Annotated in this window: 94 protein-coding genes, 1 tRNA gene and 3 pseudogenes; 33 read left to right on the top strand and 65 right to left on the bottom strand. The window is 38.4% G+C overall.

Going from position 1 to position 115,343, the window contains the following annotated elements; genetic code table 11:
- Positions 1 to 63: 63 nt before the first annotated feature.
- From codA to yjeM, 4 genes are all read right to left on the bottom strand, one after another.
- On the bottom strand, positions 64 to 1,299 hold the full coding sequence (codA, locus tag Q3C15_RS02105) for a cytosine deaminase (RefSeq protein ID WP_302703809.1): 1,236 nt from the start codon (positions 1,297 to 1,299) through the stop codon (positions 64 to 66).
- Positions 1,300 to 1,301: 2 nt separating this feature from the next.
- Positions 1,302 to 2,672 (bottom strand): cytosine permease, encoded by a 1,371-nt coding sequence (locus Q3C15_RS02100; protein WP_302703807.1) that lies wholly within the window; start codon positions 2,670 to 2,672, stop codon positions 1,302 to 1,304.
- A 170-nt stretch (positions 2,673 to 2,842) separates the two neighbouring features.
- Complete coding sequence (locus Q3C15_RS02095) at positions 2,843 to 4,240, bottom strand: hypothetical protein (RefSeq protein ID WP_302703805.1); 1,398 nt, start codon at positions 4,238 to 4,240, stop codon at positions 2,843 to 2,845.
- Between the two features lie 103 nt (positions 4,241 to 4,343).
- Positions 4,344 to 5,858 carry a glutamate/gamma-aminobutyrate family transporter YjeM gene (gene yjeM / locus Q3C15_RS02090; RefSeq protein WP_302703803.1) on the bottom strand — a complete coding sequence of 505 codons (1,515 nt, stop codon included), beginning with the start codon at positions 5,856 to 5,858 and terminating at the stop codon, positions 4,344 to 4,346.
- A gap of 156 nt (positions 5,859 to 6,014) precedes the next feature.
- Between yjeM and Q3C15_RS02085 the strand changes: the two genes are divergently transcribed.
- The 6 genes from Q3C15_RS02085 to Q3C15_RS02060 all read left to right on the top strand — a co-directional run bounded on the left by Q3C15_RS02085 (position 6,015) and on the right by Q3C15_RS02060 (position 11,740).
- A complete protein-coding gene (locus tag Q3C15_RS02085; RefSeq protein WP_302703802.1) occupies positions 6,015 to 6,788 on the top strand; it encodes a DUF4422 domain-containing protein in 774 nt (257 codons plus the stop codon).
- Positions 6,789 to 6,814: 26 nt separating this feature from the next.
- On the top strand, positions 6,815 to 7,468 hold the full coding sequence (locus Q3C15_RS02080) for a sugar transferase (RefSeq protein ID WP_302703800.1): 654 nt from the start codon (positions 6,815 to 6,817) through the stop codon (positions 7,466 to 7,468).
- Between the two features lie 17 nt (positions 7,469 to 7,485).
- The gene (locus Q3C15_RS02075; protein ID WP_302703798.1) at positions 7,486 to 8,424 is read left to right on the top strand and encodes a glycosyltransferase family 2 protein; all 939 of its coding nucleotides are present in this window, start codon (positions 7,486 to 7,488) and stop codon (positions 8,422 to 8,424) included.
- 23 nt (positions 8,425 to 8,447) lie between these two features.
- Positions 8,448 to 9,386, top strand: a complete 939-nt coding sequence (locus Q3C15_RS02070; protein WP_302703797.1) for a hypothetical protein — start codon at positions 8,448 to 8,450, stop codon at positions 9,384 to 9,386.
- A gap of 271 nt (positions 9,387 to 9,657) precedes the next feature.
- Entirely contained in the window at positions 9,658 to 10,716 is a 1,059-nt protein-coding gene (locus tag Q3C15_RS02065; protein ID WP_302703796.1) for a hypothetical protein, read from the top strand.
- Entirely contained in the window at positions 10,706 to 11,740 is a 1,035-nt protein-coding gene (locus Q3C15_RS02060; RefSeq protein ID WP_302703794.1) for a glycosyltransferase, read from the top strand. Before Q3C15_RS02065 ends, Q3C15_RS02060 begins: the two co-directional genes overlap by 11 nt.
- A 52-nt stretch (positions 11,741 to 11,792) precedes the next feature.
- On the opposite strand, the gene Q3C15_RS02055 is transcribed toward Q3C15_RS02060, so the two are convergent.
- Positions 11,793 to 14,444, bottom strand: coding sequence for a YfhO family protein (locus Q3C15_RS02055; RefSeq protein ID WP_302703792.1), 2,652 nt, complete (start codon positions 14,442 to 14,444; stop codon positions 11,793 to 11,795).
- A gap of 132 nt (positions 14,445 to 14,576) precedes the next feature.
- On the opposite strand from Q3C15_RS02055, the gene Q3C15_RS02050 reads away from it, so the two are divergent.
- Positions 14,577 to 15,497, top strand: coding sequence for a beta-1,6-N-acetylglucosaminyltransferase (locus Q3C15_RS02050; RefSeq protein WP_302703790.1), 921 nt, complete (start codon positions 14,577 to 14,579; stop codon positions 15,495 to 15,497).
- 110 nt (positions 15,498 to 15,607) lie between these two features.
- Here the strand turns inward: Q3C15_RS02050 and Q3C15_RS02045 are convergent, their stop codons facing one another.
- A complete protein-coding gene (locus tag Q3C15_RS02045; protein WP_302703789.1) occupies positions 15,608 to 18,541 on the bottom strand; it encodes a GH25 family lysozyme in 2,934 nt (977 codons plus the stop codon).
- A 402-nt stretch (positions 18,542 to 18,943) separates the two neighbouring features.
- Complete coding sequence (gene tyrS / locus Q3C15_RS02040; protein ID WP_283579741.1) at positions 18,944 to 20,197, bottom strand: tyrosine--tRNA ligase; 1,254 nt, start codon at positions 20,195 to 20,197, stop codon at positions 18,944 to 18,946.
- A 348-nt stretch (positions 20,198 to 20,545) separates the two neighbouring features.
- Between tyrS and Q3C15_RS02035 the strand changes: the two genes are divergently transcribed.
- Positions 20,546 to 20,896 carry a YlbF family regulator gene (locus Q3C15_RS02035; RefSeq protein ID WP_057827108.1) on the top strand — a complete coding sequence of 117 codons (351 nt, stop codon included), beginning with the start codon at positions 20,546 to 20,548 and terminating at the stop codon, positions 20,894 to 20,896.
- A 161-nt stretch (positions 20,897 to 21,057) separates the two neighbouring features.
- Here the strand turns inward: Q3C15_RS02035 and Q3C15_RS02030 are convergent, their stop codons facing one another.
- The 5 genes from Q3C15_RS02030 to Q3C15_RS02010 all read right to left on the bottom strand — a co-directional run bounded on the left by Q3C15_RS02030 (position 21,058) and on the right by Q3C15_RS02010 (position 28,443).
- Positions 21,058 to 22,734, bottom strand: coding sequence for an AIPR family protein (locus Q3C15_RS02030; RefSeq protein ID WP_302703785.1), 1,677 nt, complete (start codon positions 22,732 to 22,734; stop codon positions 21,058 to 21,060).
- Positions 22,718 to 23,734 (bottom strand): FRG domain-containing protein, encoded by a 1,017-nt coding sequence (locus Q3C15_RS02025; protein ID WP_302703784.1) that lies wholly within the window; start codon positions 23,732 to 23,734, stop codon positions 22,718 to 22,720. Before Q3C15_RS02025 ends, Q3C15_RS02030 begins: the two co-directional genes overlap by 17 nt.
- A gap of 435 nt (positions 23,735 to 24,169) precedes the next feature.
- On the bottom strand, positions 24,170 to 25,567 hold the full coding sequence (locus Q3C15_RS02020) for an RNA-binding domain-containing protein (protein WP_302703782.1): 1,398 nt from the start codon (positions 25,565 to 25,567) through the stop codon (positions 24,170 to 24,172).
- 345 nt (positions 25,568 to 25,912) lie between these two features.
- Complete coding sequence (locus tag Q3C15_RS02015) at positions 25,913 to 26,161, bottom strand: hypothetical protein (protein WP_302703780.1); 249 nt, start codon at positions 26,159 to 26,161, stop codon at positions 25,913 to 25,915.
- 68 nt (positions 26,162 to 26,229) lie between these two features.
- Entirely contained in the window at positions 26,230 to 28,443 is a 2,214-nt protein-coding gene (locus tag Q3C15_RS02010; RefSeq protein ID WP_283600980.1) for an SEC10/PgrA surface exclusion domain-containing protein, read from the bottom strand.
- Positions 28,444 to 28,694: 251 nt separating this feature from the next.
- Between Q3C15_RS02010 and Q3C15_RS02005 the strand changes: the two genes are divergently transcribed.
- Positions 28,695 to 29,012 (top strand): helix-turn-helix domain-containing protein, encoded by a 318-nt coding sequence (locus Q3C15_RS02005; RefSeq protein ID WP_283600981.1) that lies wholly within the window; start codon positions 28,695 to 28,697, stop codon positions 29,010 to 29,012.
- Positions 29,013 to 29,213: 201 nt separating this feature from the next.
- Here Q3C15_RS02005 and Q3C15_RS02000 read toward each other — a convergent pair whose 3' ends face one another.
- From Q3C15_RS02000 to helD, 11 genes are all read right to left on the bottom strand, one after another.
- The gene (locus Q3C15_RS02000; RefSeq protein ID WP_283600982.1) at positions 29,214 to 30,425 is read right to left on the bottom strand and encodes a site-specific integrase; all 1,212 of its coding nucleotides are present in this window, start codon (positions 30,423 to 30,425) and stop codon (positions 29,214 to 29,216) included.
- 92 nt (positions 30,426 to 30,517) lie between these two features.
- Positions 30,518 to 31,951: a Rep family protein gene (locus tag Q3C15_RS01995; RefSeq protein ID WP_302703779.1), complete on the bottom strand. Its 1,434-nt coding sequence runs from the start codon at positions 31,949 to 31,951 to the stop codon at positions 30,518 to 30,520.
- 23 nt (positions 31,952 to 31,974) lie between these two features.
- The gene (locus Q3C15_RS01990; RefSeq protein ID WP_283600984.1) at positions 31,975 to 32,166 is read right to left on the bottom strand and encodes a hypothetical protein; all 192 of its coding nucleotides are present in this window, start codon (positions 32,164 to 32,166) and stop codon (positions 31,975 to 31,977) included.
- 267 nt (positions 32,167 to 32,433) lie between these two features.
- Positions 32,434 to 33,723 (bottom strand): hypothetical protein, encoded by a 1,290-nt coding sequence (locus Q3C15_RS01985; protein WP_283600985.1) that lies wholly within the window; start codon positions 33,721 to 33,723, stop codon positions 32,434 to 32,436.
- A complete protein-coding gene (locus tag Q3C15_RS01980; RefSeq protein WP_283600986.1) occupies positions 33,720 to 33,947 on the bottom strand; it encodes a hypothetical protein in 228 nt (75 codons plus the stop codon). Before Q3C15_RS01980 ends, Q3C15_RS01985 begins: the two co-directional genes overlap by 4 nt.
- Before the next feature lie 68 nt (positions 33,948 to 34,015).
- The gene (locus Q3C15_RS01975) at positions 34,016 to 34,354 is read right to left on the bottom strand and encodes a hypothetical protein (protein ID WP_283600987.1); all 339 of its coding nucleotides are present in this window, start codon (positions 34,352 to 34,354) and stop codon (positions 34,016 to 34,018) included.
- A gap of 26 nt (positions 34,355 to 34,380) precedes the next feature.
- Positions 34,381 to 34,572 carry a hypothetical protein gene (locus Q3C15_RS01970; protein ID WP_283600988.1) on the bottom strand — a complete coding sequence of 64 codons (192 nt, stop codon included), beginning with the start codon at positions 34,570 to 34,572 and terminating at the stop codon, positions 34,381 to 34,383.
- A 685-nt stretch (positions 34,573 to 35,257) separates the two neighbouring features.
- Positions 35,258 to 35,665, bottom strand: a complete 408-nt coding sequence (locus Q3C15_RS01965; protein WP_283600989.1) for a hypothetical protein — start codon at positions 35,663 to 35,665, stop codon at positions 35,258 to 35,260.
- A 489-nt stretch (positions 35,666 to 36,154) separates the two neighbouring features.
- Positions 36,155 to 37,711, bottom strand: coding sequence for a glutamine-hydrolyzing GMP synthase (gene guaA, locus Q3C15_RS01960; protein WP_302703775.1), 1,557 nt, complete (start codon positions 37,709 to 37,711; stop codon positions 36,155 to 36,157).
- A gap of 99 nt (positions 37,712 to 37,810) precedes the next feature.
- Positions 37,811 to 38,734: a type I pantothenate kinase gene (coaA, locus tag Q3C15_RS01955; RefSeq protein ID WP_302703774.1), complete on the bottom strand. Its 924-nt coding sequence runs from the start codon at positions 38,732 to 38,734 to the stop codon at positions 37,811 to 37,813.
- 25 nt (positions 38,735 to 38,759) lie between these two features.
- Complete coding sequence (helD, locus tag Q3C15_RS01950; RefSeq protein ID WP_302703773.1) at positions 38,760 to 41,063, bottom strand: RNA polymerase recycling motor HelD; 2,304 nt, start codon at positions 41,061 to 41,063, stop codon at positions 38,760 to 38,762.
- A 294-nt stretch (positions 41,064 to 41,357) separates the two neighbouring features.
- On the opposite strand from helD, the gene Q3C15_RS01945 reads away from it, so the two are divergent.
- From Q3C15_RS01945 to hflX, 3 genes are all read left to right on the top strand, one after another.
- Positions 41,358 to 42,008, top strand: coding sequence for a VTT domain-containing protein (locus tag Q3C15_RS01945; RefSeq protein ID WP_278852765.1), 651 nt, complete (start codon positions 41,358 to 41,360; stop codon positions 42,006 to 42,008).
- A 78-nt stretch (positions 42,009 to 42,086) separates the two neighbouring features.
- Positions 42,087 to 43,952, top strand: coding sequence for a monovalent cation:proton antiporter family protein (locus Q3C15_RS01940; RefSeq protein WP_302703770.1), 1,866 nt, complete (start codon positions 42,087 to 42,089; stop codon positions 43,950 to 43,952).
- Between the two features lie 30 nt (positions 43,953 to 43,982).
- Positions 43,983 to 45,251, top strand: coding sequence for a GTPase HflX (gene hflX / locus Q3C15_RS01935; protein WP_064208542.1), 1,269 nt, complete (start codon positions 43,983 to 43,985; stop codon positions 45,249 to 45,251).
- A gap of 35 nt (positions 45,252 to 45,286) precedes the next feature.
- Here hflX and Q3C15_RS01930 read toward each other — a convergent pair whose 3' ends face one another.
- The 4 genes from Q3C15_RS01930 to Q3C15_RS01915 form a co-directional block, all read right to left on the bottom strand.
- Positions 45,287 to 46,282, bottom strand: coding sequence for a DUF6681 family protein (locus Q3C15_RS01930; protein WP_302703768.1), 996 nt, complete (start codon positions 46,280 to 46,282; stop codon positions 45,287 to 45,289).
- 14 nt (positions 46,283 to 46,296) lie between these two features.
- Positions 46,297 to 46,815 carry a hypothetical protein gene (locus Q3C15_RS01925; RefSeq protein WP_302703766.1) on the bottom strand — a complete coding sequence of 173 codons (519 nt, stop codon included), beginning with the start codon at positions 46,813 to 46,815 and terminating at the stop codon, positions 46,297 to 46,299.
- A 67-nt stretch (positions 46,816 to 46,882) separates the two neighbouring features.
- Positions 46,883 to 47,320 (bottom strand): Fur family transcriptional regulator, encoded by a 438-nt coding sequence (locus Q3C15_RS01920; protein ID WP_064208545.1) that lies wholly within the window; start codon positions 47,318 to 47,320, stop codon positions 46,883 to 46,885.
- Positions 47,321 to 47,392: 72 nt separating this feature from the next.
- Positions 47,393 to 47,941, bottom strand: a complete 549-nt coding sequence (locus tag Q3C15_RS01915) for a guanylate kinase (protein ID WP_302703764.1) — start codon at positions 47,939 to 47,941, stop codon at positions 47,393 to 47,395.
- Positions 47,942 to 48,005: 64 nt separating this feature from the next.
- Here Q3C15_RS01915 and Q3C15_RS01910 point away from each other — a divergent pair.
- Positions 48,006 to 48,078 (top strand) — tRNA-Thr (locus Q3C15_RS01910).
- A gap of 552 nt (positions 48,079 to 48,630) precedes the next feature.
- Here Q3C15_RS01910 and Q3C15_RS01905 read toward each other — a convergent pair.
- The 14 genes and pseudogenes from Q3C15_RS01905 to Q3C15_RS01845 all read right to left on the bottom strand — a co-directional run bounded on the left by Q3C15_RS01905 (position 48,631) and on the right by Q3C15_RS01845 (position 62,867).
- Positions 48,631 to 49,266, bottom strand: a complete 636-nt coding sequence (locus Q3C15_RS01905) for a GNAT family N-acetyltransferase (protein ID WP_302703819.1) — start codon at positions 49,264 to 49,266, stop codon at positions 48,631 to 48,633.
- Positions 49,256 to 49,432 (bottom strand): hypothetical protein, encoded by a 177-nt coding sequence (locus Q3C15_RS01900; RefSeq protein ID WP_283601005.1) that lies wholly within the window; start codon positions 49,430 to 49,432, stop codon positions 49,256 to 49,258. Before Q3C15_RS01900 ends, Q3C15_RS01905 begins: the two co-directional genes overlap by 11 nt.
- 195 nt (positions 49,433 to 49,627) lie before the next feature.
- A complete protein-coding gene (locus Q3C15_RS01895; protein WP_283601006.1) occupies positions 49,628 to 51,001 on the bottom strand; it encodes a hypothetical protein in 1,374 nt (457 codons plus the stop codon).
- A gap of 355 nt (positions 51,002 to 51,356) precedes the next feature.
- Entirely contained in the window at positions 51,357 to 51,473 is a 117-nt protein-coding gene (locus tag Q3C15_RS08680; RefSeq protein WP_368045392.1) for a recombinase family protein, read from the bottom strand.
- Positions 51,474 to 51,553: 80 nt separating this feature from the next.
- Positions 51,554 to 52,327, bottom strand: coding sequence for a hypothetical protein (locus Q3C15_RS01890; RefSeq protein ID WP_283601007.1), 774 nt, complete (start codon positions 52,325 to 52,327; stop codon positions 51,554 to 51,556).
- Positions 52,328 to 52,361: 34 nt separating this feature from the next.
- Complete coding sequence (locus Q3C15_RS01885; protein ID WP_302703762.1) at positions 52,362 to 53,279, bottom strand: 6-pyruvoyl-tetrahydropterin synthase-related protein; 918 nt, start codon at positions 53,277 to 53,279, stop codon at positions 52,362 to 52,364.
- Entirely contained in the window at positions 53,269 to 54,939 is a 1,671-nt protein-coding gene (locus Q3C15_RS01880) for a hypothetical protein (RefSeq protein ID WP_283601009.1), read from the bottom strand. Before Q3C15_RS01880 ends, Q3C15_RS01885 begins: the two co-directional genes overlap by 11 nt.
- Positions 54,940 to 54,959: 20 nt before the next feature.
- Positions 54,960 to 56,261 carry a Na+/H+ antiporter NhaC family protein gene (locus Q3C15_RS01875; RefSeq protein WP_302703759.1) on the bottom strand — a complete coding sequence of 434 codons (1,302 nt, stop codon included), beginning with the start codon at positions 56,259 to 56,261 and terminating at the stop codon, positions 54,960 to 54,962.
- Between the two features lie 319 nt (positions 56,262 to 56,580).
- Positions 56,581 to 57,963: a ClC family H(+)/Cl(-) exchange transporter gene (locus Q3C15_RS01870; RefSeq protein ID WP_302703757.1), complete on the bottom strand. Its 1,383-nt coding sequence runs from the start codon at positions 57,961 to 57,963 to the stop codon at positions 56,581 to 56,583.
- A 196-nt stretch (positions 57,964 to 58,159) separates the two neighbouring features.
- The gene (locus tag Q3C15_RS01865) at positions 58,160 to 59,257 is read right to left on the bottom strand and encodes a DUF871 domain-containing protein (protein WP_302703755.1); all 1,098 of its coding nucleotides are present in this window, start codon (positions 59,255 to 59,257) and stop codon (positions 58,160 to 58,162) included.
- A 65-nt stretch (positions 59,258 to 59,322) separates the two neighbouring features.
- Positions 59,323 to 59,652, bottom strand: coding sequence for a PTS lactose/cellobiose transporter subunit IIA (locus Q3C15_RS01860; RefSeq protein WP_057827120.1), 330 nt, complete (start codon positions 59,650 to 59,652; stop codon positions 59,323 to 59,325).
- Positions 59,653 to 59,675: 23 nt separating this feature from the next.
- Positions 59,676 to 60,014 carry a PTS sugar transporter subunit IIB gene (locus tag Q3C15_RS01855; protein ID WP_064207572.1) on the bottom strand — a complete coding sequence of 113 codons (339 nt, stop codon included), beginning with the start codon at positions 60,012 to 60,014 and terminating at the stop codon, positions 59,676 to 59,678.
- Positions 60,015 to 60,127: 113 nt separating this feature from the next.
- A pseudogene (locus Q3C15_RS01850) lies at positions 60,128 to 61,439 on the bottom strand (PTS sugar transporter subunit IIC).
- Between the two features lie 138 nt (positions 61,440 to 61,577).
- Positions 61,578 to 62,867 (bottom strand): annotated as a pseudogene (locus Q3C15_RS01845) (PTS sugar transporter subunit IIC).
- Between the two features lie 677 nt (positions 62,868 to 63,544).
- Here Q3C15_RS01845 and adhP point away from each other — a divergent pair.
- Positions 63,545 to 64,534 (top strand): annotated as a pseudogene (gene adhP, locus Q3C15_RS01840) (alcohol dehydrogenase AdhP).
- A 66-nt stretch (positions 64,535 to 64,600) separates the two neighbouring features.
- On the opposite strand, the gene galT reads toward adhP, so the two are convergent.
- Together galT and Q3C15_RS01830 are read right to left on the bottom strand one after the other, a co-directional pair.
- Entirely contained in the window at positions 64,601 to 66,073 is a 1,473-nt protein-coding gene (galT, locus tag Q3C15_RS01835) for a UDP-glucose--hexose-1-phosphate uridylyltransferase (protein WP_283596799.1), read from the bottom strand.
- Positions 66,074 to 66,088: 15 nt separating this feature from the next.
- Positions 66,089 to 67,264 (bottom strand): galactokinase, encoded by a 1,176-nt coding sequence (locus Q3C15_RS01830; protein ID WP_302703751.1) that lies wholly within the window; start codon positions 67,262 to 67,264, stop codon positions 66,089 to 66,091.
- Between the two features lie 124 nt (positions 67,265 to 67,388).
- Here Q3C15_RS01830 and Q3C15_RS01825 point away from each other — a divergent pair, with 124 nt between their 5' ends.
- Positions 67,389 to 68,384, top strand: coding sequence for a LacI family DNA-binding transcriptional regulator (locus tag Q3C15_RS01825; protein WP_302703749.1), 996 nt, complete (start codon positions 67,389 to 67,391; stop codon positions 68,382 to 68,384).
- 43 nt (positions 68,385 to 68,427) lie between these two features.
- Here Q3C15_RS01825 and Q3C15_RS01820 read toward each other — a convergent pair whose 3' ends face one another.
- From Q3C15_RS01820 to Q3C15_RS01805, 4 genes are all read right to left on the bottom strand, one after another.
- The gene (locus Q3C15_RS01820) at positions 68,428 to 69,036 is read right to left on the bottom strand and encodes a YitT family protein (protein ID WP_283596766.1); all 609 of its coding nucleotides are present in this window, start codon (positions 69,034 to 69,036) and stop codon (positions 68,428 to 68,430) included.
- Positions 69,037 to 69,099: 63 nt separating this feature from the next.
- A complete protein-coding gene (gene gtfA / locus Q3C15_RS01815) occupies positions 69,100 to 70,542 on the bottom strand; it encodes a sucrose phosphorylase (RefSeq protein WP_302703747.1) in 1,443 nt (480 codons plus the stop codon).
- Between the two features lie 38 nt (positions 70,543 to 70,580).
- A complete protein-coding gene (locus Q3C15_RS01810; protein ID WP_302703745.1) occupies positions 70,581 to 72,779 on the bottom strand; it encodes an alpha-galactosidase in 2,199 nt (732 codons plus the stop codon).
- Between the two features lie 301 nt (positions 72,780 to 73,080).
- On the bottom strand, positions 73,081 to 75,009 hold the full coding sequence (locus Q3C15_RS01805; protein WP_283596763.1) for a glycoside-pentoside-hexuronide (GPH):cation symporter: 1,929 nt from the start codon (positions 75,007 to 75,009) through the stop codon (positions 73,081 to 73,083).
- A 267-nt stretch (positions 75,010 to 75,276) separates the two neighbouring features.
- Here Q3C15_RS01805 and Q3C15_RS01800 point away from each other — a divergent pair, with 267 nt between their 5' ends.
- Positions 75,277 to 76,107, top strand: a complete 831-nt coding sequence (locus Q3C15_RS01800; RefSeq protein ID WP_283596762.1) for an AraC family transcriptional regulator — start codon at positions 75,277 to 75,279, stop codon at positions 76,105 to 76,107.
- 41 nt (positions 76,108 to 76,148) lie between these two features.
- On the opposite strand, the gene galE is transcribed toward Q3C15_RS01800, so the two are convergent.
- Entirely contained in the window at positions 76,149 to 77,144 is a 996-nt protein-coding gene (gene galE / locus Q3C15_RS01795; RefSeq protein WP_064212880.1) for a UDP-glucose 4-epimerase GalE, read from the bottom strand.
- Positions 77,145 to 77,396: 252 nt separating this feature from the next.
- On the opposite strand from galE, the gene Q3C15_RS01790 reads away from it, so the two are divergent.
- Together Q3C15_RS01790 and Q3C15_RS01785 are read left to right on the top strand one after the other, a co-directional pair.
- A complete protein-coding gene (locus Q3C15_RS01790) occupies positions 77,397 to 79,094 on the top strand; it encodes an APC family permease (protein ID WP_302703739.1) in 1,698 nt (565 codons plus the stop codon).
- A 77-nt stretch (positions 79,095 to 79,171) separates the two neighbouring features.
- Positions 79,172 to 81,118 carry a M13 family metallopeptidase gene (locus Q3C15_RS01785; RefSeq protein ID WP_057827129.1) on the top strand — a complete coding sequence of 649 codons (1,947 nt, stop codon included), beginning with the start codon at positions 79,172 to 79,174 and terminating at the stop codon, positions 81,116 to 81,118.
- Positions 81,119 to 81,169: 51 nt separating this feature from the next.
- Here the strand turns inward: Q3C15_RS01785 and Q3C15_RS01780 are convergent, their stop codons facing one another.
- On the bottom strand, positions 81,170 to 81,886 hold the full coding sequence (locus Q3C15_RS01780; protein WP_057827130.1) for a DUF4396 domain-containing protein: 717 nt from the start codon (positions 81,884 to 81,886) through the stop codon (positions 81,170 to 81,172).
- A 120-nt stretch (positions 81,887 to 82,006) separates the two neighbouring features.
- Here Q3C15_RS01780 and Q3C15_RS01775 point away from each other — a divergent pair, with 120 nt between their 5' ends.
- The 4 genes from Q3C15_RS01775 (at position 82,007) to Q3C15_RS01760 (ending at position 86,243) form a co-directional block, all read left to right on the top strand.
- Entirely contained in the window at positions 82,007 to 82,378 is a 372-nt protein-coding gene (locus Q3C15_RS01775) for a cupredoxin domain-containing protein (protein WP_057827131.1), read from the top strand.
- A gap of 16 nt (positions 82,379 to 82,394) precedes the next feature.
- On the top strand, positions 82,395 to 82,709 hold the full coding sequence (locus Q3C15_RS01770; protein WP_180752386.1) for a cupredoxin domain-containing protein: 315 nt from the start codon (positions 82,395 to 82,397) through the stop codon (positions 82,707 to 82,709).
- Positions 82,709 to 84,652 (top strand): copper-translocating P-type ATPase, encoded by a 1,944-nt coding sequence (locus Q3C15_RS01765; protein ID WP_283613670.1) that lies wholly within the window; start codon positions 82,709 to 82,711, stop codon positions 84,650 to 84,652. Before Q3C15_RS01770 ends, Q3C15_RS01765 begins: the two co-directional genes overlap by 1 nt.
- A gap of 409 nt (positions 84,653 to 85,061) precedes the next feature.
- Positions 85,062 to 86,243, top strand: coding sequence for an AEC family transporter (locus Q3C15_RS01760; protein WP_204778820.1), 1,182 nt, complete (start codon positions 85,062 to 85,064; stop codon positions 86,241 to 86,243).
- A gap of 51 nt (positions 86,244 to 86,294) precedes the next feature.
- Here the strand turns inward: Q3C15_RS01760 and Q3C15_RS01755 are convergent, their stop codons facing one another.
- The 3 genes from Q3C15_RS01755 to oxc all read right to left on the bottom strand — a co-directional run bounded on the left by Q3C15_RS01755 (position 86,295) and on the right by oxc (position 91,388).
- Entirely contained in the window at positions 86,295 to 88,181 is a 1,887-nt protein-coding gene (locus Q3C15_RS01755; RefSeq protein WP_057827134.1) for an acyltransferase family protein, read from the bottom strand.
- A gap of 156 nt (positions 88,182 to 88,337) precedes the next feature.
- Positions 88,338 to 89,684, bottom strand: a complete 1,347-nt coding sequence (frc, locus tag Q3C15_RS01750; protein WP_057827135.1) for a formyl-CoA transferase — start codon at positions 89,682 to 89,684, stop codon at positions 88,338 to 88,340.
- Positions 89,685 to 89,705: 21 nt separating this feature from the next.
- Positions 89,706 to 91,388, bottom strand: a complete 1,683-nt coding sequence (gene oxc / locus Q3C15_RS01745) for an oxalyl-CoA decarboxylase (protein WP_302703728.1) — start codon at positions 91,386 to 91,388, stop codon at positions 89,706 to 89,708.
- Between the two features lie 556 nt (positions 91,389 to 91,944).
- Between oxc and Q3C15_RS01740 the strand changes: the two genes are divergently transcribed.
- The gene (locus Q3C15_RS01740; RefSeq protein ID WP_283580568.1) at positions 91,945 to 92,700 is read left to right on the top strand and encodes a sulfite exporter TauE/SafE family protein; all 756 of its coding nucleotides are present in this window, start codon (positions 91,945 to 91,947) and stop codon (positions 92,698 to 92,700) included.
- An 86-nt stretch (positions 92,701 to 92,786) separates the two neighbouring features.
- Entirely contained in the window at positions 92,787 to 93,689 is a 903-nt protein-coding gene (locus Q3C15_RS01735) for a sulfite exporter TauE/SafE family protein (RefSeq protein WP_278851426.1), read from the top strand.
- Positions 93,690 to 93,865: 176 nt separating this feature from the next.
- On the opposite strand, the gene purB is transcribed toward Q3C15_RS01735, so the two are convergent.
- The 7 genes from purB to Q3C15_RS01700 all read right to left on the bottom strand — a co-directional run bounded on the left by purB (position 93,866) and on the right by Q3C15_RS01700 (position 99,816).
- Positions 93,866 to 95,158 carry an adenylosuccinate lyase gene (gene purB, locus Q3C15_RS01730; protein ID WP_283580570.1) on the bottom strand — a complete coding sequence of 431 codons (1,293 nt, stop codon included), beginning with the start codon at positions 95,156 to 95,158 and terminating at the stop codon, positions 93,866 to 93,868.
- The gene (locus Q3C15_RS01725) at positions 95,158 to 96,450 is read right to left on the bottom strand and encodes an adenylosuccinate synthase (RefSeq protein ID WP_283577495.1); all 1,293 of its coding nucleotides are present in this window, start codon (positions 96,448 to 96,450) and stop codon (positions 95,158 to 95,160) included. The genes purB and Q3C15_RS01725 overlap by 1 nt, the downstream gene beginning before the upstream one ends.
- Positions 96,451 to 96,684: 234 nt before the next feature.
- Positions 96,685 to 97,500 carry an SDR family NAD(P)-dependent oxidoreductase gene (locus tag Q3C15_RS01720; RefSeq protein WP_064207607.1) on the bottom strand — a complete coding sequence of 272 codons (816 nt, stop codon included), beginning with the start codon at positions 97,498 to 97,500 and terminating at the stop codon, positions 96,685 to 96,687.
- 144 nt (positions 97,501 to 97,644) lie between these two features.
- Positions 97,645 to 98,145, bottom strand: a complete 501-nt coding sequence (locus Q3C15_RS01715) for an ECF transporter S component (protein WP_057827144.1) — start codon at positions 98,143 to 98,145, stop codon at positions 97,645 to 97,647.
- Complete coding sequence (locus Q3C15_RS01710) at positions 98,135 to 98,734, bottom strand: TIGR01440 family protein (RefSeq protein ID WP_186806293.1); 600 nt, start codon at positions 98,732 to 98,734, stop codon at positions 98,135 to 98,137. The genes Q3C15_RS01715 and Q3C15_RS01710 overlap by 11 nt, the downstream gene beginning before the upstream one ends.
- 20 nt (positions 98,735 to 98,754) lie before the next feature.
- Positions 98,755 to 99,570: a PfkB family carbohydrate kinase gene (locus Q3C15_RS01705; RefSeq protein WP_283577496.1), complete on the bottom strand. Its 816-nt coding sequence runs from the start codon at positions 99,568 to 99,570 to the stop codon at positions 98,755 to 98,757.
- 108 nt (positions 99,571 to 99,678) lie between these two features.
- Positions 99,679 to 99,816, bottom strand: coding sequence for a hypothetical protein (locus tag Q3C15_RS01700; RefSeq protein WP_164477236.1), 138 nt, complete (start codon positions 99,814 to 99,816; stop codon positions 99,679 to 99,681).
- Positions 99,817 to 100,132: 316 nt separating this feature from the next.
- On the opposite strand from Q3C15_RS01700, the gene Q3C15_RS01695 reads away from it, so the two are divergent.
- The 7 genes from Q3C15_RS01695 to Q3C15_RS01665 all read left to right on the top strand — a co-directional run bounded on the left by Q3C15_RS01695 (position 100,133) and on the right by Q3C15_RS01665 (position 106,224).
- Positions 100,133 to 101,092, top strand: coding sequence for a biotin--[acetyl-CoA-carboxylase] ligase (locus Q3C15_RS01695; RefSeq protein WP_302703715.1), 960 nt, complete (start codon positions 100,133 to 100,135; stop codon positions 101,090 to 101,092).
- A gap of 11 nt (positions 101,093 to 101,103) precedes the next feature.
- Positions 101,104 to 101,421: a hypothetical protein gene (locus Q3C15_RS01690; RefSeq protein WP_302703713.1), complete on the top strand. Its 318-nt coding sequence runs from the start codon at positions 101,104 to 101,106 to the stop codon at positions 101,419 to 101,421.
- 74 nt (positions 101,422 to 101,495) lie between these two features.
- Positions 101,496 to 102,014: a biotin transporter BioY gene (locus Q3C15_RS01685; RefSeq protein WP_282458515.1), complete on the top strand. Its 519-nt coding sequence runs from the start codon at positions 101,496 to 101,498 to the stop codon at positions 102,012 to 102,014.
- A 66-nt stretch (positions 102,015 to 102,080) separates the two neighbouring features.
- Positions 102,081 to 103,223: a DUF4767 domain-containing protein gene (locus Q3C15_RS01680; protein WP_302703709.1), complete on the top strand. Its 1,143-nt coding sequence runs from the start codon at positions 102,081 to 102,083 to the stop codon at positions 103,221 to 103,223.
- Between the two features lie 324 nt (positions 103,224 to 103,547).
- Positions 103,548 to 104,462 (top strand): helix-turn-helix domain-containing protein, encoded by a 915-nt coding sequence (locus Q3C15_RS01675; protein ID WP_057827150.1) that lies wholly within the window; start codon positions 103,548 to 103,550, stop codon positions 104,460 to 104,462.
- A gap of 58 nt (positions 104,463 to 104,520) precedes the next feature.
- Positions 104,521 to 105,588, top strand: a complete 1,068-nt coding sequence (locus Q3C15_RS01670) for a linear amide C-N hydrolase (RefSeq protein WP_057827151.1) — start codon at positions 104,521 to 104,523, stop codon at positions 105,586 to 105,588.
- Positions 105,589 to 105,636: 48 nt separating this feature from the next.
- Positions 105,637 to 106,224, top strand: coding sequence for a TMEM175 family protein (locus Q3C15_RS01665; protein WP_283601040.1), 588 nt, complete (start codon positions 105,637 to 105,639; stop codon positions 106,222 to 106,224).
- Between the two features lie 404 nt (positions 106,225 to 106,628).
- On the opposite strand, the gene Q3C15_RS01660 is transcribed toward Q3C15_RS01665, so the two are convergent.
- Positions 106,629 to 107,792 (bottom strand): enhanced intracellular survival protein Eis, encoded by a 1,164-nt coding sequence (locus Q3C15_RS01660; RefSeq protein WP_283601041.1) that lies wholly within the window; start codon positions 107,790 to 107,792, stop codon positions 106,629 to 106,631.
- A gap of 182 nt (positions 107,793 to 107,974) precedes the next feature.
- Between Q3C15_RS01660 and Q3C15_RS01655 the strand changes: the two genes are divergently transcribed.
- Entirely contained in the window at positions 107,975 to 108,493 is a 519-nt protein-coding gene (locus tag Q3C15_RS01655; RefSeq protein WP_302703703.1) for a phosphatidylglycerophosphatase A, read from the top strand.
- 3 nt (positions 108,494 to 108,496) lie between these two features.
- Entirely contained in the window at positions 108,497 to 109,522 is a 1,026-nt protein-coding gene (locus tag Q3C15_RS01650; protein WP_302703701.1) for an NAD(P)-dependent oxidoreductase, read from the top strand.
- A 53-nt stretch (positions 109,523 to 109,575) separates the two neighbouring features.
- On the opposite strand, the gene Q3C15_RS01645 is transcribed toward Q3C15_RS01650, so the two are convergent.
- The 5 genes from Q3C15_RS01645 to Q3C15_RS01625 form a co-directional block, all read right to left on the bottom strand.
- Positions 109,576 to 110,562, bottom strand: coding sequence for a cation diffusion facilitator family transporter (locus Q3C15_RS01645; RefSeq protein ID WP_302703699.1), 987 nt, complete (start codon positions 110,560 to 110,562; stop codon positions 109,576 to 109,578).
- On the bottom strand, positions 110,556 to 111,395 hold the full coding sequence (locus Q3C15_RS01640) for a metallophosphoesterase (RefSeq protein WP_064212786.1): 840 nt from the start codon (positions 111,393 to 111,395) through the stop codon (positions 110,556 to 110,558). Before Q3C15_RS01640 ends, Q3C15_RS01645 begins: the two co-directional genes overlap by 7 nt.
- A gap of 64 nt (positions 111,396 to 111,459) precedes the next feature.
- On the bottom strand, positions 111,460 to 111,807 hold the full coding sequence (locus Q3C15_RS01635) for an MmcQ/YjbR family DNA-binding protein (RefSeq protein ID WP_283601044.1): 348 nt from the start codon (positions 111,805 to 111,807) through the stop codon (positions 111,460 to 111,462).
- A gap of 81 nt (positions 111,808 to 111,888) precedes the next feature.
- Positions 111,889 to 113,346 carry a glycoside hydrolase family 1 protein gene (locus Q3C15_RS01630; RefSeq protein WP_283601045.1) on the bottom strand — a complete coding sequence of 486 codons (1,458 nt, stop codon included), beginning with the start codon at positions 113,344 to 113,346 and terminating at the stop codon, positions 111,889 to 111,891.
- 12 nt (positions 113,347 to 113,358) lie between these two features.
- Entirely contained in the window at positions 113,359 to 115,332 is a 1,974-nt protein-coding gene (locus tag Q3C15_RS01625) for a beta-glucoside-specific PTS transporter subunit IIABC (RefSeq protein WP_302703816.1), read from the bottom strand.
- Positions 115,333 to 115,343: the final 11 nt, after the last annotated feature.

Below are 115,343 nucleotides of genomic sequence, written 5' to 3'. Positions count from 1 at the left end.
TATTGATAATCTCGCTTGCTTTGTCAAGATTACTCAAAAAAATTTAAGATTTTTTGCAAGGAACTAGAAGTTGAGATGAACTTTTTTCGGTTGGGTCTCAACCAAAATCTTTCCGTTCCGAATCGAATATAAAACTTCGGCATGTTGATTTAACACGTCATAGAAGTTTGACCCATTAACGATCAAGAAGTTTGCCGGTTTACCAACTTCAATGCCGTAATGATCAGTAATATGCAACGTTTTGGCCGCATTCGTCGTAACAAACTGATAAGCATTTTTCAATTCAGTGTAGCCCATCATGTGACCAACGACCATTCCCATGTATACCGGATCAAGCATGTTGCCGTCTCCCATTGGATACCACGGATCTTTAATATCGTCTTCCCCGAACGAAACATTGATTCCGGCATCCCGCAATTCCTTAACGCGGGTCATTCCGCGCCGTTTCGGATATGTATCGAACCGGCCGCCTAAATGCGTATTGACCAATGGATTAGCGACAAAATTAATATGTGAAAGTTTAAGTAACTTAAATAATTTGAACGTATAGGCATCGTTATATGACCCCATCGCCGTTGTGTGACTGGCAGTTACCTTATCACCTAATCCAGTTTCATAGGCTAAAGTTGCTAAGGTTTCCAATCCCCGCGCTTGCGGATCATCAATTTCATCACAGTGAACATCGATCAGTAAATCGTTTTTCGCTGCCAAATCAGCAATGAAGTGCAGTGATTCCACGCCATATTCACGCGTAAATTCGTAATGCGGAATGCCGCCTAACGCATCTACGCCCATCTTAACGGCTTCTTCCATCAATTCCTTTCCATGCGGAAATGATAAAATTCCTTCTTGCGGAAAAGCGACTAGCTGCAATTCTACAACATCCTGCATTTCTTCCTTAACTTCAAGCAATGTCTTTAGGGCCGTCAGTTGTGGATCAGTCACGTCAACATGGCTTCGAACCACTTGAATTCCGTTTGCAACTTGCCGCCGAATCGCCTTTTGCGCCCGTTCCTTAACGTCTTCAATCGATAACGTTTCTTTGCGTTCAGCCCAAATGTTGATCCCTTCAAATAGCGTTCCGGTCTCGTTCCACCGCGGTTGACCAGCCGTCATAGTGGTATCCAGGTGAACGTGTGAATCAATGTACGGTGGTAAAGCTAAATTTCCGTTACCGTCAATCACCTGTTCATTCTCATTCGGTTTCAATCCCGCTTGAATCGCAACAAACTTGCCGTCTTTGATCCGTAAATCAACATTTTCATTCTTTTCCGCTAACTTGACGTTTTTAATTAACATAGTTATCCCCTTTTCTGTAAGATCCAATGTTGGCCAATTCCGTATAATATTCCGCTAATGATCATCGCAATGAAGGTTGCCCCAGTTACATCTACGATCACTGGGACGTGTTGGAGAAGGTTATAAATCACAATTCCGATGATCCAAATTGCAAAGGCAAAGTAATTAACCCCGCCATGATACCAATTCTTGCCGTTGACCTTTGTTAGTTCATCAATTTCGTATTGTTGATGGTGAACCACATAGAAGTCGGTGATCATAATTCCGATCATCGGTCCTAAGATCATGCCAATGTAATTCAAGAACGCCTCAAACGTGTCCAAGAAACTGCCGACAATTAACGGAATAAACGTTACAAAGGTGGCCAAAATCGTAACGATCCATAATGCCTTGCGTAATTTGATCTTATGGAAAAGATTATTTAACGCCGAGGCCGCTGCCATCAAGTTGGCCGCATTGGCCGTCATACTTGTTAAAACAATGACGATCATCGCTAAGACCCCTAAGCCAAGCTTATTCGCAATCGTACTTGGATCTGAGTTGTTCGGGTTGAATTGGCCCGATGTAATGGCAATGCTGATCGTGGAAACAACCCCAATCAACGCAAACCACAGAACACCGATCAGCGCACCCCAGAATGAAGCGTGCGTTGCTGCCCCTTTCTTGGCCGTAAACCGGGTAAAGTCAGCACCGGCTGTGACCCAGGCAAGGTTAAAAGCCGCTAAAATATCCATTGCATGACCGGCTTTTAGTTGCTCGGAATGCGGAACGACCCAAGTTACCAGCTGGTGAAATGAAACCGTCCGGAAAACAACGATCGATTCCCAGATCACAAAACCAATGACAAAGATGATTCCGATCCGTTCGATAATTTGAACTGACCGTTCTCCCATTGAAACACTGATCAGGTGCAGGACACTCATTACCAACACCCCAACGATCACGCCGAAAATTCCCGTATTTGAAGTTGCATTGTATGTCTTCCAGCCAAAGAAATCATGGAAGAGGATACTTAACGATGTTGCCGCAATAAAGGTATTTACTGCTGTCCAGCCGACGAACTGAACCACATTGATCACCGATGGCACATAACTGCCGCGAATCCCAAATGAACTCCGGGTCAACGCCATTGTGCTAACGCCGGTAATGTATCCCATTAAACCAACAAGCGAAAGCAGGACATATGACAATGCCGATGACGCGATTAAAACCTTAGTTGCAAGTACCAAGCCGCATGCCGCAACGACCCCGCCAATGTACCACGTTCCGTTATTCGCATTTGCACCGATCCACGTTGCGAACATATCCCAGTGCGACATATGCCGGTTCGCAACCGGAATCTGTTCAATCGGATAAGTTTTCTGTTTTTCCATTAATCAGCCACCCTTTCTCATCAAAAAAATCGGACTACTGGCATTCAAAATCCAATAGTCCGATTAATTCAATAGCTATTATTCGTCCACGTTGTAAAATGAATGCTCACTGACATCCTTTATTTTGCTCTGTGAGATACTATTCCATTTTTAATTTTAAAATTCAATTATTATTTCCGTTTCTTTGAGAAGAATGCTCTTCCAGAAACGATCATAATTGCCAATCCTACTAAACTGTATACCCAAGTATACGGATCCATTCGGGTTGCCGGCAAAATTCCTTGAATCGGCAATGTGACCCGGTGGACATTTGAAACCGGATGAGCAGCATTCCGATGTTTAAGCGTCAATCCCTGCTTAGAAACATTTGCCGTTAATGAACGCCATGCTGGCTGAGCATCCGCCTTTTTCACTGCTTTTGCAACCTTGGCTGCTTTTGGCATCTTATGTTCAAGTGTCCGTATTTGTTGCGGATTCAAATGAAGATTGCCGTTTTGATCAACCATTGGCTGTGAAGCCTGCCGAATAGGATTTTTCCTTATCAATGATTCCGAAGATAATTGTTTCTTTGAGGAATGACTCACCTTTGTTGAAACCTTTGACGTTGAAGAAAAATGTTTCAAACTAATTGAATTCGAACTTTCTTTTACTGGAACATTGATAATATTACTTTTTCGTGAAGAAGATTCATTTTCGTTTTTCACAGTTGAACTATTCTGTTTGCTTGACTTTGAAATTTCTAATGAAGTCTTTTGACTATTTGACTGGGCGTTCACCGATGAATTTCTTATTGAAGTCTGCTTACTCAATGAACTTTTGGCACTGTTTCTTGAACTTTGAACCAGCGACATCCCTGAAATCTTTGATAGACTCTTCAAAGACGTTGCCCTTTTTACACTTGAAGAACTCGAATGCCGGCGATTGATTTTATCAGCATTGATTGATGAAGAATATACCAAACTTGGTTTCGAACTTCTTAAAGGTGGGGTAATGATCGATACCGGTCCCGGACCATAAGGAATACTTTTCCCACTGCTGGTTAATGAACTTGAACAGTCCACCATTGAATGCTTTGACGAAGAATCATCTGCACAACTGCCAGTAATATCTCCAATATCAATTACACCGCCAGTTCCAATTGATCCAAAATCCATGCTGCCGAAATCCGCAACAATCTGAGCAATTTCACCACCGTTCGCATCAGTTGTAAATACTATCACACCGTAACCATTGCCATGCTCAATGGTTAATGTTGCAATTTCCTTTCCATGATCAACAATTTTAAAAGTTAGTGTTTCTCCAGTATATTCTCCGTGCGGAAGAAGGATTTTAACTTGATCGCCCTTCTTGAAGTTTTGAATTCTTGGCGACCACAAAATCCATTTCCCACTTTCTGAATTTTGACAATTATCTTTGCTTAACGATAAATTTTGACTTGATTGGCGAGTCGCAGAAGACATTAAATCAGCACTTCTGCTTGAATTATTTACACCTGCAGCTTTTATGCTACCAACGACTCCTAAAATTGATAGTAACAGGGTAAAAAGAATAATTTCACTTTTTTTCATTCTAACCATCCTTTTTTACCGTCCAACTCTCCTACTATCATTTTAACGATATTCATCGGCTTTGAAAACTGAAAATCATACTTTATCGCTTTCTTAATAAATTTTACCGATTAGAAACAATTTCTTCATTTTGCTTGTGAGTTGCATGTACATATAATGTCCACCCAACTAAGCCAAAGAAAATTGGTCCAAATGCTGTCCAAAAGGCAGTTGAATAATCATGTTGCAAAAGCGGTTCAATACACGTGAAGATAATGCTTACTGCAATTACGATCCACACGATAATCGAAACGATCCATGTTGTTGACTGTTTTTTATAGAAAACAAACGGCCGTTCGATGTTCTTCTTCATCTTAAAGAATGGGAAAGCCCCAATCAAGAAGAGGTATGGTGCAGCTGACGAAACATTCATCATATCTGTCAAAACGGTAAAGAATGTGCTGGCTGCATCCCCACCAAAGGCAACAAATAAAATGATGGCAATTACCACAACGGCTTGCAGCCACATTGCATTCGCCGGCATTCCCTTATCGTTTAATTTTGTCAATTTCTTTGGTAATAAGTGCGTATCGCACCCCAGAACAAATGACTTAATCGGTGAATAAATCATCATAAATGCGCCGCCGATTCCGGCTAAAACATCCGTTAACCCGGCAAAGTGGGCAAACGCTAAGCCGATTCCTTGAGCTCCGCTGGCTGACATGCCAAATGCCTTACCGATTTCAACCCCTAAGTTGTTAATAATGACATATTCACAGTTTGCAAGGTTAACGTTACTTTTTCCTAAAACGTGACTCCAATTAGTTGAAAAACCGCACATCACGATCATTACAATATAAAGACTCGTCATCAACAGCATCGCCGTAACTAAAGCCTTCGGATAAGTCTTTTCAGGCCGGTCAACCGAATCGATCACGCCTGAAGTTGTTTCCAACCCCGCAAACGCAAAGATTGCATATACAAGGAACGAAATGATTGCAATCGGGCTTTGGAAACTTTCATTTGGCGACCGCAAAAGATTATTGGTTCCGGAAATGCTTTCAGCTAATACCCCGTGGTGCATGATCAACACAACAATACTTAATAAGCTGAACAAGATTGAAATTGCAAACGCAAAAACTCCGCCAATACTTGCCACCTTGGCAATTTTATCAACCCCACGGCTGGCCGCAAATGTAACGATTAAAATGAACAGTGCCCCGAGCATCCCCACAACTTCGGTTGATGAGAAGTGCCAAAAGTGCCAGCTTTGCGTTTTATCTGATCCGAACAGCATCGTTGATACCGAAACGATAAAGAAGTTCGTTGATGAAACCAGCCAAATGACCCATGATGCAAGCCAAATAAACGTCCCAATAAATGCAAATTTTTCATTTGTTGAGCCGCGCAACCATGAGTAGATTCCACCTTTTGCTTCCCGAAATGAAGCGCCATATTCGGCAAACATCAGCGCTGACGGCAAGAAAAATAAAAGCGCTGCTAAGATATACCAAATCACACTAGAATATCCCATCTGATAAAACGCCGTGAGCGAATTACTGAATCCAAAAATTGCTGAGAAAATCATTAAAACTAAACTGCCATACTTAATTTTATTCTGTCCGGGGTTGTCATCCATTAAAATCATTCCTTATCTGATTAAATTTTCTATATTATAGCACGATTTTAATTTGTTTTTAATCTTTTAATGATATTTTCCTTTCCAATTTGCTATTAATTTTATAATATAATAGAATACCTCTAGTTATCGCTAAAACGATGGAGGCTTATACTATTGAAAATTGAAGTTTATGTGGTAAGTCATAAAGCCGCTAAAATGCCATCTGATGAAATGTACGTTCCCGTTCAAGTTGGGAATAATCCTCAAAACTTTAAAGGCTACTTAAGAGATAACACTGGAATTAATATTTCAAACAAAAATGCTTCTTACTGTGAGCTTACTGCTCAATACTGGGGGGCAGAAAATCGAACAGCCGATGTTAAAGGGCTTGTTCATTATCGTCGTCTCTTTTCAAACGGGAACTCGGACTTTTTCAAGTCTGTTCGTGCAAAATGGAAAGACGTCTTGACTCACCAAAAATTGGAACAGCTAATGCAAGACTATGATATGGTCTTGCCATGCAAGCGCAATTATCATATTGAAACATTATGGTCTCACTATGAGCATTCACACCATATTGAAGGGCTTCAAAAAACACGTGAAGTTATTCACGACCTTTGTCCAGAATATTTACCATATTTTGACAGACATATGAATGAAAAAAAAGGCCATATGTTCAATATACTAATCACCAAAAGTGAATTATTTGACGCATATACTGACTGGCTAATGAAAATTCTTAATGAAGTTGAAAATCGAGTTGATATTTCAAATTATAGTGTTAGTGAACAGCGGATTTTTGGATACATTAGCGAGTTGCTTTTAGATGTGTGGGTTGAGTATAATAATATTAATTATACTGAATTGCCTGTAATGTTTATGGGAAACCAACATTGGGGCAAAAAGATATTTAATTTTATCAAGAGAAAGTTTAAAGGAAGAGAATAACCTCATTCGTTTTCCAGGTGTTTTTAATGAGTAAAAATAATAAAATAATCCTTAATAAAGATAAGATTGAAAAGCATCACTTTTACCGTTTTACGAAGCGCCTTTTCGACATCTTAGCGAGCCTAATCGGCTTGGTTATTCTTAGCCCTGTTTTTCTAATCGTTGCAATCGCTATTAAGATTGATGATGGTGGTCCAATTTTCTACAACCAAGAGCGAATTGGAAAAAACGGCAAAGAATTTAAGATGTATAAGTTTCGTTCAATGAAAGTTAATGCAGATCAAGAGCTCGAAAAACTTATTCATAAAAATGAAGTTGACGGTGCAATGTTTAAAATGAAGGACGATCCGCGAATTACTCGGGTAGGAAAGTTCATTCGTAAAACAAGTATTGATGAATTTCCTCAACTTCTAAATGTTTTATTTGGACAAATGAGTATTGTTGGACCCCGGCCACCTTTGCCACGGGAAGTCAAGATGTATACTGATTACGATTGGCAACGTTTATACGTTCGCCCTGGATGTACCGGTCTTTGGCAAGTAACCGTTCGGAATAGTGTTGGATTTCATGAAATGGTAAACATTGACCTTGAATACATTCAGAAACGTGGATTTTGGTTAGATATTAAAATTATGTTCAAAACAATCAAAGTTATTTTTGTTCCAAATTCTGCATACTAGTCGTCGAAGGAGAAATTATGAATTACGTAAGTGTAATTGTTACATTCAATCGCAAAGAACTTCTTAACCAGGCAATTGAAAGTCTATTAAATCAAACCCTTCTTCCTCAAAAAGTTATTGTTATTGATAATAACTCAACTGATGGAACGCAGGAAATGATTACTAAACTATATTCTAATAACAGCTTAGTAAAGTACTGCCACCTTTCGCAAAATAATGGTGGTTCAGCAGGATTTTACGCAGGTCTTCAAGAAGCTCTAAAAGAAGAGAAAGCAGACTGGATTTCACTGTCTGACGATGATGCAATTTATGCTGAAGATTATTTTGAGAAATTAGCCCAGGCACATCTCAATCAGCCTGATATTAAAGTCCTTTCTGGAACGGTTCTAAATGGAAATCACCAAATTGAAACTCTTCATCGTCGAAGAATCAAAAATTGGAATATTCTTTCTGATTATGAAGTCCCAGTTGAAGAATACCAAACGAACTTCTTTTATGATCTCTTTACCTTTGTTGGAGTAGTTATCAGTAAGGAGATTATAAAGCAGGTTGGGCTTCCTCAAAAAGACTTCTTTATTTGGTTTGACGATTCAGAGTATTCATTACGGGTTCATAAACTTACGAAGGTTCTTAACGTATCAGATGCCAAAGTTTATCACAAAGTAAAAGCCAAGTCGGAAAATAATCAATGGTATCCTAATTGGCGGGAATATTACGGTATGCGCAATCGAATTCAAGTAATTAAAAAGTATGGCCATCCGTACCTCTTAACACGCGCTTACTTTATCACTCTTTTGGCAAGGAAACTTATTGGAAATACTGTTAAATCTGAACGTAAAGGTTACCGTCAATTTATGTATCGCCTTTTCTGGGACGGATTTAGAGATGGAATCAAAGATAATCTTGGAAAAAACAATAATTATTTACCCTCAACTAAAATTATCAAAAAGAGGTAATTGAAGGAGGATCACTTATTACTATGAGTTTAAAGTCTACTCTGCAAAAAAAAGTTGATAAATTTTTCCACTTTGCTTTTTGCAGCAAACCAACAACTAAAAAATATCTTTTTGATGACCGGTCGAAAGGTCTCTCGAAATTACTTTTGGTTTTAGCAGGATATAAAAATGCTTTTTGGAATGATGTTTTTGCTCGGGTCCAGAAATTTGTTCCGGACGATTTTGATATTTGTATCATTTCAAGCGGAGTAAATGATCCTGCCCTTCGTAAAATCGCTGAGAAAAATAATTGGTCTTATTTAAGCTGTAAACGGAATAATATCAATTTAACTCAGAATACTGCTATTAGCCTGTTTCCTAAGGCTGAGACGATTGTTAAAATGGACGAAGACATCTTTTTAACTAAAGATTCAATTGCCAATATTACCCGGCACTTTATCCAGTGGAAAAAAGATGCTGAATATGAAGTTGGAGTTGTTTCTCCATTAATTAACGTCAATGGGTATGCTTATTTACGGTTGTTAAAAAAATTCAATGCAGTTACCGCATACGAAAAACAGTTCGGTCGTCCACGATACTATGGTCGTTTTCAACCAATTGAAGAAGATTATCGAGCAGCAGAATTTATGTGGGGCGCAGAACATCATCTTCCAACAATTGACGAAATGAATAAGGCTTGTCTTGAAGATGAAGGAGAATATACGGTGATTCCTGTTCGGTTATCAATTGGATGTTTTGTTATGGATCGAAACTACTGGAAAAAAATGAACGGCTTCCCGGTTCACCGCTTAGCAAGTGATTTTGCCCGTGATGAAGAAACCGTTAATCAAAATGCGACAATTCTTTCTCAAGCAATGTTAATGGACGAAAGCACTGTTGTTGGTCACTTAGGTTTTGGTAATCAAACCCCTAAGATGACTGAATTTTATCACAGTAACCCTGAACTATTTAAACTTAAATAACAAGCTAAAAGAAGTACCAGCGGTTGCAGAGTACTTCTTTTTTATTAAAAAGAAATTCAGTTGTTACATATAGTATAATGGCAATTAGATTTTAATTACTGAGGAGATCAAAATGGATAATTTACTTAGCAAAATAACGGTCGCCAATCTTTTAAAAGGACGCGATCGTTTTGTACAAAAAATTAACGATCGTTTTCCGTCGTTAGCTCAAAATATATACCTAATATGCTTTGGGGTATATCTATTCTCGACATTCATTAAAAGTACCGATATGATCACGTATGTATTTTCACAACGTCAGATTTATCTTTTAGCATTATTCCCGACAATCATTGTTATTTTTAAAATTTTTCTCTTTGATAAAAACTCACCCAATGATCTTTTAATGTTCTCATTACTTGAATGTTTACTGTTTAATCTGGCACACAATGCTGCCAACGTTAACATCTTTTACTTTGGATTCTTTATTTATGGGGCTAAAAACGTTGATTTTAAAAAGATTATTAAAATGTTCCTCTTTATTAATCTTTTTGGAACGGCTTTATCAATGCTCCTTGCATTTACGGGAATCATTCCAAACTACGCTGCCTTACGTTCAACGTATTCACCAGTTCGCCGTTACTCGCTCGGTGCAATTTATCCAACAAACTTGGCAGCCCGGTTCTTTAGTATTTTAATGGCATATGCTGCCCTCAAGAAATTTAAGTTAAGTATTCCAGAGTATATTTCATTCTTTGCAGTGGCCATTTGGACCTATGTTGTCACTGATACCCGGTTAGACCTAATTCTTATCTTATTGCTTATTTTAGCAATTATGTTCTATAAGCCAATTAGTAAACTCTTAAGCAAAATTTCATACAAGGGTGTCGTTTTACTCTGCTTTGCGTACATTGCAATCATCCTTCTACTTGGATTCTTGTATTTAATCATGCCCCATAACCCAATTATTAACTTAGCTAATAATTTATTATCTGGGCGTCTAAATTATGAAGCACATGCGATCAGCCATTATTCAATTAAACCGTTTGGCCAATTTATTTATCAACCAGGAAACGGTGCATTTTACATTGATTCAATTTACTTCCGAATTCCACTGATGTACGGAATTCCAATGATTTTGATCTTCATTGCATTATTAATTGCACTGGTTAAAACCTTACATGTTAAACCTGTTTTCTATCTCGAATTGTGCTTATTAATGTTTATTATTAGCGGTGGAATTGACCAGCATTTCTTTGAAAGTTGTTACAACTTTATTCTACCGGCCTTATTCGCAACTATTCCAAACAAACGTCGCCTTCAATTAGGAAGTGAATTCTATGAAAATTAATTTTATTTGTCCTCCAGCAAGCGGAAATGGCGGAACAGAAACGGTTTTAACAAAAGTATTGAACCACTACGCAGGGAGGTATGATTTAACTCTCACACTGACAAATAAGCCTGAAAATCCGCTTTGGCTTAAACAAATTGATCATCGAGTTAAGGTCGTAATTGCATCCTGTGATCATGGAATTAAGAAGCAACTTTTTTTTGTTAAAACGTTTCTTCAAACATCTAATGACACTAATTTAATTATGATTGGAGCTAATATGATTAAGTTGGCGGCGTTGGTTCGAAAAGTTTTTCGAAAAAAATACCGCATTATTTCATGGATCCACTATTCACTTTTTGAGCAAAATCTTTTTGACCCACATAATATTTTATATGCAGACTACCACCTTGCAATTGCTTCAACCATTAAAAAGCAATTAATCCAAATGGGAGCTGATGAAAACCAAATCAAGTTAATTTTTAATCCGATTGAGCATAATTCCATTCGCAAGGTTGATAATCTCACTGATGAAATTAGTTTTATCGGCCGCATTCAATTACAGAAACAAAAAAATCTTTCGGAACTCTTTAATGGACTAAGCCATGTTCCCGAAACAAAACTCGATATTCTTGGGACAGGAGAAGACGTAGAAGCTGCTAAACAACTTGCTCAGCATTTAAAAATCAATCAGCGAATTAAATGGTACGGGTGGCAAAAAGACCCGTGGGAGCAAATTAGCCAGCATACCCAAGCAATCGTTTTAACCTCTAATTTCGAAGGCTTACCAATGGTCTTCCTTGAAGCAATTTCCAGAGGAATTCCCGTAATTTCTTCAAAATTTGCAGGTTATGATGACGTTGTAATTGAGGGGATAAATGGCTTAAGTTATGAAAAAGGAAACATTGACCAATTAGCTCATAAGATTACTCAAATCAATCAAATTGTTGGTAATCCACAAAAGATTGCTTCATCAATTGAGCAATTCTATACTGAAAATTACTTTAAACGCCTCGACAGTGTATTCAAAGAAATTCTTCAATAGACATAAAAACGGCGGTAAGAGCCAATTGATTGGCTTCTTACCGCCCTCTTTATTACTTTCGTTTTAATTTTCGCTTTGTAATTTCATATCCGCCTAAAATAATCAATGAAATTATACTAATTATCATTCCAATCTTTAATCCATTTACATTGTATTTCAATCTAACTTGGTGTGCTCCTTGCGGAACCTTAATTCCGCTTAGATCACCCAAAATTTTAACCACATGGCCCTTTTGATGATCAATTCGAACGCTCCAATTAGGATCGAATGGAATCGAAAGCCCTAGGTAACCGCCTTTAAACCTTGAATTGGTTTTAAAGGTAATCCAATCACCATCTACTTTAATATCACTAATATTTGAATTAACCGCATATTGATGAAGCTGCTGTAACCGCTGCGGACTTTCAATCGCAACAAATAACTGGAGTGGTTGGTTTAAAAGTTTCCCATTTTGAAGTGTAATGTTGATTTCTTCGCCCTTGTGGAACTTTCCAATATAAAGGACACCGTTTTCGCCATAGCCATTCTTTCCACCATACTCTCCCATATTAACTTTATTAATTAAAAAATTCGTTGGTTTGGGGGCGTTTAAAAACAATGCTCGAGGATGTGCTAAATATAAGTATGCATTCCCGCTAGCCGATGCTCGAACATGATATGAAATATCGTTTGAAACTTCCGATTTCATTGGATAAACATTTTGATTAGAATAAATCCAATTCTGTTTTCCCTCAATACTTGCTAATATCCAATTAAAGTAGTCAAATGGATTACTTTGAGGATTATATTGATAAATATCCGATAAAGTTTTCTTCGATACATTAAAGACTAACGGAAACGCCATTTTATTTTGATAAATTTCAATTCCTGGAAACGCATCTTTTAACTTAATTCCTGGAGTATTTAATCCACGGTTCCAAGTTTGAGTTGAATTTACCTTTTGCGTATCTTTTAATACTTGAGGCGATGCCAACAGATAATACTTAAATCCTAATAAATCATTAATTGCTGCCGTTGAGCCATTATTAAACGTGTTAAATCGATACCAACTATGCTTCTGATAATAACCTAACGCAGAGATATAATCCGTCATTGAAGTTGATTGTTGCGAAATATAAGCCTGTACCCCATTATAGTTATAAGTAAACGGATCGTTAGCTGTTAACTCGGCATTCGAACCGATCCGATAAAAACTAGAATCTTGCTTTTTTAATTGATGAATTGTCCTTGTATAACGACTAACAACATGGGAATAAGCTTGACTTGGCATTCGGCTAAAATGAACTTTATCAATTTGATAATTGTAGCTTCCCATATTAACCAATACAATCAACGCTAAAATTCCATATCCCATCCATTGATTTGAGTGATGACTGACTAAGGGAGCCGAAATAACTACCAATAGTAAACTGCCAATGATTTCGATCATCTCACTTAAGCTAAATTTAGCTCCTGCTTTAGTAGTCATTAATGTTATTAAAAAAACAATTCCGCAAGCAATTCCAACCTTAATCCCTGCTTTAGGTTGATCAAAAATTCCAATTGCTTTATATGCAATGCATATTAACAACAAGGATATTACAAAAGATTCGCGCTGAGGAAAACCATTTGGCATGGTAAATGCATGCCAAATCATATAAAATCCCATAAAGTACGTTGAACAGCCTAAAGAAATTAACAGAACTAAGCTTAAGAGCTTTTCACTTAAATGAATTTGTTTATTCATAAAGAAAAGAACAACTAAAATAATCGTAAACAAGCCGCAAAAAATTAACGGTTCTTGTGGAACGATTGCTGGATTAGTAAAATCGGCAATATTTCCTGTTAATAAAGTATGAAATAACGTATGCGGTTGATATACAGGGTTAAAGGTAAACTTAAATCCTTGCTGATTCACTCCTCGTTGAGCAAGGTAACTTGGAAGAAGCATCACTGCTCCTATTCCAATTGACAGTGCTGTTAGCAGGCCAACCTTAATTCCCTTTTTTAGTAAGTCAATAAAGTCCCTTTGAATAATCATTGAGATTGTCCAAAAAACCATTAAAATAAAAAGGAAAAAGGCTACAATTATTCCAATATACCAGTTAACTAAAATTAATCCCGCCAACGAAATCCAATAAAGCCATGTACTTTTATGCGGACTGTATAAGATTCGATCTAAGCCGAGTAATACTAATGGAAGTAAAACTACTGCATCAATCCACATTACACATAACTGATAATTGGTAATAAACGCACTGAAAGTAAAACTCAAACTCAGTAGTAAGCACCAAAAGATTTTATATTGTCCATTACTTCCATTTTTGTTAAGATAAATCGACTTGTTTAACAGTGTATATGTTGTTAAACCCAACCACCCAACATTAATCAACGTATTTAGCATAAAAAATAATGGGATCGCTGAAGGAGGAAATAGACATGCTAAAAGATTAAACGGATTGCTTAAATAATATGCAAATGCCGCAAAAAAATTGCCTCCTAACCCCAATTGGTATGAATAAAGAAAATTCCGCGGATGCGTAATATTATTTCTAAAATACGTCATTAATGACAAATATTGATTCTTCATGTCATTAACAACCACCGTATTATTTCCAAACGGATATACATGAGTTAAAATCATAATAATTCCTAAAAATAAAATTGGCAGGAAAAAGCTCAGAAGATATCCATTCCAATGTTCCTTCTTTTCTACACGTTTCATGTTTACCACCTAACTATAGAAATCTCTAACCTTTACTAGTATATTAAAAAAAACTTGCCAGATAAAGTTGCTATCTGGCACTAAATATAATAGAATTTCATCTGTGTATAATTTTTAGAAAGGTGTTTAACTTTGAAACATGCATTTTTAATTCTTACATATAAACATTATGATCAATTGAAAGTTCTTTTAAAACTTCTGGATCATAAAGACGCTGATATTTTTATTCATGCGGATAAAACTGACACCGGCTTCAACGAACAAGATTTTAAAAATATTTGCCAATACTCAAAGGTAACAATGATTCCGCGAATCGATGTTGCGTGGGGTGATTATACCCAAGAATTAGCGGAAATGAATCTTATCCAAGCAGCTCTAAATGCTGATGAGCATTATGATTATTTCCATTTCATTTCAGGAATGGATCTTCCAATCAAGTCGATGGATCATATTATGAAGTTCTTCGAAGAACACAATGGCGAAATTTTTGTGGAATGTAATGACGTTCTTAAACTTCGAAGCGAATTTCGGTTTATGTTACGTTATGATGTTTACCACCTCTTCCAAAAACATATCGGAAAAGGAAGAACATTTATTAAAGGCAAACGTTGGTTAAAATACATTGACTTTGGTCAATGTATCCTTCAACATATTTTTGGCGTTTCACGAACCCGAAAAATGGTAAAAAACGGGATTACTATCAAAGGCGGATCCCAATGGTTTAGTATTCCACGTGATTTTGCCGAATACATTAATAACGACCGGGAAAACATTTTAAAATTCTGTCATAACGGATACTGCCTTGATGAAGTTTTCATGGCAACGTGGTTATATAACTCACCATACTATGATCGCATCTACCGTGGTGGCCGCAGTTATGATTCTTCATTACGTCGTTACAAGTGGATCAACTTTGATCCAACAATGGTTACTGTCGATGACATTAAAGAGTACGATAAAGAAGACGATGCCATTTTTGCACGGAAATTTGCAATCGAGGATAATCCGGAAGTTGTCAGATTTCTTCTAAAACGGAATAATAAAGAATTTTAGAAAATAAGGTCTACTTAGGGATGAGCAATTACCCTCCCTTTCTTAATACCAAAAATAAGAGAGACGCTTTTGCGCCTCTCTTATTTTCTTGCATTATTTCCAATCCGAACTTAGTCAACTAATGCCCCAGTATCTTCGTTGAAATAGTATTGCTTACCGTTAATTGTTTGCTTGCCATATTGCATTTGACCTTGACTATTGTAATAACACGTCTTATAACCAATATTCGTTAACCCTTTGGCCATTGCACCAGTTTTCTTATTAAAGTAGTACCAATGACTATTGATATTTTGTTCACCGTATTGCATTTGACCTTGATTATTATAATAACATGTCTTGTAACCGATATTAGTAATGCCCGTTGCTGCTTGATAAGTATGCGGATTGAAGTAGTACCAGTGACCATTAATGTTTTGCTCACCAGACTGGAGAACACCCTTTGCATTAGCATCATAGTATTTACCTGCTTCATTCGTTAATCCAGTAAGCATCGCACCAGTTACATTATCAAAGTAATATGGTTTGCCATCAATTATTTGAAGGCCATACTGCATTTGGCCTTGATTATTATAATAACATGTTTTATAGCCAACATTCGTTAGTCCCTTGGCCATTACACCGGTTTTCTTATCAAAGTAGTACCAATGACCATTAATATTCTGTTCACCATATTGCATTTGACCTTGATTATTATAATAGCATGTCTTATAACCAATATTCTTAATTCCAGTTGCCGCTTGATAAGTGTGCGGATCAAAATAATACCAATGACCGCTAATATTCTGTTCGCCTGTTTGGAGAATTCCTTTATCATTAGCAAAATAATACTTTCCTTTTTCCTCAGCCAAACCTGTAAGCATCGCACCAGTTGCGTCATCAAAATAGTACGGTTTGCCATTGATAATTTGCTTACCGTATTGCATTTGTCCTTGGTTATTGTAATAACACGTCTTATAGCCAATATTCGTTAATCCTTTAGCCATTGCACCTGTCGTCTTATTAAAGTAGTACCAATGACCGTTAATATTTTGCTCGCCATATTGCATTTGACCACTTCGAGGATCAAAATAGCAAATTTTAGACTGACCGTACGGGCTTAAGTTCTGGAAACCAGTTTTCATAACTCCAGTTTTCTTGTCAAACAAGTACCAATGACCACCAAGATTTTGAATTCCATAAACCTTTTGTCCTTGGTTATTAAAGCCATAAATATTATTGTCACCAAATTGGCTTAAGCTATGAACTCCTACAAACATGGCACCAGTTTTTTTATCAAAATAATACGTTTTACCATTAATAATCTGTTTACCATATTGCATCTGACCTTGGTTATTGTAATAACAAGTCTTATAGCCAATATTCGTTAATCCTTTAGCCATTGCACCGGTTACTTTGTCAAAGTAATACCAGTGACCATTAATGTTTTGTTCACCGTATTGCATTTGGCCTTGGCTATTGTAATCAACCGTCTTATAACCAAGGTTAGTAATTCCGGTAACCATCGCACCCGTTGTCTTATTGAAGTAGTACCAATGACCATTAACATTTTGTTCACCGTATTGCATTTGTCCTTGGTTATTATAATAGCATGTCTTATAGCCAATATTCGTAATTCCCTTAGCCATTGCACCGGTTACTTGATTAAAGTAGTACCAATGACCGCCAATGTTTTGTTCACCATAAACCATGTTTCCATTGCCATCGTAATAACATGTTTTGTTCTGTCCAGAAATGTTTACAAAGCCATTTCGAACCATGTTCCCATTTTGATAATAATGCCAGTGACCATTTTCATATTTTTGACCATCAGTTTGCGTATTAAGCGGCAAAACATTAACACTTGAATCGACATTCATTCCCTTCCAGTTATCAGTGTACTGCCACATGATAACTCCATCGGTACTTGGAAAATAATTAAAGTCAGGACCATCTACAGCCGAAGTCGTTGGATATGAAGCAATCCAAATACAATTTCCAAAGCGATTAATAATTGCGCCTAAATTTAAATGTGCTTTCATATAGTAAGCACCAGAATATAACAACGGAATGTATCCGGCATCCTTAATTCGTTGCATAAATTCAATTACTGCATTGGTATTTGCCCCAACATCTCCCCATGCACCTTCTTCATAGTCACATGCCAAGTATGTTCCTTCTGGGAGCCCTACTCGATGTGCAGCATCAATCGCATGACTTGCTTCTGCATCTGCTGCACCAGTATTTCCGCCAAAGGTAGCATAATGATAACCTTGGACCATCATTCCGTGAGATTCAGATGAACTGATTTGACCTGCAGCATTTGGGTTAATATAGCCTGTTCCTTGAGATACCTTAACAATTGAGAATGTTGCCCCAGCGTTTGCGTATTGGGACATATCTGTCCCTTGATAACTTGATACATCGACCCCTAAACTTCGATTTGGAACATAATTCTGTGCAAATGTATTCATATTGTAAATTGTTGCTGTTTCATCCCGCCGAGCTACATTTTGGCTGTCTGATAAAATCTTATCGTTTTCTTTTGCCACAGCAGGAGTGATATTTGTATCTGTTGAAGTTGAGCTTGCATCAGCCTTCTTTGAATTTGAAATTTGTGATGAGCTCAATGATGAAGCTGAACTTGAATTGTTTTCAGCAACACTTACTTTCGATGAAACTGAAGGTGAACTGCTGTTAGCTGGTGTACTTGAGGCTTTGCTGTTCACTAAACTAACATTTGCTTTACTTGAATTTACAGCTGATGTTGCTTCACTCTTTTGAGTTGCAGAACCTGAGCTAACTGCTTCACTATTATTTGAAGTGATCGCTTTGCTTGACTTGCTAGCAAGTTTTACTTGTGATTGTTGCAAGCTACTGCTTGATGTTTGTGATTGTTCCTTTTGTTGAACGCTGTTTTGGCTATTTGAAACTGAACTGACTGAATCAGCAGATACTGAATTTGTCATTCCTGCTTCAAATAGTGTAGCTCCTAAAAAGACGATTGGAGCTACAACCCAATTTTTTCCTGACTTATACATTTTGAATCTTTTTTTTCTTTCTGACATGTTACTCCTCCAAAATTATTAACTATTGCATAGTCTAGCACTGTTTTACTTCATTTAACTGAAAAATACCGATTTTTAAAAAAATAAAAATAATTTTAATCAGTTTCTGTCTTAAACGTTGATACAACAGACCATATCCGTATTGTTTTAATCAATTTTGCTATATAAAGTTTTCAATAAATCAGACTTCAAACTTTATGTTCGTTTATTCTTGAAGTTTGGTTATAAATTAGATATTGTAAAAGAGAATGGTTTGCAATTCATTAGTTTACATTTTACATAAGCCATTCTCTATTTAAATTTATTGTGTATATAAGTCACTATTTACGTGACTTACTAATCGGCTCATCTTTGCCATCGATGAGCCGATTTTGTTTTACAATTCAAGTAATTAAGTTACTCTTACTTAACCTTTGCCAAGAAATACTTCTTCTTTCCGCGCCGGATAACAACATATTTACCGTCAAAAGCAGCGGTTGGATCAAGTTCATATTCAAGGTCTTGAATCCGTTCACCGTTGACCCGGATCGCCCCGTTCTTAACATCTTCCCGGGCTTGCCGCCGTGATGGTTCAATGCCGTTATCAACTAACCAAATTACAAGGTTTTGTTTTTCACGTGAAACTTCAACCGATGGCATTTTGCCAAAGACCTGTTCAACTTGTTCAGCTGTTAATTCTTTGATGTCGCCGCTGAATAAAATTTCAGAGATTTTTTCGGCTTCGTGCATTGCATCTTCACCGTGAACAAAAGTTGTAACTTCACGGGCTAATGCGCGTTGGGCTTCCCGTTTTTCAGGTTGAGTCTTTACCTTTTCAGCCAAGGCATCGATTTCATCATGGCTTAAGAAAGTGAAGTACTTCAAGTATTTCACAACATCGCGGTCATCTTGGTTTAACCAGAATTGGTAGAATTCATATGGTGATGTCTTCTTTGGATCAAGCCATACAGCGCCGCCAGCAGTCTTGCCGAATTTAGTTCCATCAGCCTTCAACATCAATGGAATCGTCAACCCGAAGACTTTTGCATCCTGGCCTTCCTTTTTGTGGATCAAATCAATTCCGGCAGTAATGTTGCCCCATTGATCGGAACCGCCGATTTGTAATTGCACATCGTGATCACGATACAATGTCAAAAAGTCGATCGACTGTAAGATTTGATATGTAAATTCAGTAAATGAAATCCCGTTTTCCAACCGGCTGGCAACAACGTCCTTCCGAATCATGGTATTAACGTTGAATTCTTTCCCATAATCGCGTAAAAAATCCAACAAATTAAATTGTGAAAGCCAATCAAAGTTATTCACAAACGTTACGTGCCCGCTGCCGCCGAAAAGCCGGGTAACTTGTTCCGTCAATGCTTGCACGTTGTGTTCAACTTGTTCCTTGGTTTGTAATTGCCGTTCTGTCTTACGACCGCTTGGATCACCGATCGAACCTGTTCCACCGCCGACTAAAATATATGGGTGGTGGCCGGCCATTTCAAACCGTTTCAACATGATAAACGGAATCAAGTGACCAATGTGCAAACTATCACCGGTTGGATCTGTTCCGCAGTATAATGAAATTTTCTTTTCGTTTAATAATTCGCGTAAGCCTTCTTCATCAGTTTCCTGATTGATTGCGCCGCGCCATTTTAAATCTTCTAAAATGTCCATGTTTGACCTCCATTACCTCGCATCTAAATAAAAAAGTCCCTGGAATTTAATCCAGGGACGAACTCAGTCGTGGTACCACCCAACTTTACACAAATGTGCCTCTTACTGGAAAACGCCAGTCCGGTGCATCACTAAATGAAAGTGTAATTCGATCCTCACCATGGATTAGCTTCCAGCAACCGCTAACTTTCTGAACCAGTGGGTGATGCTCTACTGAATTTCCGATGCTGATATTCTGTTTTTATTAAAGCATGATTTCATTTAACGGTCAACATCGGCAATCGCGATTCTATCAACTATTTTCACATTATGATAGAATTAGATATAAGCTCAAAGGAGGAATTATCCATGACTGTAAATATTTATGATTCAGTAAACCAAGTTGCAAGTGACTTACCACAAACGCAACAATTTATGGCTGTTCAAAACGCATTTGCAGCTTTAAAACAAGACCAAGTTGCATTCAGCATGTACAAAGAATTCAGCGAATTACAAGAAGTTTTGCGCAACGCTCAATTAAACGGTCAACAGCCAAAAGAAGAAGACGTCAAAAAACTTCAAGAATTGGCTAAAAAGATGAACGACATGGACGCCGTTAAGAATTTGATGGCGGCTGAACAATCATTAAACCAATTGTTAAATGACATTAACTCAATCATCATTAAGCCAATCAATGACGTTTATGATTTAAACGACTAATCCATAGGGGCCATGTATTTGAGGTACTGGTAGAGAACATTTCTCTATCAGTATTTTTTTAATAACAAAGTTAAGGTAAAACAAAGGACTGAGCACTGTAATAACATGGCCCAGTCCCAAATTATCTAGTTAACAGGATGTCCAACTTTTAAAATCACTAATTAATTATGAATTACTATATCCTCCGAATGGACAGATGTTTTGACCCCTTCATCTCTTATAATATGGTCATACACACTTTCTGTAGTTTTAAAATCATTTGAATCTAGTTGTTCTTTTTCTTTAAAGAAATCATCAAACGATTCATAAATTGAATTAATTATTTCTATGAGATCATCTTCCTTATCATCTGCTATTTTCCAACCGTCATTCTTGTAATTATTCTTCTCTTTTACTTCTGTAAAGTTACCTAATAATGCGTTTGTTAAAATACTTAGTACCAAATATTTTCCATATTTTATAAACGATTCGGCATGCTTACTCTTTCCAATCTTTTCTCCCAACTTTTCTTTCCAAAAAGATTTATCATTTATAATCTTCCAAATCGAAAACGCCAAGTTTATAGGTTTAAATTTGTCGAATATAATACTTGGTTCGTCACTGTCTATCTTAAATATCTTTTCTTCTAAATCGTTATTTTCATCTAGCTTTAAAATACTTGCCGGCCTTGATCGTGCTTTCCCAGGATCCTTTTCTATCACAGCAACAGCCTTCTGCGCGAAACTTTTAAGAAAGTAGTGATGACTTATTGGAGATGCAGTAGTATCACCTCTTTTTACAATAGAAAAAGCATACTTATTATTTTCATCGCTTTCTCCATATTCATCATTAAGGGCGATTACAAAGTTTGAAAGCATTGCAATATCCTCATTATTGATTGGCTTTTGCTGATTTAAAGCAACTGTAACATCGTTAATTTCATTTTGGAGTGTATCAATTTTATCTCCCGTCAAAGTGTATACCCTCAATAACACGCATGCCTTGTTATATTTTTCATTCAACACCTTAGAAACCGCTGTTATTGTCTGTGCGCCGTTAATAACCGACACTGGTTCATTCGGATCTAAGGTTATTTCCATTGACTGAGTATTTACTTTTAACTTTTTTCTATCCTTTATGTATAAACTAATTCCATTGTTTTTAAAGAAAAACATCTGTGGTTCTTCCTTATATGTTTTTTGGATTGACTCTTCGACTCTTTTTCCAGGTGTACCTTCAACTTCATAACGTACATTTTTATCAAACAATCCATTTCCTAAGTTTCCATACAATTTTTTTACAATCTCATTTATACTTACAATAAAATTATAATTATACAGTCTTATATCTTCTCCATTGTCCCCTTTAACGTTAACTTTAACACTATTTTCTATCGAATTAAATATGTCCCTTACGGGGATAGATACAACTTTCTTATCTGTACTTGTTAAAGCATAATTTGTAAATTCTATATTTCTTTTATAAAATTTAGTTTTCTCTCTCAATTTTTCTAACAATTCATTTCTCAAGCCTTCAACTTCTTCATCTGGCATAAAATTTTCAAATGAATTTTCTATTTCAAAAAACAAAATCAAATCATCAGGTCGTTGAACAAAATTTCTACATTTCTCATAAATTTTCTCTTTAGTCTTTTTATTATCAAGAAAATTATTTCTGAAAAACACCACTAACGATTCATCTTGTTCCATGCAATAAGCTTCGCTTTCCTCAAAAGCTTTTTCTATTTCGTCTTTTAAATCATCAGAATCATTTTCGTACAAAACATCTAGATTATATAGCATACTAACTATCGAGTCTGTATCTCGATCACGCTTATCTTGTTTATTTTTTTTCACCATTCTCACCTAACATATAATTATTTCTTTTTGATAGTTCTTCTAATTCTTTTTCTTTTTCTCCAACAAATTCCTCTAATTCTTTCTTGCTTTTCACATTAGTTAATTTTAACAACTTCAAAAAGCCTTTATATTCGTTTAATTTTTTTAGAATTTTTTCTTCTAATGCTTCATCCCTTCCCTGCTCCTTTCTTTCCAAAAATAAATCTCTAAGCTCTATATACAGAGTACGAAAATACATTGAAAGATTATCCTTTGTGTTGTCTATGTTTGAAATACATAAATGGTTTTTGGATCTTTCTTTCATTATATCGACAAAATTTTCAGGTTCAGGATAAATTCTGGAATCGTTTATTCCAAAAATATTATTTAAATCGTTTAAAATGTCTTTTTTGTTTTTTTTCTTAATCGTATATACCTTAGTTATTCTCTTAGAAATTGGGACAAATTCGTTTCCAGGAAATAATATAAATCCCCCCTTTTGGGCTTGTATACGATTATTCAAACTTGAATAATCAATAAATCGCTGATTAAATGAATTATATGACTGCATACCACTACTGCTTATTGCATTTTTATATAAATTACTAATATCTTCATCTGTAATTAAATCTAAAGATTTAATTGCAAAAATAAAAAAACGAGCATCTTGCCTATTATTGTCATCCTTAACAGCAAAATATAAAGCAATTAATGGATCAAAAGTAATGTCCAATAATCGCGTTGGGTATCCGTAATGCTGGGCATCTACCGCTCTTAATATAAGATTCTCTTTATCAGATAAATTTCTTGCTTTAATTTCATTTAAAATATTTCGTTCAAAATTTGCATTTTTCTTTAAATAATCTTCCCTAAATATTCCAGGCATACAGGAAGTCCGATAAAAATTTTGACTTTCTCCTCTATATGCAAATACATAGCTTGGATCTTGATATCGAAATTCTTCTGTTGCTTTTTTTATTTTCTTTATAAAATTTGACACTGATACTATTTTTTCTTCCATAATCCTACCCCATTTTCATCATAAAAAGCCAAGACCTGAATGTAAATTACACATATTAGACTACACAAAAAGCCCTTATCAAAGAGCTTTTCATTCATATATCTCTATTTATATTAGTCTAACACCAATTTTTAGTCAAAAATTCTTAAAAGTAATTGATATAATCACTTTTTTAAGGCCTGCAACTATTCGTATTCAACCATATCAAAATAAATTGATGCTTATAGGGGCTATGTTTATTTTTTCCTTGGCATAAACTTGGCATAAAACGTAATTTAAACTTTTACGTATATTTTGTAAGGGCCTCTATAACTTTATTTTTTAATGCTTAATTTTTGGCATAAATTTGGCATAAAAAATCCTAACCGATCAGACAGATACAGTTAGGTTTTTAAAAATTAAATTTCTATTCTAATTAAGAGATATCATATTATGTTAATTATCATTTTTATTGGCAATTTCATAAAATTGATTTGGATCTGTTGCACTGGTTCTTCTTAATTTTAAAAATCCTTTTGCTACTAGTCCCTTTGATATGATTTGTGCATTACGTCTACTAATTTTTAACCGATCAACAATGTCTTTAATTTTTACTTTCTTATTATTCTTTACATATTCTAATAGTTTTATTTCATTATCTGTTAAACTTTCTTCAGCTGTTATAGGAATAGTAACAATGAACTCATCCATATTTTGTATTTTAACTTCACTATTGTACATCTTTTTTGTGTATTCAAATATTTTTCCAATACCTGATCCTAAATGTTCAACAAGTCCTAGAAGCATAAATACATGTGTGATATTAGGATTTTTAGGATACGGTGCAATATCCGGACTAGTAATCATTCCCGGATGAATAGGCTTATTAACATTTTTAACAACTATTTTATTCGGTTCAATAGATAAAGTAGCAATTCCAGGATTGCTATATTCCCTATGAACCAACATATTAACAACAATTTCTCTAAACAGCACATTCCTAATGTTTATTCTAACATCGTTTTCTAGATAAAATTTATCAGAAATATGATTTCGAACAAAATTCATTATCTTATCATATGCCTCTATCAAGTTACACCGAACTATCTCCCTATCAGTATATCTTTCATTACCCTTTCTTTCCCAAAGATCAATACAATAATATGGTATTATAGAGTTTATTGTACTGCTCTTTCCAAAAAGAAGAACACTCGCTAACGTGTATCCTTCCTCGTTTGTACTATAATCTTTCTTATGCAGTGACAAACTCTTCATAAATTCTTTAACACTTAAACCTTCAAATTTATTTTCACCTGACCTTTTCTTAAACTGATCTTTAAATTTTTCTATTGTATGGATATCAAAATCCTCTTCTGATATGTATGGATATATTCTATTCTCTGTATAATCTTGCTGTTTTCTTTGATACAGCTCAGCAACACTATTTGTGTTATCTGTTATATCAATATCAGCATCTTCGTTTCGATCATAAATTCTATTACCATTAAGCCTATGAACAGAACTATCATTAGAGACTTGAATATAGAGTACTTTTTCCCCTTGAATATCCATCTCTTCTATACTCAGATACATTGGAGGAGTAATTTTATTATTGTTATTCATAACTGTAACAAAATTTTTCTTCATCTGCTCAATTTTATCAGGATTAACCCCTTTGATATTTCCATCATCATCAACACCTAAAAAAATTATTCCCCCTTCTCTATTAGCAAAAGAACAAACCGTCGGATAAATCTCTTTAGGCACCTCCTCTTTAGCCTCTTTGTATTCTATTGTTTCATTCTCATGTTTTCCTTTTAAAGCATCAAGTATTCTATTATTACTTTTATTCATAAATTCTCACCTTAATAATTATCACTAATAATAACTTATACTAGTCTGTACTAGCTTGTACTAGTTTATACTAGTTTGTACTAGTTTGTACTAGCTTGTACTAGCTTGTACTAGCCTGTACTAGCTTGTACTAGCCTGTACTAGCTTGTACTAGCTTGTACTAGCCTGTACTAGCTTGTACTAGCTTATACTAGTTTGTACTAGTTTGTACTAGTTTGTACTAGTTAAATTTCATCATTCTAAAATTAATAATAAATTAAATTCCTTTGTTTGCATTATATCATTTTTTCCTTATTAATTTTTCTAACGCATAAAAAAGGCAGAGTATTAACTCTGCCTCTTATTTTATTTAACACCAACTGTGAATGGATAAGGAGGTTTTTCCTTTTCACATTGTTCCCAACCTGTTTTTATAGCACACAGTACTCGCCAAGCAAAATTATCATCAACTGTAGGATCAACATAATGATTGCCTGCAGCAAAAGAGGATAATCTAAATAACAAGCCATCCATTGAAGGCCTTGGGCCAGATAACAATTCAATATCGCCATTTTGAAATACACAAACCCAATTATTTTTTATTATCATCACCATTTTATAACATTGACTTTACTTGATCAACTATTAAGGTTTTTACATTATACATTATCAACTTACTCCTATTAGTTACGCCGCTTCTTGCCTGCTAAACCTAACGTAGCTAATACACCTGCCATTGCTAATGAGATTTCTCCCCAAACAGTTGCGTTTGAGTTTTCATCACCCATTTGTGGTAATGCATTCTTATTAGCTTCTTTCTTAACACTGCTTTGTGGTGCTTCACTTGTAAAGTGAATTGTGTCTGCATGAACAGTATTATTTTCTTCTACTGATGAGCTCTTAGCAGGTGTTACTGTTGTTGTAAGATATGCTGATTGCTTCTTACTGCTTGATACTGCTGATGTTGTAGCACTTGTAGAAGCCTTTTGGGGTGCTTCTGAGGTGTTCTTTGATGAACTTAATACTACTTTATTACCCATGCTTGCAGTTGTGGTTGGGTGTTCGTTCTTTACCCATTGAACTGATGTTGTTGTCGTTTCCTTTTCATCATTTTCAAGCACTTGCTTAAGTTCATTCAACTTATTCAAAGCATCAAGATAGTTTTGTTGTGCTTTAGCAACTTCATCATTTGAAGCATTAGCTTTACTTTGAGCTTCATTCAATTCCTTAACTGCATTATTGTAGTTAGCTTGAGCTTCTTCTAATTGTTGTTGAGCTTTAGCAACTTCTGCTGGTGAAATTGAGTTCAACTTATCTTGGTCAGCTTTTAATTGAGCTTCATCTTTTGCTAACTTAGCTTGTTGTTGCTTAAGTGTTGCTTGGTCGTTAGCTAATTTAGCTTGATCATCTTCAAGTTGTTTTTGTAAGCCTGCAGGTGTATCTGCTTCTAATTGAGCTTTATCTGCATTAACTTGGTTAGTTAAGTCAGAAACAGTTTGCTTATCTGCATTAACTGTATTTTGTAATTGGCTTGCTTGATTACGTAAAGCTGCAACATCTGGAGCTGCTTGAGTTTGCATATATGGATCACTGTTATTAGAATTATCACTACGATCGCGAGCAGTAATAATTGTCATAAATGGATCATTCATATTTGTCGAAGCAATTCCAATATATGCGTTGTATAGTAATTCTTGTGCGTGGCCATAATCATTTGAACTATCGTTAAATAAATCAATTAAAATTGAATTATAAAGTTGTTTCTTTAAGTCATTCATTGTGCAATTATCTACAGTAACTGAACCATTATCATCTAAGCTTAAAGGAGTTGTTGTTGTATGAGCATACATAAATTCATCATTATCATCATATTTCGGAGCAATATTCTGATAAAAGTCATTATTAACATTACTATCATCATTTTGCATATAATCAGTATAACCATTTTGACTCATATAATCTGCTTGATCTTGAGCTGCATTAATTGCAATTTGAGATGCATTCATATGAGTAGCTAATACTTTACTTGATGGATCATATTGTGATAATTCATCTTTGTATTCATTAATAACTTGAGCTGCAAACTTAGATAATTCCATCTTTTGGTCATTTGTTAAATTACGAGGATCTACGTGGTAATTATCTGCATCAGTTGGCTTAAACTCATTAATAGCTTGTTGATATGCAGTTAAGTTATCATTAAAGTCATTTGCAGTTAATGATGATGTATCGCCCGAAACAATTGCCTTAGCAATATCACTTGGAATTTGAACTGCTGCAGGGACATCTGCTTGTTCAATTTGCTTATTTACATCATTTAACTTACCTTGGTCGTTATTTAATGTATTTTGAGCATCTGATAACTTACTTTGGTCATCATTCAACTTTTGTTGATCTTGTTGAGCTTTTTGGCCCGCATTAGCAACTGCTTGCTTATCTTGATCAACCTTAGTTTGGTCTTGTTGAATTGATGATTGAGTATTGCTAATATCTTGCTTATCTTGAGTTACTTGACTTTGGTCTTGAGCAACTTGTTGCTTAATTTCTGAACTTGATACTTTTGAAACTTGGTCCTTAGCGTTATCTAAGGCTTTTTTTGTATCATCAACTTTTGATTGTGCACTTGATACTGCTTGGCTTGTACTACTTGCATTTGCCTTTGCACTATCCAAACTTGATTTAGCACTATCAACTACTTTTTGTTGGCTTGAAATTGCTTGCTTATCTTGAGCAACTTTTTGTTGGTCGGCTTCTTTCGTTGTCGTTGTTGTGATTTTGGTTTCATCACCAACTTGTTGCTTGGTAACTGTTACACTATCAGCATGGACATTTGAAGCCATACCAGTTGCGACGGTTGCAGCACCTAAAGCAAGTGCCGTTAAAGTTTTCTTTTTCATATCGCTAAATAACTCCTTTATATAAAAAGATTTTTTAGTCTACAGTGTCGATTCTATCCCCCCCCATGCGAATTTTGTCAATACTGATATATCAACGTTTAACCGCATTATAAGAGGGTGTATTATCTTAACCAAAAATAATTATAACATTAAATGTGTATTTTATTACATGTTTTTGTTATAAAAAAGAAGCTTTAATTCTCTGTTTAATAACTACATACTCTTGTAATCTGACTTGTAGAGGTATTAGTATGGAACTTAAAAAAATCGGAACTCGAGTCAGAAAAAGACGTAAGGAACTACATATTACAATTGAAAAATTAGCTGAATTATCAAACATTTCTGTAAGTTCTGTTTCACTTTTGGAACGTGGCAAACTGACAGATATTCACTTTAATAATCTGTGCAATATCGCAAATGCACTTAATGTCGATCTATTTTATTTAATTTCTAACGATGATAATCTTAGCTTGGAACTTCGAAAATTAAATAAAGCTATTTGTAAATATTCCAAAGAAAAACAACACGATATTATTCAATCTATTCTATGTTTGCTTGATACAAAATAACTCCAATCAGATTTTCTCTGACTGGAGCTTTTTTTCGCATATGTGGCCGCGTGATTGTGGCTAAAAAAAATAGTCCCTACTTATTAAGTAAGAACTATCTTTGCCTTTACTATTCTGTTCACATTATCTAAACCTCAAAATCTCGGCCGAAATTCTTTAAATAAGTGCCTAATGGCACTTTCCACATATGGGGGGAGGGTATTAGGCCTTATAACTTTGGTTACCACCGAATTGAACTAAATCTTTAGGCGATAAATTAACTTCGATATTGCCGTCCATTTTGTTAACTAGCCACTCATCACCGCGCGGCCACATATGCGCATAATACTTTAAGGTTATATCAGGGCCAGAATGGCCCAAGCGCCTTGACACTGTAAGAACGTCTGCATTAAACTCGTTAATAAGATAACTAACATGGGAATGCCGAAGTGCCTTACCATTAATCACTGGCACATCTGCTAATCTTGCATACCGTTTAATTATCCGACCAATTGTACATCGTAAAATCGGCTGACCATCGTAAGAAACCACAAATTTACTTTTACAATGCTTGGCTTGTCTTTTACGCCATTCTTTTAAGAATTTCAATGTACATTTATCAAGTGTGATTATCCGTATTCCATTTTGGGTTTTAGTGTATGGTTTACGTTGATAATCATGCTTGTTTTTTATTTGTAGCGTGTTACGTACATGCAGTTTATGGTGCTTAAAGTCAATATCTTCCCAATATAATGCTTGGCCTTCACCAACTCGAATACCTGTCATGTAATATAGCCAGACTGTAATAAATTCAAAATGACCGTAGTACCGTTCGGTACTCATTACTGAAAGCACCTTTTCAAATTCTTCTTTGGTCCAAATCTTCGGTTTGCTCTTTCCCTTGCCAATCGACTTCGTCTGTAATGATACATTTTTATCCAACATGCCAATTTGAACCGCATAATTCAATGACTGACGTAAACCTAAATAAATCATCGAAGCATAAGCCTTTGAATAACCGCTCTTAGTTAAAAGCCAAGTACGAAATTCTTCACAATCGGCAACTGTTATGTCCAATAATAACTTCTTACCGAAATACTGCTTTACAATCTTAAAGGCCTGCTGATGTGTTTCAAAGGTACTTTGTTCAACATCGCCTTTATATTTAGGAATAAACTTCTTATCCATAAATATGCCATAAGTCATTCGATAATTAGCTTGACCACTTAAAACTTCATATTTTTGCTTAACCTTAACAGCAGCTTGATATGCCTCTTTTTCAGTTTCAAACGGTTTGCCGTCTTTATTCGTTCGACTCTTTTTAGTATGGTAGCGTCCGTTTTCATCTCTGCCAATTGAAACTTGATAAAAAATATTATTGCTTTTATCGCGATAAACCCCAGCATAACGGGTCTTTTTCATCGTTACTGCCATTCTTTTAACCTCCTTAATCTAATATAAACAAGCGAACATGCGTTTGCAATTTAATTTTTTATCATCATCTAATTGCTTTACGATTAAAATCACTAATCTAAGTAATAATCATCAGGGTTCGGATCACATGGTAGGGGACCAACATATATAGGAAGTGGATTGCCGTCTTCATCCTCCATATATTTATCTAAGTCTAAATTTACTGACTCATTAGCGTCTTCATCTTTCGAGTCCTTATCAGAATTAACTTCATTTTTTTCTCCGGCGTCTTCATCTTTTGAGTCCTTACCAGGGCCAACTTTAATTCTTTCTCTTGTTTCATATGGAGTAATATCGCTCAATCCAAATGGTAAGTCGTAATACCATTTTAATAGCTTATCAATTTTTGTATAAAGATTATCCATTGAATAATGACTCTGGCCTAATGGGTTATGCACCTTTTTATACATACGAGTATCCTTAATAATTTCCCTACTTGAATCATCGAATCCTATTTGAATTTTCTCCAATGATATATCATCAAAATCAAAATGAATAATTAAATCAATTCGACGCTCAAGCTGATCAAACTTGTCGTTAAAACTCAGGTTTTCTTTCTTGCGAGTTTGGGTATAAAATTCGTAAGGGTCTAATGGACATGTGAGAATATAAGTTTCGCCTTGAATTAGTTTATTGTGGTATCTTGAACTAACCATCGAATTAAAATCATGTGGGTCTAACATTTTCAGAATATCGCTGTAATTTAGGAAACCCGGTCGTAAATCATCAAGCAAAATACCATGTTCATTATTGTAATTCTCAAATACATCACGACCACCACCACTAATAAAATAATTACCGTATATTTGTTTTAAGATGTGCTTTGCTGCACTTGACTTTCCAGTGCCTGCTTTGCCATAAAACCAAAGTACCCTTTTATATCGGTTACCACTCTGCATTTCATCTTTCCACTTGTAATATTCTATGTGGCCTTTAGCACTTTCAACATCAGTCAATTTTTTAAAGTTCCGATCAATGTTATATGGTGCAATCTCGTATAACAGCTTTTCAGCTTTCTGACGGATTATTAATCCTTTGGCAAATTGCGTAATGACATCCTTCGGTTTTAATGTCTTTTGGTACGCTTCTTGATTTTTTTCAATATAATGCGCATATCTGAAGTTAGCCTTAACATTTTCAACCGAATATTGATATTTATCAGTTGCGTTCTTTGTGCGGTGAATCAAATACAAAAATGCATTCTGTTCACTACGTTCTAAACTATTACCACGCTTGGTCATAATCTCAAATCGCTCATTATCATCTTCGAGTTGTTTAGCTACACTGTTAACTGCGACTCGTTGATCGAATACCAAAACCAAATGAACGTGTGGTTCAGTATCATCTTTATCATGGACAATCATGGCATACTTTTTTAAATGTTTTAAAGTTTTGGTACGCCGTTCAAGTGCTTCAACATTTTCAAACGGTAAATGTGATAGCTGTTGAACATACATTAAAATTTGAGCTTTATTATTTTCTGCCATTTTTTATCTCCTCTCAATCGTTATTAAAATTCGTTATAAAAGTAATCTTTTTCCAGAGCATTAAGAGTGAACTCATCCATCCAATCTAATTCATCGACATGATAATAAGACTTTGATGTTTGATAATGTTTCTGCGATGTATTGCGATTTAACTTATAATGTTTACTACCATTAAATTTTCGATTCACTCTTTTATTAACATTTGCTTTTTTCATCTTTTCTTCACCCCTTTTTGGACTTCTATTTTTTATCAATCTAACTTCTTTAAAATTGAACGGAAGTACTGCGGTTAAAAGGTTTTTATATAAAAATTAACCTTTATACACTATCCAATAAACAAGCCCTTGGATAGTGTTTTGAAAAAGTAAAATTAAATTAAAGGAATCTTCTTCAAAACGCTATCGCCGAACTTTTGAGCGTTAAATCAAGCGTCCGTCAAGGGGGTCACTTCTTATGTTACGAAGGACCCCCCAAACAGACGCTTAGCTGTTTATATATTCTATTGGATCTATATCCGTAATCCATGGAACATTAAAAATCTCAGCTGGTGAATTATTAACGCTAATAATCCCCTGACCAACATTCTCAATTTCAGTATTGATTTGACAGTCAGTAAAGAGGAACTTCCGTTCCGTGGCAGTACTATTTCCAAGCAGAATTTTGATTCCCATTTGTTCGCGAATTTCTGTCGGAACATTATTAGCATTTGCTTGTTGAACCCCAATTATTAAGTGAAACTTTGCCTGACGGCCTAATAGCGCAATCTGTTTCAGATCATCTAATAACTGTTGTTGTTCCTTACGATCTAGCATCGCTTTTAAAGCTGCCAATTCATCAACCACAATTAAATGCGGTGTTAAAGCGACCGTTGGGTCTTCCTTATAACGCCTTTGTGCATGTTGCATTTCTTTAACGCTTTCATGAAGCAACTCCAACATATCGTCTTTTTCACAAGCAACGGCAATTTGGTCACTTTCCTGTATCCGAGCCAAATCTGATTGCTTAGGGTCAAGAATTCGAATATCCCAGTTATTAATTTTCGCGCAGATCAACAAATACTCAATAAGCTTGGTTTTACCAGACCCAGTTACACCGCTAATTACAGCATGATAAGCTTGATTCCAATCAATAAAGTGCTTCAAATCAAGCACGTTAACTGAATCATAATTTTTATTTAGTGCCGGTTCTAGTTCAATACTGTTATCAGTTCTAGCATCTGCTAAGGTATAAATAACTTTATTACCAGTTGCCGATATTTTCATAGAAGCCACTGAATAACGATTAGCGAACCTACGCAAATGTCCAGAGAGCTTAACCAAAAAATCTGGATCATTAATTAAGTCGTTATATTCCGGCAGTAATTCAATTTCGATATACCCATCAAATCCATGCCGGTGATCAATAAAAACATTAATTCCCGGAATCACAATGTGATCGGATCGTTCGTAAAAAACCCTTCCAAGTCGTGGGCGAGTAACTTCATCTACTAGATACTTTTTAACTGACTTTAGAACCAAGAACCTTTGAAGTAAGTCATATAACCCACTATATTCTTGCAACTGTAGTTCCTCGATCCAATTAATGATGTAGTCGGCTGCTAAGGCCGACCATATAATAAAGATTGCGATCAGCTTAAGCAACCACCACCACCCACACATACTAATTATTAAAGCGCTCAAGGCGCCGGCGATTAAACGCCAATTTAAACGACTATCATCCTCGCCCTCATGGCGAATAATAAAATGATGTCGAAAATCATTCCAGTCAATCATAATGGAATCATCCTTCCTACAATTTGATAGTTAGTTGCCAAATATTCATGATTTCGATTTTTACCAAGTTCATTCAATAAAAGAACATCATTGATGCGAATAACTGGCAAACCATTTGGAACAATTACCCTAACTAGGTTAAAATTTCCAAAGTACACATCGAACATGCTTTGGTTATCATTGCAGGGCATCAGTGTTGTTTTAGCAATTCCTAAAACGTCCATTGTAAACCCCTCCTTAAGTTAAAATTCCTCATTCCCACTCCTCGGCTTTACAGCCTACCCCTAGATTATTATTTGAGTTGCTCACCGATTTCTATTTCACCAACAAGCAGAGAAAGTTTCACAAATCCATTTTGTTGATAAGGCGTAGCCATCACATTCGAAAACTTAACAATCGTTCTCGGCTTAATTTGTTCCAAAATTTCTCTGTCATATTCAAGTGGTATTTTGATTGTGAGCGTGCCAGCTTTGTTAGAGCAAAGTGCTTTCGTTTCATCATTGAAAGCAATGCCGCTTAATTTCCAGCACTCTGTCTCATCAGTCTTCTGGCCATTGACATATTTGTATTTCGGTTCTGCACCGCTCGTTACCATCATTTCATAATTTTTATCTTCTAATTTTAATTGCATCTTTACAAACCAGCTTTCTATTTTTTTTATTTTTTTTTTACATTTTTTTCGTGATAATTCTTGTAAGGACTACCACGAACCCCATCAGGATCTAATCCCAAATCAGTAAAAATCACGAATTCAGAAAAATTGTAATCGCTGTCTTGAACATAATCTTCACATAATTCAAAGGATGGAACACAGTTCAAAGCAATCAGCGAAATTTCAATCTTTTTCATGAAATTACCTCCTTATCTTTAAATGAAAAAATTTTCTCATTTATTTCTTGAATTTTATGCTATGATATAATTGGTTGTTTATCAACTTTTTGTAGAAAAACTACAAATCATTATGCACAAACAACCTTTGGCACATGTTGCAGAGTCTGTAACAAAGCAGTTTCTCAAGAAATATAATCCAGCAAACAATTCGTAGAGCATTCCAAAATTAAGATTACAAAAACATTACATTTTATTGAATATTCTTTGAATTCGTCTGCCGCGATTACATTTCACCTTTTCGTTATAAAAATTTTAATTAGTAAGGTTGTTAGATAAACTGGAGAAAAAAGTTTTCAATATTTACTTGTCAAAGAACCATATCAAATTCAGGGCAAAATATTGTCGTCAACTATAAAACTCATCTTAAAAGCACTTCAAGGTGATTAAAATCAACGTTTCAATATCACGGCTCCAAATCTGTATGTCTATAATACATTTTTTTAAAAATTGCCCAAAAGCTTAATAATCCTTGATATGTAGCGGTTAGCGACGATTTTCAGATATTTTTGTGTATCTACAAGTGACGTCAATAACATATTTGTCTAGAAAGGCAGCAATCGATAAGTTTACCTTATATAAAAAGTTAATGTCGATTTTTGAGCAACAAAAAAAAAGACTGGTTACCCAGTCTTAACTTAAATCACTAATTCGAACTCAGTTTAAAAGGTAATTTGGCTACTATAAGAGGTACGACGACCATAAGAACATTCAAATAATCTTTAGGCGTTAAGTTTGATACTTCAATATACTTAAACCATCCATGATTCAAAGCCAGCATATATAGTAATTCGATCAATAATACCGATAACGCGACCATCGAAAGTAAATAACACAAATTAGCTAATTTCATAAATAAATACTGAAATTTAACAAATTGCGGATAGGTGCTACCGGCATAAAACATTGCATATAGCATCAAAAACGTCAAAAAAAGCAGTGCCATAATTGCTAAAGGATTTGAAATAATATTCACAAGCCACATAAACGCTAGCACAATAAAAGCAACAACAATTCCACAAATCAATAGCTGTTTTTTGCCAAATTTGCTCATTAAATCACTCCTTTCACGTTTAATTTTTATATCTAAATCTTATCATTATTTTTCAAAAAATGCAACATATTGTACTTTTTAATTTTAAACATCTATATATAGTATATATAATAAATAATAATTTATTATAACCATTTTACAAAACTTCTATTTATAACCCATACAAAATCAAATTTATTCATACACTATTTTTAAATTCAATTTCAATTACATAGTAATTTATCCATTTTGATGTATACGGATTGATTAATTGTTATGCTACTTAAGTTTCTTGGCATAAATTGGCATAAATTTTAAGGTTAAAAAAAAGACTGGTTACCCAGTCTTAGTCTGTTTAATTCACTTGTTACTATTCATACTCAACTATATCGAAATAAATTGATCCAAGCATAGTAAGCGTTTATTTTTTGCTTGGCATAAACTTGGCATTAAACCTTGCTCAAATTTTTTCAAAAGTAATTGACATAATCACTTTTCTAATACCTGCAACTATTCATATTCAATCGTTGCCGGCGGCTTACTCGTAATGTCATACATTACGCGGTTAACGTGGTTGACTTCGTTCACGATCCGCACTGAGATGGTTTGCAAAACATCCCATGGAATTTGAGCAAAATCAGCGGTCATCCCGTCAATTGACGTTACGGCGCGAATGGCAACGGCGTAATCGTATGTCCGACCATCGCCCATTACCCCAACGGAACGAATTCCTGGAAGGGCAACGAAGTATTGCCAAATTTCCTTATCTAAGCCGGCTTTAGCAATTTCTTCCCGTAAAATTGCATCCGCATCCCGGACGATTTTTAATTTCTCTTCTGTAACTTCCCCAATTACCCGGATTCCTAATCCTGGTCCTGGGAATGGTTGCCGCCATACTAAGTTATGTGGCATTCCAAGTTTTTCGCCCAATTCACGAACTTCATCTTTGAACAGCGTCCGTAATGGTTCGATCAACTTAAAGTCCATGTCCTTTGGCAGGCCCCCAACATTGTGGTGCGACTTGATCGTTTGGGCCGTATCCGTTCCTGATTCGATCACATCGGTGTACAGCGTTCCTTGAGCCAAGAACTTGATCCCGTCAAGCTTTTGCGCTTCGTCGTTAAAGACTTGAATAAATTCATTTCCAATGATCTTCCGTTTCTTTTCAGGGTCAGTCACGCCCTTCAACTTATCTAAGAAACGTTTTTGCGCATCAACCTTAATGATATTCAAGCCGAACTTGCCGGCTAAACTATCCATTACCTGTTGAGCTTCATTTTTCCGTAATAATCCGTGGTCAACAAAGATACTTGTTAATTGGCTGCCGATTGCTTTATGCAACAGAACTCCAACAACTGATGAGTCGACCCCGCCTGATAATGCAAGCAAGACTTTCTTGTCCCCGACCGTTTCGCGGATCTTCTTGACCTGCATATCGATGAAATCATCCATTGTCCAGTTATCGCGTGCCCCGCAAACATCAAAAGCAAACCGCCGTAAAATGTCGTTTCCGTATTCAGTATTGCGGACTTCGGCGTGGAATTGGATTCCATAAAACTTCTTTTCATCATTTGCGATTGATGAAATTGGGCAGTTAGCACTGGTTGCAACCGTCTTAAAGCCATCCGGAGCTTGCGTTACCAAATCACCGTGACTCATCCAAACCGTTTGTTCTGTCGGCAAGCCTTTGAAGAGCACTGCATCTTTATCTTGAACGGTAATCACAGCTTTACCGTATTCCTTGTTATCGGCCGGTTCAACTTTTCCGCCTGGAAGAATGTGGGCCATCAATTGCATGCCGTAACAAATTCCCAAAACCGGAATTCCTAAATTAAAGATTTCCGGATCGACCCGGAATGCGCCATCATCGTACACACTATTTGGGCCGCCAGAGAAAATAATTCCCTTAGGGGCGATCTTTTTGATTTCCGCTGCCGTCGTTTTGTGCGAAAGCAATTCCGAGTATACCCCGAATTCCCGGATTCGCCGGGTAATCAGTTGGTTATACTGACTGCCGAAATCAAGCACGATGATCTTATCAAAGTCGTTCATTTCACTTGTTGCCACGCTGTTCACCTCGTTATCAGATATTGGTTATAATTCTAAACTGGTAACCGAATGATGTCAATCACTATTTGAATATTCGTCATAATTAACGGTGATTTTCTAATATTTACGCAATAATAGTTCGTTAATTATGTGATCATGCCCTTTTTCGATAATTAAATCCGCCCGGTTCTTCGTTGGCAAGATGTAATCCCGTAAATTAATATGGTTTACTTTTCGCCACGTCTCCTTCGCAATCGCAAAAGCTTCGTCACGTTTTCCCGGTTGAGCAAGGGAATAATAGTAATTATGCGGATCATTAAATGCGCCGTCTAACAGCATTTCGAACCGTTCCAAGTACCATCTCTTGATGTCTTTTTCATGCGCATCCACGTAAATTGAAAAATCAAAGTAATCACTTACGTAAATTCGCTGATTTGATGGCAGCTGTAACACATTGATGCCTTCAACGATCAGGATATTCGGATTATCGACAATGTCATACCGATTCGGGATAATGTCATATACCTGGTGCGAGTACACCGGTGCGCTGGCCTTTTCGCCATTCTTCACTTGATCCATAAACGTGATCAGCTTTTCCATATCATAACTTTCAGGAAATCCCTTGCGATCCATGATTCCGCGTTCTTTTAATTTAGCATTCGGGTAAAGGAACCCGTCCGTCGTGATCAATTGAACTTTCTTCCCCGGAAATGCTTCCTTTAATAGGATCTTTAATAACCGCGCCGTAGTACTTTTCCCGACCGCAACCGAACCGGCAATTCCAATTACAAACGGGACATTCTTCATTGGCTTGTCTAGAAAGCGTGCTGTCTGTTCCTGCTTAAACCGTTGAACGTTCAATTGCATTTCCAAATAATAAACTAACGGCATGTAGATTTCCTGCACGTCTTTCATTGAGATCCGGTCATTTAACGACTTGATCCGTTCAAGCTCTTCCGGAGTCAGCGGAACAATATTTTTTTCATAATATTCCCGCCATTTTTCCCGCGGAATTTTAAAATAATTCAATGATTCTTCCATTAATATTTTCCCCTCATTGCCGTAACTAATTGCGGGCGTTCAGCTTATACGTTGCTGGATCGACATTCGCAAACAACCGTGATAATTTGCCTTCCGCAAAAATATCTAACCGGTGCATTGCCCGTGAACAGATCGTATAAACCAATTGCCGTTCATCTTCATCGTGGTAATTAGCATCATTAGCATTCCACATGATAATGGCATCAAATTCCAGTCCCTTTGCCAAGTAAGCCGGAATTACCAAGGTTCCTTCAACTAACCGTTGATTTTCTGTTTTGATCAGCGTTGCCTGTTCTCCCCGGGCTTTAAGCTGATCTGTTAATTCAGTACACTCTGCCAGTGATTTTCCAATAATTGCGGTTGTCATGTGATTTGCCGCATTGCGGTGCAACTGGTTGACCACATCATTGACCATCTTCGCATTTTCCGTATCGACGGTGATCGTTGGCAAATCACCATTCCGGTTAAAGGCCGTTACCTTTTCGCCGTTAACTAAAACGCCCTTCGTAAAGTCGGTGATCTGCTTGGTTGACCGGTATGACTGGGTCAGCTGAACAACTTTCGTTTTTTCAGGATCAAACATCGTTGAAAGTTCATTCAACAAGCTGTGACTGTTTTCCTTGGTGAAAATTGCCTGGTTAAGGTCACCTAGCATTGTAAAGTGTGCCCGCGGAAAATCAGTCTTTAAATAAGCGAGTTGGTAAGCAGTGTAATCTTGAATTTCATCAATAAAGACGTGTTTAATATCATTATTGCCGCGCTTCCCGGTAATCAAATCATACAGGTAAAGGTAAGCCGTTGTGTTGGTCATTGATAATTGCCGCTTGATCAATTCCTGCTTGACCTTTTCCGTATGAGCCTGCCATTCATCCGCCGTGATTTGATATTTGTCCAATTTCACTAATTGCGGAACTGCCCTTAAGAAGTCGTAATACTGGCGGTTAATATTAATGAAGCGATTATGAATGATCGTTTGGCGAATCTTTTGGAAATGCCCCATAACATAGTTTTTAGCCAAATAAAACATTTCATCTTCGCCGCTTTCAAAGCTGTCGCGGTTTTTATTGCCATATAATTTGTTCAATTCTTCTTGACTAAGATCTTGAACCGCTTTTTGGACCTTGTCCGTTTTCGCCGTCTTATTTAAGCGCCGGTGAAGCAATTTCAACAGTTCTTCCTTGGTTGCACTTAACCGGTTGCGCAAATGATAGTTTTCATTAAAGCCATAGTAAATTTCGCGAATCTTTTCCTTACTGAAGACGACCTTGCCCTGATACTTGATATCCTTAAAGTCCATTCCGTCCTTTTCAAGGAAAGCAGCGTATTTCGTAGTCGCATTAAAGAATGCCAAACTATCCTTAAGCGTCTTGATTCGCTTGCTTGCGCCCTGGTTATTTTCTTCAAACCGTTCCTGCAACGTTTCAACGTGCAACCGCGGAACCCGGCGTTGCGTATATTGATAGAAAGTCATCTGAACCATATTCTGTTCGCCTAATTCAGGCAAAACCCGGTCAATATAATCATTAAATAACTGGTTCGGCGAGAACAAAATAATTTGACTTGAATTCAAGTTTCCGCGGTACCGGTAAAGCAGGTAAGCGACCCGTTGCAGCACGGCGGACGTCTTTCCCGAACCAGCAGCTCCTTGAACGAACAGCAGATCAGATTGCGTATCACGGATGATTTTATTTTGTTCTTTTTGAATCGTTGTAACGATACTTTTCATCTTAATATCAGATGATTCGTCTAATACTTCAAGCAGCATTTGATCACCAACGGTTTCGTCGGTATCAAACATTGAAATGATTTTTCCGTCTTCAACCATGAACTGTCGTTTTAGCTTTAAATCAACTGTTTGGGGGCCATCCGGAGTATCATAGGTTACTTTTCCCAAACCGCCGTCATAGTAGACGCTTGAAATTGGGGCCCGCCAATCATATACAAGAAAATGATCCGGAGTATCAGAAAAACTAGCAAGCCCGATATAAATTGATTCCGGCTTGCTTTCACCGGCTTCTTGAAAATCGATCCGGGCAAAGTACGGTTTCTTTTCAAGCTTTTCCAAGACTGCAAGTTCACGGGTCGCACTTTTCCAGTTGTTTTCCCGTTCTTGAAGAAGCTGTTGCTGTTGCCGTACCGACAGCGCCGTATCCATCATGCCTGAATAAGTCGAGGTTTTGATCCGGACATTATTTTTAAAGTCTGCCTGAATTGCCCGCTCATCAGCTTCGGCATTTTGAATGTTCTGCTTGTCCTTCTTCTCAGCCTTTTGGATTTGGTCAACCACGTAATACATTCGTTCTTGCTCTTGGCGTTTTTCCTGATCCATCTTTATTTTCCTTTCCGTTTTAAAATACAAGTTACAATATTATATCACAAAGGGAAGTTCAAAACGCAGAAAACGAACGGAAGCCCGTAAAAAAGCAAAACCAAGGTTAATAATTCGCCTCTTCCGGGAGAATTTATTCCTTTTTCGGTTTAAACTTTCATAATTTAATCATATTTTTTGATTAGGATATTAAAGAACTAAACGTTTCGTTTTACTTGCGTCATTTATTGGGAGCGGTAAAATACTTATTAATTGTTAACGGTCGCAGATGGTTTATTTTAAGTAGGTGAAGGAATGCTCGCGCAAATTATTTATGCAATTTTCCATTTTCGGGAATACCTTTTTCCATTGTTGCAAACCCTTGGAAAATGGTCGTACGTTTTGATCTTCGCAATCATTTTTATGGAAACCGGACTGGTTGTTTTTCCATTCTTACCTGGTGAATCATTGATTTTCTTCACCAGTACGATTGCGGCGGTCAAAGGTTCAGTTTTAGACATTAAAATTTTAGTGGTCGTCTTTTTCTTGGCAGCCCTGATTGGCGATACCGTCAACTTTGAAATTGGCCGGCACCTGAAACAATTACCGTTCTTTGAAAAGCACCTCACCGAAGCTAAATTACAGACTGGCATTCGCTTCTATAAGCGCCATGGCGGCAAAACCGTTATTTTTGGCCGGTTTATTCCCTTTATTCGGACGTTTGTACCGTTAATTTCCGGAACAATCGGCATGCATCCACACCAATTTGCCTTCTTCAACGTGATCGGCGTGTTGTTATGGGTCATTGTCGGTTCCGCAGTTGGTTATTTCTTTGGTCAGGTTCCATTTGTTCAAGAACATTTTTCACAAATTTTTATCGCCATTGCCTTATGCGCCCTTGTGCCCGCAATGTTAATGGCCATTATCAATTTCTTAAAACGGCGTAAAGAAAATCAAATGAGATAGTAAATCACTGCAGGTTGCAGTGATTTTTTATATAATAATGTAAGTTATATTTAAATTCAGAGAGGGTTTTTATTTTATATGACACTTTCATTAGTCGTCGTCACGTTGGCGATTTTTGCAACGCCAATGTTGCTGTCGCGTTTTAAAATTTCAGTTTTACCGACTTCAGTTGCCGAGGTCATCGTCGGGATCATTCTTGGTCAAAGCTGCTTGCACCTCGTCAAAATGAACACCGTGCTTGATTATCTTTCAACATTAGGCGTTATTTTCTTAATGTTCCTTAGTGGGATGGAAATTGACTTTTCCCTTTTTAAGAAAAACAGTAAAAGTCAAATGACGCCGTTGGAATTAAAGCAGGCGAACGCACAACCGAAGGCTTCACCATTGAAAACGGCCGTTGTCGCATACATTTTGAGTTGTGTAACCGCCGTTGTTTTGGCAGTTCTTTTCAAAGTTTCAGGGCTATTCTCTAACTTTATGCTCGCAATGATTTTATTTGCGACTGTTTCCCTGGGAGTTGTGATCTCACTACTCAAGGAAAATGAGCTGCTTAGTAAACCATTTGGCCAAACATTATTGCTTTTTGCAGTTTTAGGTGAAGTTGTTCCGTTATTAACATTGACGGTTTACTCATCGATCTATTCAGGCAAAGGTGAAACCTTGTGGCTGATCTCGCTGATCTTTATTGCGGCCGCGTTATTCTTACGCCACTTCCACAAGTTTTTCTCTTTTTATGACCAAATCAACAAAGCCACCACGCAACTTGACATGCGGCTTGCATTTTTCATCATCATTACATTAGTAGTGATTGCTGAAAGCGTCGGGGCTGAAAACATTTTAGGCGCTTTCGTTGCCGGAATTGTTGTAAAACTATTACAACCGGAAAAGGAAACCCAACGGAAATTGGATTCAATCGGTTATGGGATTTTTATTCCGTACTTCTTCGTCTTAACCGGGGTCAAATTAAATATTCCAGCCCTCTTAGCATCACCGAAGACGTTGATTTTAATTCCATTGTTCTTCATTGCATTTACGGTTGCCAAACTGCCGGCCTACTTCGGCTTTAAAACCCGGTTCACCAAGCAAAATTCCCGGGCGGCATCAATGCTAGCAACCACAACGATCACCTTGGTTTTAGCAACCTTGACCGTTGCGCAACAGCTGCATGCAATTACTTCGCAACAATCTGGGGCCTTTATTTTGGCAGGAATCTTAACATGTATCTTTGGTCCGATGATGTTCAACAAGATGTACAAACCGGAACCGGAAGACGAAAAATCAACTCAGGTTCGAATCATCGGGGCCAACTTCATTACGATTCCGGCTGCCCAGCAACTCAGCAATGACGGCTATGACGTGAATGTCTACACCGATAATCAGACAGATTACAAGACATATCGCAATTCACGCGTTAAAGTTAACCTTGTAAAGACCCTTGATGCCGGTGAATTGATCAAGCAGGAGATCTTCGATACCGACATTCTCGTGCTTGCCTATAATTCCGAGACCAACTATCACCTAGCATTAAGCGCCAAAAAGTACGGTGTGCAAGAAGTGCTGACTTACATTGAAACCCATGACCCGAACAACACAATGGAAAAGGAACTTGAAGAAGCGGGCATCGACATTGTTAATAACTTCAGTATGGACGTTAACGTTCTTCGGACGGCAATTGAATCACCGTCAATGCTTCAAGTTCTTTCACACGGCGGTAATGCGCGGATCTATGAAGTTACGGTTACGAATGCCCGGTATGCCGGCCTTGAAATTCAAGAATTACCGTTTATCAAAGACATTACGATCAGTCGGATCTTCCGCAATCGACGGTCAATCCCGCCTCACGGAAGCACCCGCATTCAATTAAACGACCACCTGATTTTTTCTGGCGAACGCGACGTCGTTCAAAAGATTCGCAAATCACTTGGACGCTTAAACGAAGAATAAATTTAATATAGATTGGGATCTTAATATAAAATGAAATCTGTTATAATTGGCGGAATTGAAAACGAACAAATTAATTTTGACTACACGATGACTGAACTGGCAAACCTTGCTGCCGCTGACAACATGGAAGTTGTCGGTGAGGTACGGCAAAACATCGAAAAGCCGGTTTCAGCGACCTATTTTGGAAAGGGAAAGGTTGACGAAATTGCGCGGCAAGCGGAAATGCTTGATGCCGAAGCCTTGATCGTCAACGACGAACTGCTTCCAACTCAAATTCGGAATTTGGAAGAAGAAACCGGGTTGGATATCATTGACCGGACAGCCCTGATCCTTGATATCTTCGCTTCACGGGCTCATACCCGGGTCGCAAAATTACAAGTTAAAATTGCCCAGTTGCAATACCAACTGCCGCGAATCCGGACAGCAAGCATCAATAAAATGGACCAGCAGACTGCCGGCGGAAATACCGGTGGGGGCTTTACCAACCGTGGGACTGGGGAAACCCAGATCGAATTAAACCGGCGGGTAATTCAGAAACAAATTTCCAGTTTGCGCAAGGAACTAAAAGAGGTTCAGCGCGATAACGAAACCCAACGGAAAAAACGGAAAAAGTCGGATATCAAGTCCGTTGCCCTTGTTGGATATACCAATGCGGGAAAATCAACAACCATGAATAACGTGCTTGATTTACTTGAAATCAACGACAGCAAACGGGTTTTTGAAAAGGATATGCTGTTTGCCACCCTTGATACGTATGTTCGCAAAATCGTCTTACCTGATAAGAAATCATTCATTTTAAGCGATACGGTCGGATTTGTTTCAAAACTACCGCATCAATTGGTTGAAGCCTTCAAATCAACCTTACAGGAAGCTGCTGAAGCCGATCTGTTGATCCAGGTCATTGATATTTCAGATCCAAACTACCGCCAAATGATCAAAACAACGGAAAAGACACTTGCTGAAATCGGGGTCGATGGCATCCCGATGATCTATGCCTTTAATAAGGCTGATAAAGCTGGCATCCCATATCCATCCGTTGAAGGTAACCAGTTTACGTATTGTGCCCGTGATCAAAAATCAATTGAAATGCTGCTCAGCATTCTTAAAAAGGAACTCTTTAAGGATTATGAAACTGAAACTTTCTTGATCCCGTTCCAAGACGGGCGCTACCTTGACCTCTTAAACAAGGAAGCCAATATCAAGAAAACTGATTACCAAGCAGATGGCACTTTAATTACGGCTGAAGTTGCGCCGAAGTTAAAGCAACAGCTGGCAAAGTATATTGTTGAAGAAGATTAAAAAAAGAATGTGACTTTTGAAGGTCACATTCTTTTTTAATGCTTATATTTTTGACTTCGCCAATGCTTTTGCGGTGCTTGGTTCGATTGCCGCGGGCCGAATTCATCAAACGTTTCATGCTGACTGCGTGTCAGATGTTCTGGCGTTGATGATGTCTCTGTGCTGCTTGTAACCGTTGACCGACGTTGGTTCTGGTTCGTTGATGGCTCTTCAGCAGTTCGTTCACGGTACGCCACTTGAACCTGCACCCCATACGGCGTATCCTTTTCGATCAATCCTGTTCGGCCATTGATCTTTTCTGGCCCGCCAGTGATCACGGCCGTTGCAAGGTACAACTGATACCGTTTCACGGCTTCACGGGCAGTTAACAAGCCGACTTCTTTGACCGTCGCAACTTCTTTCCGGTCGATTTGGTTTAATCCCCCGTAAACGATCAATGAATTGCCCTTCCGCGCCAGTTCAAAGTATGGTAATGCAACAGGGGCACTTAATGCGGGAACCGGCTTGCCGGTTGTCTGAATTTTTTCAGCAATTTCTTCTTCACTTAACCCTTGATAGTTAGCCTTCATGTAATCCATCCGGATCAATTCAGCTGCAATTTGTTGAATATTGTCGCGTTGTTCCATCGTGTGGACCACCGTTGCCGGGAGAAAATCTTCGTTCTTGAAGATTCCGTTTGTTTGAACGTACCCCGGCGCCATTTCTTTGCGTTCCTCTTCCGCTGCTGTCATCGGATCTTTGCTTTGAATATGCAAAACCTTTTCGATCCACGGTGAAATATCATATTTCGATTTTTTCGCCTTGGTAAAGTAATACAAAATATTCAAATACGTAAAGTAAAGAATCACTAAAAATGCCAGAATAAACAACGTTCCGCGTCCCCAGAAACCATTTTGGAAGAACCGGAAAGCAACGTACAGCAGGTAGAAATTCCCGATTCCGGCTAAAATCGTATAAATTCGATTCTTTAAAACCGTGCTCAAATTTACGTAACTTAATGAGCTTCGAATCATATCAAATAGCGTAAACACTTAATTTTCCTCCCTTACTGTTGAGCTGCTCCGGCCCCGGCATTATTCTGATTTTGTCCCTGGTTTTGAGCATTCCCATTCCCGGTTCCATTCGTTTGATTGTTTGTTTGATTTTCATTGTCAGCATTGCCGTTTTGTTGAGCCTTTTCGTTGTTAGTTTGATTATCATCTGTTTGATTTTGGTTGTCATTGGCCGCATTTGTGTCATTATCATTATCTTGATTATCATTCTTTTCACGCTGAGCCGTCTGACCGCCTTGATCCTTCAGATTATCGTTATTTACATTTTGCTTTTGCTGATTCTTTTGATTATCTGTTTGATCTTGATTTTGATCATTCTGCTGACTATTTTTCGTTTTATCAGTTGGTTGATCCGTTGTTTTCTGTGAAGGGGTCGTCTTTTCAACCACCTCTGTTTTCGGCTTTCCTTCAACTGTATGAGTAGCCGTATTCACAACCACGTTCGTTGCCCCTAAAGCAAGCACTGCTGAAAAGATCGCAAACGGGGTAATAAAAGGTGCAGTCCGTTTCATTAAATTCTCTCTCCTTCCGCCTGACCCATAATGGTTATCATTCTAAAAGGTAATTTTGATATATCTGCTAACGATTTTTGAATTTTTGCATGCATTCGTCACAGATTCCATAAATTTCAAAGCGGTGGCCCGTAATTCGATATCCTGGTAATTGCCGTGCAAATTGTTCCATTGGGCATTCATCCAGTTCACGGACTTTGCCGCAGTTCGTGCAGATAAAATGGTGATGGTGAAAATGATCAAAATCACATTGATACTTGACCTGCAACACACCCTGCCGCGTCTGCATCTCAACGATCCCTAACCGGTCAAAATCGCGAATATTACGGTAAACCGTGTTATGACTCATTTTAGGGTACAGCTGATGCATAAACTCATCGACCTGCGACACGTTGATGTATTCACTTTGAAACTGATAAAGATACTTTAGAAGCTCTTTCCGTTGCTTTGTCAGTTTATAATTGTTTCGCGATAAAATTTGTAACGCACTATCGATATCCGCCATTCAAAATTCCTCTCTGAATTATTGATTGCATATAATTTACCACCGGTCTAAATAAAAAACAATCTTTTTTCGCTATCTTTTCTGAATAAGTTGATCGATCAATTGAGTTGTTTTTTCCCAGCAATCATTCACGATCACCTGCGTATTATTTTGGATCTCAGCTGGAATCTGTAAATCCCGCTGACTTTCATAGCTGTTGATTCGTTGTTCAACCGCTTGTGCATCATCGCCACGGGCTAACAATCGCTCTTTCAACACTTCTTTATCCGAAACTTCAATGTGCCATACGTTAACCTGCTTTCCCAGCCGCTTAACATATTCAACCGCACCGGCAGTGTCCACTACCAAGCTAACGATTGAATTTTTCTGCCAAGCCCGTTCAAGCCCTTCACGCGAAGAACCGTATTGCTTTCCATCATAGGTTACCGACTCAAAATAGTGTTTTTGGGCAAAACTAGCTGGAGTTTCGAAATAATAATCCACCCCGTCCTTTTCACCTTTGCGTTTTGCTCGGGTCGTATGCGTTAATACCCGCGGAATTCCATATTGTTTTAACAGATAATTTTGAATCGTTGTTTTGCCGGTCCCGGAAGCACCGCATAAAATAATTAATTTTTTCATTGATAAATTCCTTCTCTTGTTGCATCTTTATCGATAATATAATATACTTACAAAGTACTAATTTGCTATCTTAGCTCAGCAGGTAGAGCATCACCATGGTAAGGTGGGGGTCGTCGGTTCAAATCCGATAGATAGCTTAAGTAAGATTTATTAGGTTGTTAAAACCTTATGAAACGTTCGTTTTGATTTATTTTCAAATCACAAATTATACTTAATTATAGATAAAAAATAATGTTCGTGCACACCAGATGCACATCAAATTTAGCCAATGTGCAAATTTTGTTTGGAGAAGTATGATAATCGTTGATATAGCAGGCTTTATGCCTGTTTTTTTGTGTGCATACTGTGCATGTTTTGTTTTTTTCTATAAAAATCTAAAAATAATCGAAGAAAAACTACGACTATTCGACAATTAACTAAAAATGCTCAAAGCAAGCTAGACAGGGGAGGATATTTCCCGTATCTAATTAATAAAAAAAATAACCTGCTTTGCAGCAGGTTATTCGTAAGATAGCTATTTAGGATAAATTTCTAAAATGATTATTTGTAGAATGTTAAGTTAACATTGTTTGCTGATAATCCTATCAGTGGCACTGGCTGGCTCAGCATTGATGACATTTAAACTTGTGTAATATCATTTTGCTAAATTACTTTACTTACACCGTTAATAGTAGCTTGATATTTTTATATTAGTGTTCTTTATTTTCTTTTAATGTTTCTCGTACTTCCAGCATAGACATTGCTAAATCACACGTTCCATTATTATTTCGTGAGTTCGGAACTGTAAATTTAAATTTATCGTAAAACCCTCTTGCTGACTCTACGGCATTGCTAATTTTTAAAATTGTACAACCTGCTTGTTCAGCTAATGAAGTAGCAATTTCAAATATTTTTTTCATAAAAGAAGAGCCAATATATTTATGCTGATATTTTTTATCAATAGCAAAATAATCAATTATTAACGAAGAGTAACGCCCACCATCATCTAGAGATGTATTATTTAATGCTTTAGGAAAATGATGATCTGTTTTAAAGTTTTTTATTAATCTTAATTCACCCATCCTCAAACTAGCATAACCAGCAATTTCGTTATTCATAATCAAAAGATAAGTTTTAACATAGTTTAATTTACTATATGAATGTGCGTTAGAGTTTAAAAAAATATTAATACTATTACATTCTTTTTTATATTTTCTATACTTTTTTAAACATTTTTTGTTTTTAGGATCATAACAATCAAATTTTTTTATTCGTTTTTCTAATTCATCTTCACCATACTGTTTGACAAAAACATCAGTCGTTAAAATGCCATCCTCAATTACCATTATCAATTCTAATTTCCTTTAATTTATCATTTTGTTTATTAAAGACTTGATGTAATATTTTTTTTCGATGTTGTGATATTTGGCTTAAGCTTTCTTTGAAGTCAGCATATTGATCTTTATTGGTAAAAATAAGTTCATTACTCGAAGTTAAATTAATGTTTGCCATTATAATTACTCCTTTCTAGAATCTAATAACCTTACAAGTCTATGATAGTATGTAAAGGTTGAAAACACAATGCTTTAAACAATAATATAATATTACATTTTATTGTGTTTTAATTGTTTTTTTTAATAAAAAAAATAACCTGCTTTGCAGCAGGTTATTCGTAAGATAGCTATTTAGGATAAATTTCTAAAATGATTATTTGTAGAATGTTAAGTTAACATTATTTACTGATAATCCGTCAGCACCGCCAGTTTGACCTGCGTTTGTGATTGTTGAACTTACATAGTGTGCACCATCTGGTATTGTAGCAGTTACACCATATGGGCTTGTACCTGAGTATGCTTGTTTAACAACATTAGCGTCGATTTGACCTGCATGATCTGTGTAGTTTTCATATGGCGTATTAACTGGGTTATCAACAGTGATCTTTTGTGTTCCAGCAACTTCACCTTGATAATCAGATGATACCCATTGAATGCCGTTGCCAAATGTTTGTGAAGCATCTACATTCTTTTGCATAGCTGCATTTGTATCATCTAATTGTTGTTGACTCATTTGTGGACGAGCTGCATTTTCCATGTCATCTTGTCCTGAGTAAACAGGAGTTTGTGATGTTGAACCATCGGAATATGTTTGACCTGTCATTTGAGCACCCGGGTGATTTTCTTTCCATGTTTGTTCAGCTTGTGAACGACCGAAATCATCCGTTGATGTTGATTGGCCATCCCATGGGCCTTGTTGGTTCATTGCTGCTTGATAGTTCGTTGTACCATCGGCATTAACTACACCATTGTTGTAGTCAGGAGTTTGTGAGCTACTTCCTTGTGATGGTGCCGTTGATGAGCTTCCTTGACTTGGAGTTGTTGTGTTACCGCTTTGTGAAGGGGTTGTTGAAGAACTACCTTGACTTGGCGTTTGTGAACTACTTCCTTGTGAAGGAGCGGTTGAAGAACCGTTTTGACTTGGAGTCGTTGATGAACTTCCTTGTGCCGGTGTACTTTGTGAACTTGAACTAGTTTGTGAGCTTGAAGCTTGTGAACCGCTGGTTGCTGGCTTGTCAGCTGGCTTATTAGCGGTTGATGAAGCCGGTTTGCTTGATGAAGCTTGTGAGTTCGATGTAGCTGGTTGAGCTGATGAACTTGCAGCTGCTTGATCGTGCTTACCACCATTTACGCTTGAGCTTGTAGCTGAACTAGCGTGTGATCCATGGTTAGCTGCTTGGCTTGAACCATTAGCTGTTGCATGGGTATCATTCGTTTTGTTATCAGCTTTGTTACCGCTCTTGTTGTCAGCTTTAGCACTTGAACCGTCGTTCTTAGCAGCTTGATTGCCGGCTTTGTCACTGGCTTTATCAGCAGTTGCATGACCAGCTGGCGTTGCGATTGAACTAGCCGTTGCATTTGGCATGATGCCTTGATTTACCATTGCATTGGCTTCAACTTGTTCAGCCGTTCTTGATGGTAAGGCAATCGGTGATACAAGAACCGTACCCATTAAGGCTGTTGCTAACCCTTTTTTGAATTTTTTACTTTTTTGATTACGATATTTTTCCACTCTTGAATAATTCATTTGATTACTCCCTTTCCTTAGTCTTAAAAGCCTAAATAACTACCTTAAAAATTATTTATATATAAGACGTCTATATAAAACGTTCCTTTTTTGTAAAATAAATACTGGCTTATATGTACCTACTAAAAAGGCTAATAAACCAGTATTTTTTATTGTTTTTAATTGTAATATTTACAATTGCAATAATCGGACGTTTTTTGCAAATTTATTTAGGAAAAGAATTGATGATATTGTAAATATTGCCCAAGGAAATTCCAGCATTTTCAGCGATTTTTGTTTTTGAAACTCCACCATCATTTAACTTGATGACACGTCGTTTTGTTTTCCTATTAATCTTATGTTTATTTGTCTTTTTTTAGACATCACAGGTTCGTTCACTAATCATATCAGATTCTAATTCTGCAAATGCACTCATAATTGTAAAGAAGCATTTCTCATTTGGAATTGTAGTATCAATATTGTCATGAACGATTTTATAATGACTGCGAATCTTAAAAACAGCTTTTCTAAACTCTTATCTACCAGTTAATGTTCGAGCATAATACAATTATTTTAGACATCTGCTCTTTTCTTATTCCTAAATCGAACTCTTCTAATAAAAATTCCAATAAGCGTAATTCCTGCAATTATCAGCATTCCATAGTATAAATGGCTTACTTTATAACTAACATCGATTACATTCTTCCCTTTCTTTAAAGTAATTTTAACTGTTCCCCTTTGACTTATTTCATACGAATAAAGGTGTCCATTAACACTTACTAGCGTCCCACGATATGCAATGATTGGTAAATCAACGGTCACATTTTTGTCTGTGTTGATAAAATACTTTTCCATATTAGGATAAAATTTACGCTGATAACTTAGTAATTTTCCATTCGAAATTACCGTTCCCTCTAAAATTGATGTTACATTTTTAAAGGCCTTTTTAGGAAAATAATCTTCTTCTCCTGTATTCGTGGATCCAGTAAATAGATTGGAGTAGTTAGCCTTATCGATAATTGAGCTAGGGATTTGTTGAGTTGATTGTAATTTTAAAAGATATTCTTGTTTCTCGTTAGTTATCCGATCCAGCGCTGGCTGAACTGATCCAAAATATCCTATAGTTCCGATAAAAATCATTCCCAACATAACCAGTACCTTTTTATACTTGCTTCTGGTTAAATTATGAACTGATTGACTAATTATATATGAAGCCGTAATCGCTAAAAATAGACTTGCATATGATAATAATCTATATGGGAATTGAATAATTCCTAAAGTATTTAATGCAATAGTATTATGAGACAGCGCACTCCAGTCAACAACCGTAGTTGATACAATCGCCAAAATTACCCCTACAATATAACAACTTAATTCCTTGCTAGAATTTCTTGTAAATATAATTCCAATAAATAGTGTGACAATTAGGGTAATTCCTAAGGTCTGGCCACAGGCAATACCCCCCCCCACATGTATTTTGTAAAGATCCATTTACTAAATCATCAAAACTATGTAAAAAATAAAATTGTTTCCGCGGAGCTTCAATATTCTGTCCCAAATAATCTGTTAAAAACGGAACAAATTCCCATCCTGCTAACAAAACCGTAACAAAAACACTTTTAAGTAAGTTAATCAATCTTTTAGCAGGTAATTTTTGAGTTAAAACTTTACACAGAAATAGTACAATACATAAAAAGGTCGCAATATAAACACTTAGAATGTGACTGAAACATAACAACGTCATTCCCATACTAAGAATCAACCATTTATCTTTATTTCCCCATAAAACATGGTAAAGCCCTAAGAATACTAATGGAATAAAGGTATACGCAACGTATTCACCATACACCCCATTCCAAATTCCAAGATATAGGTGATATGGCACAAGAGCATAAATCAACGCAAAGATAAAGCTCCGAAAATAACTCTTAGAAAAATCCAGCATTGAATAAAATGCAATCACTAAGGTTAAGAATAAAAACATTCCTACCCAAATATAGATCGACGTAATTGGGTTAAAAATAAATCTTAATAAAGCTAGCGGATATAAAAATACCGTCGGGTAAAATAGAAAATTGGCCACTCCAGTATGGTTAAAAGTATGAGTTGCGATAAAAGTAAATAAACTTCCTTGTTTCAGGTTCTGATAGATTTCGTTTGCTCGGGTTAAATGAAAACTACTATCAGATACTACGTTAAACTTGTTTATTTCTATAAAAGAAGACATAAATATGCAACTCAAAGCAAAAAAGATAAGAATAATCAATCCGTTTTTTAAAACTGTCTTTTTATCTCTCAAAATTATTTTCTCCTAACAAATCATTTTTCTTTTTCGTTTTCTTCATGATCAACATTCCAAACATAACTAGCCAGGTTATTAAACTAATTAGATTTGCCGCCTTTTCAATTACCGATCGCTGATATTTAACGCGAATTGTATTACTTTCTCCGTTACTTTTAACAGCCATAATTCCCCTATTATTATCAGAATTTAATAAAATTCCATTTTGATATGCTTTAAGCCCTTTGTAATAGCATAATGGTAAAGTTACTGATCCCTTATGCGTAAATGCTGAGCTTCTAAAAGCAAGCTCATTTGGTGAGCTAATAACTTCATTGTTATTTAACTTGACAGGCTTTTGATTTACAAATGCTACGTGATTAGCAACATTTCCCAAGGAATTCTGTGCACTGCTAGGAGTATATTGTGATATTCCCCAACTTGGAGATATTTTACTAATGTCTGTAATTCGAGGAGCAATTTTTTCGTATGAATAAACGCCCATCCCCCAAGGAATTAAAATCACTGCTAGAGAAACCATGCCAATAATATATTGATTTTTCTTCGTCATTAAAATTGAAATTAGATTTCCACCAACAACTGCTAAAAAGAAACTTGCTACCATCAAAGTTCTCCATGGAAATTGGATATTTTTCAATGGCGTCTCCCATGCTAACTTCCAAAATTGTGGTATGTATTGTAGAAAATATATCAACGCTCCTAAGACCAATAGTGACTTATTAACATTGTCTAATTTTTTAAACATAATAATTCCAATAACAATAACTAAAAATTCAGTTAGCCCAATTGTATATCCACCAACTAGTCCTGTTATTGGTGATTTAGCCAATTCATTTCCACAACTGCTAAATATGGTATTATAAAATTCTCTTTTCACCGAATAAACCTCTGGGATATTGGGAGCACCAGGAGTTACAATTTTCTGATAGCTACTTTGAATCAAAAATGGAACGGTAAAAGTTAGTGTGGCTGCTATAAATGTCAAAATAGCTTTAATTAATGCGATAAATCTTTCTTTAATATTTTTTCTTATAAAGAATAACAGTCCGATAAAAATTATTGTTAGGAATATAACCACAATAAGTGTAGATAGAATATGCGACAACATTATCGCTGCAAGCCCAAAAGCAAGATACGGCCAGTCTTTATAACGGCCCTTCATGACTGCATACAAGCCATAAAAAGCTAATGGTAGAAAGGTCATTCCTAATGCTTCACCAAGAGCAAAACGTGTTGTCATATCAATAAATCGATAACAACTAAAGGTGTATATAATGCTAATCCAAATTGCGGTTGATTTTTGCCATAATTTCTTAGAAACAATATACGTAAATGTAAGCGTTAAAAATGTAAAAAAGATCATTCCAGCGTAAATTCCCTTTACTGTACTGTGAAGAATCATTGAGAAAATAGCAAAAGGAATGATTGTTAATTGCGGATAAAAAATTCCAATTGGATATCCGAATTTTCCAAAGGTATATGTATATATTTGAGGCAAACTTCCTCTTCTTAAACATTGACTTAGCTCTTGAATCCGATTAATATGAAAAGCTAAATCATCGCTCATTCGCAAATGACATATTGGTAACACAAAAAGGATACTAAAAAATATAAACATGAGATATACAGGTACATCGGTTTCTTTTAACTTTTTCAAAATATCTTCTCTCCTTTAACCTAATTCCTATCCCGACTCAACAAAATAAATCCGATACTTGATACCAGCATCAGCAAGCAGTACCAACTATATGGCACAATCTGCATTGGCGAAATCTTCGCCAACCCCGCAGCGACCAGTAACTGTCCGCCATACGGAATCAATCCGTTAAAGGCACATGAAAAGGTAACCAGGTCGCTTGCGATCCGTGGGGCTGAAATTCCAAACTGATCACCGATGTCTTTGGCAAGAGGGCCCGCCGTGATGATTGAAACGGTGTTATTCGTTGTAATAATGTCCAGTAAACTTACCAGCCCGGCAATCGCAAACTCGCCGCCCTTTGCGGACTTAATTTTGCGGGTCAGTGCATTGATGATCCAGTCGATTCCGCCCAGATAATCCATTAAGGCGACTAAACCGCCAACCAAAATCGCAATCAATGCCATGTCTTCCATGCTCATCATTCCGTTGTGAATAACCGTCATTGATTTTACAAGTGAAAAATCGCCATGAAAGACGCCAATTGCAACCCCGGCCAAAATCCCCAAGGTCAATACTAAAATAACGTGCATCCCCGTAAATGAAAGAACAATAACCAAAATATACGGCAAAAGATTCAACAAATCATAGGGATGATTTCCGCTTAAATGCACTCCTTGGCCCACTGGTTGCATTGCTAACAAAACCAAGTTAACAATGATTGCCGGCAAAAGCATCGCGATGTTCGTTTTAAACTTCTTCATCATACTGACATCCTGGGTCCGCGTTGCCGCAATTACCGAGGCCGAGATCATCGACAAATTATCGCCAAACATCGCACTTCCAACGACCGTTCCGCAAAATAATGCCATGTTGCCGTGAATTTTCAACGCTAAGGAAACTCCGATCGGCATTAATGCCGCCACGGTCCCCATTGAGGTTCCCATTGCGAAACTGATAATACAACCGATCACAAATAACCCGGGTAATATTAACTTGACTGGCAAAATATCCAATCCCAGGTTGGTAACTGCATCAACTGCGTGCATCCCCTTCGACACGCCATAGAATCCACCAGCAAGCAAAAAGACGATTACCATTAAGATCAGGCCATCATCTCCGCCGCCAACACAATACTTTGTCACCCGTTCCGCAAACGTTGTCCGGTCGACTTCGCCCTTTCGATGCATCATCAATGCCACAGCCGATGCGATCAAAATCCCGATCATCAATGGCATACTGTTAAAATTTTGAGTTGAAACGCCTGTAATAATATACAGCACCAAGAAAGTAAGCAACGGAACAAGTCCCCAGAAACTTCCTTTACCGTGTTTCTGTTCCATGATATTACCTCTTTGCTTTTTAAATCACTTTTCCTATTATCGCCCAAAATGTTCTAAAAAAACAAGACCTGTCAGCCAGCGCTCCAATGACGCCAACTACCAGGCCTTGTGAAAAGGAAGTATATTTAGGATATTATTTTAGGATTGTAATTTCATCTTCCACCATTTCAAGAGGGATAGAAATCAGTGGAATATATTTATGAATTACTATGTCTATAATACTAATGACGACCTATGAATTATCTGTGAACGTTCTGCTATGAAATCATAACTTTTCCTTGGAGTTCGATAAGCAAAGCTTTCACAATTAAATTACTTCCTAACTTCTTAACCCCGTTAATTCCGCACTCTTCCGCGGATTATCCAATGAGCTCATCATTTCATCCTTCAATGCAGCGTAAATTGGACGGCCGCCAAGCCAATCATTAATAACGTATGCGATTAACGTTACAACCAGCAACGGCATCATGTGTTTAATACTGCCGACCATTTCTGAAATCAAGACAACGGCCGTAAACGGTGCTTTTTCAATCGCACCAAAGTAAGCAGCCATCGCATAAATTACGATGTTCAAGAAGTAACCCTTTGCCAATAATCCGGCATGGATCATGATACTTGCATAAAGGGCGCCGCTCGTTGCTCCCAAAACTAAAATCGGCATGAAAATTCCACCCGGCGTTGATGCCCCGTATGAAATCATCGAAAAGACAAACCGAATAAGCAACAACAGAGCGACAAAACCAATTGCTGGTAAGTGGTCACTTAAATAATTAATAAAATGCGGACTCGTTAAGTCTAAGATGAAGTTGTGACTTCCACCTAAGATCTTAACGTAATACAGCCCAATCGGAATTACCAACAGCAATGGAACAATACTGTGCCATGCTTTTGGAATAATGGTCAATTTGCCGTACCACTTTGGCAGACTTAAGATCACCCGTTGGTACAGGTTTCCAAATAACCCCAAAATAATTCCTAAAATAATCAATTGCCAGTAATCCTTAACCGGAACACTGTAATCATAGATAAAGTGTAAACTTGGTGTTAACCCGAAGAATAAGAGGGTCACTAAGTCTGAAGCAACTGCAGCCGCCAACGCAGCCAACCAAACCGTTGCTGAGGCAAACCCCAAGGTGATTTCTTCAACCAAGAAAAGCGCGCCCGCTAATGGGGCACTGAAAGCAGCTGATAATCCGGCTGCAATTCCGCATGCCAACATGATATTCCGGTCTTGTTTATCACCATGGAATACTTCTTCTGAAAACCCTTGACCAATGCAGGCTCCCATTTGAATACATGGACCTTCCCGCCCAAGAAACAGTCCTGGACAAATTGCCAGTAATCCGCCAACAAACTTCCGCCACAGTGCGGCCCACCAATGCATTTCAAGTTGGCCATCCATTACCGCTTCAATTTGCGGAACACCTGATCCTTTAACGTAAAACAACTGCGGCCGGATAATAAATCCAAGCACGATACATAAAATAATCGTCGCAATTACGTATATGATAATTGTCTTTGGATGGGCTACCATATAGGGATAAATGAAATATAATCCCTTCATCGTCTTATCAATAATCAACCGGAAAATACTTACAACCACTCCAGTTACCAAGCCGACCAAAATTCCTTTAAAAACGTATAACAGGTTACGGCTTGTAAACGGCTTATGCAAAATTTCCGTTACACTTAATTTGCCCATAACTAATCCATTCCTTTTCCTATAGCATCCATTTCCTATTCTAAAAGATATGACAAAATATTTGAAATATTTATTGGTGATTCTGGATAACGATTTTTAATCGGTCTTAATTGGTCAATAAAAAATAAGAATACGGTTCTAATCCGCATCCTTACTGATATTTGATCTCTTTTTTCAGATAAATTATTGTTGATTTTTAATTATGATTTTCGAATTTAAATTTGCTCCATGGCTTGATGTAATCGAGCATAAAAATTTCATTTTCGGGAATTCGGCCAACCAGATTTTTCCGCGAATCCTGATGCGGTTCCAAAACGATCTGTAATTCATTTTTATACCGGCCAAACTCATCATTGCCGATAACAATATCCCCGCGTTTGAATTCGTGTTCATTATCATGCGGCGGGTTCGGCTGATCAGCGTATTTGACCCGAACCTGCGTTGACCGAATCGTCATTACGGTAATGTCGCCCCGGCGGAAATGAAGGTTATCTTCCAAAATCGTCTTTTCAATTGGATTGACTTCCGGAACATAAGCAACATCTAAAGTGATGCAGTAACGGTCAAGCGTTGCTAAACTTTCCAGTTCTTCATCCGAAGCATAGCAGTTTCCAATAATGACCGTATCGATCAGTCCCGTTGCAAATAAGTGCTTAGCCTGAACGGCGATTGGCAAATGCCGGTGCATTTCAAGGGTCGGCAACCCATCGTTTACGTTCCACGGACCGCCTTGAGTCAAAGCATCTTGACTTGTAACAAATGCCGATGTCTTGATCCCATGTTTTTTGAACCGCTGACTGCATTTAACAAAGAAACCATACGGCAATCCACTGCCTTCTTGCGGGTAAAAGTTATGGCACCCGTAAATGTACGGAACGTTTGCTTCATACGATAAAATGTTGTCCAAGTAAGCAACGTTATTGCTCATGTTCAATTCAATGTTTAACCCATACGGATTATATGAAATCAATGATTCCTTCAAGCCGTCGAAGCCTTCATCAAGCCGAATTCCGCTGGCCCCAAGATCGGCAAAGAATTTTAAATCATCGTATGAAATTCCAAGTTGCTTAAAAATTCCCGGATTAATGTCTAAAATGACTTCAAAACCGTGATCACGTGCAAAGCTAATAATGTTTTTAAATTTAGCCGCCGTTGCTTCTTTGCCGTCTTGAACTTCAAGCATACTCATAAATAACCGTATGAATCCTAAATCGGCTGCTTTTTTGATATATGCCTTATCCTTTTCCGGATCACTATGGTCGGGATAAACTGAAATTCCCAGTTCGCGTTTCATGTGAAAACTCATCCTTTCTTAATGAAAAAGGTGCAGTTAAGCTTTTCCCTGCACCTTTTTGTGATTTATTTTTCTAATTTTGCAATTCGTTCATACATATCAACCATTTCACCAGCAAGATCCCGGAACGTAATGGCGTTCATCAAATGATCTTGAGCATGAACCGTTAACAATGTTACCGGTTGGTGATCGCCTTGAGCTTCTTTAGTTAACATTTCCGTTTGCGAATTGTGAGCTTCGTTCAAAGCTTGGTCCGCTGCATCTAATTTTTTATGAGCTTCTTCAAAATCACCTTTTTTGGCAGCCCGAATTGCTTCAAAGGCAAATCCCTTGGCGTTGCCGCCGTTCATGATCAAGCCCATTGTTGCTTCTAAGTTTGGTTGTTCTTCAGCCATTAATTATCTCTCCTAGTATCAGATTAGCCTTCGATCAAGCTGATTGCTTGGTTTAAGACCTTTTCACCGTCCATCATGCCGTATGCTTGCATGTCGATAACGGCCAATGGAATATCATTGCCTAAGCTGTTCTTACGGCCTTCAAGCATTCCTTTAAAGTCATCTTGCATGTAACTAACTTGCGGTCCAAGCAAAACGCAGTCAATTGTCTTTGAATCCAATTGCGCACGCGCATCACTTGCAGCCGTTGCAAAAATGTCGGCATCAATGCCCTTTTCCTTTGCTGCTGCCTGCATTTTTGTTACTAACAAACTTGTACTCATTCCTGCTGAGCAGTTTAACATAATTGTGTATTTAGCCATTTTATTCACCTCATAAATCTTAATATTCTAGCTTTGATAGCGCTTTCTTCACACTTAAATTATAGCACCTTCACCATAACTTGAAAAGCATTATCAAAATATTTAAATGTGATTTAAGCTTGCGTTTCCGCCTTCTTGGTATTTGCCATTTGAGCCTGAGCTTTGCGCTTATCAGCCTTCTTGAAGAAGTATACGTATACCAATGAATCAACTGCAATCAAGACAACCTGCAATACAGCCCCTGAAATATGACCGGTTGCCAAGTAACCTGAAATAATTGCTGGAGTTGTCCATGGAACCATGATTCCAATCGTTTTAGCAACGATTCCGCTAGCCATTGCAAAGTAGGTGATCAAAACATTCAATAATGGAGCCACGATAAATGGAACCGCGATGAACGGGTTCATAACTACCGGGAACCCAAAGACTAATGGTTCATTGATGTTGAAGAATGCCGGAGCAATTTCCAACTTAGCCAATGTCTTGTATTCGTCACTCTTGGCAAACATGATCATCATAATTGCAAGTCCTAATGTGGCCCCCTGAACCACCAATGTGAACAAAGTTATCAAAGAATTGTTGGGTAACAATGTTTGGTAATGCTTTGTGAGCGGCAAAGGCAACTGCATTTTGTTGCATGGCTGCTAACCAAATTGCCGTCATCACACCTGAAACAACGTTGGCCCCGTGAATCCCGAAGATCCATAAGAATGAAACTAAGAATTCACAAATCAATGCGCCTGGTAAACTTGTTCCAACAACTGATAATGGCTTGAAAATGAATTGCATCAGGTTTGGAATGGTCTCAATCGGTGTGAATGAAACTCCCATCCGAATCACCCAAACAAGCAATAAGCAGAAGAAACCTGGGAACAAGGCTGTAAATGAATCACTTACAGCTGGTGGTACGCTGGCTGGCATCTTGATCGTGATCTTCTTATGAACCATCCAAACGTAAAGGTCAGTTAAGAACAGCCCGATAATAATGGCAATAAATAATCCGGTTGATCCTAATTGATCCAACGGAATCCAAAATGTGCCATCCTTGTGCATTGAAAATGGAATCGTCAGGAAGAACCCGCACATCGCAACCAGTGCGGCTGGAAGCGGTGCAACGTCGCCGTAACTCTTAGTCAGGTTATATGAAATCCCGATTACCGCAATTAATCCCATCAAATCAAATGAAGCATATGTGATCTGTTGGATAACGACATTCCAGTGCGGTCCGAATGTGTGCGCCATAAATTTCAAGTATCCTTGGATTGGAAATTGTCCAATGATCATGAACACCGATCCAATTACGATCAACGGAACGGCTTGAGCGATTCCATCCCGCAACGCGATCATATGGCGTGAATTGGAAATCTTACCAATCACTTTCATTACTTTATCTTTCATATTTCCCTTTGAAGACATTTGCTTCATCCCCTTAAAATATACTCACGCAAACGTTGACCCAAATAATATTAAAATTATTACTGAATGATTGCATTATTATGACAACGCTTACATTTTTAATTTAACATAAAAACCAAGGAATGCTTGATTTTTATAAATTAACTACTACTTGTTTTCCATTGCCAATCCTTCTTGAATCTTCTTTTTATCAGCCTTCTTAAAGAAGCCAACGTAGATCAAAGCATCAACTGCCAAGCAGACAATTTGAGTAATTGCGCCTGAAATGTGACCAGTTGCCAGGTACCCTGAAATCACGACTGGTGTCGTCCATGGAACCATGACCCCGATTGTCTTGGCACATAATCCGGTTGCCATTGCCCCGTAAGTGATCAAAACGTTTGCTAATGGTGCGATGATAAATGGCAATGCAATGTAGATGTTCATAACGATTGGGAACCCGAAAATCAACGGTTCGTTAATATTGAAGAATGCGGGAGCGATTTCCAGTTTGGCCAAAGTCTTATATTCATCACTCTTCGCAAACATGATCATCATGATTGCCAATCCTAATGTAGCACCAGCACCCCCGATGTGAACAAAGTTATCAAAGAACTGTTAGGTAACAATGTGTGGTAATGCCTTGTGAGCAGCGAAAGCAGCTGCGTTTTGTTGCATGGCTTGTAACCAGAAGGCCATCATGATTCCAGAAACAACGTTGGCCCCGTGAACCCCGAATAACCATAAGAATGAGATCAAGAATTCACAAAGCAATGCGCCTGGCAAACTTGTTCCAACGGCTGAAATCGGCTTGAAAATAAATTGCATCAAGTTTGGAATGGTTTCGATTGGAGTAAATGAAATTGCTAACCGAACGATCCAAACAAGCAACAAGCAGAAGAAGCCTGGGAATAAGGCTGCAAATGAGTTACTTACAGCTGGTGGAACACTGGCAGGCATCTTGATCGTGATGTGCTTGTGAATCATCCAAACATAAAAATCAGTTAAGAATAACCCGATAATAATTGCAATAAATAAACCAGTTGAACCTAATTGAGCCAACGGGATCCAGAACGTGCCATCCTTATGCATTGTAAATGGAATTGTTAAGAAGAACCCACACATTGCAACTAAACTTGTTGGTAACGGATCAATGTCCTTGTAACTTTTAGCTAAATTATATGAAATTCCGATAACCGCAACTAACCCCATCAAATCAAATGACGCAAATGTAATTTGTTGGATCACAACGTTCCAATGCGGTCCAAACGTGTGCGCCATGAACTTCAAATAAGCTTGAATCGGGAATTGCCCGATAATCATAAAGACTAATCCGATAATGATCAACGGAACAGCTTGTGCGATCCCATCACGCAAAGCAACCATGTGCCGGGATGATAAAATTTTACCAACGACCTTTAACAAGCGGTCTTTAAACCCTGGCTTTCCAGTAGCCATCCTAATCACTCCTTGCTATATTCAATCGTCAAAATTTCCAATAACGTAAAATCTGATTAATATAATTAATTTAATTAACTCGCCGATTCCTAAAATTTTGACTCTTAAAGCCTAAGGTGCAACAAACTTTCAAAAGTCTTTCCCAGAATCTTTACTTTTGAATAATAAATCATTACAAATCACGAAATGGTTAATTATTAGCTATTTTAACAATTTTGAAAACGTTTACTGCGTTGAATTAGTATAGACCAATCACATTTACATGTAAACCCTTAAATTAATTAATCCTGGATTATTATATGATTCATCGCTGATAATTAGAAATTGGTTAGGCCATCAATGTTAACGTTTTCATTTTTAAATATGATTATTATTCCGTTAATTGCGAATGATCATACCAATTTAGCAAACTGATTAAGTTTATTTCTGCTTTTCCGAAGAATAAATCGATCCAAATTAATTGATAAAATTCGGAATTAGATTTTGAAAAAAGTTCTTAAAATTTTTATTAAGGCATTGGGAAACCAATTTTTAAGCCCTACGTTCCTTTATTTTCAAGTACGCTGCCGAATTATATAAATTAATTTAATTAACTGTTTCTGACCAATCGGTGCGCTTCTATAAACATAGAAAGGTAACCTTTCAAATCTTCGAATCTATTATGGGGAGGAATTTTGATGAAAGCAGCTGTTGTGCGGCCAAATTCAGATGACTATGCTGATATTAAGGATGTTAAGTTACGTCCAATTAAGGATAACGAGATTTTAGTAAAAATGGAGTATTGCGGTTTATGCCACACCGACCTGCACGTTGCAGCGGGTGATTTCGGACCGCATCCTGGAAGAATCATCGGGCATGAAGGAATTGGCCGCGTTAAGGAAATCGGAAAAGAAGTTACCGGGCTTAAAGTCGGCGATCGCGTTTCAATCGCTTGGTTAGCCGGTGCATGCGGCCGGTGTGAATACTGTGGAAACTCTTTGCCGTTCGGTTCAAAACGCCGGTTATAACATGGATGGCGCAATGGCCGAAGAATGCATTATTAGAGGCGACTTTGCCGTTAAAGTTCCTGAAAAATTAGACCCGATCCAAGCAAGTTCAATTACTTGTGCCGGCGTAACAACTTACAAAGCATTAAAGACCTCCGGAATCCGTCCCGGTCAATGGGTTGCGGCGGTTTAGGAAACTTAGCAATTCAATGGGCTAAAAATGTCTTTAAGGCGCATGTATTAGCCGTTGATATTAACGATGACAAATTGGAATATGCCAAGGAAGTCGGTGCTGACTTAACCTTCAATTCAAAGAATGCTGATTCCGGAAAATTTGCTCACGATCAATTTGGCGGTGCCCACGCCGCGATCGTTACGGCGGTTTCGCAAATCGCATTTGACCAAGCCGTTGATAGTTTACGCGCTGGCGGAAAGGTCGTTGCGGTTGGTTTACCAAAAGGCAAGATGGGATTATCAATCGTTAAGACCGTCCTTGACGGCATCCAAGTTGCCGGCTCACTAGTCGGAACCCGTCAAGATTTAAAAGAAGCCTTCGATTTAGCTGCCGATGGTGCAATCAAGCCGATCGTATCAGTATGCAAATTAGACGAAGTCAATGAGATGATCGATAAAATGAAGAACGGCGAAATTAAAGGTCGGAAAGTCATCAAATTCGAATAAAACTTGATTAAATAGCAAAAAGCCATTTCAGCGATTAGCGTTGAAATGGCTTTTTTTGTTGCTATTTTATTCCTGGTTAACTGCGTCAATAAACTTCATAAATGCTTGGTGTCCCTGTTCATCCCGCTTGAAGACCCCTGCATCTTCAAGAACCCGGACAAAGACCTTTCCGATTTCATCTTGAACAATCGCATGAACGTTTTGGTCATTCAAAGCTAATGATTTCTTTTTAATTTCGTCTGCCCATTCACGATGGTAATCAGCGATTTGATTATCCTTACCGAGCAAATACTTTTCAACTTCTTGCATTTCCTTCTTTAAACGCGGCGGTAAGATTGCTAACCCCATAACTTCGATCAGGCCGATATTTTCCTTCTTGATATGCTGAACATCTTTATGAGGATGGAAAATTCCATCTGGATATTGAGCAGATGTTTGGTTATCACGTAAAACAAGGTCAAGTTCATACTTTCCGTTCCGCATCCGCGCAATTGGGGTGATCGTATGATGCCATTCGCCGTTTGACTGAGCAACAACTGATACTGACGTGTCGGTGTAATGATTCCACTTTTGCAAAATTTTATCTGCTAAGTCAAAAATCTGATTCATGTTTGAACTTGTTAATCGAATTACTGACATTGGCCACTTAACGATCCCGGCTTCAACATTTTCAAAGCCAGCAAATTTGATTGGCGTTTCAATCGGAGCCGTTTCCATCGCAAACGTGTGCCGCCCGCCTTGATAATGTTCATGCGATAAAATCGAACCGCCAACAATTGGAAGGTCAGCATTACTGCCCGCAAAATAACCCGGAAACTTTTGAACGATCGTCAATAATTGCTTAAATGTTTTTTTATCAATTACCATTTCTTCATGAACAGAATCTAAAAAGATACAATGTTCATTGAAGTAGGCATATGGTGAATACTGGAATCCCCATTGATGACCATCAATATTAAGCCGGATGATGCGGTGATTGGTCCGTGCCGGATAATTGATTCGTCCTTGATACCCTTCATTTTCCATGCAAAGGTTGCATTTCGGGTAACCGGAAGCCTTCATTTTCTTTGCAAGCGCAATTTGCTTTGGGTCTTTTTCAGGTTTGGAAAGATTAATGGTAATTTCAATGTCACCATATTCACTTGGATGTTTGAAGTAAATATTTTTCGCAATCGCCTTCGTTTTAATATAGTCATTTCGTTTACTTAAATCATAAAATGCAGCAATCGCTTTTTGCGGTGAAATTTGATATTCATCCCAGAAGCGCCGGTTTACAATACTCGGAGCCGGCGTAATAAAGTCCATTAATTCTGCTCCAAGATTATCCTGCTCATTAACAGTGTCACCAATCTTTTGATTTTGAACAGCAACTCGAACCAGTTGATTTTTCAATTCAATCAAGTCATCCGTTTCTGGAGCAACTGGAATATTTTCTTCCCCCACAAGGTTTAAAACCCGATTCTTCAAGTAATTGCGGTCAAGACTTTCATAGTCGCTTTCTTCGATTACTCCATTTACAAATGAATCAACAAGTGTCATTACCTTTTTCATTTTTTAATCCTCTTCTCTTAAACGGTGAGCACCATCAACAATTTCGACTGTATAGAATCGAGGTGCATATCCGATCTTTTCCTCATAAATTTTACCAACGTTTTTTTCAAATTCGTTTACCTTGTCCTTAGAAATGAGCGCAATTCCGCTGCCGCCAAATCCCGCACCGCACATGCGAGCTCCTAAAACGCCCGGCTGCTTCCATGCTGCATGGACAAGCGTATCTAATTCTACCCCGCTTACCTCATAATCGTATTGAAGTGAGACATGGGAAGCATTTTGAATTCTCCCAAACTCTTGAAGGTTATCATTATCCAATGCTTCTTTTCCCAATAGACAACATTGGTTTTCAAATACAATATGACGAACACGCTGGAGGTGCCGACTATCAAGTTCACTCATGTGTTTAATCAAGTCTGCTTCGGTTACCTCACTTAGTGAATTAATTTTCATATCTTTTTGGAAAACTGTCAGTGCTTCATTACACTCCTTCACCCGCTCGTTATATTTCGAATCAACCAATGCCCTTGGCTTGTTGGTATTCATAATAACAAGTGCATTATCACCTAAATCAACTGGAACGTACTCATAATTTAAATCAGCAGTATTTAGTAAAATTGCGTGATCTTTTTTCCCTTTTCGAATGATAAATTGATCTAAAATTCCAGAATTAAGTCCTAAATATTTGTTTTCGGTATCGACCCCCATCTTAATTGCTTTAAGATCATCTAACTTATAACCAAATAATTCTTCAATCATTCCACAAAAAAGCATTTCAATTGAAGCCGATGAGGATAACCCTGAGCCCCCCTGCGGAAGGTTACCCCAAATATAAATATCCATTCCAGCATCAATTTTGTATCCATTTTGCTCAAAATAATGGATAATTCCCTTCGCATAATTCGTCCATTTTGCTTCTGGGTTGTACTCTAGATGGTCTAAATCACCTGTAATAATTCCTTCTTTTTTGAAATTACCCGAAAAGAACTTCAGCTGCCGATCATCTCTTTTACGAATCGCACCCCATGTTCCTAAAGAGATTGCACATGGAAAAACATAACCACCATTATAGTCTGTGTGTTCTCCCAGCAAGTTTACTCTTCCGGGTGAAAAATACAGTACGTCTGGATCAGCTTGATAAACTTCTTTAAAATTCATTTTTAATTCCTGCGAGTTCATTAAATCACTCCTTCCTTTAGTAACCTTTCATTTTTATTATACTTAATTTAGTAAATATTTCCATATGTTTTTACTAAATATTTTTATGATATAATTTAGCTAGAAACACAAGAAGGAGTTATTTATGGCTACTATTAAAGACATTGCTAATTTAGCCGGCGTATCACCCGCTACGGTTTCACGCGTTTTAAATTACGACGAAACCCTATCGGTTAGTGAAAAAACACGTAAAAAGATTTTACTAACGGCTGAAAAACTCGAATATCGTAATAATCGTAAAAAAAATAGTAAAAACAAAGCAATTAAAATTGCCATTGTTCAATGGTGTACCCAAGAAGAAGAACTCAATGACCTCTATTATTTTTCAATTCGGAACGGGGTTGAAAAACAATGTACCGAACTTGGATACTCATTTGTCCGCGTTTTTTATAATGATAGTCTTGATAAAATTCAAAGAGTTGACGGCATCATTGCAATTGGAAAATACAGCGCCGCTGAAATTAAAAATTTCGAAAAGATTAGTCCTAACATTGTTTTTATTGACCAAGATACCTTATTATATAACCACACTTGCGTCTTACCCGATTTTCAAAACTCAGTAATTAATGTCATCAATCACTTTATTGAATGTAATCAGAAAAAAATTGGTCTTTTAATTGGGAAAGGGTCAACAAAAGATGGCCAGGAGATGAGTGATGACCGTTTTCATATTTTTGAGAACTATATGTGGGACCGTAAGCTATACAATTCTGACTACATCTTTATTGGTAAATTCAGTGCCGATTCTGGTTATCAAATGGCTCAAAAAGCAATTTCACAACTTGGTGAAAAGCTTCCCCAAGCATTTTTTGCTGCAAGCGATGCAATCGCAATTGGAGCGGTTAAGGCCTTCCAAGAGGCCAACATTAACATTCCTAAACGTGTAAGTATCATTTCATTTAACGATACTTCGATTGCGAAATACACGTATCCGGCATTAAGCAGCATTAAGGTTTATACCGAAGAAATGGGAATTGAAGCAGTCAATAAAATTCAAACTATAATTTCGGCAACCAAACCTCGTCCTGCAGAAAAAACAATTATTAAAACTGATCTCGTTATTCGTGATAGTAGTCTATAAAACACAAAAATTGCTGGCTCACTGAATGCGAGCCAGCAATTTTTTATTCTTCTAGCATTGGATTAGTAATTTTTTCGCGGAAAAAGTTTGTCAAAGGTCCCATGCAAAAAGCAGTCAATACCGTTCCAATTCCAACCGTTGCACCAAAAATAAAGCCAATCAGTACACAGAAAGAGTCGGTTATTATCCGACAAAACTTAAATGGAACCACCTGTTGGCGATCAGACGCAATCAATGCCCACGCATCATACGCTGATACTCCTAGATCTGCCGAAAAATATAAAGCCGCAGAAAAACAGGTAAATATCAATGAAACCGCCATGATTCCAAAACGGGCAAATAACCCGGGAAATGGAATTAAACTATTAAGAAGATGATGCATCATATCCGCTGCACCACCGGTCAACAAAAGATTGATAACCGTTGCAATTCCAATATAATGTTTATCGATCAAAAAAATTCCTAGTAATAAAATTCCTGTAATCACAACATAAAATACGCTGTATCGTGATTTAAATAAGTTGGCAATTCCCGTTACAAAGCTCGTAAATGGGTCAGTTCCAAGATTGGCTTTCTGCAATCCACCTACACAAAGTCCCGTAATAATTACCCCGAAAAATGCCATGATAACTCTACGTTTTTTAATTGTCATTTCTTCTACTTATCACAAAAGGAAGCAATTGCTCGCTTCCTTTAAATCTAAAAGATTATTCAACTAAAATTTAACTTCTTGTCCATTAACCTTCACTGAATATGTTAAGTCTTTCAAGTTAGCTTCCATAACAGCTTTTCGACTACCGTCCGCACTCAAACGTGAAATAATGATTGAGTGTTCGTCTGGAGTTTCAACATCGATTGAACCATCTAAGTCAAATGCGGCTTCGTTATTCCGGAACGATAGCAGTTTTAATAATGAAGCAACAACCGGGCGTTTAACTTCTTCAGCAACCTCTTCTTTAGTGTAGTAATGCCGGTTAATATTCCGTCCTTCTTTTGTTTCCTCAAGCAACTTGATATCGTTCTTTCCGGCAAGCAACCCAACATAGTATACTTGCGGAATTCCCGGTGCAAAGACTTGAATCAACCGCGACATGAAGTACCGCCGATCGTCATCTCCAAGAGCTGAATAGAATGTCGTGTTGATCTGATAAATATCAAGGTTATGATACTCTGCACTTGAATACTTCTTCTTTACGTTTGCTCCGATCTTATATAATTCACTAGTTGTAAAATCAATTTGATCTTGCGTTAAAATATCCCGTGCATCGACCACTCCAATCCCATCATGGGTATCAAGGGTTGTAAACTGCTTCATTGGACTCATCGTTAACCATTTGGCAAGCTGATCGGTCTTCCCACTATAAATTGAATAGAGCGTAACCATTGGTAAGGCAAAGTCATAAACAAAGTATCCATGATCTGAAATCTTAAATGGCATACTGTAATGTTCATGAATTTCAGGTAAAATTTCAGCCTTCTTAGCTTTAACAATCTCGTCAACTTCGTTTAATAAATCCCAGATTTCAGGTTCAACAAAGAAATCATTGGTTCCAAATTTCTTAACCGCATATGCAAACGCGTCAAGGCGAATAATGTCAGCGCCGTGATCAATTAAGCTTTCAAGGGTTGATTTAATGAAATCCTTTGTTACCTGTGTCCGAACGTCCATATCAATTTGCTCTTCGCCGAAGGTATTCCAGAGCTTTTCCGTTGTTCCATCATCAAAATGAATTTCTTGGTATGGCGCCCGGTCTTTCCGTTTATAAATCAAATCAATATCTTCTTGAGTTGGGTGTCCTTCTGGCCAAAACTTATCCCAACTTAAGAACAAATCTGCCCATTTGCTGGCATCTTTATTCCTCTTGAAATCTTTATAATATTCTGATTGACGCGAAATATGATTGATCATAAAGTCAAACATTAAATAATACTTCTCGCCTAACTTTTCAACGTCTTCCCATGTTCCGAATTGTGGATCAACATCTTTGTAATCGACCGGTGCAAAGCCCCGATCACCCGTTGAAGGGAAGAACGGCAATAAGTGAACCCCGCCAATTGCATCCCCAAAGTTTTGTTCCAAGACTTCGGTTAATTCTTTGATGTTTTTTCCTAAACTATCCGGATAGGTAATCAACATTGCTTTATTCTTTACTGACATTTATATTCTCCATTCTTTCTTAATCAATTATTTCAATCTTAATCGATTGCCTTAAAATGATAACTGCTGCTTGCATAATCATGATGGTAAAGCGGATCAAAGAACCCGGTATTCATTAATTCGTCGCCACCAAAGATTTCTTTCGTTTCAACGTTTTGATAATGCTTTTGCGGATCAAGTCCAACTAATTTAGTAATCGTTGACAATGCTTGAGCATCTGCCATTGTTTGGAATTGTTTTACTAAAACATCTTTCTTGTCTGGTGAAACAAACATCCATGCACATTCATTTGATGTATATGGACTCTTCAAACGGTAGAAATCGCCAAATTGAACAAGATGGCGGATTTCTTTATATTCAGCAACTTGTTTTGTTACCATTGCTTTTTCGTCATCACTCATTTGAGTCAAGTCTAATTCATATCCAAAGACACCGCTCATTGCACAGTTCCCACGGGTTTCAAATGATGTTTGCCGCCCGGTTTGTTGGTTTGGTGAAACTGAAACGTGAGCCGTCATTGTTGACGTTGGATAGACGTATGACGTTGCATATTGGATCCGTTGACGGGCAACTGCATCCGTATTGTCACTTGTCCATGATTGCGGCATGTAATATGCCCAACCGGTATCAAAGCGGCCGCCACCACCTGAACAACCTTCAAAGAGAATTTCAGGGAAGTCACTCGTGATTTGATCAACCATTTCATACAAGCCTAAAACATAACGGTGATATACTTCACCTTCTTGATCAGCCGGTAATTTAACTGAATAAATATCTGATAAGTGTCGGTTCATATCCCACTTGACATAATCAACATCATTTTCCCGTAAAATCTTTTCAACCTGGCCGATAATGTTGTCACGGACATCTTTCCGAGTCAAATCAAGTAAATATTGATTCCGAGATGGTGATGGTTTCCGTCCGGGAACAGCCATCATATAATCTGGATGTTCACGGTACAAATCGGAATCAATTGAAATCATTTCAGGTTCAAACCACAAACCGAACTTAAGGCCTTTATCATGAACGTAATCTGCAAAGTGCTTCAAGCCCTTTGGAAACTTCTTCTGATCAACATACCAGTCACCCAATGATGAATTATCGTCATCACGATGACCAAACCAGCCGTCATCAAGAACAAACATTTCAATGCCAAGTTTTTGAGCTTCGTCAACAATCGGCGTTAATTTTTCTTCGGTAAAGTCCATAAAGGTTGCTTCCCAGTTATTAACTACGATTGGTCGTTCTTGATCACGATACTTTCCGCGAACAACCCGTTCTTGAATCAAATGATGGAATGCTTGGCTCATTCCATTAAATCCTTTGTCAGAGTACACAATCAAACTTTCAGGTGTTTGAAACTCTTCGTTTGAAGTCAATTTCCAAGCAAAATTGTAGTCATTGATTCCGCATGTTACCCGGGTTTGTTGAATTTGATCGCGTTCAACTTCAATTGCGAAGTTGCCGGAATAAACTAGGTCAAATCCATAAACTTCACCATTCATTTCATCCGTATTCGGTGAACATAGTGCAACAAAGTTATTCATTTGGTGACTTGTTGTTCCCCGCCGACTTTCATATTTACGAACGCCCCGATTTAAGTGAACACGTTCCATATCACGTTCATTAACGTGAGCACCTGGGAAACTAACAACATCCAACGGTTGATTTGGCAAATCAATTTGCATTGATGCTACCTTATCGAGATAAACGGCTGCATCCCCGTTGTTCTTTACCTGAGTCGACCGGGCAATCACTGCCCGATCATGATAAATTGTATACAGCAATGTCACTTCAACATCTGAAACTTGATCTTTAAGAGTAACATAAAGGGTTTCCGCTTCATCGTCAGATTCAACATAAGTTGCTGGCAGGCCTTTTAACTTCGGTTTTCCGGCTTCGATCCGATAACCCTGATATTCAAACCGTGAGGCCCGTGATCCGTTTTCTTGGCGAACAATTACCGCCGGCGTGCGATAATCACAAATTCCGCTTGTACTGTATTCTTGCATTAAGGTATCTGGTGAAAATGTCCGGTCTAATGATCCGGGAAGGTTTCCAGAAAAGCCCCGGTCAATTCGAGGGTAATTCATTTCGCCATGATATTCATTAATTCTTTTTCCGTAATATAAATGATTTAGTAATCCACCTTCGACAACTGAAAAAATGTATGAAATTTTGTCATTATGAAGATGAAATACTTTATTTTGTTCATCAAAACTAATTAAATTTGGCATCGAAATAGCCTCCTTTTAAATCATCTTAGAGAAACCGTTTTCTCTATACTTGTATTATTTCACATCTATAAAAACGGTTACATAAACTAATTAATTCATTCCATGCAAAAATCATATGTATACATAATGACATTCTATTGTGAAATAAATCATCTAATACCAGCAATAAATTTAATTTGTCCTAAATAAAATGTTTACATTTTGACATATTTACCCTGTTATTATCGGATATTTTTCATATTTCACTTTAATCAAAAAAAGACCACGGCTAAAAGCCGCAGCCTTTCTTTAAAAATCGCTTTTACATCTCATCCTTGAATAAGTCGTCACCCGTATTAACTTGTGAACCAACCTTCTTCAAGACTTCGAAGTCTTTAAGTTCAGCAGTATTCAAGATTGTTACAGTAACTACATCACTCAAATTGTTCTTCTTGATTAATTCGTCATCAAATGTTAATAACAAATCACCCTTATGGACCTTTTGACCTTGAATTACATTACTGTTAAATCCTTGTCCTTGTAATTTGACAGTATCAATTCCGACATGAATCAATGCTGAAACTCCGGTATCTGATACAAGTCCAATTGCGTGGTTAGTTGGGAATGTCGTCCGAACCGTTCCGTCAAACGGAGCGAAGATATGGTTATCACTTGGTGTAATGGCAACCCCTTTACCAAGCATTCCATTCTTAACGATTTTGTCCTTAACGTCGCTTAATGATCCGATCTTACCACTTACTGGAGCAAAGAAGACATCTTCCTTAACGTCTTTTTCGACCTTTGCTTCTGCTTGAGCAACTTCTTGTGAAGCAATTTGGCTTTCCAATTCTGCAACAATTTCAGCGTGTTTTTCTTCTGTTAAAGTAATCTTCTTCATGAAGAAGAACAATGCAATTAAAATTAATACAGCAGGAATCCAAAGCATAATTGCCTTAAACTTCAATACGTCAGCTGTTGTGATTGACTTTGCAGTTGCACCACTTGTCATACCACAGATGATGGCTGTTGCACCAACGCAACCTTGACCAATGGCACCACCTAATTTATCAAGCAATGGACGAATTGATAATGTCAAAGCTTCATCACGGTGTCCGTTCTTTAATTGTCCATATTCAACACTATCTGTGATAATCATTAAGATTACTAAGAATACTAATTGTTGAGGAACTGTGAAGATTACACATCCAGCAATTGTTAAGAATACACTGTGATTTGCAAATGAAAGAATTCCAACCCCGCAAAGCATTGCAATGATTGAGGCGATGAAAACATTCTTCCGCTTAAACATCTTTGATAATTTCGGGAATACTGAAATCAAGCAAAGTTGAATAATTAAGTTAACCCCAGCAAGCATTGAGAATTTAGCTGGTTGTCCAAGAATGTATGTGAAGTAGTAAAGTTGTAAGTTACCTAATAAGTTAATTCCGATGCAGTATAATCCATAAACAACGATAACCCATAATAATTGATCATTGTGAGCAATTACCTTGAAGATTCCTAAGAAACTTGTGTTTTCTTGGCTTGATGTATCGGTAATTTGAGTTGTCTGTTCTTTCGTTCCAAGTACTAAAACAGCAATTGTTACAAAGCAGATCAACGTTGCAATTAAAGCATACATTGACCATCCATGTTCATTACCTGAACCATGAGCATGCATTGAACCGTATGAGAAGAACAATACAATTGGCATCATGATAATTCCGTTTAAGTTACCACCTAAAGCAGAACCGATCCGGGCAAAAGTTGAAGCTTTTTCACGACCAGTTGAATCAACTGAAAGTGAAGGCAACATTGACCAGAACCCGTTATCACGGAATGAATAGAAAACATTCAATGCAACGTAGAGAACCCCAAATAATACCAAGTATAATGCTGGTTTGCTGTCTGATAAACCACCTAAATTAGTATAAACAAGCATTGCACAGAATCCGGCAACAATCCCACCAATTAATACCCAAGGCTTGTGACGTCCAATTTTAGTATTAGTTCTATCAATAATATTGCCGACAAACGGATCTAAGAATAATTCCAAAATACGAACCGCAACTAAAATTGTGGTAACAGTGGCAATCATATGGTCATTAAATGACTTGCTTCCACTGATAAACAAACTTGATGTTAAAAACATCATAATACTTCCGATAACACCATAAAACAGGTCATTACCAAAAGCACCTACTGAATATGAAAGTTCAGAGCCTAAATTGCTCTTTTTCTTTGTCGTATCCATTAGTTTTCCCTCCTTAAATATTGAAAACGCTTGGTAACGCTTTCTTTACAATATAAATTATTACATTCAGAGGGAAACGTTTACATTGTTCAATAAACTCATTTAATATTATTATTTATTGTATACAGTTTGACATGCATCCCCCCCCCTGTTCTGCTATTTATATGGAATTTTCAATGAAAATTTCTTATATTTTGACATTTTACATTTACCCATCTAAATCTTTGATATAATACCTATGGAGCAATTACGGAAGGGGTGTTTTTGATGGAATTCCAATATAAAGAACGGCATCCAATTCATTTTGACTGTAACGTTAAATTTTGGGGACAAGAACAACGGGAAGCAAATCAGATTTTTGAAGGAAATAATGTCCGCCAGGAATATGTTCTTCATTATGTAATTTCTGGCAAAGGAATTTTTTCGAGTTCAAATCATAAGGTTGCCCATTTAAAAGCCGGCGATGTGTTTATTTTGCCTAAGAATGTTCCTTGTTTCTATCAAGCAGATGAGGAAGATCCATGGTCATATTTCTGGATTGGATTTACCGGAACAAGCGTCGAACAAATTATTAGTCTCTCATCGCTTTCAGCAACGAATTTTATCCATAATGTTGATGGAACAAATTTTGAAAAGAGTCTTAAAGAACTATACTCTGCACTGCACGAAAACGACACTCCGTTAAATTCACTGCTTGTTCTTTCACATACGTATAGTATGTTTTACTATCTATTACATGACTTTCCGGGCAAAAAGAAGTTCCGGCCTAATCGAATTACTGAATTGTACAGTTCGATTGAGCTTTTTATTAAAAATAACTATTCAAAGAATATTAACATTTCCGATATCTGTACTGAATTTAGTATTTCAAGAGGCTATTTAAATCAAATTTTTTCGAAGTGTACAAACATTAGCCCACAAGAATACTTAATGAAAGTCCGAATGGAAAAGGCGAAACGGTTACTTTATTCTTCTGATTATAGTGTTCAAACAATTTCATCAATGGTTGGGTATAACGATCCCTTTACCTTTTCAAAAGCATTTAAAAAATACTCACAGGTATCGCCTTCGAAGTATCGTGAAAATATTCAACAATAAAAAAGGACACCGGTTACATAAAATGTAACCAGTGTCCTTTATTACTTATCTTCATACCCTTCTGGATGGCTTGAATGCCATTTCCAAGCTGTCTCAATCAATTTGTGGACATCGTCATATTGCGGATTCCACCCTAATACTCGGCGTGCTTTGTCAGAAGCAGCAATTAATGTATCTGGATCACCGCCGCGCCGGCCAGCAATCTCTGCTGGAATTTCTTTTCCAGTCACTTCACGAGCAGCTTTTAACATTTCAAGGTTCGAGAACCCCGTCGATGATCCCAGGTTGAATGCATCTGAAGGGTTACCATTCCGTAAATAATCAGCTGCTAAAATGTGCGCATCGGCAAGGTCAATTGGGTGAACGTAATCCCGGATATTCGTTCCATCCGGTGTATTATAATCATCGCCATAAATTTGCAGCTTCTCGCGTTTTCCTTGAGCGACTTGCAAAATAATTGGCATTAAGTGAGTTTCCGGGTTGTGATCTTCCCCAATCGATCCGTCTGGCCATGCACCAGCAACATTAAAGTACCGTAATGCAACGAACTTCATTCCATAGGCTTCATCAGCCCAGTGCATAATCTTTTCCATCATTAACTTGCTTTCGCCATATGGATTGATCGGATTTTGCGGATCAGTTTCCTTAATCGGCATCTTATCTGGAATCCCATAGGTTGCAGCTGAAGATGAGAATACTAATTTATTAACACCGACTTCCTTCATCACTTCAAGAAGTTTAATTAATCCGGCAACGTTGTTATCAAAATACTTCAATGGTTTTTTCATTGATTCTGGAACCAGCGAATATGCCCCGAAGTGAATTACAACATCAATGTCTGGATTTTCCTTAAAAACATTCCGCATAAAGTCTTGATCAGCTAAATCACCTTCATAGAATTTAGCTTGGGGATCAACCGCTGCCCGGTGACCAGTTACCAAATTATCAACAACAACTGGCGTTTCCCCTTTTTCGAGCAATCGCTTTACCATGTGTGAGCCGATATAACCTGCTCCGCCTAAAACTAAAGTTGTCATCTGTTTTCCTCCTTTGAAATATCTCAGCTCTATTGTAACCGTTTTCTAGTAAAAATCAATATAATTTTACTAAATTTTTCTGATTTATTTTACTATAATTTTTACTAGCTTTATTAACCGGCACAATTCCCGCCTTATCAAAGAATTCTTGCATTTAACCAGTCTTGCTTGTTCCTCGTTGGCAGATGAACTATTACAAAAATAAGAAGATATTTATTTCTTATAGGTTTTAGTTTACGGGGAGGAATTTTTATGGGAAAAAATCAGACTAAAAGGTCGCAAAAATATTACATGTCGACTTTAGCCCTTACAATGCTGAATGTCGTCATGATTGCGGGATTAGCAAATGACCCGCAACAGGCTTTTTATGGTTTATCATCAGTAACTTACTTTGCAATTGGATTTATTCTGTTCTTCATCCCAACAGCCCTTGTTTCAGCTGAACTCGCTAGTGGCTGGCCGCAACGGGGTGGCATTTTTCGATGGGTCGGTGAAGGAATCGGCAAAGGTTGGGCGTTTACCTGTTTAATTATTTTGTGGTTCCAATCAACTTTCAACCTTGGAGCCGGAATGCCCAACTTTGCAGCTACAATTATGTTTTTCACGCCACATTATCAGCGAGCAATCCAGTTCTTACAGCATCCGCAACATGAAATCTTGATCATGTGTGCCTTCATCGCCCTGTTCTGGTTTGTTACCTGGCTGGCCGCTCGCGGAACCAAGACATTTTCAAACATCGCCAAATACGGGGTAATTATTGGAACGTTTATTCCACTTACAGTTATGGTCATTTTAGTGATCGTTTGGCTTTGCCAAGGTCATAAACCAGCAATGCCCGTCCATGCTAAGGATCTTATCCCGCAATGGAACGGAATGGGAACGTTAGCGCTCGTTGCCGGCGTCCTTTTCTCATGGGCCGGAATTGATATGAATGCTGCGCACATTAAAGAATTGAAACATCCGTCAAAGCAATATCCGATTTCGATCTTCTTCGCTGGAATCCTCGCCCTGTTGATCTTCGTAATTGGAACTTTGATCATTGCAACCATTATTCCAGCAAGCAAAATCAATATTCTTGATGCGTTATTTGTAACCTTCCATGACTTAGGGGCAACGATTCACGCTCCATGGCTGTACATGCTCTTTATTTACGCAAACTTTCTCGTGTTATTTGCGATGTGGATCACCAACCTTGCTGGGCCATCATTTATGCTTGGCCAGGCTGGTCAAAGCGGGTTATTACCTAAATGGCTTCAAAACTATAACAAGCACGGAATGCCATCTAAGATGATGTATTTTCAAGCAATTTGTGTGACCGTGATCGCCTTTTTAGTAAAACTCCTTCCAAACGTTGAAGGATTCTTCGTAATGATCACCCAAACGATCACCATTTTATATTTGCTGTACTACATCATTATGTTCGTCGCCTTTATCCGCTTGCGTTACACCCAAGCTAATCGTCCACGTTCATTCAAAGTCCCAGGCGGTAAATTCGGTGCCTGGTTGATCACGATCGTTGGGATCGCATCGTCCGTTTTTGGGATTGTCCTTGCTTTCTATCCGCCAACCCAAGTTAAAAAGGAAGTTGGTTCTGGAACAGTTTATGATGTGACGATCGCTTGCCTTGTCGGCGTCGTCTTATTAGTTGCATTCGGCCTTTATCAATTATCAAAGCACCATAATGCAACCCACCACAATGACTGGGTCAATGCGGATAATAAATTTGCTCCTTATACATGGGAAATCGAAGGCCTAAAGAAGCCACAAAAAGTTCAATCCAATGTTCCAACCGACATCATGGCAAAGGATCAACGGCCAATGGGAGTACCGATCAAGTATCACTTTGACCCCAACGCCCATGTTAATGTTCCGCAAGACTGGGCGAAAGCAGATGCACCGCTTGAAAAATATGCCCAAGCAATGCGTAAGGACTCCCATTCTGATCACTGATTTGCGATATTATTAAATTTTAATTAGAATATAGTTAAAAGGAACTTTAGATCTGCGACTTGAAAGGAGTTTTTAATATGGGAAATGTTCAATTTGTTCTTGGCGGTGCTCCGGTCACAAAGGGGAAACAAGCATCGATCAAGGATAACCTCTATATGCACGTTAATTATGATTGGCTTCAAAAAGCTCAAATTCCAGTTGACAAACCCGCAGCCGGCAGTTTTCAAGACATGGACGAAGCCGTTCACCAAAAATTAATGAATGACTTTGACCGTTACCATCAAGGAAAGCTTTCGGCTCCCAACCCAATGTTTGCTGAAGCAATGAAAATGCACCAACTTGCCCTTGATTTTAAACAACGGGAACAAGAAGGCGTTACGTCGTTATTGGAAGTCATCAAACCAATTCAGAAACTCTCGCTTCTTACCGATTTAAGTCATCAATTGACTGACTGGGTCAAAAATGGATTTCCGCTTCCATTGACGATCGACGTTGAACCAGATTGGAAAAATACAGCGCAAAATGCCGTTTTCATGTATGCTCCGGAGCTGATTTTGCCGGATAAAACCTATTACACTAAACCTGAAAGCGATGAATTACTGCACACTTGGGCAACCATGACAAGCCAATTGTTGCAAGCCCTCGGTTATAATCAAGAACAGGCTGCGGATATTGTCAACCAAGCGCTTGTCTTTGATAAACTGCTTGTACCGCATGTTCTTCCAGCTGATGAACTCGCCGATTATCCAAAACAGTATAATCCGCGGACACTGAAAGAAATCCAACAATACAGTCAAAGCTTTGATTTCGCATCCACAATTTCAGAACTGATTGATGATCATCCGGAAAAGGTGATCGTTACCCAACCGCAGTTCTTTGAACACTTTGATCAAATTGTAAACGACACGACCTTCAAGAACCTCAAGAGCTGGATCTTAACGAAGACCGTGAACTCGCTTGCTAAGTTACTGACAGATGATTTGCGGCAAACCGCCGACCAATTCCATCAAAAACTTTCCGGAACGCAAAAGCCAGTTTCTCAACGGAAATTTGCATATCAAATCGTTGATGAAACATTTAAATATGTGATTGGCGACTTCTACGGCAAGAAGTATTTTGGCGAAGACGCCAAGGCTGATGCAACTAAGATGATCCAACAAATGATTCAAATTTATAAGCACCGGCTTGAAAAAAATGACTGGCTCGGTGACCAAACCCGGGCAAAGGCGATCACGAAACTTGACCACATCGCCATTAAGGTTGGATTCCCTGAAAAAATTAAACCGGTGTATGCCAAAATGAAAATTATTCCAGCCGAAGACGGCGGAACATTACTGGGTAATTATCTTAATGTTGAACGGATCAAGATTGCTGATAATTTTGAAAGTTACCATCGCCCGGTTGACCGAACTGAGTGGGACATGCCATCACAACTTGTTAATGCGTGCTACGATCCGTCACGGAATGACATTACATTCCCAGCAGCAATCTTAGAAAAGCCGTTTTATGACCTGCATCAATCCCACAGCAAAAACTTTGGCGGAATCGGGTGTGTAATGGGCCATGAAATTTCACACGCGTTTGATAATAACGGTGCTCATTTTGACGAATACGGCAATATGACCAACTGGTGGACTAAGGAAGATTTCGCCCACTTTGAAAAGTTAACCCGGGAAATGATCAATGAATTTGACGGAATTCCATTCGCCGGCGGAACCGTGAACGGTAAGCTTGTCGTTTCAGAAAACATCGCGGATAACGGCGGAATGAGTTGTGCGCTTGAAGCCCTTAAACAAAGTGCTGACGCCGACTTACAAGAATTCTTCACTAACTGGGCAACCATTTGGCGGATGAAAGCCAGCCCGGCATACGAAAAGATGCTCCTTGCAACTGACGTGCACGCTCCTGAAATGCTGCGCGGAAATGTGCAACCGCAAAACTTTGATGATTTCTACCAGACATTTGATATTTATCAAGGTGATGGGATGTGGCTTGAACCGGATAAACGGGTTCAGATTTGGTAAAAGTGAATAAGTAAAAAAGATTGCAACGTTTGTGTTGCAATCTTTTTTGATTTACATTCCCTTCTTAATTCCCAATTTCACCAACAACCAATTCATCGGGTATGCCGTTACAAACCCGCATGCCATTCCAATTGCCATCATTAACCAAAATGCAGGCATTACCGGTGTGAAATGTAAATGCAAGCCAAAGTTGATAATTGCTGACCAGCCGTACATGCCGACTTGCCAGGCTGTGAGTGACCAGAAATCGATCTTAAATGCTTGAAACAGTTTATAGCCAACTGAACCATCCATCATTGGTGCAATTGCTGCATATTGGAATAAAACGCCGATAATCAATGCTAAAACATAATCAAAGAGCCATTCGCCAAATAACTTTTGGTTCAAAATGCTAAAACTTAATAAATAATAAAAAATCCATGAACCAACTAAATCTGATAAACTGCATCCGGCACCACAGTGAAGCGCGTCCACCACGATTCCTTGCCAAAACTTATCATATTTGTGATCATCCATTGGCATTTTCATTGATGCATCCATCTTCATCTTCATCGATTTCATCGGCATTGACATCTTCATTTTGCGATGTTTTCCGAGAGTAAAATAGGCCCACAAAATTAACGGCCCACCCCACAACGCATTAATTGGCCAAACCGCATCCATAATCTTCATTGCTTGCGGATGACGAATTACATCAATCAAAATGATGACCGCTGATAAAATTCCAATCACGATCCATCCAATTGCAATTTGATTTAATAACTCCATTTATCTCACCTTCCATTTTCTATTATAGTCAGTTGACAGGCGGAATCACGATATTTGTTTACATTTGTAAACGACAACGCTATAATGAATTTGAAATCATAAAGAAAGGACTGACTTAAGATGATTAACGCAATCGTTTTTGGTCTCGCCGTCGCATTGATTAGTTTCATTTGTTACTGGTTTTTCGGCAATCATCATGAACAAGCTGGCAATTCAACTATTCAGAATAATGAACAGCATGCTACGATTGTTGTAAAAGGCGGTTATTCACCAAGTACCCTCATTCTGAAACAGGGAGTGCCTGCCAAGGTCAACTTTGACATGCAAGATTCAACCGCTTGTTTAGCCCACGTTGTTTTTGAAAAACTGGGGGTTGATAAGGATTTAACAAAACAAAAAATTACAACAATCGAAATTCCAACCGATCAAAAAGGCGAAATTGACTACGCCTGCGGCATGGACATGTTCCATGGCAAGATCATCATTAAGTAAGGAAAGGAAAATCATCATGGGATTAAAAGACTTATTTCACAAGAAAAATCAAGCAACAATGAAGGATGGCAACCAAGTTATTAAAGTCAACGTTGCCAATGGTTATGAACCGGAAGTCGTTGAATTCAAACAAGGCACTCCAGCTAAAATCATTTTTAACCGTTCAAACGATTCAGCTTGCCTTGCCCGCGTTCAATCTGATGAAATGCAATTCAACACCGACCTTCCTTTGAACCAAGACGTTGAAGTTGCAATCAATACGGATCAAAAAGGCGAATTCAACTATGCATGCGGAATGAATATGTTCCACGGAAAGGTTGTTATTAAGTAATGAAGCTTTCAAATCTGCAACGGTTTTGGATCTCCTTCATTTTAGCAGTCCCAATGCTGATCCAAATGCTGGCAATGCCGTTTCATTGGCAAATGCCGGGTTACCGCTGGATTGCATTTGGGACGACAACAATCATTATGCTGATTGCGGCCATTCCATATTGGAAAAGCGCATGGGCCGCTTTTAAGCACCATAACTCCAATATGAATACCCTTGTCGCTGTCGGAACGACCGTTGCGTACTTTTATTCGATCTTTGCCCTTTTCACGGGGCGCGATGTCTACTTTGAAAGTGCCGCGTACGTTACGATTTTTGTTCTGCTTGGTGATGCAATGGAAGAACGCATGCATAATAATGCTTCAAACGCCCTAGGCAAATTATTGGAACTTCAGGTTAAAAAGGCTGAGGTTTTAAAAGATGGAAAGTATGTTGATGTTCCGCTTGATCAGGTCAAAGTTGGCGACACCATTCGCGTTCGTCCTGGACAAAAAATCGCCGTTGACGGTGTCATTACAAAAGGCTCAACGACCGTTGATGAATCAATGATCACCGGCGAAAGCATGCCCGTTGAAAAAACGGTCGGCGATCCGGTTGTGGGTTCAACGATCAATAACAACGGTTCAATTTTGTTCAAAGCAACTAAGGTCGGAAAAGATACGATGCTTTCTCAAATCGTTGAGATGGTTAAAAAGGCTCAAACCAGTCACGCACCGATTCAAAATTTAACTGATAAGATCGCGGGAATCTTTGTTCCAGCTGTTTTGATCATCGCCATCATCACGTTTACCGTTTGGTTCGTCTTCTTCCATGCAACGGCTGTTCAGGCAATGCTGTTTGCCGTTTCGGTCGTTGTAATTGCGTGTCCATGTGCGCTTGGCCTTGCTACCCCAACTGCACTAATGGTAGGAACTGCCCGGGCAGCAAAGATGGGGATCCTGATCAAAAATGGTGAAGCGTTGGAGGAAGCCAATGGCCTTCAAACCATCGTCTTTGATAAAACCGGAACCATTACCAACGGAAAACCGATCGTCACCGATCTTATTGGTGATCCGCAGCAGGTGCTTCCAATTGCCGGGAGTTTGGAAGAAAATTCTGAGCATCCGCTTGCCCACGCAATCATGACCAAGGTGAAAGAAAGCCAAATCAAATTTCCTTCCGCTCAAAACTTTAAGGATCTGCGGGGAAAAGGAGTTCAAGCCTTGGTTAACGGCCAACCTGCCTTTATTGGAAACGCCAAACTGGTAACTGACTGTCAGCTTTCTGCCGAGTTGCAAAAGCAAATGATTGCTCTTCAAGATGAAGCCAAAACCGTCGTTTTAGTTGGAATCGCCGACCAGGTAATCGGCCTCATTGCAATTCAGGATACCCCGAAACCGACATCGGCTGAAGCGATTGCGAAGTTAAAAGCGCGAGGGCTAAAAACCGTTATGTTAACGGGTGATAACCGAAACGTTGCCCAGGCAATTGCTGACCAAGTCGGCATCGACCAGGTGATTGCCGAAGTCCTTCCGGGTGAAAAAGCCGAACAGATCAAAAAGATTCAACAATCAACATCGGGAAAGGTCGCTTTCATTGGTGACGGCGTCAACGATGCACCCGCCCTTTCAACTGCTGATATTGGAATCGCAATGGGTTCCGGTACGGATATCGCAATTGAGTCCGGTGAGATCGTACTTGTTCAAAATGATCTGCGCGAAGTTGTTTGCGCCCTTGATATTTCAAGAAAAACATTTAACCGAATCAAACTTAATCTATTTTGGGCATTAATCTACAACGTGATTGGAATCCCAATTGCTGCCGGAATGTTTGCTCACTTGGGCCTTGAACTTAGTCCCGAGTTAGCCGGCCTGGCAATGGCCTTTTCATCAGTCACGGTCGTCGGTTCATCGTTGCTGCTTAACAAAGCTAAAATTGAAGATGATCCGCAATTAAGAAAAGAATAGTGGAGAGAGGCTGTGACATAAGTCGCAGCTTCTTTGTTATATCCGCATAATCGGACTCCAAAACAAACGGGCTACTTGGAAGTTCGAAAACCTCCGAATCTACGCTGCGCGATTCGTTCGCTTTTCTGCTTCCACCACGTTCGTTTTTAACGTTTTGTCACACCTTCCTTTTTTTATTCATATAATTAAATACCCATATTCTTGACGCGATATTTGCTTTCTAACCGGTCAATATAATGGAATTATTAGGCAGACGATGTACGCTAATTATAGGAGCTCTAAATGAAAGCGTTTATCTCATTGATAATAAAGGCCTGTTATCATGATCATCTTGATTGATGTTGCAGAGACGTTTAACTAAGGTGGAATGATCGATCATCCACCTTTGATATCCGAAGGGAGCGATAATATGTTCACAATTATCAAGAACGATATTATCCCGATCCTGATTATCATGATTCTTGGTTACGTTTGCGGAAAATTCCATGTTTTTGATGATGACCAGCGGCAGGGATTAAATAAATTAGTTCTTAATATTGCTCTTCCTGCAGCTTTATTTATTTCAATTGTTAAAGCAACCCGCAAAATTTTTGCTAAAGATATTGTCTTAACTTTGATCTCGATTGTCGGAGTTACAGGATTATTTATGTTAAGTTATTACCTCGACAAGGTAATGTTTCACCGGACAACGCAAGAAGCAGCTGTCTGCGCGCTGATTGCGGGATCCCCGACGATTGGATTCCTCGGGTTTGCTGTCCTTGATCCAATTTACGGAAATAACGTTTCAACAAACCTGGTCATTGGGATCGTTTCGATCGTCGTCAATGCCATTACGATTCCAATTGGACTAGCACTGATCAATCACGGCCAGGCTAAGATTCGGGCGAAAGTTGCAAAGTCAAAATCGAAAAATACAACTACTCAACTCGATCAACCAGATAAAATCAAAAAGCCTGAATTAGCACGTGATGTTGATGTTAAATCCATTCCTGATGAAGTTCCAATTACCGATGCTGAAGCAAAAGCATTACGCGAAAAAGGCGCCAAACGTGAAATCGACTTGATTCGGGCAGAATATGAATACACCAAACTGGAAGAAAAGGATAAAACCCCTTCAGTATGGGATTCAGTCATCAATGCGATCAAGCAGCCCGTTGCAGCTGCGCCATTGATTGCGGTTATTTTAGTATTGATCGGGATTCATATTCCAAATTCATGGGCCCCAACATTTGATTTGATTGCTAAAGCCAACTCTGGTGTTGCGGTGCTTGCAGCCGGGTTAGCATTATCGACCGTTAAATTCTCAATTGATAAGGAAGCCCTCTGGAATACATTCTTCCGGCTTTTCTTGACCCCCGCAATTATCGTTGCTGCCGCATACTTATGCGGAATGGGATCAGATCCAAATCAAATTTCAATGCTTTGTTTAGCAGTTGGATTACCACCGGCCTTTTCTGGAATCATTATTTCAAGCCGGTACAATATTTACGTTAAGGAAGGGGCAAGTTCCGTTGCAATTTCAACGGTCGGGTTTGCCGTTTCATGTATCTTCTGGATTTGGGCATTACCGTTGATTGCTCATATCCTTTAGAATCTAAATTAAAAAAGGCAGATTGCATATTCAATGCAATCTGTCTTTTTTCTAATGATCATAATATTTCAAAATACTCTTCAAAACAAAGTCACCATAAAATTTCAGTCCGTATTCATTCGGGTGAACGTTATCTGCATAGAACCAGTCTGGATGGTTATTCGAATAACTGTACCAATCAATGACATGCAAATTATGATATCGCTTCTGAGCTTGATTTAACGTGTTATTAACGTCATTTTGCCACGGTTTCGTTGGGACGTGGACATTTAACCAGAAGACCGTTCGTTGCGGCCCTAAGATGCTCATAATTTGATTTAAAGTATCCTGGGAAATCGTTCCGTTAGTCCCTAAGCTGATCAAAACGGTATTCGCCAATTGGTGGTTAGCATCCATCTGTTTCAAAACTGCTGGCGCTGCACTTGCCTGACGGCCAACCTGCGCATTGATAATCATTTTCGGAAATTCGCCCTGCAACGTTGCTGACGCATCCGCCATGACTGAATCACCAACCCCGCTGATTTGAAGGTTGCTTGCAAATGCCTTGCCCTTATCCGTTACATTGCCATTTTTCACTAAAACATCCTTGTTGGAGGCCTTCGTTGGCTTTTGTTCACTGGTATATTTAATATGCTTATTCCGGTCCGCAACCTTCTTTTGGTTGGCCGCGATTTGATGTTGCAGTTCAGACCGATCCTTTTGGAAAACTCCGTTCGTTTCCGGTTTACAGAAAAATGTTCCGTAAAACGCAATGCCCAAAATCATCGCTCCAGCTACAACTCCTAAGTCATTCCATAATTGTTTTTTCTTAAATCCTAAACTCTGCTTGAGTACTGTAAACGTCTTCTTAAAGTTGAACCGCCGCAATGGAACTTCAATTAACCGGTAAGACAAATCACTGATCACTAAAATAATTGCAATTTCAATCAGCGCATTCAGCAATGGATGACTGCCGACTTTGACCTTCGCTTCATAAAAGACCATTACGGGATATTGGTAAATGTAGATCCCATAACTGCGCTTTCCAAGCCAGGTAAAGACTTTATTCGTCAATACGCGGTTTAAATCGGCTCCCGGGTGCGCAACGATTCCAACCAAAATCATTGAAACGATCGAGAAGAGGAACATTCCGCCGCGATAAACAAACGTTCCTTCGCCATTCATCATGAAGAACATAACAATGACCGCAATTAAAGCAATTACGCCTAAGACATCAAGGGTAACGCGGTGCGACTTATCAAGATTCTTCTTCAACCGGGTACTTGGCCAAATACATGCCAGGCCAACGCCCATCAAAATCGAAAACATCCGCGTATCGGTTCCATAATATACCCGCGAAGGATCATTTCCTGGATGATATAAAGCTCCCATTAAAACTGCTGAAAGAATGGCAACGCCAAAAACGCCGAGACCAATCTTCAAATAGTTCTTTTTATTATGTAAAAGCCGTAAAAACAGTACTAAAACAACCGGCCAAATCAAATAGAACTGACCTTCAATTGATAACGACCATAAGTGCGTCCATGGCGACTGTGCGCCAAAATTATTAAAGTATGACTGATGATGCGCAATTTCAACCCAGTTATAAACATATGTTAAATTAGCAAGAATCGTCGTTTTGATCCCCTTTAACAATGATCGTTGGAACAGGGTAATATAAGCGGTCGTTCCTAAAACCATCGTTACCAAGCCGGGATATAACCGGTGGATCCGCCGACTATAAAAATCCTTGATACTGATGCTATCGGACTGTTCCCATTCTTGAAGAAGCAGGTCGGTGATCAGGTATCCTGATAATACAAAGAAGATGGGCACCCCTAAAAAGCCGCCCTTCATACTTCCAGGTAAAATGTGATACAGAATAACCGCAACAACTGCCAAGGTTCGGATTCCGTCAAACCCAGTGATATACCTGCTTTTTTTCAGCCTTTTCTCCATTGCAAAATACTCCGCTCTATCCTTAATAGTACCTGTTAAATTATACTCCCTTTTAGCTAAATTGTTGATACTGAAAAGAAGCAAAACTAATTTACTTGCATATAAAAAAATCTCTGCTCAGCGTTTCCGCCAAACAGGGATTTCTTTATTCAACTTTTATTTGCCCTTAATAACTTCACGCCGTGGGTTCTTTGGCTTTTGAGCAGGGATGATTGTTCCGTCTTTTTCAAGACCTTTGATTTGATCTTCAGTGTAACCTAAGTCACTTAAGATTTCGTTGTTGTTTTCACCCAAATCAGGGGCGCGCTTGTAATCTGGCTTGTAGTTTGACATCGTGAATGGCATTCCCAATGTCTTGAACTTGCCGCGGTTACCACCTTGGTCGATCGTAACGATCGTTCCGTCTTCGTTCAATTCAGGATCATTTTCCAATTCATACCAGTCAAGAATTGGACCAACTGGAATGCCGGCTGCACCTAACTTTTCAGTTAATTCATACTTGTCGTATTGCTTTGTGTATGATTCGATCAATGGATAAATTTCCTTCTTGTGTAATTGACGGTGTTGCCAATCCTTGAAGCGTTCATCCTTGATCCATTCTGGGTGACCCATTGTGTTGGCAATTGCTTCCCAACTCTTGTTTGAGTTTTGGATAACAATGTAAACGTAAGCGTTTGGATCAGTTTCCCAACCTTTAGCCTTGTACGTCCAGCCGATAACTTCGCCACCTTCTGTGTTTTCAGCACGTGGAATAGCTTTGCCCCACTTGAAGTCTGGGTAAACAGCGTAGTGCGGCAATGCTCCTAAATTATCAAGCATGACTTGGTCACGCAACTTGATTCGGCAAAGATCCATAACGGCGTTTTGCATTGATTGGTATACATAAACGCCTTCGCCAGTGTGTTCACGTTGGAACAATGCGGCTAAAATCCCAATCGTAATGTGCATTCCTGAGTTGGTATCACCCAAAGCTCCGGCTGACTGCGTTGGCACATTAAAGTCGCCTTCGTTCCATCCAGTTGTTGAAGCAGCCCCACCGGCTGATTGAGCAACCGGTTCGTAAGCCTTAACGTTTTCAAACCGTGATCCTTGATTGAATCCCTTTAATGAAGCCATAATCAACCGCGGATTCATCTTGTGAACGTCATCCCAACCGAAACCAGCTCTTTCAGCAGCCCCTGGTTTAACGTTTTCGATGAAGACATCGGCCTTCTTCAAAAGGTCTTCCATGATCTTGTGACCTTCATCGGTTTTAATATTCAAGGTCAATGATTTCTTGTTAGCATTTAATTGCAAGAAGTACATTCCCCATGAATCCTTAATATCCAATAATTGGTTCCGGGTTGGATCCCCACCGATATCTGGCCGTTCGATCTTAATAACATCAGCCCCTAACCAGGCTAATAATTGCGTACATGATGGGCCTGATTGAACCTGAGTCCAGTCAACAACTTTAATTCCTTTTAATGGTGCGTATTCTGATGTTTTCTTTTCTTCAGTCATTTTAATTCCTCTTTTCGCTTTTTAATGTTTGATTCCTAACTTTGGATTCAAATTGCCAATGTGACCTGATTCTTTTCCTAAAGCTGGGTCAATGACCGCATTGATAATTGCTGGTTTGCCAGCATCAAATGCTTCGTTTAAAGCTTTATCCAATTCTTCCGGTGTTGTGACATTGTATGCTAACCCGCCAAAGGCTTCAGCCAGTTTGTCATACCGGCCTTTAGCATCCAATGTGATTGGTGCCGGATCACTGCCTGCCGGATCTTTTTCAGCACCGTTGTAAATTCCACCGTTATTGAAGATTACGATCGTAATTGGAAGGTGCAACCGACAAATCGTTTCAATTTCCATACCATCAAAACCAAAGGCACTGTCACCTTCAACGCAAACAACTTTCTTGCCCGTTTCAATGGCTGTTCCGATCGCATATCCGAGACCAACACCCATGACACCCCAGGTACCAGTATCAAGCCGGTGACGCGGTTTAAAGATGTCGATGACGTTCCGCCCAATATCAAGGGTATTCGCTCCTTCGCTTACAAGGTAAGTATCGGGGTTCTTCTTGATCAACTCTTTAATTGGAGCAAGAGCACCATAGTATCCCATTGGTGATCGCGGCGTTGTTAACCGCTTTTGCATCTTTGCAAAGTTTTCGTCTTTCTTCGCCTTCAATGCATCCAGCCAATCTTGTGAAGCCTTGATTCCAGCTTTCTTAACTGCGGGTGTTAATTCATTGAAGACGGACTTCATATCACCGACTAACGGAGCAGCAATCTTCTTGTTTGAGTCAATTTCATTTGCATCAACATCAATTTGAATCAATTTAGCGTCCGGATTGAACTTTTCACCGTGTGAAAGCATCCAATTCAACCGGGCACCGACTAACATAATTGCATCCGCATCGCTAAATGAAAGTGACCGAGCAGCGGCAACACATGATTCATGGTCATCCGGCAATAAGCCCTTCGCCATTGACATCGGTAAGTATGGGATCTTGGTTGTTTCAATGAAATCGCGGACTTTATTTTCAGCATGAGCAATTGAAGCGCCCTTGCCAAGAATGATCAGTGGTTTCTTTGCATTCTTCAAAACTTCAACTGCCTTGTCAACGGCTTCAACTGATGGCCGTTGTTGTGGTGCCGGATCGTCTTCTTTGATCAACGTGCTTTCAGGATCAATGTTTTCATCCAACAAAGCCCCGATCGTGTCGGCTGGCAAATCAAGGTAAACCCCACCAGGACGGCCTGAAACCGCTGATCGAATTGCCCGAGCAACTGCTAAGCCCATATCTTCTGGACGATCGACCCGGTATGCAGCCTTACAGAACGGCTTTGCGATGTTATATTGATCCAAACCTTCATAATCGCCACGGTTCAAATCAATGATGTGACGTTCGGATGAGCCCGAAATCATAATTACCGGGAAGCAATTCTTCGTTGCTTCGCCTAATGCAACCAATCCATTTAAAAATCCGGGAGCTGAAACCGTCAATGCTAAGCCCGGTTTCCCCGTTAAAAATCCAGAAGCCGCAGCTGCATTTACCGCCGAATCTTCACGCCGGAAGCCAAAATACCGCATCCTGCTACGTTGCATCATCCGTGCTAAATCAGTTACTGGAATTCCAACAACACCATAAACATTTTTTAAGTCGTTTTTCTTCAGTGCTTCAATTAATAATTCTGCACCTGTAACTTGTTCACTCATTCATGTTTCCTCCAATCTGTTGATTTCCTTGATGAATAATCATTTATCATCAAAGCCCCCTTTCAAGCGGGCTATTGAAGAGCAACTTACGTTAGTTTTCCAATAACTCTCTTCAACTTTTAATATAGTTCCGTTGTCTTTAAAGCGTTCACAAAAACACTTGAAAAATTTTGAATTTTCCTTAAAAACACTGATATTAACCGATTAAACGTGATTGCAAAGAATCTTTGTTTGAAACCCCTTTCGAAAAATCATAGGCTTGAAGTGGTTGGTCATTTGGGAGTTTGACTAACCACCTCAATTTCGCTTTACACAGGTATACGAATTCCCATCCTATTAGTTGGAATACGTCCTTCGTATTCGAGGCTTATTTTGTTTCGGCCTTACTATCAGTTGATAGTAAGGTTTTTTTGATTTTAATTATCCAAATATAAAAAGTTCATAAAATTAACCGAAAATTCATAGATTAAAACTCGGTTGCAAATGTTTCATTTCGACTACATTAGTAAACTTTTATCTAAGTTACCCCTATAATAAAGACCAAGGAGGTAATCGCATGCATATTGGATTACTTATTTTGTGCGGTTTTCTAATTGGTTTTATCTTAATCTTTCTTGGAATGGGAGCCGCTCTTTACATTGGATGTCTCATCACAATTTTTCATCTCAGCGCGAAAACGGCGGCAGCAAGTGCGCTCGTCGTTACGCTTCCTGCATTGATCATTGGGACATTGATCAATCATCGAACCCATACGATTGATTATCATCGTGGAAATTTTCTTTTAAAGTGGGCGCTATTGGGAACGATCGGTGGAAGTTTGATCGTTCCATTTACCAATCATGATCTTTATCAATTGATTATCAGTGTCATCTTAATTATCCTGGCATCCACAATTTTATGGAATTCAATTTCACACTCACGTAAAAAGGAATCTTCAAAACTGACTGCAAAATATTTTCCTCCATTTGCCAGCATCATCAGCGGTGTCATGGTCGGACTTGCTGGAATGTCGGGCGGTGGTCCCTTAGTTGCCGGAATGTTGCTGCTTGATGCTCCCGTTGCCCAAGCGGCCGCAACGTCTTCATATATCCGGATTTGGACGACCCTTTTAGGAGTGGGCCTTCACTGGCATACAATGACGATTGCTTGGCAGCCGGTCCTCTTTATAGCCCTTGGAACAGCTTTAGGAGCTGCATGTGCGCCATTAATGATGCGGCTTATCGGTCAACGGAACCGGAATTTTATTTCCCGGGTAATGAAACCATTGATTGCGATTATTCTTTTATATATGGGAGTTAAACCGTTTATTTAAAAGTAATGAATTTTTTGTCATAATTCGCACAAGTTATTTTCGGAGTGCTAAACTAAATTCATAAATACTTTGAGGAGCAACGAATCGTGGTAAAAATAATTATTGGAATTTTAATTTTGTGTATTCTTTACTTGGCTTTGGTTATCATTCGCCAGGTCAAGCGAAATCATGAGAAGTTTAATTTGAAAGATAATCTTTTAGGAATGGGAATCGCTGGAATTGCCGATTTTGGCGATACCCTCGGAATTGGGAGTTTCATCACAACGACAACAATGTTTCAGATGACCCATTATTTAAAAGATGAACGGGACTTACCTGGCACACTGAACATTGCTCACGGAATTCCAACAATTGTTGAAGCCCTCTTTTTTGTAACGGCTGTTCCGGTTCAACCATTAACCTTGATCTCAATGGTACTTGCAGCGGTAATTGGGGCAACGATTGGCAGTTTCTTGGTTGTTAAAATGAGTTCCGTAATCGTTCAACGGTTTATGGCGATTGCCCTGGTGATCACCTCATTATTGATGGTTGCAAATAAGATGGGATGGATCAACATTTTGGCTGTCGGAAATAATGCGGATGGCTTACACGGGTGGGCCCTGGTGATTGGGGTAATCGGGAACTTCATTCTTGGCGGATTGATGGCTGCCGGAGTTGGTTTGTATGCTCCATGTATGGTAATGATCTACTTGCTTGGGCTAAAACCGATCGCAGCATTTCCAATCATGATGCTTTCATGTGCATTATTGATGCCATTCACAAGCTTTAGTTTCGTTAAGAGCAATCGCTTCTCAACGCGTGGAATTTTCGGATTTGTTATCGGTGGAGTGATTGGCGTTATCATTGCTGCAACCCTTGTTAAATCAATGTCGTTTACCGTTCTCAGTTGGTTGATCGTCATTGTAAGTATCCTCACTGCCATTTCATTATGGAGCAGTTCAATCCGAGCAAAAAAAGAATCGAATTATGATCAAGAAAATGTTGAATAGTAACTAATAAAGCGGACGTCGTAAAACGTCCGCTTTGTTGTTATTCGTCATCCGGATCAAACTTATGGGCTTCAACAAGGATTTTCTTGGCCTTTTCAAGGCTTAAAAAATAAAAAGCCATCAAAAAGTTTCGCTTATTCAGCCTCACTTCTTCGATGACTTTCAACTAAATTCAATTATTCAATTCCAACTTGCCGGTAAATCTCATCAAGGTGACGCAGGTGATAACTGTAATCAAAAGCATCATCAATCTCGGCTTTCGGCAAAATATCCGCGATTTCACTTTGATCAACTAATTCACGGAATTGCACATGTTCATTCCATGATTTCGCAGTAAGCTTTTGAACCATATCATAAGCCTTTTCCCGGGACATCCCCGTATTGATCAGTTTCAACAATAACCGTTGGCTGTAAATCAAACCGTAAGTCTTATTCATGTTTTCCTTCATCGTTTCAGGGAATACATCCAAACTTGAAAGGATCTTATTGAACCGGTGCAACATGTAGTCCAAGCCAATTGTTGAGTCTGGTAAAATCACCCGTTCGGCCGATGAATGCGAAATATCACGTTCGTGCCACAACGCAACGTTTTCGTAGGCCGTTACAATGTTGCCGCGTAAAACCCGCGCCATTCCGCAAATGTTTTCTGATCCAATCGGATTCCGCTTGTGCGGCATTGCAGATGAACCCTTTTGGCCTGGATTAAAATGTTCTTCCACTTCATGGATCTCAGACCGCTGTAAGCCGCGAATTTCAGTTGCAAATTCCTCTAAACTAGTTGCAATTAATCCCAACGTAGCAATGTATTCCGCATGCAGATCCCGGGGTAATACTTGGCTTGTTACCGGTTGCCGGTTTAATCCAAGCTCTTCCGTAACGCTCTTTTCAACCTCCGGCGGAACGTTCGCGTAGGTTCCGACTGCCCCGCTAATTTCACCACATTCAACGCCGGCAGCAGCATGTTCAAACCGTTCAATATCGCGTTGAATTTCGGTATACCACCGGCACATCTTCAAGCCAAAGGTCATTGGTTCGGCTTGAACACCATGGGTCCGGCCAATCATAACGGTATTTTTATATTTCAATGCCATCTGTTTGATCGTTTCTTTTAACTCTTCTAAGTCTTGTCGCAAAATTTGGTCAGACTGTTTTAACAAATAACCTTGTGCAGTATCAACCACATCAGTACTTGTAAGACCGTAGTGGACCCACTTTTTTTCTTCGCCAAGGGATTCTGAAACCGTCCGGGTAAACGCAACAACGTCGTGGTGGGTAACCTCTTCCATTTCAGCTACCCGTTCTGCCGTAAACGAAGCGTTTTTGGCAATCTTTTCGGCGTCTTCTTGCGGCACAACTCCAAGTTTTGCCCATGCATTTGTAACCGCAATTTCAACCTTTAACCAAGCACCGTATTTACTTTCATCTGTCCAAATTTTTGCCATCTCTGGGCGTGAATATCTTGCTAACATTACCGATCCTCCCATGCATCCTTCAACGTGATCGTTTGTTCCCGACTTGGGCCAACTGAGATCGTCATCAATTGTAAGCCCGTTAATTCTTCAATTCGTTTCAAATACTTCTTGGCGTTTGCTGGTAATTGATCATATTCCGTCACCGTGGAAATATCTTCCGTCCAGCCATCAAATTTTTCATATACCGGTTCACACCGTTCCAATTCTTTCAAACTTGCTGGATAGTAATCGATTTGCTTGCCATCAAGCATGTATGCTGTACAAATTTTAACCTTTTTTAATCCGGTAAAAATGTCTAACAGATTCAAACTCAGACAATTCATTCCGGAAACCCGTTTAGCGTGTCGCATTGCAACCGCATCAAACCAACCGATTCGGCGCGGCCGGCCCGTCACCGTTCCATACTCATGGGCTTTTTCCCGAATCCAATCGCCCGTTTCGTTTGTTAATTCAGTTGGAAATGGTCCTTCACCGACCCGGGTTGAATATGCCTTGCAAACCCCGACCATCTTGGTAAGTGATTGGGGGCCAACCCCGGCTCCGGCTAGCGCGCCGCCAACAACTGGATTTGAAGATGTTACATATGGATATGTTCCGTGATCCAAATCAAGCATAATGCCTTGAGCACCTTCAAATAAGACATTCTTACCCGCACTAATTGCTTCGTTTACGAGAACCGATGTATCCGTAACGTAGTTTTTTAACTGTTGACCATATTCGTAATATTCATTGAATAATGAATCAAAATCAAATGGTTCTTCATCATAAATTTTTTCAAAAAGCGCATTCTTCTGTGCTAAGTTTTCTTTTAGTTTTGCCGCAAATGTATCTTTTTCAAGCAAATCGCACATCCGAATCCCAATTCGAGCAGCCTTATCCATGTATGCCGGGCCAATTCCATTATGAGTCGTTCCAACCTTTCGATCACCCCGTTGCTTTTCCTGGGCAATATCAAGTTGAATATGATATGGCAAAATCAAATGAGCCCGACTTGAAATTTTAAGGTTTGATGGCGTCACTCCGGCGTCCTTAAGCATCTGTAATTCACCTAAAAGAGCTTTCGGGTTAACAACCACACCGTTCCCAATCACATTGATTTTTTGCGGTTCAAAAATTCCAGATGGGATCAATTGCAATTTATACGTCTTCCCGTTAAATGCAATTGTATGGCCAGCATTATTTCCGCCCTGATAACGGACGATCATATCCGCCTTTTGTGCCAGCCAATCGGTCATTTTCCCTTTTCCTTCATCGCCCCATTGGCTTCCCATAATTACAATCGATGACATATAAAAATCTCCTTGTTTCTCCTAAATCAATGATTACGATGTAAGTTTACCAATTTTAAGTAATAACCGTCAATAAAAATACGAATATTATTTGAAATAAAAACCAATTATTTAATTATTAATTAACTTATAATTATCATCTTTAGTTATAAATTGATTAACACGAACATTATTTTAATAAAATACAAAAAAACGGCTGAGCCTCAAAGCCCAGCTGTTATCAGATTAAATCAATTATTTTGTTTGTGATTGGTGTTGCATCCCTTGGAAGTCACCATAAATTGGAGTTGGCAAACCAAAGCCGCCGGCAACCGGAATCAATTCACCAGTAATAAAGCTAGCTTCGTCGCTTAACAAGAACGCAACTGCATTGGCAATGTCCCGCGGTTTAGCAATCCGGTTCAACGGTACATGCTTCAAGAATGTATCTAAGAATGTATCTGACATGTTGTCCAATGCCCCATCGGTTGCAACTAATCCTGGTAAAATAGCATTTACACGGATGTTATCGCGGGCGTATTCAACCGCTGTTTGTTGGGTCAATGAATTGATTGCGGCCTTTGAAACCCCGTAAGCTAAGCGGGCAATATCAGGGGTATTCCCGGCAACAGATGAAATATTAACAATGTTGCCACCCGTCTTTTGCGTCTTCATTTGTTGAACCGCATATTTTGACATGTAATACGTACTCATGATGTTAACATCAACGATCTTCTTAAATGCATCCGAATCGCCATCCGTTAACGTTGTATCTGCTTTGACATCAGTCCAGCCAAAATTATTCACTAAAATATCCAACCGACCGGCATCTGCAACAACGTTTTTAACGGCTTCCTTATATGAAGGATAGTCAAATGCATCATAAAAGACTGATTGGTATTGTTTATTTTCAGCGTTTAATTCTTCCGTTAACTTCCGGTTCTTTTCACTATCCCGGACTGCCATGTAAACCGTTGCGCCTTCTTCAACTAACTTATGTGTAATTTCAAGACCGATGCCGCGACTTGCCGCCGTAACAATGGCAACTTTATTTTCCAATTTCTTACTCATAACTCTTTCATCTCCAATAATTTTATGGTTGCATTTATTCTATTACAAAAAAATATAATAATCAATTCGATTAAAGGTACGTACCAAATTGAAATGATTAAACTAAAAAGGCTGCAATAAGCATTGCAACCTCCGTTAATCTTCTTAGTATTTAATTATCTTCCGCAACTGCGGTGTCAATAACAACGCAACGATCAATCCGACAACGCCTTGAATACAGTTCATTGGAATTCCAACCAAGCCAGTTTGAACGTTGTATAAAATTGAATCCGAGCAGAAATATCCGGCAACCATGATGATCGTTCCAACAAGCATGATTCCAATCTGCTTCATTTTTGACTTTGCCGCATGCAGACGTTGGAAGAGGAAGCCAACGAGCAAACCCTCAAGTCCATGGACGATCAATGAGAAGAACATGTATTGGCTATATCCCGAAATCAAATCCAACAAAAATCCTGATACGGCACCGGCAAATAATCCCGGCCAAGGTCCATATAACATTGCGACGATAAATATTCCTGCATCGCACAAATTAATGTTTCCATGGGTAAATGGAATCGGAATAATCAAAATCCGACTAATTACAATGTTTAATGCCGTCAATAAAGCAGTCACGGTCATTAATTTTAATTTATTACTTTTCATTTAAGTTCTCCCATGTATCGATCTTGTTCTTATCTGAGAATGTGTACAATGCGCGTTGCCCACCGATCAATTTCGGCCGGGTGTATAAGCCGGTAACATTGGCTGCTCCAATTGTGTGGTGCTTTAACCGAACCGGAACTTGAACAAATTTAACGTGCATTCCAATATCAGTTCCCCCAATGTCAATTCCACCATCGGCAACGATGTGTTCAACTTCAACCGGATCATTCATTTCTTCGTAAGCTGCAACTTGGGTTCCGCCACCCGCATGCATTGATGGGCAAACTGAAACAATTTCAAAGTTGTGCTTTTCGGCAACTTCCCGCTCCATTAATAATGCCCGGTTGATGTGTTCACAACCTTGAATTGCTAAATCGATTTTCCGGGGTTTTAAAAATGCTTGCAACGTTTCATAAACAGCTTTTCCAATTGATAATGCAGAATCGGTTCCCATCCATTCGCCCCGAATCATACTTGTACTGCATCCAACAACAAATAATGATCCAGGTTTCAAATCAAACTTTTCATTATTAAAATAATCAGTTAATACATCTGACAAATTTTCCTTGATATCTGCTAAATCAATCATGATGATCCTCCTTAAAGCAATTAATCATTCCGCCAAAGCAATGGCGTAATATCTATTCCTAATTTTAAATCATTTTCATTTAAAAGGGTATTATGAATGCTTGCTCGAATTCGCTTCATGATTTGCGGCAAACAATCGCTCAACTGGGCATGTTCACTAAGCTCACCAAGCAAAGCTGCTGCAAACGCATCTCCCGTTCCATAAAAATGACCATCAACTTTGCGCAAATAATTTGTTCCACATGAAACGCCATCGTCCCAATAACAGCCAACTTGACCTTGCGTTTCGATTCCGGTTACCACCACCGTTGCATCCTTTTTCAAAAGAGAGCGCAGTTGACTGACCATTGTTGTAATTTGATCCTCTGAAAATGAAGGTGAATATTGATTTCCTGTCAAAAACGCCAATTCAGTTACATTTGGCGTAACCACGTCGGCAAACGGCAATAGTCGTTTTAATTGCTGACAATAGGTTGCATCCAACAATGGGTAATAATGCCCATTATCAGCCATCACCGGATCAACTAACAATAATCGAAAATCATTTATTAATGCGCTTTTCGCAATCAAATCAATAATTTCCGCCTTTCCTAGATAGCCAATCAATCCAATATTTTCGGTATTTTTAAACTGATGATGGGCAGTTTCAAACAATGCTTTCAACCATTCAGCGGAGTAATTAGTTCGAATTGTCCCTTCCATTTCAGTTTGGGTAATGAAATTTTGTACCGGAATCTGTAATGCGCGCAAGCCATAACTTGCAACAATTGGTCCGGCAACATTCATTGAGATACTGTTTAAACTTGATAAATCTTCAATTATAAATGCGTTTTTCATAATATTCTTTCTTTATTAATAAACTATTTTATGTATTATAAATCGATTTTAACTAAAAAAACAGACCTCCCTAAGAGATCTGCCTATTAAATATTCAGTTTTCAAATTCTAATTTTGTAACTTCTTGGCGTCAGCATCCAATTGTGCGAACCCGGCTCCTTGTTTCTTGGCTGGTTCCTTAGCACGAGCTTCCATTGCTTTCCGAGCAAGTTCTTTCCGCTCTTCCTTACTTAAAGTCTTAGCCATAACTACTCGCCTTCTTCCAATTTCGGAATTAAGATTCCTTACACTTTCGTTATAACGCAATTGTCAGCTGAATCAAGAAAAAAGAATTAATTTTTGACGCAAATAATTTGAGCTCGAAAAAGAATTGAATTCCAATGCCAGTTTCATTACCTTTGAGATGAGGTAGTTACATCTCATATTACAATTCAATCCTACACATTAAAACACCTAAGATCACTTAATTTCCTCTAATCTTGACACAGACTGATCGCGGGTGTTTTTTATTAACCTTAATCGCTGTATAATGTTTACAAGAATAACTATATGGAGTTTGATCATGGATTTTAAACAGGAAATTTTAAATTTACTTTTTACTTCACAAAATGATTGGATCTCGGGCGATGAACTGGCCCAAAAGTTCAACATTAGCCGCACAATGGTTTGGAAATACATTAAAGCCCTTGAAAATGACGGCTTCCAAATCAAAAGCAAACGCAGCGCCGGCTATCAGCTTGAAACCGGGTATGCATTAAATAATGCACTGATCGAACGTCAACTTGATCAATCCGTTGACGTCCAAACTTTTAAAACGATCAATTCAACTAACACGTATCTTAAAGAATATCTCGGCGTTCATTCGTTAACCCAACCACTGGCGGTGATTGCCGAAAAACAAACAAAGGGTTACGGCCGCTTTAAACGCAATTTTTATTCACCGGATCACGGTGGAATTTATTTAAGTCTTGCCGTTCCGTTGAATAATCAACCCCTTAATCCTTCACTAGTAACAACAAGCATTGCGATTGGGGTCATTCATGCCCTTCAAAAATTCTTTCCGGAACAAAATTTCAGCGTAAAGTGGGTCAACGACCTTTACATTGGTCACAAAAAAATCGCAGGGATCTTAACGGAAGCAACCGCTGACCTTGAATCCTTAGCACCAACCGAATTAGTAATTGGCGTTGGCATTAACCTAACAACTCAAGATTTTCCTAAAGAATTAAAATCAAAAGTGCAAGCCATCAGCGATCGTCTTCCAGCCGACCTTAACACGATTGCTGCTGAACTGATCAATAACTTACTCAGTATTCTCACCGATTATGAAGACGGCCACTATCTTCAAGAATACCGCCAACGATTAAATCTAATGGGCAAACAAATCGATATGCAGGTCGGCTCGAAACTGACACATGGCGAAGTTGTCGATCTTAGCAATGATGGCGGCTTAGTCGTTAAGGACAAACAAAACCATCTTCAAACATATTATTCAGGGGAAGTTCAAAAAATTTATTTTTAAGGAGAAATATCATGGGGAAAATAAGTAATCAAGAATTGTTCGGCCTGATTGATGCCGCATATAACTCACTTCCTGATCATTACCAAAGCGGCCAACTTGGACAATTGATTCTGAAAGCTGCGCAAAATTTAAATCATGGAATGGACTCAATTACCTGTTGCGTAAGATTGATCCATGATTTTTCAACCTACATTTTGATTGACCAGCATATCAAAAACATTAAGTTTACACCTGAAGTCAAACACCTTTACCAAGTTGCAAACCAAATTGCCCAAAAACGCATTGCTGAAAATGGTTTTGCAAATTTAGGCAATCTGTTTTTACGATAATTGTTAACTTTAATGTTGATTTATGGTTAACAATGTGTAAAACTATCCTTAAATCGTATTTTAAGGAGTTTTTTATGAAACATTCATCAACAATCAGTCTTGCTCAGGTCGCTTTAATGGCCGCTTGTATTTTAGTTTTAGGATTTATCCCACCGATTCCAACCGGGATTCTTCCCGTTCCAATCGTTGTTCAAAACCTTGGAATCATGCTTGCGGGAGTTATTTTAGGGCCGAAAAAAGGAACGGCCAGTGTTGCCCTGTTCCTGCTGATTTCATTGATCACCGGTGGGCCCGCCCAATTTTTTAGTCCAACAAGCGGCTATCTTTATACTTGGCTGATCGTCCCATTTCTAATCGGCTTTTGTTTGCAGCAGTTTCATATTCAACGATTCTCATTGACCCTCGTTATCGTTTGGTTATGGGGCGTTTTGTTCATGGACGTTGCGGGTGGAATATGGTTAGCATGGTATACCCATGCCAAATTAACTTCAACTTTAATTTCGAGTTTAGTCTTTATTCCAGGAGATACAGTTAAGGCCATTTTGACCGCTCTGATTGGCCCGCGGATCGCCGCCCAAATCAGAAAGAAATAACCTCGTTGAATTGTTTTGATTTTTGATATACTAACAATGTAAATAATTTTAAGGAGTGTGGATCACATGAAAAAAGGATTCCTTCTTGTTCCGCTTTTGACTTCCGCTGTTTTACTTGGCGGTTGCGGAAACTCACAAGTTAGTCATTCAACGCATCAAAACAATGCAGTTAAAACTAATAAGGTTGCTGATCAAAATAACCAAAAGAATCAGTCATCAGCAACGGCCGCAACGACAACAACAGCTAGTGACCAACAGGAACAGTCATCGTGGAATCAATCGAAAAATCAGAAACTGGCTTCATTTATGCAAAAATGGGGTACAACAATGAACCAGCAATATAAGAGCTATGGCCCGGGAAATAATACTAATTTTTACGGCATCGCATTTCCGCAACAGTTCGATCAAACTTTGTTAAAGGTTGATAACCAAACCGTTTCAATGAAATGGTCAAATGACGGAACTGGCAATGCCGATTATAACGTGGTCGCAATCTACTGCGACAGCGATACTGCTCAACCGATGAATGAGCACCTTTACCTCTTTACTTTCCATAATGGTGATCCAGTCGTTTTAATTACCCAACAAACTAACGGGAATGTAACGAAATCTGCCAATAACGGCCCCGATGACGGTTTGCACTTTAAAGAAACGGCTAATCAAGATTTGAGTAACGGATTCAAGGCGATTGCCAATGGAAAGACGCCTAAATTGAATGGCCAAAAGACAAGTAATAATGCTAGTCAAAATTCTAGTTCACAATCAGATGCTCCGGATAACTTCCCGGCAGACATGCAAGGGACATGGTATACATACGATAAAACCGACGATAAAATTACATCGATTACAATTAGTGGTAATAAATTAACCGATTCTGAAGACCCGAATGATGTTACTGAAGTTCATAAGATTACGGATTCAGAAAAACAGGCTAATGAAAATACAAACCCAAGTACAATTGACAGTAGTAAACGAAACTGGGCTTACTTTAACCATATTAATGGATGGTTAAATGTTTATGGCTGGTATCAAAGTGCCGGCGATGGTGAATATTATAAGGTCATGACTGAGAATATTAATGGAAAAGACGTCCCAGTCTTAGCTGCTGCTAGCGGTGCCGGAATTTGGTTAGATAACAATTACTACCGCTCACAAGACTTAGCACAACAGCAACAAGATACGACATATGACGGTGAAAGTACACGTTAATAACAACTAAAAAAATGGTCTGGATCCCACTAATCCAGACCATTTTTATCCCCATAACACTTGTACTCAGGAATAACGATTTTTGAACTCGGATCCGCTTCCCAAGACCCGAATATCAATAATCCGTTCTACGAAAGACCGAAACATTAATTACTTTCTCCGTGATTATTAATTTTATTTGCTATTCCCTACCCTTTAAGTATAACTAAATTATTTTCTTTAAATGGGTGAGATAACCACTATTGGGAATTCGTTGTCAAATTTGCAACTAAATTGTGAAAACGATATCATTAAATTGAAAAATTGCCTTAAGGATGTGATCAAATGGATTTTGGAAAAGCCATTTCAAATATTCGAAGAAACAAACATATTTCAATCCAACAAATTACCAATAACACCATTACTAAATCTTCTTATAACCGGTTCGTGAATGGTGAAACGCAGCCTTCCGTTAACAGCTTTTTGACTTTGCTTCAAAATTTGCATGTCAGTTTTGAAGAATTTCTCTATATTTCGCGCGGGTATAAACCAGATTATTTCAATGAAATTGCAATGCAGATTCGGGACGCGACGATTACCAGAAACATCCCGTTAATGCAGGAAATTCACGCAACGATTTCCACTTATGCACAACAAAATCCAAATAACCAGACTTACCTTCATCTTAAATGCGTCACAACCCTTATTCTAAATTCGCTTCAAAATGAACCACTTGATCAGGAATCCAAGAAGATTCTTTTAAATTACCTTTTGAAATGCGACGTGTGGACCCATTACGAGCACACTCTTTTCAATAGTGTAATTTTTATCTTTGAACCGTCAGCCGTTAACGCCATGGAAAAGCGAATCATTCGCAATTTAGATAGTTACGAATTAATGCATATTTATGGAAATGAAAGTTTCCGCAGCTTATGCGTAATTCTTGCGTTTGATATTTCTCATCAGGATTTAATGGCTGCCATCAAGGTCGTCAGCAAGCTTGCTAATTTTTCGCTTCATGCAGACATGCTCTTTGAAAAGACCCTTTATAAGCTCTTTTCAGGAATTGTTTTTCTTCTTTCAGGACAATCAATTGGCCTGCAAAACATTAAGGAAGCAATTCAAATCATGCAGCTAACGGACTCAAAAGACTACTTGAAAGCGACCTTTGCGTTCATTAAAGACGTATGCCAAATTTATGATTTTCATGATGAAGGTCTGGCTCAATTATTAAAAGAAGGTTACCAAAAGTTGGACTAATAACCTTTTAGGGTCCGTTATGCTATAACGAAGATGAAATTAGATAGGAGCTGATCATATGAATTCAAAGATTCGTCAAGTCGCAAAACAACTAAATGCCGGATGTTCAAGTATTGCGTGGGAGACCCAAGACGGCAAACACATCTGGGGCCGGAATTATGATTTCAATTCGATTGCCGAATCAGCAACAACCGTTGTTCCGCGCGGCTTAAAATACTATACTGCCGGAACGCCTTATGATCATAATTTAAGTGAAGAAAACATTGTAACGTCAAAATACGCGGCAGTCGGTGTCGGAACAATGGCCATGCAGGTTACACCCGTCTTTTACGAAGGAATCAACGAAAAAGGATTAATGGGCGGTCAGCTTTTCTATGCTGGATTCGCATCATTTCCTGATGTTCCGCGACCAAATAGCCAAGAACTTAACCCGGGTTATGTTGTTACCCATGCGCTTCTTCAATGTGCAACCGTTGATGAAGTCGTTGACCTGCTTACAAAAAAGGCAACGTGCGTTAACCAATCACTTGCTGGTTCAACCGCAACCGTTCACTGGGTCTTTTCTGACCGTTCCGGGGAAACGATCATTATCGAACCTGATAACCAACAAATGACCATTTACCGGCATACTGCTGGCGTAATGACCAACAGTCCCGATTATCGTTGGCACAAGCAAAACCTTTTAAGTTACTTGAACGTTAAAAACGATGAATTCCCTGACCGTAACATGGATGGCATCGAAGTTCAAAAACCATTTAAGGGAACCGGTGCCCTCGGATTACCTGGTGATTTCACTTCGCAATCGCGTTTTATTCGGGCATCATTTCTTAAATATTATGGCATCAAGGGTCAAAATGAAGAAGAAGGAATTCAATATCTATTCCATTTGCTCGATAACGTGGCCATGCCGCTTGGAATCGTCAAAGTCGCTGATCATGGAAATCAACAAGATTACGATGAAACGATCTATTCGGCTGCAATGTGCGCTGAATCACTGAAGTTTTACTGGAAATCATACAAAAATTCAACGGTTCAATGCGTTGACCTTAATCATGAACTGAATAATACGGAAGTTAAGAGTTTCCCGTTGAATAACGAAACCCCTGATTTTAAAAACGTTAATTAACTATGCTAAACTAAACTGGTTAATTTAATCTAAAAGGAAACTTGTTAAATGAGTAAGGACCGGTTGACCGCGTTTTTTGATGCTGTGCTTGCGATCGTTATGACGGTTTTAGTTTTAAGCTTAAAGCAACCAGCCTCTGCGACGTTAAGTGCCGTTTTAGCATTGCATAAGGAATACTTAACATATGCAACTTCATTTTTTGTTTTATGTATTACCTGGCATAATCTGCACAACACATTTCAAGTCGTTCGTAAAATTAACGGCGGTGTTTTATGGGCAAATTCATTGTTACTTTTTGCGATTTCGTTTTTCCCATACGTAACCACTTTTGTCAGTGATCACTTTTTTGCGCGGGTTGCTGAATTTTTCTTTGGAATCGTCTTTTTACTGATTTCATTAATGTATGTTTTACTTTGCTTTACCCTTTACTGGGCGGATAAAGCCAATAAGGCGCTTTTCCAAGTGATTTATCGACCACGGAAATTTACAATTTATTTTTTGATTCAAATTATAGGATTCATTTGCGGATATTTTTACCCGCCAGCAATCATCATTACGGTGATCCTTGCAACCGCCGTTTGGATAATTCCAGAGCGCCGGGCTGAGCAAATTATCAAAAAACAACATCAGCATTAAAAAAACACTCACCAGATTTAAATATCTCGTGAGTGTTTTTACTTATGTGAATCCATTTTGTATTCCTTCAAATTCTATAAATTACGGTTGTACTTTAAGTTCTGCATCAATGCGGTGATTGAAGCTAAATCATGTTTCTTAACAAAGAAATTTAATACTTTTTTCATTGGAATCCCTCCTTCAACCTTTCCTTTAATTTCACCTTTATCCTAACACCGCACCTTAAGCTACCCCAGCCTTTAGCTCGATTTCTAATTGAATTCTTAATTCCCAATCACCGTTTCGCTGTAAGCTTATCTTCCATCGCTTAATCCTTACAGTCGCAATGGATTACAGCCCTTTAAAATTTTAAATTACGACCATAAAAAAAGAGATTGCTGAGTTTTCTAACAATCTCTTAATAATTAAAAGTAATCATTAAACCCTAAAATATTCTTCTTCACTGCCGAATCAAACTGCGCTAATTGCTCGTCATTAATTGCTTGCACTTGAATTCGATGAAGTTGAACCGCTTGTTCTAAAGACAATTGTCCAAAGAAAAAGGCTGACAAATCATTAATCTTCCCCCTGATTTGCCAATGATCTTCCTGAAACTCTTGTTCGATTCCCGCTTTGCTTACCTTCCAAACGCCGTTATTCGATTGAAGAACATCATCTTCAATCTTGATGAACATTGTTCCAAACTCATTTTCAAACGGATATTTGGCAATAAACCGTTTAAAGTTAACAATTCGGCCCATCATATACGGCTCGACATGCACATTCATTTCACCTGGCTCAAGTGAATAGTGTCCCTGGTAAAAATTGCTGTAATCCTTAAAAATGAATCGTTCAACCATGCTTGAATGCGCCGCAATGAAATTCAACAGCGTTTGGTACGTATCCCAATCTTGGTAATTCATTTCAGAAACAACGATATTCGTCCCCTGAATTTCATAAATTGCATAACCCGTCATTTGAGTTGAATCATAGACCTTCGCTACATTCCATTTATTTTTCAAGGTGAGGTAATGCCACCACCATGGCTGCCGGTTGATCTTTCCATCTTGCGTTGCAACCGTTTGGCGATAATATTCAGCAACCTCATCCACGGAATTTGCAAGCGGTGTTCGTTCGACCTTGCGCTGAGCTTCTACTTTGGCTGGCCGAAACTTTTGCGCATCAATTTCGTATGTAAACGCACTGACAGCCTGCTCATAACCCAACCGGCGATAATAACGTTGCGAGAATGGGGCTAAAAATGACAATTCATATCCATCGGCGTTCATGTCCGCTAAAGCGGTTTTTAATAAGGTAGTTGCGTACCCACGTCCGCCGTATTCCGGATAAGTCATCACATCGCCAATTCCGCCCATTTGAAAAGGCTGATCCCCAATTCGAAGCTCAAACGGTAGTCGGTACAGGCCGCTGACAACCTGCTCGCCATCTTTGATTCGAAAAACTTTTCCATGTTCAACCCGATCCATAAAAAACGCTTTCCGCGCGGGTGAATCTTGGCGGTTAAAAGCGTACAGATAAAGTTGATAAAGCGATTCGCGCTCTGACAGCTGTAAAACTAAATCTTCCATCTGAGATTCCTCCTTTCTTATAAAGAATGATAACGCTTTCTCGAATAAATGTATATACCAATTTTAATAAAAAATAATTCAACAATAACTAAATGCTGAATGCAATTCCCAGTTCAAATAATTGCTCTGGAAGCGCTTATTTAATATAATGCTGATTGAATAAGTTTAAGGGAAGTGAAAAGATGTCAAATGATGTTTATCCTGATCAGGAAGTTTGGAATTACATTCAAACTGAACTTAAAAAACGCGATATTTCGCTTAATGAAATTGCCACCCATGCATGGGAACATCAGCGACAATTCAACAGTGAATTGACGATCAATGAAGCGGAAATGGCCGTTCGCAAGGTCTTAAGTAAACGGGAAGTTCGCAATGCGATTATGGTTGCCCTTGCGATTGATAACCTTGCAAATGCGCATCAGTTACCTGAACCGCTACAGACAATTATTGCTGAAGACAATCCTTGTTTTGGGGTCGATGAAATGCTTGCCATTAACGGAATTGCTCAACTTTACGGGTCAATCGCCGTTTCAAACTTCGGTTACCTGGATGTTCATAAATCAAATGCAGCCAAAAAGCTTGATACCGCGCAAAAAAATGGCGGCCAAATTGCAACCATGCTCGATGATTGCATTTCTGCCATTCAGGCCTGTGCTGAAGGTTATTTAGCCCATAATTTAAGCGCAAGCGATATGGAATAATGAATGAAGGAGGAGATTTCAACGAAATTTAATAAAGTTTTTGTTCTCGGTGGAACCGGTTTTCTTGGATACCATACAATTAAAGAATTATTAAATAATGATATTAAAGTCAAAACCCTTTCACTTCCACCTAAAAAAGATACGGTAATCAAAGAAGATAATCCCCTTGAAGGTATGGACAATGTTGAATGTCTCGTTGGAAATATCAATGAAATGAATGACCACGAAGTCGTTGAGATGTTAAGCGATTGTGATGGCTTTATTTATGCTGCCGGAGCCGATGAACGAATTCAAGCTGAAATTCCAGCAAAACGATTTTACTATGAGGCAAATGTTTTACCAACGCAACGGATGGTTCGCCTGGCCTGTCAGGCAGGATTGAAAAAATTTGTTGTCTTTGGCTCATACTTTGCTGAAATGGCTGAACGTTATCCTGAAACCGGTTTGAAAGACTCACCGTACATCAACACCCGTCTTCTCCAAGAACAAGTTGCTTTTGCTGAAGGCGAAGGCAAGATGGAAGTTTGCGGATTACGCTTACCATACATCTTCGGAACAATGAAGGAACGTATGCCATTATGGCAAATGTTTGTTGACCGAATTCGCGACAATGATGTTTATCCAGTCTTTAAAGGTGGAACTGCATGTGTAACGGCTACCCAAGTTGGTGAAGCTGCGGTCGGCGCCCTCCTCTATGGTCACCACCGGGAAACATTTGCCATCGGTGACATTAACATGACCTACGAAGAATTCGCCAATATCATCAAAGATGAACTTGGAACAAACACTCAAATTCCAGTCATCACCCTTGAAGAAGGGTTGCCAACTTACAAGGAACTTGATCGGAATCTTGCCGACCAAAATCGCGAAAGCGGCATTCACATGGAAATGATTGCCCACGTTCAACAGAAATTCTGTTACTTAAACTGGGCCGATACTTTCCCAAAGTTACACGTGAAACGCGAAGATATTCGCGAAGAACTGCGGAAGACGATCCGGTATATTATTGAACTCGAAAATCAACAGTAAATGTTTCATGTGAAACACATAAAAAGCGATGAGCAAAAATTGCTCATCGCTTTTTAAATTTCATTTGGATAAAAAATAATCTTTGTATCCGAAACGCCGCACTCCTGCTTTAAGGTTTCTTCAATCTGTTCAGCAAGAATAAATGATTCTTTAACAGTCATCTTCCCACTAACTGTTACCTCGGCTTCAACGGTCACCAAACTTCCGTTATAGTGTGCTGTTAAGCCCGGGACGGATTTGATTTGCGGATTATTTAAAATTACCTTTTTGTATTTTTCTTCTTTTCGCGGATTAAAGTAATCAGCAAGGTTCAAACTGCTTTCAAGAAAAATTTTAAATCCCGAGTACAGAATGAAACAACCAATAATGATACTGGCAACACTGTCGACCCACCGAATGCCAAATTTCCACATTACAAAAATTGAAACGGCAGTTCCAACACTCGTTAAAATATCACCCAGACTGTCTTGGGCCGAAGCTAACAACGCTGCGCTGTTGGTCTTTTTACCACTTGAATAGTTAATGATATAAATCAAAAGAATCAAAATAACGGAAATCCCAGCTCCAACAATTCCAATTGGATTCGGGATTTTTTGTGTCTTAAGATTCATTAATGCGTGAATCCCGCCGCTAATAATATTGACTGCAATTCCAATCATCAAAATCGAAGTTACAAGCGTAAAAATCGTTTCAAAGCGGAAGCGTGATAAGCGCACCCTTTTCTGGTTACTCAACTCATTTTGATCACTCACCGGAAATCCAATCAGCCGCGTTTCATCTTCATCACTGGCAATGTGAATTCCAACAATCAATAGGAACGTCGAAATCACCCCGGATAAGTTATTAAAGGCATCCGCTTTTAAAACCTCCGCCTCACTCTGGATTGCAAGCCAATATTCGATCAGGAAAATTAAAACATACGTCAGAACATTAAAAAACAAATTACGTTTAACGACGCGATAGTTTTTGAATTGTTCCGATTGCAACTTTTCCCACGTCACACTTTCATTTTCTTCATATGAGTTATCTTTTTTTACCATTCAATCTTCTCCACGTTTGATAATGCTTGCGTTAAGTAATCGCACTTTTGATTTTCAGCAGCAACTTTTGCTTGATTGAACGTAAACTTTCCGGTCCGCAATAATTCTTCATATAGATCATAGTATGGAATTTCCCGTTCATGGGCAATTTGCAATTCCTTTTCTAAGTCATAAGGAACATTACGCTGATCCCAACTTAAAACACTTCGATGATCGATCGTTAAAATGCCGTAACTGGCTTTTCCACTGATTTCTAACCGATCAGATACTGGCATTCCAACACTTCCGGGATTGAAAATGTACCGGCCATCATTCGTCATCCGTAAAATTGAACGATGCGTATGGCCGTAAATTCCAACGTCCGCATCAGTTTGACTCATCAATTCGTCAAAATTAGCCTGTTCATTTGTTGGATAACTGAAACCGCCGCGGCATTTAGTTGGAGTCGAATGAAAAATATTAAAAGTAATTTCTTCGACTTTAATTTCCTGTCTCAATGGTAATTGGGATAACCAATCAAATTTTGCTTTTCCAAGTTTTTCCCGGTCATACGTCGAAGTAATGATCGCCATAATTGCTTTTGGATTATTTTCAAAATCCGTGAATTGATGATCAATCAAACTTCGATAAACCGCCTCATGATTCCCAATGATCCACGTTAACGGGTTAACCTGTTGAAGGGCTTCAACACATTCCAACGGCTCTGGCCCGCGATTCGTAATGTCACCTAAAACAATGTAATCATCAACGTTTTGTTTTTGGGCATCTTCCAATACAGCCTTCAATGCTTGATAGTTCCCATGACTATCGCCGATCAATGCTAATTTTCGCATCTCAATCCCTCGCTTTAGTTTGATCTTTACTTTTAATCTTAATCATTCCGTTAATAATTGACAATTACTTGGCTGTTAACTTTGCACTTTCTTTGATAAGTCCTAAGAGCTCATCTGCCGTCAGTGAAGTCAAATTAACCGCAACCGTATTCCAATGAACTTTATTCATATGATATCCAGGATAAAATCCCGTTTCACTTTGTCTTAAAATGTCACCTTTATCTGGATCAAGCTTAATATCAATCAATAATTGACCGTCAATTTCAAAAATCAGCGCCATAATTTTATTATTCGATTGATGTTTGATAACCATCCATTTGATTTTTTCATGACTATTCGGTCCGTTAAACGGATAACATTCATAACCATCTGTATTAGCTAATACCAAATCAATTAATTCCTGCCGTTCCAATGTTTCACCCTTTTCCGTTTGTGTTTCACATGAAACATTATATAAAAAAGGTTCTGGCTTCCACCAGAACCTTCTTGATGATTATAATTCTTCACCATTTGATTTAATTACTTTCCGGTACCAATCAAACGAATCTTTCTTCATCCGTTTCATTGTTCCATGACCTTGATCATCGCGGTCAACATAAATGAATCCGTAACGCTTTGACATTTGCCCTGTTCCAGCTGAAACTAAGTCAATGCATCCCCAAGTCGTGTATCCGCGTAAATCAACTCCATTTTGGATTGCGCGGTCCATGGCTTCAATGTGTTCTTTCAAATATTGAATCCGGTAGTCATCATGGATTTTACCATCAGCATCGATTTTGTCGATTGCTCCTAATCCATTTTCGACAATCATCATCGGTAATTCATACCGGTCGTACATCTTTTCAAGGTAGTATTGCAACCCGTCTGGATCATCTGCCCATTCCCATTCGGAATAATTCAGGTATGGATTCCGGGCGCCGGTTGAAAGGTTTCCGCCAACTTCTTCCTGATCTTTATGGGTCGTAACCGCACTCGACATGTAATACGAGAAAGTATACATATCAACCGTTCCGTTTTTCAAAATCTCACGATCTTCATCAGTAATATCAAGTTTAACATGATGCTTATCCCATAACCGGTGAGCAAACGTTGGATACTTTCCTTTGCATTGCACATCGCCGCAATAATAGATGTCACGTTCCCACATATGTTCATTTAATAGGATGTCCTTTGGATCCGGTGTCAACGGATAAGTTGCAATTCCGCAGATCATGCATCCAATCTGATTATCAGGATCGATTTGATGTCCAATTTGAACGGCTTTTGCACTTGCAACAAATTGATAATGCAACTTTTGGTATGCGTGCTGGTATTCTTCATCGGAAGCTTGATGACCGCCAAAGTGTATGAACATGACCGTACTGTTGATTTCATTAAACGTTAACCAATAGTGAACTAATCCCTTGTATTCTTTAAATAATGTTTCAGCAAACTTAGCATATAAATCAATGACTTTCCGGTTACCCCAGTCATGGTACTTTTCTTCCATTGCAAGCGGATCGTCGGAATGCGAAATTGTAACTAACGGTTCAATGTTGTACTTATGCAACTCTTCAAAGACTTTCCGGTAAAAATCAAGTCCTGCTTGATTCGGCTTGTCTTCTTCACCCGTTGGAAAAATCCGCGACCATGAAATCGACATCCGGAACATTTTAAAGCCCATTTCAGCAAAAAGTTTGATGTCTTCTTTGTAGTGATGGTAAAAATCAATTGCTTCCTGGTTCGGGTAATATTCGCCGGGCAAAACGGCCCCAGTTGCATCACTCGGAATAAATGACCCCTTTCCTGTTCGCCCATCCTTAAACTTATATGTTACTTGACGGTTTTGATGAAGCGAACCGGCCGTGGTTACATCCGTCCGGGCCAGTCCCCGACCATCAACATTATATGCACCTTCAATTTGGTTAGCAGCCGTTGCGCCGCCCCAATAGAAATTCTTTGGAAAACTCATCTCTCAAACCTCCTATTTCAAGCTAAGTAATTCGTCGCCGGCATTCACTTGACCTTCCTTAACGGCTTTGATTTCGTGATAATTCTTTGAGTTAGTGATTACCATCGGAATTGTAGTGTCATAACCGGCGTTTTTAATTTCATCTAAATCAAATTTAATTAACTGTTGTCCCTTGGTTACGTGGTCACCTTTATTAACCAATGTTTCAAATCCTTTTCCTTGAAGTTCAACGGTATCCATTCCAATGTGGATCAAAACTTCAGCACCGTCTTTCGTCCGTAACCCAATTGCGTGTCCAGTTGGGAACGTCATCAAAACTTCGGCATCATCAGGAGCGGCGATTACATTATCTGATGGTTCAACGGCAACGCCCTTACCCATCGCACCTGATGCAAACACTTCATCTTTAATACTTGCAAGCGGAACGGCATTTCCTTTGATTGGACTTGCCAAAGTTGTTGCTGGGTTGTAGCAAACATTTTGCTTTTCCGGTTGAGCACCTTGAGTTTCGTCATGATCATAAACTTCATCAACCACTGGTGCTGGAGCTTCAACGGCAGCAGCAACTTCTGGGCCATCAACCGCATTTTTACCAAAGAGAACTTGAAGAAGGAACCCGAGAATAAAACCAACAACGGAAGCAATAATTGTTCCCCAGAAGCCCATGCCAATTCCAGCCTTTGGGTTAATCATTGATGGATATACAAAGATTCCCATTCCACCCATCATATATCCAAGTCCATGGAATGCACCAATAATTCCACCAGTAACAGCCCCGGCAATACAACTTAAAATAAATGGCTTTTTCCGTGGAAGGGTTACCCCGTAAATTGCAGGTTCAGTAACCCCAAAGATTCCGGAAACAAACGCTGGAATCGCAACGGAACGCAACTTTTGATCTTTGGTTTGGAAAATAATTGCTAAAACAACTCCAATTTGGGCAAAGCAAACCGTGTATGATAAAGGTAAAATTGGCATGTATCCTAAAGCTGCTAAATTAGCCATCGCAACGGCAACGATTCCCCAGTGAAGGCCAAACATAACAAAGACTTGCCAGAAACCAGCTAATAATAATCCAGCTAAAATTGGACTAAAGCCGTAAACTGCTTTACATGCAAAGCCAATAATGTCACCTAACCAAGTAGCCACTGGTCCAATCACGATCAAACTAACTGGAACCGCAATTAACAATGTAAAGAACGGAACTAAGAATAACTTAACGGTGTCGGGAATAATTTTCCGCATCCATTTTTGAACATGACCGGCAAACCAAACCGCTAAAATAATCGGAATAACTGATGAAGTATAGCTTGCAGCCACCACCGGAATTCCTAAGAACGTTGCGTGAATTTCAGATTGTAAGAATGTTCCTTTAAATAACGTAAAGAGAACATGATGACTGTTTGCCATGGCAACAATCGATGGATAACACATGACAGCCGCAATCGTTAATCCAATGTACTTATCAAGGTGAAATTTCTTTGATGCACTTAATGCTAAAACAATTGGCAGGAAGTAGAAGAAACTATCCCCAATCGCATACAAAATTTGATATGTCCCCGAAGTTTTGGCAATCCATCCCAATGAAGCAAACATCGCGGCAAAGCCTTTGAGCATTCCGGCAGCACACAACGGACCTAAGGCCGGGGTGAAAATGCTTGAAATTATATCGATAAAACGATCAAGCAAACTCATGTTACTTGTATCTTCATAGTCATCCGGAACTTCCCCACCGCCGGAAAAGCCACCGATTTTGATCAATTCATCATAAACATCGGCAACGTTATTTCCAATTACAACCTGATATTGGCCGCCTGCTTTAACGACTGAGATGACGCCATCAATGTTTTTGACCTCTTCATCATTGGCCTTCTTTTCATCCTTTAACTTAAACCGTAGCCGGGTCGTACAGTGAACCACACTGATTACGTTATCCTTACCGCCAACGCCGGCGATAATCTTTTTGCATAAATCTTGATATGCCATTTGAAACTCCT

This window comes from Ligilactobacillus sp. 110_WCHN (assembly GCF_030518115.1).
Taxonomy (GTDB): Bacteria; Bacillota; Bacilli; order Lactobacillales; family Lactobacillaceae; genus Ligilactobacillus; species Ligilactobacillus aviarius_C.
This window is presented reverse-complemented; position numbering and strand designations above follow the sequence as displayed.

Excerpts from the sequence above, each read along its gene's own strand:
- coaA (WP_302703774.1), bottom strand. The coding sequence starts at position 38,734 with ATGGAAGAATCATTGAATTATTTTAAAATTCCGCGGGAAAAATGGCGG.
- Q3C15_RS01875 (WP_302703759.1), bottom strand. The coding sequence starts at position 56,261 with ATGGAACAGAAACACGGTAAAGGAAGTTTCTGGGGACTTGTTCCGTTG.
- Q3C15_RS01860 (WP_057827120.1), bottom strand. The coding sequence starts at position 59,652 with ATGGCTGAAGAACAACCAAACTTAGAAGCAACAATGGGCTTGATCATG.
- Q3C15_RS01980 (WP_283600986.1), bottom strand. The coding sequence starts at position 33,947 with ATGGACGTTTTAGGAATTGCTAAAACAACACTGATGCCCTGCAATGAT.
- Q3C15_RS01945 (WP_278852765.1), top strand. The coding sequence starts at position 41,358 with ATGCTCGCGCAAATTATTTATGCAATTTTCCATTTTCGGGAATACCTT.
- Q3C15_RS01800 (WP_283596762.1), top strand. The coding sequence starts at position 75,277 with ATGGAATTCCAATATAAAGAACGGCATCCAATTCATTTTGACTGTAAC.
- Q3C15_RS02005 (WP_283600981.1), top strand. The coding sequence starts at position 28,695 with ATGGAACTTAAAAAAATCGGAACTCGAGTCAGAAAAAGACGTAAGGAA.
- Q3C15_RS01700 (WP_164477236.1), bottom strand. The coding sequence starts at position 99,816 with ATGGCTAAGACTTTAAGTAAGGAAGAGCGGAAAGAACTTGCTCGGAAA.
- Q3C15_RS01900 (WP_283601005.1), bottom strand. The coding sequence starts at position 49,432 with ATGGCAAACATTAATTTAACTTCGAGTAATGAACTTATTTTTACCAAT.
- Q3C15_RS01760 (WP_204778820.1), top strand. The coding sequence starts at position 85,062 with ATGTTCACAATTATCAAGAACGATATTATCCCGATCCTGATTATCATG.
- Q3C15_RS01990 (WP_283600984.1), bottom strand. The coding sequence starts at position 32,166 with ATGAAAAAAGCAAATGTTAATAAAAGAGTGAATCGAAAATTTAATGGT.
- Q3C15_RS01970 (WP_283600988.1), bottom strand. The coding sequence starts at position 34,572 with ATGAAAAAGATTGAAATTTCGCTGATTGCTTTGAACTGTGTTCCATCC.
- Q3C15_RS01680 (WP_302703709.1), top strand. The coding sequence starts at position 102,081 with ATGAAAAAAGGATTCCTTCTTGTTCCGCTTTTGACTTCCGCTGTTTTA.
- Q3C15_RS02080 (WP_302703800.1), top strand. The coding sequence starts at position 6,815 with ATGAGTAAAAATAATAAAATAATCCTTAATAAAGATAAGATTGAAAAG.
- Q3C15_RS02010 (WP_283600980.1), bottom strand. The coding sequence starts at position 28,443 with ATGAAAAAGAAAACTTTAACGGCACTTGCTTTAGGTGCTGCAACCGTC.
- Q3C15_RS01940 (WP_302703770.1), top strand. The coding sequence starts at position 42,087 with ATGACACTTTCATTAGTCGTCGTCACGTTGGCGATTTTTGCAACGCCA.
- Q3C15_RS01775 (WP_057827131.1), top strand. The coding sequence starts at position 82,007 with ATGATTAACGCAATCGTTTTTGGTCTCGCCGTCGCATTGATTAGTTTC.
- Q3C15_RS01790 (WP_302703739.1), top strand. The coding sequence starts at position 77,397 with ATGGGAAAAAATCAGACTAAAAGGTCGCAAAAATATTACATGTCGACT.
- Q3C15_RS01665 (WP_283601040.1), top strand. The coding sequence starts at position 105,637 with ATGAGTAAGGACCGGTTGACCGCGTTTTTTGATGCTGTGCTTGCGATC.
- Q3C15_RS02025 (WP_302703784.1), bottom strand. The coding sequence starts at position 23,734 with ATGGAAGAAAAAATAGTATCAGTGTCAAATTTTATAAAGAAAATAAAA.
- Q3C15_RS02055 (WP_302703792.1), bottom strand. The coding sequence starts at position 14,444 with ATGAAACGTGTAGAAAAGAAGGAACATTGGAATGGATATCTTCTGAGC.
- Q3C15_RS01965 (WP_283600989.1), bottom strand. The coding sequence starts at position 35,665 with ATGAGCAAATTTGGCAAAAAACAGCTATTGATTTGTGGAATTGTTGTT.
- Q3C15_RS01705 (WP_283577496.1), bottom strand. The coding sequence starts at position 99,570 with ATGAAAAACGCATTTATAATTGAAGATTTATCAAGTTTAAACAGTATC.
- Q3C15_RS02000 (WP_283600982.1), bottom strand. The coding sequence starts at position 30,425 with ATGGCAGTAACGATGAAAAAGACCCGTTATGCTGGGGTTTATCGCGAT.
- Q3C15_RS01995 (WP_302703779.1), bottom strand. The coding sequence starts at position 31,951 with ATGGCAGAAAATAATAAAGCTCAAATTTTAATGTATGTTCAACAGCTA.
- purB (WP_283580570.1), bottom strand. The coding sequence starts at position 95,158 with ATGTTAGCAAGATATTCACGCCCAGAGATGGCAAAAATTTGGACAGAT.
- Q3C15_RS02035 (WP_057827108.1), top strand. The coding sequence starts at position 20,546 with ATGACTGTAAATATTTATGATTCAGTAAACCAAGTTGCAAGTGACTTA.
- Q3C15_RS01670 (WP_057827151.1), top strand. The coding sequence starts at position 104,521 with ATGAATTCAAAGATTCGTCAAGTCGCAAAACAACTAAATGCCGGATGT.
- Q3C15_RS01725 (WP_283577495.1), bottom strand. The coding sequence starts at position 96,450 with ATGTCATCGATTGTAATTATGGGAAGCCAATGGGGCGATGAAGGAAAA.
- Q3C15_RS01810 (WP_302703745.1), bottom strand. The coding sequence starts at position 72,779 with ATGCCAAATTTAATTAGTTTTGATGAACAAAATAAAGTATTTCATCTT.
- Q3C15_RS01895 (WP_283601006.1), bottom strand. The coding sequence starts at position 51,001 with ATGAATTATTCAAGAGTGGAAAAATATCGTAATCAAAAAAGTAAAAAA.
- Q3C15_RS01985 (WP_283600985.1), bottom strand. The coding sequence starts at position 33,723 with ATGATTGACTGGAATGATTTTCGACATCATTTTATTATTCGCCATGAG.
- Q3C15_RS01645 (WP_302703699.1), bottom strand. The coding sequence starts at position 110,562 with ATGGTAAAAAAAGATAACTCATATGAAGAAAATGAAAGTGTGACGTGG.
- Q3C15_RS01765 (WP_283613670.1), top strand. The coding sequence starts at position 82,709 with ATGAAGCTTTCAAATCTGCAACGGTTTTGGATCTCCTTCATTTTAGCA.
- Q3C15_RS02020 (WP_302703782.1), bottom strand. The coding sequence starts at position 25,567 with ATGAATAAAAGTAATAATAGAATACTTGATGCTTTAAAAGGAAAACAT.
- Q3C15_RS01925 (WP_302703766.1), bottom strand. The coding sequence starts at position 46,815 with ATGAAACGGACTGCACCTTTTATTACCCCGTTTGCGATCTTTTCAGCA.
- Q3C15_RS01865 (WP_302703755.1), bottom strand. The coding sequence starts at position 59,257 with ATGAAACGCGAACTGGGAATTTCAGTTTATCCCGACCATAGTGATCCG.
- Q3C15_RS01905 (WP_302703819.1), bottom strand. The coding sequence starts at position 49,266 with ATGGTAATTGAGGATGGCATTTTAACGACTGATGTTTTTGTCAAACAG.
- Q3C15_RS01870 (WP_302703757.1), bottom strand. The coding sequence starts at position 57,963 with ATGGGCAAATTAAGTGTAACGGAAATTTTGCATAAGCCGTTTACAAGC.
- Q3C15_RS02045 (WP_302703789.1), bottom strand. The coding sequence starts at position 18,541 with ATGTCAGAAAGAAAAAAAAGATTCAAAATGTATAAGTCAGGAAAAAAT.
- Q3C15_RS02075 (WP_302703798.1), top strand. The coding sequence starts at position 7,486 with ATGAATTACGTAAGTGTAATTGTTACATTCAATCGCAAAGAACTTCTT.
- Q3C15_RS01650 (WP_302703701.1), top strand. The coding sequence starts at position 108,497 with ATGAAGGAGGAGATTTCAACGAAATTTAATAAAGTTTTTGTTCTCGGT.
- Q3C15_RS01655 (WP_302703703.1), top strand. The coding sequence starts at position 107,975 with ATGTCAAATGATGTTTATCCTGATCAGGAAGTTTGGAATTACATTCAA.
- gtfA (WP_302703747.1), bottom strand. The coding sequence starts at position 70,542 with ATGTCAGTAAAGAATAAAGCAATGTTGATTACCTATCCGGATAGTTTA.
- Q3C15_RS02065 (WP_302703796.1), top strand. The coding sequence starts at position 9,658 with ATGATCACGTATGTATTTTCACAACGTCAGATTTATCTTTTAGCATTA.
- Q3C15_RS01625 (WP_302703816.1), bottom strand. The coding sequence starts at position 115,332 with ATGGCATATCAAGATTTATGCAAAAAGATTATCGCCGGCGTTGGCGGT.
- Q3C15_RS01675 (WP_057827150.1), top strand. The coding sequence starts at position 103,548 with ATGGATTTTGGAAAAGCCATTTCAAATATTCGAAGAAACAAACATATT.
- Q3C15_RS02100 (WP_302703807.1), bottom strand. The coding sequence starts at position 2,672 with ATGGAAAAACAGAAAACTTATCCGATTGAACAGATTCCGGTTGCGAAC.
- Q3C15_RS01920 (WP_064208545.1), bottom strand. The coding sequence starts at position 47,320 with ATGGCGGATATCGATAGTGCGTTACAAATTTTATCGCGAAACAATTAT.
- oxc (WP_302703728.1), bottom strand. The coding sequence starts at position 91,388 with ATGAGTGAACAAGTTACAGGTGCAGAATTATTAATTGAAGCACTGAAG.
- Q3C15_RS02030 (WP_302703785.1), bottom strand. The coding sequence starts at position 22,734 with ATGGTGAAAAAAAATAAACAAGATAAGCGTGATCGAGATACAGACTCG.
- Q3C15_RS01720 (WP_064207607.1), bottom strand. The coding sequence starts at position 97,500 with ATGAGTAAGAAATTGGAAAATAAAGTTGCCATTGTTACGGCGGCAAGT.
- codA (WP_302703809.1), bottom strand. The coding sequence starts at position 1,299 with ATGTTAATTAAAAACGTCAAGTTAGCGGAAAAGAATGAAAATGTTGAT.
- hflX (WP_064208542.1), top strand. The coding sequence starts at position 43,983 with ATGAAATCTGTTATAATTGGCGGAATTGAAAACGAACAAATTAATTTT.
- Q3C15_RS01715 (WP_057827144.1), bottom strand. The coding sequence starts at position 98,145 with ATGAAAAGTAATAAATTAAAATTAATGACCGTGACTGCTTTATTGACG.
- tyrS (WP_283579741.1), bottom strand. The coding sequence starts at position 20,197 with ATGGACATTTTAGAAGATTTAAAATGGCGCGGCGCAATCAATCAGGAA.
- Q3C15_RS02015 (WP_302703780.1), bottom strand. The coding sequence starts at position 26,161 with ATGGTGATGATAATAAAAAATAATTGGGTTTGTGTATTTCAAAATGGC.
- Q3C15_RS01755 (WP_057827134.1), bottom strand. The coding sequence starts at position 88,181 with ATGGAGAAAAGGCTGAAAAAAAGCAGGTATATCACTGGGTTTGACGGA.
- helD (WP_302703773.1), bottom strand. The coding sequence starts at position 41,063 with ATGGATCAGGAAAAACGCCAAGAGCAAGAACGAATGTATTACGTGGTT.
- Q3C15_RS01630 (WP_283601045.1), bottom strand. The coding sequence starts at position 113,346 with ATGAGTTTTCCAAAGAATTTCTATTGGGGCGGCGCAACGGCTGCTAAC.
- Q3C15_RS02095 (WP_302703805.1), bottom strand. The coding sequence starts at position 4,240 with ATGAAAAAAAGTGAAATTATTCTTTTTACCCTGTTACTATCAATTTTA.
- Q3C15_RS01695 (WP_302703715.1), top strand. The coding sequence starts at position 100,133 with ATGGATTTTAAACAGGAAATTTTAAATTTACTTTTTACTTCACAAAAT.
- Q3C15_RS01685 (WP_282458515.1), top strand. The coding sequence starts at position 101,496 with ATGAAACATTCATCAACAATCAGTCTTGCTCAGGTCGCTTTAATGGCC.
- Q3C15_RS01830 (WP_302703751.1), bottom strand. The coding sequence starts at position 67,264 with ATGAACTCGCAGGAATTAAAAATGAATTTTAAAGAAGTTTATCAAGCT.
- Q3C15_RS01660 (WP_283601041.1), bottom strand. The coding sequence starts at position 107,792 with ATGGAAGATTTAGTTTTACAGCTGTCAGAGCGCGAATCGCTTTATCAA.
- Q3C15_RS01805 (WP_283596763.1), bottom strand. The coding sequence starts at position 75,009 with ATGGATACGACAAAGAAAAAGAGCAATTTAGGCTCTGAACTTTCATAT.
- Q3C15_RS01780 (WP_057827130.1), bottom strand. The coding sequence starts at position 81,886 with ATGGAGTTATTAAATCAAATTGCAATTGGATGGATCGTGATTGGAATT.
- Q3C15_RS01710 (WP_186806293.1), bottom strand. The coding sequence starts at position 98,734 with ATGATTGATTTAGCAGATATCAAGGAAAATTTGTCAGATGTATTAACT.
- Q3C15_RS01915 (WP_302703764.1), bottom strand. The coding sequence starts at position 47,941 with ATGAAAAAATTAATTATTTTATGCGGTGCTTCCGGGACCGGCAAAACA.
- Q3C15_RS01640 (WP_064212786.1), bottom strand. The coding sequence starts at position 111,395 with ATGCGAAAATTAGCATTGATCGGCGATAGTCATGGGAACTATCAAGCA.
- galE (WP_064212880.1), bottom strand. The coding sequence starts at position 77,144 with ATGACAACTTTAGTTTTAGGCGGAGCAGGTTATATCGGCTCACACATG.
- frc (WP_057827135.1), bottom strand. The coding sequence starts at position 89,684 with ATGACTGAAGAAAAGAAAACATCAGAATACGCACCATTAAAAGGAATT.
- Q3C15_RS01785 (WP_057827129.1), top strand. The coding sequence starts at position 79,172 with ATGGGAAATGTTCAATTTGTTCTTGGCGGTGCTCCGGTCACAAAGGGG.
- Q3C15_RS01855 (WP_064207572.1), bottom strand. The coding sequence starts at position 60,014 with ATGGCTAAATACACAATTATGTTAAACTGCTCAGCAGGAATGAGTACA.
- Q3C15_RS01770 (WP_180752386.1), top strand. The coding sequence starts at position 82,395 with ATGGGATTAAAAGACTTATTTCACAAGAAAAATCAAGCAACAATGAAG.
- yjeM (WP_302703803.1), bottom strand. The coding sequence starts at position 5,858 with ATGGATGACAACCCCGGACAGAATAAAATTAAGTATGGCAGTTTAGTT.
- Q3C15_RS01825 (WP_302703749.1), top strand. The coding sequence starts at position 67,389 with ATGGCTACTATTAAAGACATTGCTAATTTAGCCGGCGTATCACCCGCT.
- Q3C15_RS01820 (WP_283596766.1), bottom strand. The coding sequence starts at position 69,036 with ATGACAATTAAAAAACGTAGAGTTATCATGGCATTTTTCGGGGTAATT.
- Q3C15_RS02070 (WP_302703797.1), top strand. The coding sequence starts at position 8,448 with ATGAGTTTAAAGTCTACTCTGCAAAAAAAAGTTGATAAATTTTTCCAC.
- galT (WP_283596799.1), bottom strand. The coding sequence starts at position 66,073 with ATGACACTTGTTGATTCATTTGTAAATGGAGTAATCGAAGAAAGCGAC.
- Q3C15_RS01690 (WP_302703713.1), top strand. The coding sequence starts at position 101,104 with ATGGGGAAAATAAGTAATCAAGAATTGTTCGGCCTGATTGATGCCGCA.
- Q3C15_RS01740 (WP_283580568.1), top strand. The coding sequence starts at position 91,945 with ATGCATATTGGATTACTTATTTTGTGCGGTTTTCTAATTGGTTTTATC.
- Q3C15_RS02060 (WP_302703794.1), top strand. The coding sequence starts at position 10,706 with ATGAAAATTAATTTTATTTGTCCTCCAGCAAGCGGAAATGGCGGAACA.
- Q3C15_RS01975 (WP_283600987.1), bottom strand. The coding sequence starts at position 34,354 with ATGCAATTAAAATTAGAAGATAAAAATTATGAAATGATGGTAACGAGC.